This is a genomic window from Bifidobacterium sp. VU/mBH4 (B4) (assembly GCF_058199535.1).
On sequence record NZ_JBVPQJ010000004.1, the window covers coordinates 57,672 to 173,014 of the forward strand.

General features: G+C 62.1%; 86 protein-coding genes, 1 tRNA gene, 1 other RNA gene, 2 pseudogenes and 1 riboswitch (2 of these 91 cut by a window edge). Of the genes and pseudogenes, 29 read left to right on the forward strand and 61 right to left on the reverse strand.

Annotated elements, in window-relative coordinates; translation table 11 throughout:
• Positions 1–237, forward strand: the 3' portion of a protein-coding gene (locus tag AC0AII_RS06095) for a carboxylate--amine ligase (protein WP_490446487.1). 1,008 nt of this gene lie to the left of the window's left edge; the window shows 237 of its 1,245 coding nt (coding positions 1,009–1,245); its start codon lies off the left edge, out of view; the stop codon is at positions 235–237.
• The gene (locus tag AC0AII_RS06100) at positions 234–977 is read left to right on the forward strand and encodes an aspartate/glutamate racemase family protein (protein WP_490446488.1); all 744 of its coding nucleotides are present in this window, start codon (positions 234–236) and stop codon (positions 975–977) included. Before AC0AII_RS06095 ends, AC0AII_RS06100 begins: the two co-directional genes overlap by 4 nt.
• On the opposite strand, the gene smc is transcribed toward AC0AII_RS06100, so the two are convergent.
• A complete protein-coding gene (gene smc, locus AC0AII_RS06105; RefSeq protein ID WP_490446489.1) occupies positions 910–4,548 on the reverse strand; it encodes a chromosome segregation protein SMC in 3,639 nt (1,212 codons plus the stop codon). The two genes, AC0AII_RS06100 and smc, sit on opposite strands and share 68 nt — an antisense overlap.
• A complete protein-coding gene (locus tag AC0AII_RS06110; protein WP_490446490.1) occupies positions 4,548–5,969 on the reverse strand; it encodes a bifunctional folylpolyglutamate synthase/dihydrofolate synthase in 1,422 nt (473 codons plus the stop codon). Before AC0AII_RS06110 ends, smc begins: the two co-directional genes overlap by 1 nt.
• 155 nt (positions 5,970–6,124) lie before the next feature.
• Between AC0AII_RS06110 and AC0AII_RS06115 the strand changes: the two genes are divergently transcribed.
• Together AC0AII_RS06115 and AC0AII_RS06120 are read left to right on the forward strand one after the other, a co-directional pair.
• Entirely contained in the window at positions 6,125–7,726 is a 1,602-nt protein-coding gene (locus AC0AII_RS06115) for an aminopeptidase P family protein (RefSeq protein WP_490446491.1), read from the forward strand.
• A 1-nt stretch (position 7,727) separates the two neighbouring features.
• The gene (locus AC0AII_RS06120) at positions 7,728–8,264 is read left to right on the forward strand and encodes an NUDIX hydrolase (RefSeq protein ID WP_490446492.1); all 537 of its coding nucleotides are present in this window, start codon (positions 7,728–7,730) and stop codon (positions 8,262–8,264) included.
• 31 nt (positions 8,265–8,295) lie between these two features.
• Here AC0AII_RS06120 and AC0AII_RS06125 read toward each other — a convergent pair whose 3' ends face one another.
• Entirely contained in the window at positions 8,296–9,531 is a 1,236-nt protein-coding gene (locus tag AC0AII_RS06125; protein ID WP_490446493.1) for an ROK family protein, read from the reverse strand.
• A gap of 195 nt (positions 9,532–9,726) precedes the next feature.
• Between AC0AII_RS06125 and AC0AII_RS06130 the strand changes: the two genes are divergently transcribed.
• Positions 9,727–11,268, forward strand: a complete 1,542-nt coding sequence (locus AC0AII_RS06130) for a xylulokinase (RefSeq protein ID WP_490446494.1) — start codon at positions 9,727–9,729, stop codon at positions 11,266–11,268.
• A gap of 19 nt (positions 11,269–11,287) precedes the next feature.
• Here AC0AII_RS06130 and AC0AII_RS06135 read toward each other — a convergent pair whose 3' ends face one another.
• The 9 genes from AC0AII_RS06135 to AC0AII_RS06175 all read right to left on the reverse strand — a co-directional run bounded on the left by AC0AII_RS06135 (position 11,288) and on the right by AC0AII_RS06175 (position 27,817).
• On the reverse strand, positions 11,288–14,584 hold the full coding sequence (locus tag AC0AII_RS06135) for a glycoside hydrolase family 2 TIM barrel-domain containing protein (RefSeq protein WP_490446495.1): 3,297 nt from the start codon (positions 14,582–14,584) through the stop codon (positions 11,288–11,290).
• Positions 14,585–14,638: 54 nt separating this feature from the next.
• A complete protein-coding gene (locus AC0AII_RS06140; protein WP_490446586.1) occupies positions 14,639–15,715 on the reverse strand; it encodes a LacI family DNA-binding transcriptional regulator in 1,077 nt (358 codons plus the stop codon).
• Positions 15,716–16,037: 322 nt separating this feature from the next.
• Complete coding sequence (locus AC0AII_RS06145; RefSeq protein ID WP_490446496.1) at positions 16,038–17,330, reverse strand: glycoside hydrolase 5 family protein; 1,293 nt, start codon at positions 17,328–17,330, stop codon at positions 16,038–16,040.
• A 7-nt stretch (positions 17,331–17,337) separates the two neighbouring features.
• Positions 17,338–18,177 (reverse strand): carbohydrate ABC transporter permease, encoded by an 840-nt coding sequence (locus AC0AII_RS06150; RefSeq protein ID WP_101432146.1) that lies wholly within the window; start codon positions 18,175–18,177, stop codon positions 17,338–17,340.
• Complete coding sequence (locus tag AC0AII_RS06155; RefSeq protein WP_144085504.1) at positions 18,174–19,121, reverse strand: carbohydrate ABC transporter permease; 948 nt, start codon at positions 19,119–19,121, stop codon at positions 18,174–18,176. The genes AC0AII_RS06150 and AC0AII_RS06155 overlap by 4 nt, the downstream gene beginning before the upstream one ends.
• 2 nt (positions 19,122–19,123) lie before the next feature.
• Positions 19,124–20,425 (reverse strand): ABC transporter substrate-binding protein, encoded by a 1,302-nt coding sequence (locus tag AC0AII_RS06160; RefSeq protein WP_101432144.1) that lies wholly within the window; start codon positions 20,423–20,425, stop codon positions 19,124–19,126.
• 102 nt (positions 20,426–20,527) lie between these two features.
• Positions 20,528–23,677: an alpha-mannosidase gene (locus AC0AII_RS06165; protein WP_490446497.1), complete on the reverse strand. Its 3,150-nt coding sequence runs from the start codon at positions 23,675–23,677 to the stop codon at positions 20,528–20,530.
• 200 nt (positions 23,678–23,877) lie between these two features.
• The gene (gene xylA, locus AC0AII_RS06170; protein ID WP_463318786.1) at positions 23,878–25,221 is read right to left on the reverse strand and encodes a xylose isomerase; all 1,344 of its coding nucleotides are present in this window, start codon (positions 25,219–25,221) and stop codon (positions 23,878–23,880) included.
• Positions 25,222–25,354: 133 nt separating this feature from the next.
• The gene (locus tag AC0AII_RS06175) at positions 25,355–27,817 is read right to left on the reverse strand and encodes a glycoside hydrolase family 2 TIM barrel-domain containing protein (protein WP_490446498.1); all 2,463 of its coding nucleotides are present in this window, start codon (positions 27,815–27,817) and stop codon (positions 25,355–25,357) included.
• 297 nt (positions 27,818–28,114) lie between these two features.
• Here AC0AII_RS06175 and AC0AII_RS06180 point away from each other — a divergent pair, with 297 nt between their 5' ends.
• Positions 28,115–29,392, forward strand: coding sequence for an ROK family transcriptional regulator (locus AC0AII_RS06180; RefSeq protein ID WP_490446499.1), 1,278 nt, complete (start codon positions 28,115–28,117; stop codon positions 29,390–29,392).
• Complete coding sequence (locus tag AC0AII_RS06185) at positions 29,382–30,281, forward strand: carbohydrate kinase family protein (protein ID WP_144085500.1); 900 nt, start codon at positions 29,382–29,384, stop codon at positions 30,279–30,281. The genes AC0AII_RS06180 and AC0AII_RS06185 overlap by 11 nt, the downstream gene beginning before the upstream one ends.
• A 90-nt stretch (positions 30,282–30,371) precedes the next feature.
• Here AC0AII_RS06185 and AC0AII_RS06190 read toward each other — a convergent pair whose 3' ends face one another.
• Positions 30,372–31,847 carry a DASS family sodium-coupled anion symporter gene (locus AC0AII_RS06190; protein WP_490446500.1) on the reverse strand — a complete coding sequence of 492 codons (1,476 nt, stop codon included), beginning with the start codon at positions 31,845–31,847 and terminating at the stop codon, positions 30,372–30,374.
• A gap of 302 nt (positions 31,848–32,149) precedes the next feature.
• On the opposite strand from AC0AII_RS06190, the gene AC0AII_RS06195 reads away from it, so the two are divergent.
• From AC0AII_RS06195 to ssrA, 3 genes are all read left to right on the forward strand, one after another.
• On the forward strand, positions 32,150–33,772 hold the full coding sequence (locus tag AC0AII_RS06195; protein ID WP_490446501.1) for an NAD-dependent malic enzyme: 1,623 nt from the start codon (positions 32,150–32,152) through the stop codon (positions 33,770–33,772).
• Between the two features lie 232 nt (positions 33,773–34,004).
• A complete protein-coding gene (locus tag AC0AII_RS06200; protein ID WP_490446502.1) occupies positions 34,005–34,949 on the forward strand; it encodes a LysR family transcriptional regulator in 945 nt (314 codons plus the stop codon).
• 113 nt (positions 34,950–35,062) lie between these two features.
• Positions 35,063–35,461: a transfer-messenger RNA gene (gene ssrA, locus AC0AII_RS06205) on the forward strand.
• 1,268 nt (positions 35,462–36,729) lie between these two features.
• Here ssrA and AC0AII_RS06210 read toward each other — a convergent pair.
• A complete protein-coding gene (locus AC0AII_RS06210) occupies positions 36,730–37,695 on the reverse strand; it encodes a sugar-binding transcriptional regulator (RefSeq protein ID WP_490446503.1) in 966 nt (321 codons plus the stop codon).
• A 126-nt stretch (positions 37,696–37,821) separates the two neighbouring features.
• On the opposite strand from AC0AII_RS06210, the gene AC0AII_RS06215 reads away from it, so the two are divergent.
• The 5 genes from AC0AII_RS06215 to AC0AII_RS06235 all read left to right on the forward strand — a co-directional run bounded on the left by AC0AII_RS06215 (position 37,822) and on the right by AC0AII_RS06235 (position 43,060).
• Entirely contained in the window at positions 37,822–39,189 is a 1,368-nt protein-coding gene (locus AC0AII_RS06215; protein WP_490446504.1) for an MFS transporter, read from the forward strand.
• A gap of 48 nt (positions 39,190–39,237) precedes the next feature.
• Complete coding sequence (locus tag AC0AII_RS06220; RefSeq protein WP_490446505.1) at positions 39,238–40,635, forward strand: four-carbon acid sugar kinase family protein; 1,398 nt, start codon at positions 39,238–39,240, stop codon at positions 40,633–40,635.
• A gap of 1 nt (position 40,636) precedes the next feature.
• Complete coding sequence (gene pdxA / locus AC0AII_RS06225; RefSeq protein WP_490446506.1) at positions 40,637–41,689, forward strand: 4-hydroxythreonine-4-phosphate dehydrogenase PdxA; 1,053 nt, start codon at positions 40,637–40,639, stop codon at positions 41,687–41,689.
• Between the two features lie 2 nt (positions 41,690–41,691).
• Positions 41,692–42,141 carry an RpiB/LacA/LacB family sugar-phosphate isomerase gene (locus tag AC0AII_RS06230; protein WP_490446507.1) on the forward strand — a complete coding sequence of 150 codons (450 nt, stop codon included), beginning with the start codon at positions 41,692–41,694 and terminating at the stop codon, positions 42,139–42,141.
• Positions 42,142–42,319: 178 nt separating this feature from the next.
• Positions 42,320–43,060 (forward strand): triose-phosphate isomerase family protein, encoded by a 741-nt coding sequence (locus AC0AII_RS06235; RefSeq protein WP_490446508.1) that lies wholly within the window; start codon positions 42,320–42,322, stop codon positions 43,058–43,060.
• A gap of 207 nt (positions 43,061–43,267) precedes the next feature.
• Here AC0AII_RS06235 and AC0AII_RS06240 read toward each other — a convergent pair whose 3' ends face one another.
• Together AC0AII_RS06240 and AC0AII_RS06245 are read right to left on the reverse strand one after the other, a co-directional pair.
• A complete protein-coding gene (locus AC0AII_RS06240; protein ID WP_490446587.1) occupies positions 43,268–43,765 on the reverse strand; it encodes an FtsX-like permease family protein in 498 nt (165 codons plus the stop codon).
• A gap of 420 nt (positions 43,766–44,185) precedes the next feature.
• Positions 44,186–44,707: pseudogene (locus tag AC0AII_RS06245) on the reverse strand (FtsX-like permease family protein); the annotation flags it as partial.
• 204 nt (positions 44,708–44,911) lie between these two features.
• Positions 44,912–44,975: riboswitch (guanidine-III (ykkC-III) riboswitch) on the forward strand.
• Positions 44,976–44,983: 8 nt separating this feature from the next.
• On the opposite strand from AC0AII_RS06245, the gene AC0AII_RS06250 reads away from it, so the two are divergent.
• Both AC0AII_RS06250 and dtd read left to right on the forward strand, forming a co-directional pair.
• A complete protein-coding gene (locus AC0AII_RS06250; protein WP_490446509.1) occupies positions 44,984–45,301 on the forward strand; it encodes a DMT family transporter in 318 nt (105 codons plus the stop codon).
• A gap of 162 nt (positions 45,302–45,463) precedes the next feature.
• The gene (dtd, locus tag AC0AII_RS06255; protein ID WP_490446510.1) at positions 45,464–45,964 is read left to right on the forward strand and encodes a D-aminoacyl-tRNA deacylase; all 501 of its coding nucleotides are present in this window, start codon (positions 45,464–45,466) and stop codon (positions 45,962–45,964) included.
• On the opposite strand, the gene AC0AII_RS06260 is transcribed toward dtd, so the two are convergent.
• From AC0AII_RS06260 to mraZ, 12 genes are all read right to left on the reverse strand, one after another.
• Positions 45,957–46,853, reverse strand: coding sequence for a cell division protein FtsQ/DivIB (locus tag AC0AII_RS06260; RefSeq protein ID WP_490446511.1), 897 nt, complete (start codon positions 46,851–46,853; stop codon positions 45,957–45,959). The two genes, dtd and AC0AII_RS06260, sit on opposite strands and share 8 nt — an antisense overlap.
• A gap of 362 nt (positions 46,854–47,215) precedes the next feature.
• Positions 47,216–48,835: a UDP-N-acetylmuramate--L-alanine ligase gene (gene murC / locus AC0AII_RS06265; RefSeq protein ID WP_490446588.1), complete on the reverse strand. Its 1,620-nt coding sequence runs from the start codon at positions 48,833–48,835 to the stop codon at positions 47,216–47,218.
• Positions 48,836–48,923: 88 nt separating this feature from the next.
• Positions 48,924–50,156, reverse strand: coding sequence for a UDP-N-acetylglucosamine--N-acetylmuramyl-(pentapeptide) pyrophosphoryl-undecaprenol N-acetylglucosamine transferase (locus tag AC0AII_RS06270; RefSeq protein WP_490446589.1), 1,233 nt, complete (start codon positions 50,154–50,156; stop codon positions 48,924–48,926).
• Between the two features lie 70 nt (positions 50,157–50,226).
• Positions 50,227–51,450 carry a peptidoglycan glycosyltransferase FtsW gene (locus tag AC0AII_RS06275; protein ID WP_101432129.1) on the reverse strand — a complete coding sequence of 408 codons (1,224 nt, stop codon included), beginning with the start codon at positions 51,448–51,450 and terminating at the stop codon, positions 50,227–50,229.
• Positions 51,434–52,873 carry a UDP-N-acetylmuramoyl-L-alanine--D-glutamate ligase gene (murD, locus tag AC0AII_RS06280; protein ID WP_490446512.1) on the reverse strand — a complete coding sequence of 480 codons (1,440 nt, stop codon included), beginning with the start codon at positions 52,871–52,873 and terminating at the stop codon, positions 51,434–51,436. The genes AC0AII_RS06275 and murD overlap by 17 nt, the downstream gene beginning before the upstream one ends.
• Before the next feature lie 79 nt (positions 52,874–52,952).
• Positions 52,953–54,056 carry a phospho-N-acetylmuramoyl-pentapeptide-transferase gene (gene mraY / locus AC0AII_RS06285; protein WP_101432127.1) on the reverse strand — a complete coding sequence of 368 codons (1,104 nt, stop codon included), beginning with the start codon at positions 54,054–54,056 and terminating at the stop codon, positions 52,953–52,955.
• Positions 54,057–54,130: 74 nt separating this feature from the next.
• Complete coding sequence (locus tag AC0AII_RS06290) at positions 54,131–55,657, reverse strand: UDP-N-acetylmuramoyl-tripeptide--D-alanyl-D-alanine ligase (RefSeq protein WP_490446513.1); 1,527 nt, start codon at positions 55,655–55,657, stop codon at positions 54,131–54,133.
• Positions 55,658–55,666: 9 nt separating this feature from the next.
• A complete protein-coding gene (locus tag AC0AII_RS06295; RefSeq protein WP_490446514.1) occupies positions 55,667–56,548 on the reverse strand; it encodes a UDP-N-acetylmuramyl peptide synthase in 882 nt (293 codons plus the stop codon).
• A gap of 46 nt (positions 56,549–56,594) precedes the next feature.
• Positions 56,595–58,376 (reverse strand): peptidoglycan D,D-transpeptidase FtsI family protein, encoded by a 1,782-nt coding sequence (locus AC0AII_RS06300; RefSeq protein ID WP_101432125.1) that lies wholly within the window; start codon positions 58,374–58,376, stop codon positions 56,595–56,597.
• Entirely contained in the window at positions 58,373–58,864 is a 492-nt protein-coding gene (gene ftsL / locus AC0AII_RS06305; protein WP_490446515.1) for a cell division protein FtsL, read from the reverse strand. The genes AC0AII_RS06300 and ftsL overlap by 4 nt, the downstream gene beginning before the upstream one ends.
• Positions 58,861–59,952, reverse strand: coding sequence for a 16S rRNA (cytosine(1402)-N(4))-methyltransferase RsmH (gene rsmH / locus AC0AII_RS06310; RefSeq protein ID WP_490446516.1), 1,092 nt, complete (start codon positions 59,950–59,952; stop codon positions 58,861–58,863). The genes ftsL and rsmH overlap by 4 nt, the downstream gene beginning before the upstream one ends.
• An 11-nt stretch (positions 59,953–59,963) precedes the next feature.
• Entirely contained in the window at positions 59,964–60,446 is a 483-nt protein-coding gene (gene mraZ, locus AC0AII_RS06315) for a division/cell wall cluster transcriptional repressor MraZ (protein WP_144085485.1), read from the reverse strand.
• Between the two features lie 277 nt (positions 60,447–60,723).
• Here mraZ and AC0AII_RS06320 point away from each other — a divergent pair, with 277 nt between their 5' ends.
• A complete protein-coding gene (locus AC0AII_RS06320; protein ID WP_490446517.1) occupies positions 60,724–62,958 on the forward strand; it encodes a HelD family protein in 2,235 nt (744 codons plus the stop codon).
• A gap of 150 nt (positions 62,959–63,108) precedes the next feature.
• Here the strand turns inward: AC0AII_RS06320 and nrdR are convergent, their stop codons facing one another.
• Together nrdR and AC0AII_RS06330 are read right to left on the reverse strand one after the other, a co-directional pair.
• The gene (gene nrdR, locus AC0AII_RS06325; RefSeq protein WP_045924089.1) at positions 63,109–63,591 is read right to left on the reverse strand and encodes a transcriptional regulator NrdR; all 483 of its coding nucleotides are present in this window, start codon (positions 63,589–63,591) and stop codon (positions 63,109–63,111) included.
• Between the two features lie 157 nt (positions 63,592–63,748).
• Complete coding sequence (locus tag AC0AII_RS06330) at positions 63,749–64,177, reverse strand: LysM peptidoglycan-binding domain-containing protein (RefSeq protein ID WP_490446518.1); 429 nt, start codon at positions 64,175–64,177, stop codon at positions 63,749–63,751.
• Positions 64,178–64,493: 316 nt separating this feature from the next.
• Here AC0AII_RS06330 and lexA point away from each other — a divergent pair.
• A pseudogene (gene lexA, locus AC0AII_RS06335) lies at positions 64,494–65,144 on the forward strand (transcriptional repressor LexA); the annotation flags it as partial.
• 3 nt (positions 65,145–65,147) lie between these two features.
• Here lexA and AC0AII_RS06340 read toward each other — a convergent pair.
• The 3 genes from AC0AII_RS06340 to hflX all read right to left on the reverse strand — a co-directional run bounded on the left by AC0AII_RS06340 (position 65,148) and on the right by hflX (position 68,677).
• Complete coding sequence (locus AC0AII_RS06340) at positions 65,148–66,077, reverse strand: cation diffusion facilitator family transporter (protein ID WP_144085482.1); 930 nt, start codon at positions 66,075–66,077, stop codon at positions 65,148–65,150.
• A gap of 71 nt (positions 66,078–66,148) precedes the next feature.
• Positions 66,149–67,111 (reverse strand): L-lactate dehydrogenase, encoded by a 963-nt coding sequence (locus tag AC0AII_RS06345; protein ID WP_024627229.1) that lies wholly within the window; start codon positions 67,109–67,111, stop codon positions 66,149–66,151.
• A 99-nt stretch (positions 67,112–67,210) separates the two neighbouring features.
• Entirely contained in the window at positions 67,211–68,677 is a 1,467-nt protein-coding gene (hflX, locus tag AC0AII_RS06350) for a GTPase HflX (protein ID WP_490446590.1), read from the reverse strand.
• Positions 68,678–68,899: 222 nt separating this feature from the next.
• Here hflX and AC0AII_RS06355 point away from each other — a divergent pair, with 222 nt between their 5' ends.
• The 3 genes from AC0AII_RS06355 to AC0AII_RS06365 are packed head-to-tail and all read left to right on the forward strand — an operon-like array spanning position 68,900 to position 74,513.
• Complete coding sequence (locus AC0AII_RS06355) at positions 68,900–69,562, forward strand: class I SAM-dependent methyltransferase (RefSeq protein ID WP_490446519.1); 663 nt, start codon at positions 68,900–68,902, stop codon at positions 69,560–69,562.
• Positions 69,559–73,629 carry an ATP-dependent RNA helicase HrpA gene (gene hrpA / locus AC0AII_RS06360; RefSeq protein ID WP_490446520.1) on the forward strand — a complete coding sequence of 1,357 codons (4,071 nt, stop codon included), beginning with the start codon at positions 69,559–69,561 and terminating at the stop codon, positions 73,627–73,629. The genes AC0AII_RS06355 and hrpA overlap by 4 nt, the downstream gene beginning before the upstream one ends.
• Positions 73,626–74,513 (forward strand): hemagglutinin, encoded by an 888-nt coding sequence (locus AC0AII_RS06365; protein WP_490446521.1) that lies wholly within the window; start codon positions 73,626–73,628, stop codon positions 74,511–74,513. The genes hrpA and AC0AII_RS06365 overlap by 4 nt, the downstream gene beginning before the upstream one ends.
• A 9-nt stretch (positions 74,514–74,522) precedes the next feature.
• Here AC0AII_RS06365 and glnA read toward each other — a convergent pair whose 3' ends face one another.
• The 16 genes from glnA to AC0AII_RS06445 form a co-directional block, all read right to left on the reverse strand.
• Positions 74,523–75,860 carry a type I glutamate--ammonia ligase gene (glnA, locus tag AC0AII_RS06370; protein ID WP_045924085.1) on the reverse strand — a complete coding sequence of 446 codons (1,338 nt, stop codon included), beginning with the start codon at positions 75,858–75,860 and terminating at the stop codon, positions 74,523–74,525.
• A gap of 46 nt (positions 75,861–75,906) precedes the next feature.
• Entirely contained in the window at positions 75,907–76,638 is a 732-nt protein-coding gene (gene priA, locus AC0AII_RS06375) for a bifunctional 1-(5-phosphoribosyl)-5-((5-phosphoribosylamino)methylideneamino)imidazole-4-carboxamide isomerase/phosphoribosylanthranilate isomerase PriA (protein WP_490446522.1), read from the reverse strand.
• A 1-nt stretch (position 76,639) separates the two neighbouring features.
• Positions 76,640–77,389 (reverse strand): imidazole glycerol phosphate synthase subunit HisH, encoded by a 750-nt coding sequence (gene hisH, locus AC0AII_RS06380; protein ID WP_490446523.1) that lies wholly within the window; start codon positions 77,387–77,389, stop codon positions 76,640–76,642.
• Positions 77,390–77,420: 31 nt separating this feature from the next.
• Entirely contained in the window at positions 77,421–78,173 is a 753-nt protein-coding gene (locus AC0AII_RS06385) for a hypothetical protein (protein ID WP_490446524.1), read from the reverse strand.
• Positions 78,170–78,772 carry an imidazoleglycerol-phosphate dehydratase HisB gene (gene hisB / locus AC0AII_RS06390; RefSeq protein WP_490446525.1) on the reverse strand — a complete coding sequence of 201 codons (603 nt, stop codon included), beginning with the start codon at positions 78,770–78,772 and terminating at the stop codon, positions 78,170–78,172. The genes AC0AII_RS06385 and hisB overlap by 4 nt, the downstream gene beginning before the upstream one ends.
• Before the next feature lie 98 nt (positions 78,773–78,870).
• On the reverse strand, positions 78,871–80,019 hold the full coding sequence (locus tag AC0AII_RS06395; RefSeq protein WP_490446526.1) for a histidinol-phosphate transaminase: 1,149 nt from the start codon (positions 80,017–80,019) through the stop codon (positions 78,871–78,873).
• Positions 80,016–81,413 (reverse strand): histidinol dehydrogenase, encoded by a 1,398-nt coding sequence (gene hisD / locus AC0AII_RS06400; RefSeq protein WP_490446527.1) that lies wholly within the window; start codon positions 81,411–81,413, stop codon positions 80,016–80,018. The genes AC0AII_RS06395 and hisD overlap by 4 nt, the downstream gene beginning before the upstream one ends.
• 82 nt (positions 81,414–81,495) lie before the next feature.
• Positions 81,496–85,053, reverse strand: coding sequence for a DNA polymerase III subunit alpha (gene dnaE / locus AC0AII_RS06405; RefSeq protein ID WP_101432112.1), 3,558 nt, complete (start codon positions 85,051–85,053; stop codon positions 81,496–81,498).
• A 43-nt stretch (positions 85,054–85,096) separates the two neighbouring features.
• A complete protein-coding gene (locus tag AC0AII_RS06410) occupies positions 85,097–86,026 on the reverse strand; it encodes an RluA family pseudouridine synthase (RefSeq protein WP_490446528.1) in 930 nt (309 codons plus the stop codon).
• On the reverse strand, positions 86,023–86,553 hold the full coding sequence (locus tag AC0AII_RS06415) for a signal peptidase II (protein WP_490446529.1): 531 nt from the start codon (positions 86,551–86,553) through the stop codon (positions 86,023–86,025). Before AC0AII_RS06415 ends, AC0AII_RS06410 begins: the two co-directional genes overlap by 4 nt.
• 12 nt (positions 86,554–86,565) lie before the next feature.
• A complete protein-coding gene (locus AC0AII_RS06420) occupies positions 86,566–87,870 on the reverse strand; it encodes a DivIVA domain-containing protein (RefSeq protein ID WP_490446530.1) in 1,305 nt (434 codons plus the stop codon).
• A gap of 91 nt (positions 87,871–87,961) precedes the next feature.
• Positions 87,962–88,246 (reverse strand): YggT family protein, encoded by a 285-nt coding sequence (locus tag AC0AII_RS06425; protein ID WP_198189529.1) that lies wholly within the window; start codon positions 88,244–88,246, stop codon positions 87,962–87,964.
• Between the two features lie 41 nt (positions 88,247–88,287).
• Positions 88,288–88,755 carry a cell division protein SepF gene (locus tag AC0AII_RS06430; RefSeq protein WP_490446531.1) on the reverse strand — a complete coding sequence of 156 codons (468 nt, stop codon included), beginning with the start codon at positions 88,753–88,755 and terminating at the stop codon, positions 88,288–88,290.
• 18 nt (positions 88,756–88,773) lie between these two features.
• Positions 88,774–89,946 carry a cell division protein FtsZ gene (gene ftsZ / locus AC0AII_RS06435; protein WP_490446532.1) on the reverse strand — a complete coding sequence of 391 codons (1,173 nt, stop codon included), beginning with the start codon at positions 89,944–89,946 and terminating at the stop codon, positions 88,774–88,776.
• A gap of 231 nt (positions 89,947–90,177) precedes the next feature.
• On the reverse strand, positions 90,178–91,356 hold the full coding sequence (gene dusB / locus AC0AII_RS06440) for a tRNA dihydrouridine synthase DusB (protein WP_490446533.1): 1,179 nt from the start codon (positions 91,354–91,356) through the stop codon (positions 90,178–90,180).
• Positions 91,343–92,860 (reverse strand): glycine--tRNA ligase, encoded by a 1,518-nt coding sequence (locus AC0AII_RS06445; protein WP_490446534.1) that lies wholly within the window; start codon positions 92,858–92,860, stop codon positions 91,343–91,345. The genes dusB and AC0AII_RS06445 overlap by 14 nt, the downstream gene beginning before the upstream one ends.
• Before the next feature lie 198 nt (positions 92,861–93,058).
• Here AC0AII_RS06445 and AC0AII_RS06450 point away from each other — a divergent pair, with 198 nt between their 5' ends.
• From AC0AII_RS06450 to AC0AII_RS06465, 4 genes are all read left to right on the forward strand, one after another.
• On the forward strand, positions 93,059–93,394 hold the full coding sequence (locus AC0AII_RS06450) for an MTH1187 family thiamine-binding protein (protein ID WP_490446535.1): 336 nt from the start codon (positions 93,059–93,061) through the stop codon (positions 93,392–93,394).
• A 61-nt stretch (positions 93,395–93,455) separates the two neighbouring features.
• On the forward strand, positions 93,456–94,529 hold the full coding sequence (locus AC0AII_RS06455; protein WP_490446536.1) for a LacI family DNA-binding transcriptional regulator: 1,074 nt from the start codon (positions 93,456–93,458) through the stop codon (positions 94,527–94,529).
• Positions 94,530–94,735: 206 nt separating this feature from the next.
• Complete coding sequence (locus AC0AII_RS06460; RefSeq protein WP_490446537.1) at positions 94,736–96,028, forward strand: MFS transporter; 1,293 nt, start codon at positions 94,736–94,738, stop codon at positions 96,026–96,028.
• 51 nt (positions 96,029–96,079) lie between these two features.
• Positions 96,080–97,603, forward strand: a complete 1,524-nt coding sequence (locus tag AC0AII_RS06465; protein WP_490446538.1) for a glycoside hydrolase family 32 protein — start codon at positions 96,080–96,082, stop codon at positions 97,601–97,603.
• Between the two features lie 199 nt (positions 97,604–97,802).
• Here AC0AII_RS06465 and AC0AII_RS06470 read toward each other — a convergent pair whose 3' ends face one another.
• The 9 genes from AC0AII_RS06470 to AC0AII_RS06510 all read right to left on the reverse strand — a co-directional run bounded on the left by AC0AII_RS06470 (position 97,803) and on the right by AC0AII_RS06510 (position 108,352).
• Positions 97,803–98,999 (reverse strand): MFS transporter, encoded by a 1,197-nt coding sequence (locus AC0AII_RS06470; RefSeq protein WP_490446539.1) that lies wholly within the window; start codon positions 98,997–98,999, stop codon positions 97,803–97,805.
• Between the two features lie 91 nt (positions 99,000–99,090).
• Entirely contained in the window at positions 99,091–100,521 is a 1,431-nt protein-coding gene (locus AC0AII_RS06475) for an amidohydrolase (RefSeq protein ID WP_490446540.1), read from the reverse strand.
• 168 nt (positions 100,522–100,689) lie between these two features.
• Complete coding sequence (locus tag AC0AII_RS06480; RefSeq protein WP_045924066.1) at positions 100,690–101,484, reverse strand: isoprenyl transferase; 795 nt, start codon at positions 101,482–101,484, stop codon at positions 100,690–100,692.
• 3 nt (positions 101,485–101,487) lie between these two features.
• Complete coding sequence (gene recO / locus AC0AII_RS06485) at positions 101,488–102,210, reverse strand: DNA repair protein RecO (protein ID WP_313839464.1); 723 nt, start codon at positions 102,208–102,210, stop codon at positions 101,488–101,490.
• A gap of 15 nt (positions 102,211–102,225) precedes the next feature.
• Entirely contained in the window at positions 102,226–103,878 is a 1,653-nt protein-coding gene (locus AC0AII_RS06490) for an alpha/beta hydrolase family protein (RefSeq protein ID WP_490446591.1), read from the reverse strand.
• A gap of 101 nt (positions 103,879–103,979) precedes the next feature.
• Positions 103,980–105,209, reverse strand: coding sequence for a flavodoxin-dependent (E)-4-hydroxy-3-methylbut-2-enyl-diphosphate synthase (gene ispG, locus AC0AII_RS06495; RefSeq protein ID WP_180335377.1), 1,230 nt, complete (start codon positions 105,207–105,209; stop codon positions 103,980–103,982).
• Positions 105,206–106,480 carry a 1-deoxy-D-xylulose-5-phosphate reductoisomerase gene (gene dxr, locus AC0AII_RS06500; RefSeq protein WP_490446541.1) on the reverse strand — a complete coding sequence of 425 codons (1,275 nt, stop codon included), beginning with the start codon at positions 106,478–106,480 and terminating at the stop codon, positions 105,206–105,208. Before dxr ends, ispG begins: the two co-directional genes overlap by 4 nt.
• Entirely contained in the window at positions 106,477–108,177 is a 1,701-nt protein-coding gene (locus AC0AII_RS06505; RefSeq protein ID WP_490446542.1) for a DivIVA domain-containing protein, read from the reverse strand. Before AC0AII_RS06505 ends, dxr begins: the two co-directional genes overlap by 4 nt.
• 101 nt (positions 108,178–108,278) lie before the next feature.
• Positions 108,279–108,352 (reverse strand) — tRNA-Val (locus AC0AII_RS06510).
• Between the two features lie 131 nt (positions 108,353–108,483).
• On the opposite strand from AC0AII_RS06510, the gene AC0AII_RS06515 reads away from it, so the two are divergent.
• Positions 108,484–110,028, forward strand: coding sequence for an MDR family MFS transporter (locus AC0AII_RS06515; protein ID WP_490446543.1), 1,545 nt, complete (start codon positions 108,484–108,486; stop codon positions 110,026–110,028).
• Positions 110,029–110,146: 118 nt separating this feature from the next.
• Here the strand turns inward: AC0AII_RS06515 and AC0AII_RS06520 are convergent, their stop codons facing one another.
• Together AC0AII_RS06520 and AC0AII_RS06525 are read right to left on the reverse strand one after the other, a co-directional pair.
• Positions 110,147–110,563, reverse strand: coding sequence for a DUF3052 domain-containing protein (locus tag AC0AII_RS06520; RefSeq protein ID WP_024627263.1), 417 nt, complete (start codon positions 110,561–110,563; stop codon positions 110,147–110,149).
• A gap of 51 nt (positions 110,564–110,614) precedes the next feature.
• Positions 110,615–111,481, reverse strand: coding sequence for a S16 family serine protease (locus AC0AII_RS06525; protein ID WP_490446544.1), 867 nt, complete (start codon positions 111,479–111,481; stop codon positions 110,615–110,617).
• Positions 111,482–111,575: 94 nt separating this feature from the next.
• Between AC0AII_RS06525 and AC0AII_RS06530 the strand changes: the two genes are divergently transcribed.
• On the forward strand, positions 111,576–113,213 hold the full coding sequence (locus tag AC0AII_RS06530; RefSeq protein WP_490446545.1) for a zinc-dependent metalloprotease: 1,638 nt from the start codon (positions 111,576–111,578) through the stop codon (positions 113,211–113,213).
• Positions 113,214–113,258: 45 nt separating this feature from the next.
• On the opposite strand, the gene AC0AII_RS06535 is transcribed toward AC0AII_RS06530, so the two are convergent.
• Entirely contained in the window at positions 113,259–114,749 is a 1,491-nt protein-coding gene (locus tag AC0AII_RS06535) for an ATP-dependent helicase (RefSeq protein WP_490446546.1), read from the reverse strand.
• 103 nt (positions 114,750–114,852) lie between these two features.
• Between AC0AII_RS06535 and AC0AII_RS06540 the strand changes: the two genes are divergently transcribed.
• Positions 114,853–115,343, forward strand: partial view of a phosphotransferase gene (locus AC0AII_RS06540; RefSeq protein ID WP_490446547.1) — the 5' portion only. It continues 1,144 nt past the right edge of the window; only the first 491 of its 1,635 coding nucleotides appear in the window; its start codon is at positions 114,853–114,855; the stop codon falls past the right edge of the window.

Below are 115,343 nucleotides of genomic sequence, written 5' to 3' on the forward strand. Positions count from 1 at the left end.
TTCGGCCGGGGGCATCGCCTCTGGATGGAGATTCCCAGGGACATCTTCCGCACATACTGCGCCGATTCCGAGGACAAGCGCCAGGCCATGGCCATGATCCGGCGCGGGGACTGGGGCACCACCCTGGAGTACAACAAGGACCGCAGCCTGTTGCGCTGGCTGATGATCCGACACATGTTCGCCATCTACCGGCGCCGTTACCGGCGCTACTTCCGCGACAAGGGGGAGCTGGCATGAGGAACTTCTTCGCCGTCCTGGGCGGCATGGGCACCCTGGCCACCGAAAGCTTCGTGCGTGTGCTGGACCGGATGACCGGGGCGCACCGGGACCAGGACTTTCTGGACTATGTGGTCTTCAACCACGCCACCGTCCCGGACCGCACCGAGTTCATCCTGGGCCGCAGCAAGGATGATCCCTTCCCCTATCTGGCCGAGGACGTGCGCCAGGCCACAGCCATGGGCGCCTCATTCATGGTCATGGCCTGCAACACCGCCCATCAGATTCTGCCCAGGCTTCAGGCCCTGACACCGGTGCCCATCCTGGACATGCCCCAGGCCACCATCGACTGGGCCGACCGGCACTATCCGGCGAAAACCCATCCTCGCATGGGGTACATGGGGACCGAGGGGTCCCGCCATGCCGCCATCTACCAAGGTCCGGCCGACAGCGCCGGCTACCAGCTGGTGGACCCGGACCAGGCCCTGCAGGACCGGGTCAGCGCGCTGATCTACGACGATGTCAAGGAAGGGCGACTGGATCGGGACCGCTACTTGGGCGTTCTCAACGCCTTCCTGAAGGACTACCGCTGCGACTCGGTCCTGCTGGGCTGCACCGAGCTCTCCGTGCTCAACGAGGCCTACCCCATGCCGCAGCTGCCCATTGTGGACTCCCAGGCCGTTTTGGCAGAGGTCACCCTTGCTCGGGCTCGCGCTCTTCGCGACCGGGACGATTCGGATCCTTCAGCCGCTGGGAGATGACGGCCGTCACCCCGTCCCCCCGCATGGTGACCCCGTAGAGGGCGTCGGCGATGCCCATGGTCCGCTGCTGGTGGGTAATGATGATCAGCTGAGCATGCTCGCGCAATTGCTCAAAGGCCTTGAGCAGCCTGGTCAGGTTCACGTCATCCAGGGCGGCCTCGACCTCGTCCATGACATAGAAGGGGCTGGGCCGGGCCGTGAAAATGGCCAGGAGCAGGGCCAGGGCCGTCAGCGACCGCTCCCCGCCCGAGAGCAGGGAAAGCCGACGGACCTTCTTGCCGGCCGGGCTGGCCTCGACCAGAACGCCGGTGGTCAGCAGATCGTCCGGATCCTCCAGCCGCAGCCGCCCGCGCCCGCCCGGGAAGAGGGTGGCGAAGATGCGTTCGAAGGCCTGGGCCGTGTCGTCGAAGGCCTCCTTGAAGACCGTGACCATGGTCGAATCAAGATCCTTGACCAGGGCCATCAGATCGTCCCGGGAACCTGTCACATCCTGACGCTGCTCGTGCAGGTAGCGGTTGCGGGACTCCAGGGCCTCGTATTCCTCGGTGGCCAACGGGTTGACCTTGCCCAGGGCAGCCAGGTCCCGCTTGGCCTTGGCCAGCCGCTTCTCCTGCTCGCCGCGCTGGTAGGGCACCGTTTTGAAGGCTGGCGAATCGCCGTCTTCCTCCGTCGTCTCCTGATCCAGGGGAACAGGATTACCCTCGTCATCCAGGACGGGCACCGGACGATCGGGGCCGTATTCGCGGATCAGCTCCTCCGGCTCCATGCCCAGGTCATCCTGGATGCGCTGGCGCAGACGGCCGTCCTCGCCGGCCAGACGCTCCCGCTCCAGATCCAGACCGTGCTCATCCTGCCGCAGGCCGGCCACCTTGGGTTCCAGAGCGTCCCTGCTGGCCCGCAGATCGGTCAGCTCCTTGTCGTGGGCCGAAGCCTTGGCCCTGAGCTGATCCCGGCGGTGGGCCGCATGATCCATCCTCCCCTTGATCAGCTGGGCCAGCAGGTCGGCCCTGAGCGCGATCAGCCCCAGGGAGGCCATGCCAGCCTTGCGGCGACGGTTCTCCTGGCTGATCCGCTGACGACGGCGTTCGGCCTGGTCGGCCTGATCCCGCAGCAGATCAATCTGACGCAGCAGAGAGGCGTGCCGCCGGTCGCTCTCGGTCCAGGTCAGCTTGGCCTCCATCTCGGCGGTGCGGGCCTGGTCCAGGGCTGTCTCCAATTCATGCTGCCGGTCTTCCATGCCCTCCGGGTCATCCGGATCAGTCCCCCCGTCCTCCTGGGCACGGGCCAGGCCGGCTTGCAGGTCTTCCAGTTTGAGTTTGTGGGTGCGCACCTGGTCGCGCACCTGGGCCAGCCGGTCCTCCAGATCCTTGTCCCCGGCCTGGGCTCGATCGAATTCCTTGCGGGCTGCTGCCAGCTCCCGGGCAGCCTGCTCGGCCTTGACCCGGGCTTCGGTGCACTGGTTGCGCGCCTCCTGCAGCTGCTGCTCAGCCTGCTCAAGGGAGGCACGAGCCCCATCCATCTGCGACTGCAAAGTCCGGGACTCCTCCTGGAGGGTCTCCACCTGCGCCAGGGCCTTATCCCTGCGTGCAGTCAGCGCCAGGTCGCTGGTGGCCAGGGCGGATCCGCCAACCGCACCCACCCGGTCGTAGAGGTCGCCCAGGCGGGTCAATGCCTGCTGCCATCCGTCCTCCAAGGCGCGGCGGGCCTGATCGGCGTCATCGACGGCAGCTGTGGAGGCCAGCAGACTGCGGACAGCCCTCAGCACCCCCTGGGCCCGGTCAGGATCGGCAGGATGCTCCCGCAGGGCCACCAGGTCGGCAGCTGACCGCCAGGAGCCATCACCTGGCTTTACACCGGTGCCCTTGAGCGGGCCTGATGCCGAGATCAGCGCGGCGCGTCCCAGACGGTCTCGGCGGGCCCGCTCCAGGGTCTGGTCGACCGCCTGGCCATCCTTGGCCACCAAGGCCGAGGCATAGTCGTGCAAGGCCAGGGCCAGGGGCTCCTCCCAGTCCTCCTCCACGCGGACAAAATCGGTCAGTACACCCAGCAGGGCCGGATCTCCCGCCTGGGACAGGGCCTCGCCGGCGCCGCGATGGTCCAGCGTGTCCGCCAGGGCATCGGCTTTGGCCTGGGCCGATATGGCATCGGACTGGATGCGGCGTTCGCGCTCCTGGAGGTCGTTGAGCCTGCTGCGGGCCTGGTCCCTGACCTGACCTGCCTGATCCAGGGCCTGTCTGCCATCCTGGTCAGGACTTTCCTCCTGACTGTCCAGGTCCCGTACCCGGTTCCTGGCACGCTCTAGGCCTTCCCTGACCTGATCCTGCTGACGGGTCAGGTCACGCTCGCGCTGCCTGGAAAGTTCCAGGGCCGAGTCCTCCTTGGCCACCAGCTGGGCCAGATCGCCCAGCCGAGCCTGCCGCTTTCTGGCCGCCTGCCGCAGCTCGGTCATGGTCTGCCGGTGGGCGGCCAGCCGCCGCTCCAAATCCGCACGGGCCTGGACACAGCCATCCAGGGCGATCCGGTCGGCGCCGACCTGGCCCTCCTCCTGGTCAGCCTGGCCCTTGAGTTCCTCGGCTCGCCGCCTGAGCACCCCAGGATCCTGCCCCTGGTCGGTCACCATGCCAGCCTCCAGCGAACGGCCCCGCTCCCTGGCCAAGGATGCCAGGGATCCGGCGCGCTCACCCAGCTTGGTCAGGTCGTTCCACTGCTGGTTGACAGCCTCCAGGGCCGGACTGGACTGTCGGTCCAGCCCCTCCAGCTGTTCGATGCGGAGCTTGACCCTGGTCAGGTCCTCCTGCCCGCTGGCCAGTAGCCCCCGGGTCTGGGACATCCGCGAACGCAGATCCTCCAGCTTCCTCTGCGAGGTCAGGGCGTCGTCGGCATGAATGCGGGCCTGGGCATCCCGCAGGCTGACCTGGATCATGTCGGCACGGCGGGAGACCTTGGCCTGGCGGCCCAGCGGCCCCAGCTGCCGATGAATCTCGCCGATCAGGTCGTCCAGGCGGGACAGGTTGGCCTCGGTGTTGGCCAGCTTGTGCAGGGCCCGCTCCTTGCGCTTGCGATGCTTGAGGATGCCGGCCGCCTCCTCGATGAAGGCCCGATGGCCGGCCGGATCAGCCCGCAGGATGGCATCCAGCCGCCCCTGGCCGACGATCACGTGCATCTGCTGGCCCAGCCCGGTGTCGCTGAGCAGCTCCTGGATGTCCAGCAGGCGGCAGTCGGATCCGTTGATGGCATACTCGGACCCCCCGTTGCGGTAGATGGTCCGGCTGATGGTCACCTCGGTGTAGTCGATGTCCAAGGTCCGATCAGTGTTGTCGATGGTCAGGGTGACCTGAGCCCGGCCCAAGGGCGGCCTGGAGGAGGTGCCGGCGAAGATCACGTCCTCCATGGATCCGCCGCGCAGGCTCTTGGCTCCCTGCTCGCCCATGACCCAGGCCAGGGCGTCGACGATGTTGGATTTGCCTGATCCGTTGGGGCCCACCACGGCGGTGATGCCCGGCTCGAAGCGCAGGGTGGTGGCCGAGGCGAAGGACTTGAAGCCCTTGAGGGTCAGCTCCTTGAGGTACATCAGGCGCGCTCCGCCTTAGGTTTGGCCAGATCGGGATTGGGACGCTCGGCCAGCAAGGTGCGGGCGTCGCCGGCGGTGACGAAGCTGCCGCAGATCAGCACTCCCCGGCCGTAGCCCACCCCGGTCTGGTCCTCGCTGTCGACCATGTCGACGGCCGTCTGGATGGCATCGGGCATCCGGTCGCGCCTGACCACCCTGTCGGGTCCGAAGACCCGCACCGCAACCCGTTCCAGATCCTCCGCCGGCATGACTCGGCCCTTCCAGGAGTTCTCGGTGACCACGACGCTGTCCAGCACGGGCTCCAGCAGGCCCAGATAATCCTCCACCTGCTTGTCGGCCATCATGGAGATCACGCCCACCAGCTGCTTGAAGTCGTAGTTCTCCTCGATAGCCGCACGCAGGGACTGGGCCGCGTTCAGGTTGTGGCCGCCATCGATGATGATGGTGGGCGAGGTGCGCACCTGCTCGATCCGTCCGGGGATGCGCACCTGGCTCAAGGCCTCGGCCACCAGATCCTGGTCTAGGGCCCCGTTGACGGGGATGACCGTCTCGGCCGCGGCCAGGGCAGCCAGAGCGTTGTGGGCCTGGTGCTCGCCGAACTTGTCGATGGGCACATCCTTGTAGAGACCCTGCGGCGTGCGCAGCGTAGCCACCTGGCCGCCCACTGCGGGCATGCGGGAGACCACCTCCAGTTCGTTGCCATCCCTTAAAAGGGTGGGGGCGCCCTGCTGGCGCACGGCCTGCTCGATGATGGGCATGACGGCCTCCTCATGAGGCTGGGCCCCGACGATGACCGTGGACTTGGGCTTGATGATCCCGGCCTTCTCCCCTGCTATCTGCTCGACCGTATCCCCCAGCCACTGCATATGGTCCATGTCCACCGGGCCGATGATGGCGGCGTCGCCATCGAGGACGTTGGTGGCATCCCAGCGGCCGCCCATCCCCACCTCAACGATGGCCACGTCCACGGGGGCATCGGCAAAGGCCCAGACAGCCATGGCGGTCAGGACCTCGAAGAAGCTCATAGGAGCCCTGCCTTGCTGGGCGAAGCGGTCGTCCACCATGGCGATAAAATCCTCGATCTGCTGGTAGAGGTCCACAAAGTCCTCGTCCGAGAGCTCCTGGCCGTCGATGGCGATCCGCTCGTTGATCCGCTCCAGGTGGGGCGAGGTGTAGAGCCCGGTGCGCAGACCGTAGGCCCGCACCAGAGCCTCGGCCATCCGCGCCGTGGACCCCTTGCCGTTGGTCCCGGTGACATGAATGACCCGGAAGCTGTGCTCGGGGTGGCCCAGCAGGTCCAGCATCATCCCCATCCTGTCCAGGTCCAGGTTGGGGCTGTCATGCTCGGCGGGACGCGCCATGATGGCCCGCTCGACATCGCGAATATTCTGACCCTTGCTGTTGGGGTGTTCGAATGACATATTCTGCCTGCGCCTCCTGCTGCCGGTGGATGGTTCCCGCCCATTCTAGGCGGGACCGGCCCCGACTGAGGGCCGAAACGGCCGAGTCCCACATCGGCCGCGCGCACTACCATGGAACCACCATAGTCAGAACAGGAATTTCAAGGAGGCTGGACGTGAGCGCATCCGCACAGGAGCATCTGCAAGACGACGCCGATCCCAGAAATGTGGATCTGAACGAACAGGACATGGGCGACCGGGTGAACAACCGCACCCTGCGCCCCAATTCCCCGGCTTTCCAGCAATTCATGACCACTGGCTGGCAGGCCCAAGAGCCGCAGATCGAACCGCTGGAGTCCAGCAAATACACCGAGCGCCGCCTGCGTGAGCTGGGACGGCGTTTCCCCGGCGAGCGGCTGGTCATCCCCGCCGGCTCCTACAAGACCCGAAACAATGACAACGACTACGCCTTCCGCCCAGACACCACCTTTGCCTACTACACAGGCCTGGGCGAGGACTACGAACCCGGGGCCATCCTGGTCCTGGACCCAGTGGATCCCGAGAGTCCGGAGGCCGCCAAGGGCCTGACCCATACCCCTGAGCTCTTCGTCCATCCCCGGGCCGATCAGTCCACTCGCGACTACTACCGTTCCTCACAGTATGGGGAGTACTGGGTGGGTCCCCGGGCCGGACTGCGGGAACTGGCCATCATGACCGGCATCCCCACCAAGGACATCGCCACCTTCCCCGATGCCATCGCCAAGGATCTGGGACCGGATCAGGGAGCGGTCAAGCTGCGGGTGATCCGCACTGCCGACCAGGAGGTCCTGAACCAGGTGGAAGCCGCCCGCAAGGCCAATGGCATCGGCGGCCCTGACCGTAATGAGGAGGCCGACGACAAGCTCGAGGAGTTCACCTCCGAGGCCCGCATGATCAAGGACGACTACGAGGTCAGCGAGATGCGCAAGGCCATCGCCGCCACCAAGGACGGGTTCGATCGGGTTCTGACCCACCTGCCCCAGGTGGTGGGCAAGCCCCGTTCCGAGCGGATGCTGGAGGGCGTCTTCAACGCCAACGCCCGCGAGAAGGGCAATGACGTGGGCTATGGGTCCATCATCGCTTCGGGCAAGCATGCACCCATCCTGCACTGGATGCGCAACGACGGGACAGTCCAGAAGGGCGACCTGCTCCTGATTGACGCCGGCGTGGAGGTCAACAGCCTCTACACAGCGGACATCACCCGCACCTTCCCCGTAGGCGGCACCTTCAGCCCCCTGCAGAAGCGGATCTACCAGACCGTCCTCAAGGCCCAGCAGGCCGGCTTCGAAGCGGCCAAGCCCGGAGCCACCTACTCGGACATCCACCATGCCGTCATGCGGGTGCTGGCTGAAACCCTGCACGAGTGGGGCATCCTCAAGGTCAGCGTGGAGGAGTCCCTCTCCCCTCAGGGCCAGCAGCACCGCCGCTGGCACGCCTGTGGATGCGCCCACCACCTGGGTCTGGACGTGCACGACTGCGCGGAGGCCAGGTACGAGTCCTACCAGGGCGCGCCCATCACCCCTGGAATGATCTTCACCATCGAGCCCGGACTGTACTTCAAGGAGAACGACCTGCTGGTGCCTCCGGAGTTCCGCGGCATCGGCGTGCGCGTAGAGGACGACGTGCTCATGACCGAGCAGGGGCCCCAGTGGTTGTCTGCGGGCATCCCCAAGACGGTGGAAGAGGTGGAGGCCTGGATGGCGCAGCGGGCCGCACTGGCCGACCCGGACCGGGACTGATATGCCCACCCCTGACTTCGTGCTCGAACTGCGCCGATCCATAGGCCATGACCTGCTCTGGCTGAACGGTGTGACGGCCTTCGTCAGAGATGACCAGGGCCGCGTCCTGCTGGGTCGGCGCTCTGACACTGGCCAGTGGGCCCTGGTCTACGGGATCAACGAACCGGGCGAGGATCCGGCTGATACCGTGGTCCGCGAGGTCAAGGAGGAGACCGGGGTGGATGTGATCGTCACCGACCTGGCGGCAGTCACGTCCTCCCGGGAGGTGGTCACCTATGCCAACGGGGACCGAACCATGTACATGGATCATCTGTTTATCTGTCGGCCTGACCCCAGCGGTAATGCCGACCCCTATGTGGGTGACGAGGAGAGCCTGTCAGTCGGTTGGTTCGACCCTGATCAACTCCCAGCCCCGCTGGCCCAGACCACTGTGGAACGCATGGCCCGAGCCCGAACCTATCTGGAGCGCCTGCATGGCGGAGACGCCCACGCCCTCTTCAAGGTTGGCGGCAATGGCCAGCCCGCAAATTCCCACTAGTCTCGGGCTGGCCATTGCACCCTTGGACGTATCAATCCTCGAAGAAATCCAGCGGATCGTCGATGAAGCGGCGCAGGCCTACCAGGGCTGCTCCCTTGAGGGCCGGATAGTCGGCCTGCGTGGGGATGAGCACGCGAATGTCCACGGCATCCCGGCCCAGAGTCAGCTGATTAAGCCGATCCTGCAGACGCTGGGCCAGGTTGCCACCGAAGTGCGACCAGAATCCCCCCAGGATGACCGTATCCACGTCAACAATATTGATGGCTGAGGCGATGACCGAGATCATGGCATCGAGCCCACGATCGATGGCGTCTACCGCTTTGGCATCCCCCTGCTGCCAGCGCTGGTAGAGCTCCTCCATGGCCTGGGGCGTGACCGCTTCGGCTCCGGTGGCGATGTCAGCCGCCTCGACCAGAGCCCTGCGCCCGGCGTAGGTCTCCAGGCACCCACGGCGGCCGCAACGGCAGGTGGGGCCGTTCAGATCCACCGAGGCATGCCCCAGTTCACCGGCGAACCCATGGTCTCCGGTCTCGACGGCTCCACGGCGCACCACAGCCCCGCCGATGCCGATGTCAGTGGAAATGTAAATAAAGGAGTCGGTGGGCGAAAGCGGCCCCTCATGTCCGTCCCCAGGACGCTGGGCCGCGTAGCCGGGAATTTGGGCAAGGGCTGCCAGACGCGCCTCGTTGCCCACTCTGGGAGCCAGACGACGGACCAGGGGAAAGTCCTGCAGATCCAGACGTTCCCACCCCAGGTTGCGGGCCATGAGCAGGGTGGTGTCGCCACCGACCAGGCCGGGCAGGGCCAGGCCCGAACCCACTGTGCGGTAGTGCCGACGGGACAGCTTGCGCTCGATGGGCTTGGTCAGCTTTTCCAAGTTGGCGAAGACCAGATCGGGTTCCGCTTCATGCATATCGTCCTTGATCCAGGCCGAATCGATCAGGGTCCCATCCAGATCCATGGCCAGACACCCGTAGCCATCGGTGTTGATCTGCAGGCCCAGACCGGCCCACCGTCCGTGTGCGATGGACAGCGGGGTGCTGGGTCGGCCATGGCTGCTCTGCGAAGTCTCAGGCTCCTCCTCGCGCACTACCCGATTCCTGATGAGAAGCCCTGCCAGGAGTGACATAGTAGCCTTGGTCAGCCCGGTGGCCTTGGCCAGATCCGCTCTGCTCAGCGAGGTAGGCGACCTCAGAATGGTGTCGATGATGACCGAGAGATTGTGGTTCCTCAGATCATCCTGATTGATAGAGTGCAGGGCAGTCACGGTTCAATAACCTTTCAGAAAGGAACACAGGCCCGCAGGATCTTGGGCCTTCTTCAACATCTTACGTTCCAGCCTAACGACAGGTAAGCCATGAAAGATCACTCGGACAAAGACCATTTAGTTTATCGATTTAATAATTGAGATACTATGGTGGAGTATTCCAATGACCGGAGTGCAGAAAGCAAGGAGGCTGACATGAATGAGATCCTGGTGGCGGGAGTGGACACTTCGACCCAGTCCTGCAAGGTGAGGGTCACCGATGCCCGGACCGGTCGGCTGGTCCGCTTCGGCAAGGCTCCTCATCCGGCAGGCACCAGCGTCGATCCCATGGCCTGGTGGAAGGCATTTCAGGAGGCTTCAGCCCAGGCGGGTGGATTAGACGATGTCTCGGCCATCAGCGTGGGCGGCCAGCAGCACGGCATGGTATTGCTGGACCACCAAGGGCGGGTGATCAGGGATGCCCTGCTCTGGAACGATACGCGTTCGGCTCCTGATGCCGACGATCTCATCATCCGGCTCGCCAAGTCCAAGACCGGCGAGGCCGAAAGCGCTCAGGCAGAAAACGACGGATCAAACAAGGATCCGGGCTCGGACCAGAGCCTGGCCATGCGGGACAAACAAGCCTGGGTGCGGGCTGTGGGATCCTCCCCGGTAGCCTCGCTGACCATCACCAAGGTGGCCTGGGTCAGCCGGATGGAGCCGGATCATGCCAAGGCCATCGCGGCCATATGCCTCCCCCATGACTGGCTGAGCTGGGTCATCGCCGGTCATGGGCCCGCAGCCGACCCGGGGGCCGAACCCGGGCTGGAGGATCTCTTCACCGATCGCTCGGATGCCTCAGGCACCGGCTACTACGACCCCGCCGTCGACCGCTACCGGCGTGACCTGCTGGCCATGGCCCTGCCCGACGGCATGGCCGAACAGGTCATCCTGCCTAAGGTTCTTGGCCCCCACCAGGTCGGAGCCAAGGCTGACCCCCGCATCGCCGGCAGGGATGTGCCCGGCGGCTGCATCATCGCACCGGGCGGCGGCGACAACGCCATGACATCCTTGGGCCTGGCCATGCAGGTGGGCGACGTCTCCATCTCCCTGGGAACCTCGGGCGTCGCTGCAGCAGTCAGCCCAGTCCCCGCCTATGACATGAGCGCCTCGGTCACCGGATTCGCAGATGCAACCGGCCACTGGCTGCCACTGGCCTGCACCATCAATGCATCACGCATCCTGGACGCGGGCCTGGCCGCCCTAGGGACCGATTACGACGGTCTGGCCAATCTGGCAGAGAATTCCTCACCAGGAGCCGAGGGCATCACCCTGATCCCCTACTTCGACGGCGAGCGCACGCCGAACCGTCCTGATGCCCACGCCAGGCTGGAGGGACTGACCCTGGCCAACACCACGCGCACCAACCTGGCCAGAGCATTCGTGGAGGGCCTGCTCTGCTCCCAGCGTGACTGCCTGGAGCTGCTGAAACGGCTGGGCACCACGGTCTCCAAGATCCTTCTGGTCGGCGGCGGTGCCAAGTCCCCAGCGGTCAGAGCCTATGCCCCTGGAATTCTGGGCATGGATGTGCAGCTGCCCCGGCCTGACGAGTATGTAGCCATCGGGGCAGCCCGCCAAGCGGCCTGGACGCTGACTGGAGAAGAGGAGCCACCCGCCTGGCCGGTGGACATCGAGACCACGCTGACTGGAGCCCCCTGCGAGCAGGTCTACCAGCAGTACCTGCGCTGGCGGGGATGAAAGGCCCCGCCAGCCCGGGTCACTTGGAACGGACCCGCAGGTGCAGTCCGAAGACCAGGTCGGTTTCGTCCAGGCGGTAGGCAGGATCCAACTCTGGTCCGCAGCTGTTGGAACCTATGCCGCTTGTGGCATAGTCCAGGCAGAGCACGGTCGAGCCGCATTCCTCCAGCTCATGGTCGTGCCCCTTGGCGGTCAGCTCCTCCTGGGTGTAGGGGGAGCAGTTGAAGCTGATGGGCCCATCCCCCGCCGCCTGCAGCAGGGAGCGGTCATCCTCCACCAGAACGTAGTCGCAGCCATAATGGGAGCCGTTCTCCTGGGGACGCAGGTAGTGTTCGACCATGCCTGACGCAGTGTTATGGAAAACGCCATAGTGGCTGGCGCGGTGCATGTCCCGGTAGCTCTCGTAGGGCCCATAGCCGCAGTAGGTGACTCGGTGCAGGCTCTGGGGCAGGAAGAGCCGTAGACCGAACCTGGGCAGATAGGGGAACTCGGGATCCCGGTGCAACGCCATCTTCAGATCCAGCCCACCCTGGTCGCTCAGGGTCCAGGTGGCGTCAATGCTGCCCATGGGCTGAATGAAGGGTGCCACCAGAGAGAGTTCAGCCTTGATGGTGGTCAACCCCCGTTCCTGATCGGTCTGCAGCTGGCAGGAGAGGGCCCTGGTGCCAGCCCGGTCGTATTCGGCCTTGCGCCATTCCTCCTTGATGGTGGCGTCGTTGTCAGTGGGCGCCCGCCAGAGGTTGACCTCCACAGGGGCGGTCAGCAGGGCACGGTTGTCGACGCTCATGGATTCCACCATGCCGGTACGGCGGTTGAAGACGTAGCGCCAGTCGGCCCCCTCCACGTCGAAGCGGGCATCAGTCCGCCTGACCACCGGCCGGTGGGCGCCCCGTGCTCCGCTGCCGGGATCGGCACGGATGACCCTGGTCACGCCGTTAGGACGTTCAGGCATTCCCATGTCCGCGGCTTCCAGCTGATCGAAGCCCAGCGGATGCCCCTGAACAAGCACGGGATCGGCCTTGGCCAGGGCGTACTCCACCAGCAGGGTCAGACGGCCGTGCTCGGGCGGATCCATGGCGGGCAGACCCACAGTGCCCTCGGCATGGGGGGCGATGTGCAGGCCGGTCCCCCGGTCGAGCTCCGGCGTCCCGGAAGCCACAGGCTCCCCATCACATAGAAGGGTCCACTTCAGGCTGAGATATTCGTCCAGGAAGGTGAAGTCCAGATAGTTGTGCAGAGTGAGCAGCCGGGTCTGGGGATCGTAACCGACCAGACGGGCCGGGCGGAAGACGTTCTTGAACTCTCTGAGCCCGGTGTGGGGCCGCCGGTCGGGGTAGACCAGGCCATCCATGCAGAAGTTGGCATCATGGGGATACTCGCCGTGGTCGCCCCCGTAGGCATAGATTCGACGGCCCTTGCGGTCCCTGCCCTGGTCGATGGCATGGTCGGCCCACTCCCATATGCAGCCGCCCAGGAGCCCCGGATGAGCCTGAATGACCCGGAAGTAGTCCTCCAGATCCCCTGGGCCCAGCCCCATGGCATGGCAGTATTCGCAGAGGAAGTAAGGCTTGCGGCCCCCGTCTCCGTCATCCCCGTGGCTGCTGATGCCGTGAGGTCCCTCCTGCGTGAAGTAATCCTCGATTTGCTTGATGGAGGGATACATCCGCGAGGTGATGTCCAGATTGCTGTAGTCCAGGTCCTTCCGGGGCGAGCCATGGATGGCCGACTCGTAGTGGGTCAGACGGGAGGGGTCCCGGGACTTGGTCCAGGCCAGAGCCGCCTCGATGCCGCAGCCATATCCGCTTTCGTTGCCCATGGACCAGATCAGGATGGAGGGATGGTTCTTGTCCCGCTCCAGGCTGCGCTGGACCCGGTCGACGATGGCCTTGGTGAAGCGCGGATCGTCGGCGATGCGACCGTTCCAATAATCGGGCTCCTTCCAATTCGGACCGTGGTAGAGGGCCTCTATGCCATGGGCCTCCAGGTCGGCCTCGGCGATCAGGTAGAAGCCCAGCTGATCGTAGAGGGCGTAATACTGGGGGCTGTTGGGGTAATGGGAGGTGCGGATGGCGTTGACGTTGTGCTCCTTCATCAGGGTCAGGTCGCACATAATCTGCTTCTGGTCGATGGCGAAGCCGGTGCAAGGGTCCCCGTCATGACGGTTGACCCCATGGATCTTGATGGGGCTGCCATTGACCTTGACCACCTGGCCGTCCACGCTTATGGTGCGCAGGCCGATGTACTCGGTGATGACCTCATCCGAGTCGCCGGAGCCGGTAGCACTAGCCCTGGTCGACAAGGTCAGCCGGTAAAGTTCGGGGTCCTCGGCATTCCAGAGGCGAGGATGGCCAACCTCCAAGACAAATTGCGCCGGCTCCTTGCAACCCGTCAGCTCGGCCCGGGCCACCTCCACCCCATCGGGGTCGGTCAGCAGAGCCTGGATGTCCAGAGCATCATCGTCCTGGCCCGATACGCCAGTCGGATCCAGATCCAGGGTCACACTGGCATGGCCCATGTCCTCATCGAGGTCGGTGTGGACGAACCAGTCGCGCAGACGGACCTTGGGGCGACGCAGGATGTAGACATCGCGGAAGATGCCGCTCATGCGGAACTTGTCCTGGTCCTCCAGATAGCTGCCGTCGCACCACTTGAGCACCAGGACGGCCAGCTGGTTGCGGCCCGGCCGCAGGTGGTCGGTCACGTCGAATTCGCTGGTGGCGTGCGAGACCTGGCTGTAGCCGATCAGATCCCCATTGACCCAGAGATAGAAGCAGGAGTCCACCCCCTCGAAATTGAGCAGGGCCCGGGGCGCTGAGGGCTCTGGCTCGTAGTCGAAGGCGCGCAGGTAGATGCCGCAGGGATTGTCGGCAGGCACCCTGGGCGGATCAAAGGGGAAGGGGTAGCGCACGTTGGTGTACTGGGGGCTGTCATAGCCCTGGGTCTGCCAAACTCCTGGTACATGGATGAGCTTGTACACCCCCCGGCCCGCATCATTGGAAGGGCTGTAGTCGGCTTCAAAAAAGACCGGATCCTTAGACTCGGTGGCGGACTGGACCTCGGCATCCAGCTGGTCGAGGCTGGCGTAATACCGAAAATCCCAATCGCCATCCAGGTCCAGGTACCGGTCGGAGCGCCTGCGCAGATCGCCACGCGTGTCCATGGGAGCGCCGGCAGGCACGCAGTAGGCACGGTTGGGCTCGGTCCCCACATGCAGCGTGGCTGGATCCTCGTAATAACGTGGTATGAACATGACGATTCCATCCTCCTCGGTGGCCATGGCAGCAAACATTTCACAGGCGTAATTGTTTACGCGCACATGGGCCCATAATACCGGGGCCATAGCACAGAATTCCCAGCGGTTTCACAGGCCTCATCGCACCGGACGGGCCGTGCTCTCACGGACGACCAGCTTGGGGGTCAGGATGCGGCGGTTGCCCCCCACATGCTCCCCCCGGAAGATCTTCAGAAGCAGGTTGGCCACCTTGGTGCCGTAGAGCCCGGCATCACGGTGGACCGACGTGATGGAGGGATAGGTGCTCTGGCAGATGAAGCTGTCCTCGAAGCTGACCATGGCTGGCAAGCCCATGCAGGCCAATGCAGGAGCAGCGGTCTTCTCATCAGACTCTTGCACTGCCATGGATGCCGTCCTGCTTTCCAGCATCGCTCGCAGACTTGCCGCAGCCATGATCTCGTTCTCGTAGATAAAAGCCGTATATGGATTTTCCCCCGATGACAGACGAACAGTGAGGGCGGCGGCCTTGTCCGGCGTGAAGTCCGTGAACTCCACTTTCGGCTCCCCCAGGTTCTTACGACTGACGAACTCCTTGAAGGAAGAGACACGGGCGCGGCTGTAGTCCAGGTTTTCATCCCCCGACAAGTAGGCGATCCGGGCATGCCCGCGCGAACTCAGATGATCCATGATCGTCGTCATAGTTCGGGAATCGTCGATGGACAGCGAGGGCAGGTAGTTATCCGAGTCAGGTCCTCCGGCCAAGACTGCGGGCAGACTCAGATTGTGCAGAAGCCGAGGCCTGGGATCATCGGAGAGAAGATCCACCAGCACCACCCCATCGACACGCTTGCGCCGGGCCCAGTCCCGATAGGTGTCCAGCTCCTCATCCAAGGTGGCGCAGGGGCGGAAGAGCAGGCCATAGCCCGACCTGCTCAGGGAGGCGTGGATGCCGGCCATGAAATGCAGCATGAATCCTTCGGTCTGGAAGGCATCCATGGACCTGGCCGGGGCGAAACCCACTGTCATAGTCTTGGAACTGCCCAGGGCCTGGGCGGCATACGCAGGTTTCCAACCCATTCTGGCTGCCGCTTCGCGAACCCTGCGCTTGGTCTGGATGGAGACTCCGGGCTTGTCATTGATGGCGAAGGAGACCGCTGTCTGGGAGATCCCCAGTTCGTTGGCTATGTCCTTGAGGCTGACCCTGGCATCGTCCATCTCCTTATGAACAGACGAGTCCGTTCTGGCTTCTGTTTCTCCGCCAGATGACTCGCCGCCCATACGCCACCTCATATCAACCATCCTCGTCGACGCCCATGATCCGGCTCGGCCTGCTCGTCAAACAAAACTGCCTGCCACACGCTTTAGGCATATAAGAACATCGACCTTTAATCCTAACTTAGACCCTCATCCACACAAACCGTGATCGACAACACATACGGCTGCCGTCAACCGGGTTTGGAGTCAAAGACCTTGTTATCGCTCACGCTCCAGCCCCTGATGGGAGCTGAAGCCTAAATGGCGGCTAGTTATGCCGCAGTCAGGCCTTTTTTCGCAGGAGGGAGGGGTCGGATACGGCGTTATAGGAGCTTCCGCCAACAGGTTTGACGGCGATGCACTCGCTGATGCCCCTGTCCTGCAACCAGCCGCTATCCGCCGCGTGCAGGGATGTGACTAAGGCTGGCCTTGCACCTTGACGACTGAGTTCCATCCACTTGTTGAAGATGGACCCGCCGGGCGCGCAGGCAGATCTGAGCAAGGGATCATCGTGCTGGTCCACATCCACGACAAGAGCCGTGGACCTGGGCCGAGAATCCTCCTTGCCGGAGCAATCCTTCACCGCCTGGACGAAGGCCTTGCCTATGGGCTTGAGGTGCTTCTCTTGGTCAAACAGACCCAACTGATGCTCAAAGGGAGGGAAATCGCCGAATTGCTGGTCGACATCATGTGAACACCACCAGGTGATGCCGAACATGTCGCTGCAATCGAGAGCATGTTCCACTGAAGATCTGCAAAAGTCGGCAGCCTGCCCTGCGCCCATTACATTGAGCGGGGCACCGATCTCCTGCAGCCAGACCTGCCGATGCGGCTGACTGGCGAAGGCCTTCGACAGCTCCACCAGGTATTCGGCATGACGCGTGCTCTCCTCGGCCAGGGGGCCGCACTCCTGAGCGGCGCCGTTGAAAACCCAGGAATGAATGCAGGTCATGTCGCCGATGTTGGACGCATACCGGGGAAGAAAAGCGTGGCCGTCTTGATACCAAGCCGCATCGTTTTCGGAATGCAGGAGCACGCGGCCTTCCTGGGCTGCCCTCTCCCTCAAAGGGGCCAGCAGCTGCAGCAGCCAGTCTTCCGCCTCCTTAGCGGTTGAAGGCATTCGACGCGGATGGACACGGTCGGTGAACTGGTTGCATTCGTTCCCTATGGTCAGACCGCGGAAATGCGGCAGGTCCGCCAAGGCTTCATAAACCGAAGCGACCAGACGGGCCTGCGCCTGAATTGCGTCCGGATCCGTGAACATATTGGTTTCATGCCACGAGACCAGCCAGGACGGCACGAAATCAAAACTGGACATGTGTCCTTGAATCACATCCGAATAGACATCCAACCCTCGCTCATCCGCCAAGGCGGCCATATGCCTCAGGTCGTCCAGGGAGGCGCCGTTGATCCAGGTCCTGTTGGGCTGGAGCAGCGTCCACAGCGGGAAGATGCGGATATGATCCAGCCCAATGGAAGCAATGTCGTCAAGATCTTTGGCGACAGCATCCCAATCCGGATGCAGCCAGAAATAGAACCAGTTGTGAGAGGGGGTGTAATTGACTCCAAATTTCATGATGTTGCTATTCCTTGATGCCACCCTGTTCCAGACCACGGAAGAAGTAGCGTTGGAAGCAGGCGAAGAAGACCAGGATCGGTATCAGGGAGACCAGGGCCCCCGCTGCTATCAATCTGGGATCCGAAATGAACATGCCCTTGAGTCGGTTCATGCCCAGTGTGAGCGTGTAGTTTGACTCGTCGGAGATGACGATCAGGGGCCAGAGGAAATCATTCCAGGCGCCCACAAAGGCGAAGATGCCAACGACGGTCATCGTGCCTTTGACCTGGGGCACGCAGATCCGGTAGAACCGCTGCCAAAGATTGGCGCCGTCCACCTCGGCAGCCTCTTCAAGCTCGTCCGGGATGCCCTTGAAGGCATTGGTCATGAGCAGAATGTTGACGGCACCCACCATGCCTGGCAGGGCGACAGCCAAAAGGGTGTTCTGCAGGCCGACGCTTCTGACGATCAGGAACTGGGAGATGACCACACCCTCGACGGGGATGACCATGGTACCCATGAAAATCGTGAAGAGCAGGTTGCGCCCGCGCCACTTGAGCCGGCCCAGCGCATATCCGGCCATGGTCGAGAAGATGACGTTGCCGCCTATGGAAAGGATAGCGACAATCACCGTGTTCAGCATGTACCGGAAGACCGGAACCTGTCTGAAGACGGATAGGTAATTATCCCAGGTGGGCGTCTTCGGAATGATATAGGGCGGAACCGCATAGACGTTGTCACCCTTGCCCTTGAAGGACAGCGACAGCTCCCAGACGAAGGGCCCCACCAGCAAGATAAAGACCAGTATGAGCACAAGGTACTGGACGACCTTGCCAACAGTGACTTTGGAGTGACTGTTTTTCATGAGTCCTCCCCCCGCTTCTGGATAATCTGCTGCAGAATCAGCATGGCTCCGACCACAATCAGGACAATCAGCGACAGCGCACTGGCGTAGCCGGTCCTGGCCTGGATGCCCGTGCCCTCCTTCTGGATGAGCATGGACATGGTGATGTCTTCGCCGCCGGGACCAGCCGTGCCGTTGGTGAGCACGTAGATCTCGTTGAACACGCGGAAGGCTGCGATGGTGGATAGCATCATGATCAGCACGATGGTGGATCTCACGCCGGGAATGGTGACATACAGGAATTGCCTTACCGGGCCTGCCCCATCCAGTGAGGCGGCCTCGTACAGGGAGGCGTCAATGTTGGCCAGGGCGGTCAGATAGATGACCATGTAGTATCCCAAGCCCAGCCAGATGGTGACGAACATGGATGTGAACAGTATCAGCCAGCGATCACTGAGGAATGGAATCGGGCTGTGGATGATGTGCAGGGACTCCAGGACCGAGTTGACCAGTCCCTTAGGATCCAGCAGGTTGGTCCAGATCATTCCCACTACCACGGCCGACATGACCACGGGAGTGTAGAAGGAGGTTCTGAAGAACCCCATGATCCTGGAGTTCCCCTTGACCAGGTTGGCCAAGATCAATGGAAGAATCACCATAAAGGGGACCACGCACACCACGTACAAGGTGGAATTAAGCAGCGCGGTCCAGAAATAGTCGTCATGCACGATCGCTACGAAGTTCTGGATGCCGATGAACTTGCCCGGTCGCAGCAACGTGGAATCGGTAAAGGCCAGCCGGCAGGTATTCAGCGCCGCGACGATGACGAAGATGAAGACAATGGCAAAGGCCGGGAAGACGAACAAGTAGGGGGCCAGGGTCGTGGTCCAATGGGTCTGAGGCCCGCCGTGCCGGCCGAGGGCGGAAGCCTTCGGCCGGATGGCGGAAGAGTCAACGCGGCTCATAGTTACTGCAGCTTCTCGTTGGCGTACTTGACGGCCTTGTCCAAGGACTCCTTAGCGGTCTGCTTGCCTTGCAGGGCCAGAGCGGCCTGCTGCTGCAGGTAGTCCTTGCCATTGGCATCGGTGAACTCAGCAGGACGGCTTGAGTACCCGGTCTTTACGGAGTTCAGCGTGACCTTCAGCGCCTTGCCCTGAACATCGCTGGTGTCGATGTTGGCGTAGTAGGGATCATCAAGACCACCCTTGCTGGAGGGGAAGGTGTTGGACTTCTTGGCGAATGCCAGCTGGTTCTTGGCATTGGTCACATACTGGACGAAGTCCAGGGCGAGTGTCTTGTTCTTGGTCTGGGCGTTGACAGCCAGCATCTCATAGGCCAGGCTGGCGGACTTGCCTTGATCGCTGATCTTGGTGCCCACAGCCAGATGCTTGTAGAGGTCAGGAGAGTTCTGCTTGAAGTCCGCCGCCGAGTAGGCGCTGCCGCCCATGGCCACGATGGAGCCCTTCTGGAAGAACTCGCCCTGCTGAGACCACTGCGCGCTCAGGGCCTCCGGCGGGATTCCCTTCTTGTTGAACAGGTCGACGAAGCGCTGCAGGTGCTTGACAGCCTTGGGTGAATTGAAGATGTACTTGGTGTGATCCTTGTTCATGATGGGAATGCCGGCCGATGCATAGTCATCGACGGCACCGCCCAGCATGGTGGACATGTAGGCCCCGCAGCCGCTCTTGACCATGGTGTCCGCCTGAGAGAAGTAGTCGTCCCAGGTCACAGGCAGCTTATTGGGATCCAGCCCGCACTTCTGCATGAGCTCGGTGTTGTAATAGGTCGGCCCATCGTTGACATACCAAGGGAAGCCGTAGGCACCCTCCTCGATGTCCTTGCCCTTGAAAGTCACCGCATCCCAGGCATTCTTGTAATAATTGTTTTGAGCCTTGGGAGCCTCCTTGCTGATGTTCATCAGGGCCCCGGCCTTGGCCAGGCCGTACATCAGTGAGGGGCCGGCATCGATGATGTCAGGCAGGGAGTTGGCTGCTGCGTCGGCGGACAGCTTCTGCTCATAGTTGTCCGAGGGTTGGTCGATCCACTTGATGGTGGTGCCGGGATGCGACTTCTCGTAAGCCGAAATCAGGTTTTTGAAGTACGGCGTGTACTTGTCGTTTTTCAGATTCCAGGTCTGGAAGGAGATCTCGCCCGACGGCTTGCCGTCCTTCGACCCGCCTGAACTGCTGTTGCTTCCTCCGCACGCCGCCAAGGAACCCGCCATGGCAGTCGCGCAGATCAATACTGCTACCTTCTTCAGTGCTCTCATCGGAGCTTCCTTTCTGTTTTTACTACTCACTTCTTTGTGGAGCTTCCGGCCGATCCAAAACGACGAGCGAACCGGCCGGACAGACACCCATGGTCAGGCGATTCAGCGCCTGGAGAGTCTCAAGGTGGTGAATTGGAAGGGAACCAGATCCAACAGGGCCCCGTCGGCTTGCGCCCCCTGCTCGGAGCACAGGCCTGGCCGCACACCCTCGGGCACAGGACCGTCCTCCAGGGAGTTGGTCTCTTTCACGGTCGCCCCCTGCAGGACGGACCCTGTGTGCAGCCTGGCCTTGGAGGGCGAAGAATCCGGGTTGTAGACCCTGACAATCACATCGCCGCTGTCGTCATCAGCCGTCTTGATCCAGTCGATGACGGTGGTGCCCTGAATATCCTCGACACCAGCCAAGGGCTCAACGGCAGGCAGTCCATGATGGAAGACCGGCGCGTTGAGGGCATAGGCTGCTTGCAGAATGTCGGCCTGGGTGTCCCCCGGGACGATGGACCAGGCAAAGCTGTGCTTGCCCCTGTCGGTATGCGGATCGGGAAAGACCGGAGCGGACAGGAGGGTCAGCCTGACCAAGGTGCCTGCCTCTTTGCCGGCCTTCTCGTCGTAGTGAATCGGTGTGGTGTCGCCGCCGTATGTCGAAGCGTTGACCACGCCAACAGCAAGGTCGTCGTCGCTGATCCTGACGAATCGGTGCGTGCAGCTCTCGAACTGCGCCTCTTCAGCGGCGTTGTTCTTCTGAATGGGCCTATCGATGAAGCCATACTGGCACTCGAATTGCGCGTACCTGGCCTGAACGGCGATGGGGATGTCCACCTTGAGCAGCTGCTCATCCTGGTGCCAGTCCACATCAGCAGTGAAGTCCAACTGCCTGCCGCCGGGAGTCAGCCCGATCGTGGTGACGATTGTGGTCTCACCATGCCGTCGCGATACCTGAACACCGGAATCCAAGGCCTCCATGGTGACTGGGTCATCGACTGGAGCAGCGGTCAGCAGGGCATCACGCTCCAGATCCCAGGCATCCCACATGTAGGGTTCGTCCTTGAAGAGCTCGTATCCGCCCACCGAGGAGCCTCGCGGGACCAGATCCCTTCCGGAGGTCCTGTCAAGAATGGAATGGACCTCGCCATCCGAAGCGACGACGGCACGGATAAGTCCGTTGTCCACGACGAATCCGTCGCCTTCCTGACTGACTTGAACGGGCCGGATGCGCTCGGGGCCTTCCTGGGCCTGAACTGGCCCGACAGCCTCCCAAGCCATCTGGCCCCTGCCGTCCATGGGCACCAGCCGAGCATCGGATACCCTGGGAGCCTGCGGCTGGGCGGAAGCTATGACGCGGGCAGCCTCATCGCCGATCTGCTCCAGACGGGCGATGTCCCTGCGGTAGTCCTCCCTGGCCAGTCTGTGTACCCAGGAGATGGCAGAACCTGGAAGAATGTCATGGAACTGGTTGAGCAGCAACGTGCGCCAGATTTGGTCCAGCTCCTGACGGGGGTAGGCGTATGAGTCGTCGACTAGCCCAGCATAAGCGCACAGGTATTCGACCGTGCGCAGCATGGCCTCCTCTTGACGGCAGCCTCGCTTCATATCCTGCTGGGAGGTCAGGGTCTTGCGGTGCAGCTCCAGATAGAGTTCGCCCTTCCAGACGGGCATTTCGGAACCGGCCTCCGCGCGGATCTCTTCCTCGGACTGGCGGAAGAAGTCTGCAGGAGCCTGATACCGCACCTTGGCCGATCCCTCCACATCATGCAGGCGCTCATAGCGTCCCAGCATTTCCCTGGTGGTGCCGCCGCCACCATCGCCATAGCCGAACAGCACCAAGGCCCTGGTCGAGATGTCCTTGTCCTGGTAGTTTTCTTGGGAGTGGTTGAGCTCGCGGGCCGTCATGCTTGAGGCATAGGTATCCATGGGAGGGAAATGCGTGAAAATAGCCGTGCCGTCAATGCCCTGCCAATCAAAGGTATGATGCGGGAATTTGGTCGTATCATTCCAGGAGATCTTCTGCGAAAGGAAGGATGTCATGCCTGCACGGCGGGCAATCTGCGGGAATTGGCCCGTGTAGCCGAAGCTGTCCGGCTCCCAGACCACGGTTGTGTCCACCCCCAGATGCTCCCGATAGTACCGCTTGCCATAGGTGAACTGACGGGTCAGCGACTCCCCTGAGGGCAGCATGCCGTCAGACTCCACCCACATCCCTCCGACGGGGATGAACCTGCCTTCTTGGATACGTTGCTTGACGCGGGCGAAGAGATCGGGATGATCCTCCTCCAGCCATGCATACTGCTGGGGCGAACTCATGGCATAGATGAATTGAGGATCGCGCTCCATCAGCGCGAGCATGTTCGAAACAGTCCGCGCCACCTTGCGCCTGGTCTCCCGCTTGGGCCAGAGCCAGGCGGAGTCAATATGGGAATGACCCACTGCCGCATGATCCAAGGCACTGGGGGTCGCCGGCACCGCCAACACACCAGCCAAGGCCTGTCGAGCCGGCCCCAATGTGGCCAGGTCACGCTCATCATAAATATTCAGCGAACGCTGCAGGGCTTTGCCCAAACGCCAGTACCGCGGCTGGCTCTGGTCGCACTCGCGGATCAGCTGGGCAGTGACCTCAAGGTCCATGTAGTAGTTCCACGCCTCATGATCAAAATGGCATACATCCATCTGCTTGAGGACATTGGGCTCATCGGCACGACCGGTGGTTCCCTCCCCCAGCTGCGTCTCCACGAATGCGGGGGTGCCAAGCAGGAGCGGATTGCAGGCCGCCTCCAGATAGATGGTAAAGGTTCCATCAGGGTTGATGACCGAAGCCTCGTCGCGGGTCGGATTCCCGTCCAAGTCGGTGCCGTCGAGCGGAATCCATCGGTTGCGGGGATTGACGGCCTTGATGATTGATCCATCGCTCCTGTAGGTCTGGGCTTCAAAATGGCCACCGGGCGCATCGGGATGCCAGCCCAAGTCGACCACCAGCTCGATCGGGGCCCTGGTCGCCCAGTCGGCATCAACGCGGCCGGTCACCTCCATCCAGGTGGTCCCCCAGGTTGTGCCCCAAGTATCCCCCAAGGAGAGAGGCTGGAAGTCCACACTCTTGCTCTGTACTTTCCCGAAGAACTCCGATGACGGTATCGGTTCTCCGGAAATGACGAAAGAGCGGACTTGGACCTGGCCCACAGGCCGCTCGATCTTCGGTAGCACGCGTTGACGCATGACACGGTCGCACTTGTCAAGCACGCGTTCTATCTTCAGCTGCATCCTCACAACCTCCTCGTAGGCCCGCTTCGCAACTCTACTAAAGCGGTTTAGTTTGATTATACTCCCCTCCGTTCCAAGCAATAGGGGTCGGATACAATTGGCGTGTCCTGCCTGGCAAACATGCCTGCATTGATCCGCACACACAAAAAAGCCCCGCGGGCTTTCGCTCGCGGAGCTAGGAAACGACAGCCGTCTAAAACTCAGGCCTGGGCCAGAGCCTCGACGATGTAGTTGTTGATGGTGGCCTTGACGACCTCAAGATGGTCGGACTTGTCGGCGGCAATGAGTTCTGCCTGCGGCTTGTCAAGGCTGTACTCCTCCAAGGAGGCCAGTGTGGCCGTGCCATCCTTGACCGTCGAGCCGATGCCGGATTCGAAGGAGGCATAGCGATCCTGCTGCAGTTGCTCGATGTAGCCGTCCTCGTGCATCTTGGCCGCGACCAGCAGACCGGCGGCGTAGGTGTCCATGCCCACGATGTGGGTCCTGAAGAGGTCCTCAGGCAGGAAGGAGGAGCGGCGCGGCTTGGCATCGAAGTTCAGGCCTCCACGGGGCCCGATGCTCCCGTTGGCCAGCACCTCCCACATGACAGCGGTGGCATCGTAGAGGTCCGAGGGGAACTCGTCCATGTCCCAGCCGATCAGCTTGTCGCCCTGGTTGGCGTCCAAGGATCCCAGGAATCCAGCCTCGCGGGCCACGCGGACCTCATGCTGATAGGTGTGCATGGCCAGGTTGGCGTGGTTGCCCTCGATGTTGAGCTTGAAGTTATCCTGCAGGTCGTAAGTGCGCAGGAAGTTGATGGTGGTGGCCGCGTCGTAATCGTACTGGTGGAGTGTAGGCTCCTTGGGCTTGGGTTCAATCAGGAACTGCGCGTCGAAGCCGATCTCCTTGGCGTAGTCCACGCACATGTGGAAGAGGGCGGCCATGTGGTCCTGCTCCTCCTTCATGCGGGTGTTCCAGAGGGATTCGTAACCCTCGCGGCCGCCCCAGAAGACGTAGTTTTCGGCGCCGAGCCGCTTGCCGATCTCCAGGCTATGCTTGAGCTGGCCGGCCGAGTAAGCATAGATGTCAGCGAAGGGCGAGGTGCCGGCGCCGGCCTCAAAACGAGGATTGGTGAAGAGTGACGAGGTGTTCCAGAGCAGCTTGACGCCCGTGTCCTTCATAGCGGCCTCGATGCGGTCAACCACCTTGTCAAGATTGGCATCGCTTTCGCGCAGGGTGTCGCCCTCGGGAGCCAGGTCACGGTCGTGGAAGCAGAAGAAATCGACCCCAAGCTTGGTGAAGAGCTCGAAGGCGTAGTCCACCTTGGCCAGCGCCTGATCCATGGGATCGGTGTAGCGGTAGTAGGGCCTCTGCGCAGTGGGATCGCCAAAGGGATCCACCAGACCCTGGTTGAAAGTGTGCCACCATGCCACAGCAAAGCGCAGCCAGTCCTTCATAGGCTTGCCGGCCACCACCTTGTTCTTGTCGTAGTAACGGAAGCCCAGGCCCTCCTTGACGCCCTGGCGACCTACGTATTCGATCTTGTCAACGTCCCACAGACCCATAATGCTCCTTTGCCTAATGCATTGCCTTTACAGCGTTCACAGGGGAGGAAACCAGTTCCTGCCTCCTGAACACTAAGCGTAGAGGGACGGATCGATTTTGTCAATTCGTTGAATTATATAGATGGCGATCACGTCACCTGCGGATTGGAAGGCGCAAAGCAGCCTTGCGATGACCGTCGGAAACCTTGAGTTCAAGCTGCTTGGGTACGTCCGAGCCGTCTGAACCTGCTGACCGATCCGCCTGCACCACTGCCAAGGCTTGGCCGTAATAGGTGCGCGTATGCCCGGTCAAAAACCCTTCGGGATTGTATGGGGCGGCACACCCAAAGGCCAGCAGTCGGCCACCCTGCACGTGAGCAGTCAAATCTCCTGATGTCATGGGTTTGTCAATGCCCTGCTGGTCGGTATATCTTGCCCTCACAAAGCACAACCCTCCCGGGCGGACGGAGTCCCGATCGGCTACCAGCCTGACCGTGGTCTGAGGCGCGGCTGACCGCAACCGACTCCGTCCAATCAACCTGCCCGAGCTGTCGTAGGCCAAGGCCTCCAGCAGGCCGTGTTCATAAGGACAGGAGAAACGGAATCGAGTGCTACCCCGCCAACGCGAGCGGCCAAGGCAACGACCATTCAGCATCAGCACAACCTCTTGAGCCCGGGCATAGACCTCCACCTGGGCGGTTCTGCCCTCGCAGCCGTCCCAAGACCATGAGTCAAGGGCATCTGTCATCTTCCAGGCGCTGGGCGAATGCCTCTCCCCCGAGTGATTGACGGGCCGCACAGCCAGATAAGGCCCGGTCTCGCCCCCTAACGCCACCCGTGTGTACAAGGCCTCGCCCAGCGGCCTGCCAGTCAGATCCAGACGACCGGAACCAGCGGTCAGCCAGCCCAGCCCACTGAACCGTGGAGCTTCCTGCCGATACTCCCAAGCGCCCACGCCGACTTCGCCCAGATAATCCATACCCGCCCAGACGAAATCTCCGATCAGGCGCGAGCAACGGGAGGCCAGACGCATGAACTCGTCAGCGTCGCTGCAAAAGGTCTCCGTCCCCAGGATGAGCCGATGGGGGTATCTGCGAAGATCTCGAAGGTATCGTTTGATTCCATAGTTGTATCCGGCCACGTCCATAAGTGCGAAGGCATCACGGGTCAGGCGGTCGCAGGAAGGCAGGGTGGCACCTCTCTTCATGAAGTCCGCTCCCATGATTCCGGCCATCTCATTGAAGAATCGGCTCCCTACAGATCCATGGCGCTTCATTGAAAGTGACACGCTCTTCTTTGACCCATCGTGCGCCACCTGCTTGGCCGCTTTCTCGCTCGAATACACCCCGAGCCCGATCGAACTCAGGAAGTTGAAGAAGATGTTGACCCCGCAGGTAACCGGTCTGCTCGCATCCTGACCGTGGAGGAAGTCGACCATGCGCCTGGTCAGTTCCACCCCCTTGGATTGGGCGGTTTCGCTGACCTCGTTGCCGATGGAGTACATGACGACCGAGGGATGGTTGAAATCCTTGGCAACCATATCAGCCAGATCACTGCGCCACCATTTCGGGAGGTATTGCGCATAGTCGTGGATGGTCTTGTGGATGTACCATTGGTCAGCATATTCATCCAGGACCAGCATACCCAAACGGTCGCAAGCCGCCAGAAGACTTTTCGAACAGGGGTTGTGGGCGCTGCGAATGGCGTTGTAGCCATTGCGTTTCAGCAACCTCACCTTCCGCTCCTCGGCCTCGGGCCAGGCGCAAGCGCCAAGAATCCCGTTGTCATGGTGGACGCAGGCACCCTTGAGAATCCTGCGAACACCGTTGATGAGCAATCCCTGATCACCCCAGGCCACCGTTCGTATGCCGAATATCGCCTGAGCCTGGTCATGGCAACCCGAGGTGGAGACGAAGAGCGCTTGGCATTCATACAGCGTCGGGCTTTCCGGACTCCATGGCTGGGCGCCAGGAAGGTCGATATCGACCTGGGCTCTGCCATCGGAATCCACAGGAACCGCGACATCAGCCAAGGGCACCGATTCATCCTTGTCGTGTCGCATAATGCGAACATGCGCAGTCCCGCCTGATGATGCCCGCAATGATACCCGGATGGCGCAGGGATTGACCCCAAGGGTGGAGACCCTGATGCCGTCCGGGTACATATACTGCGGGCCAGCACTCCAGAGCGTCACGGGCCGGTAGATGCCCGCTCCGGAATACCAACGCGAATTGGGCTGCTGGTCGTTGTGGGCGACAACACGAACCACGCCCGATTGCCCCGGTCGGATTTTCCCACTCAGGTCGACAAAGAACCCCGTGTATCCATACGGGTGAAAGCTCAGGCATCGGTCATCCAGCCAGACCTCGCTGTGTTGGTAAACACCCTCGAATTCCAGAATCATCGAATCGTGCTGCCCAAGACCGTCAACACATACCTTCTTGCAGTATTCGTAATCGCGCCCTACGAACCATCCGCTGTTAGCCTCGCTCGGGGCATCGGCCCTTCTGGGTTCTGCCAGCATGGCATCGTGGGGTAGCTCAACAGGCTTCCAGGGTTCTTTTGACTCATGCAAATGTCGATAATGCCAACCCTGGTTCCAATCCGTTGCCTGCATACCACTCCTCCGCCATCGTTCATGATCACCAGTGCATAGCCGACCTAATCAACATTGATGGATAGAAGACCAGACTACTCCCGCCTGGATAGTTCGACCTTGGCTACCAGCCGAAACCCCGCCCCTTGAGCAGACAAGTTCGACGGCCGCAGATGGCAATCCTCTCCTTGGCACCTTGAACAGTTTTGGAACAGATGGAAAGGTTTGCGAGCAGATACTAAACAGTGTTAATATATAAACGCTGTTCATAAAGTGCGCGAAGATCGCGTGACGGTACCACTCAAGGAGGAGGTCGATATGCGCAGCAGCACCTACGCCAGCACGCCGAAGGCCATTTCCGAGCTCAACCAGTCACGCATCGTCCAGTATCTGCACCAGCAAGGCACCAGTTCGCGAGCCCAAATGGCCCGGGACCTCGATCTGACACCGGCAGCCATAGGCAAGCTGGTGGCCCGCCTGATGAGTCTGGGCCTGATCAGCGAGACTGGCAGTATGGACTCAGAGGGCGGCCGTCGATCCATCGGCCTGGCCCTGAACGCCGACCGCTACCAAGTCATCGGAGTCAAGTTCGCCCGCAGCCTGGTCAGCATCGGACTGTTCGACATCAGCGGTCGCTTGCTGGACTCAGAGGAGATGCCCCCCGTCGATCCCAGGAACATCCCAGGTGCCGTAGCCGATGTCCGAACCCGAGTGGCAAGACGACTTGAGGCAAACCCCGCCATCGTGGCTGTGGGCATGGCCGTGCCGGGCCCTTATCTGCGCGAGAGCGGACGCATCGCCCTGGTCACCAGCATGCCCGGCTGGCGAAGCGTGGACTTTATCCACGAATTCGGTCAGGCCTTCCGCGTCCCCACCTTCATCGAGCAGGACGCTCGGGCCGGGGCGCTGGCCCAGAGTCTGTTCGACCCCCGCGTGAGTGCATCCAGCATGGCCTACTTTCTCGTGGGCGAAGGCGTAGGACTGGGAGTCATCGACAGGGGTGCCCTGGTGGACGGCAGCCAGGGAGCGGCCACCGAGATCGGCCACGTCAGCATCGATCTGAACGGTCTGCCCTGCGAGTGCGGCAACCGTGGCTGCCTGGAATGCTACTGCTCGGCGGTAGCCATCCACCGCCGCATGCGTCAGCCGGACATGCGGGATCACTTCCCTGGAGTCGAGGCCATGACCCACGCCAAGGCCTGTGCGAACCTGTTCGACCAAGCCCGATCGGGTCAACAGGACGCCCAAGCGCTGGTGGATCAGATAGCCGACTACGTGGGCTATGGCTGCGTGACCATCGTCAATGCCTACAACCCCGCCCAGATTGTCATCGGAGACATGGTGGCCGCCGCTGGTACCCGCCTGCTAAAGCGGGTTCAAGACATAGTCTCCCAGCGCGCCCTGCCTGGCCTGCGCGAGCACACACAGATCCTGCTTTCCCGCCTTCCCATCGATGCCACGCTGACCGGCGCTGCGGCAGTGGCGGCCAGCCAATTTTTGGAGCACCCGGCCAGCATGGGCCGTACAGCTGTGAAATCAACAAGCACAAGGCGGGCGCATCACCCGTCATCAGGAAAGGAACACCATGACCAGTAAACCCATGGTCCTCAGCATCGGCGAGATCCTCTGGGATGTCCTGCCTACAGGCAAGCGGGCCGGTGGTGCACCGGTCAACTTCAGCTACCATGCAGCCAAGAACGGAGCGGAAGGCTATGCCATCAGCGCCGTGGGACGCGACGACCTGGGCCGGGAGCTTGAGGAGGCTGTTCACCAGGCCGGCGTCGATGCCGTGCTGCAGCACAACGACCATCCCACCAGCACCGTCGAAGTCCAGCTGACCGAGGGCATCCCCCAGTACGTCTTCAAACCGGATGTGGCCTGGGATCATCTGGAATACACGGATGACCTGGCTGGACTGGCCAGCAAGGCCGATGCGGTCTGCTATGGCACGCTGAGCATGCGCAACAGCAAGTCCCGCGAAACCTGCCTGCAGGTCCTTCGCCACACCAAGAGCCATGCCATGCGCTTCTTCGACATCAACCTGCGAGGCACCTTCTACAGCAAGGATCTGATCCAGGAGCTGCTGGACATGGCCACGGTCTTCAAGCTCAACGACGAGGAGCTGGCCACCCTGCGCGACATGTTCCATGTTCCCGGAGCCACCGACGACGAGCTCTGCCGCTGGTTCATGGACCAGTGGCACCTGGACACCATCGTGCTGACCGCCGGCAGCGACTACAGCACGATCTATCTGGCGGACGGCCAGTCCTCCCACCTGCCCACGCCTGAAATCACCGTGGCTGACACGGTCGGGGCCGGCGATGCCTTCTCCGGCACCTTCGCCATCAACCGCCTGCTGGGGGCCTCCCTGACCCAGGCCCACCGGGCTGCCGTCAACACCGCCGCCTTCGTCTGCACCCAGCAGGGCGCCTGGCCGGAGTATCCCGAGCATATCCCCGACTATCTTGGCCAGCAGGGTCAGTGACCCCTCGCCTTTCAACATAATTTGGTCCCGCCCTATCGAGCTGTCAATGCCGACTGGACGGGACCAAACGTATATCTACGGAATCGGGATTTACCAGATGCCGATGAGCCGCCACCAGCCCAGACCCACGGTCAGGAAGATGGCCACGGTCACCAGTCCGCAGATCAGGCCGATCCGCAGGAACTCAGAGGTCTTGACGTATCCGGCACCGTAAATCAAGGCCGCCGGTCCGGAGGCGTAATGGGTCATAGCACCGATCAGACCGCTGGCGCATCCCAGCATCAGCGCTGCAGGCATGGCGGGAACCCCCGCAGCCACGGCCACGCTGACGAAGAGCGTGTATATGGCCGCCACCTGAGCCAGCTCGGAAGCGAACATGTAGTGGATGAGGAAGTAGAAGACCGTCAGAATGACCAGGACCAGCACCCAGGGCAGGCCCTTGACCAGTCCGGCGATGATCTCCCCCGCCCAGGTGGTGACGCCCAGGGTGTTCAGCGGTTCCGCCATTCCTACCAGGACGCCGAAGAAGATCAACGTGGACCAGGCGGACTTGTTGGCCACCATATCCTGCCAGGTGATGATCTTGGTGCACAACAGCACGGCCACGCCCAGGAAAGCCACGGTGGTGGAGTTGATATGGATCACCGAACCGGTCGCCCACAGAACCAGCATGACCAGGAAGGTCACGGTCATGATCCACTCGTGCATGCTCAGCGGACCCATTCCCTTGAGCTCGTCCTTGGCATCCTCCTGAGCCTGAGGAACGTTCTTCAAGGTTGGCGGGAAGATGCGGTAGATCAGGGCGGGGATGATGATCAGGCAGATCAGGCCAGGCACGATGCCAGCCAGGGCCCAGGTGCCCCATCCGATGTCCACATGGAACTTCTGGGCCAGCTGTCCGACAACAGGGCCGGCCGCCATGGCCGTGAGGAACATGGCCGAAGTGATGGCGTTGACGTTGTTGGCCGTGATCGCCAGGTAGGCACCGATGCGCCGCCGGGATTCGTCAGTGTCAGGCTTTGAACCCTGCACGTCGCTGATGGAGGTGATGATCGGAAATAGAATGCCGCCCAGACGAGCCGTGTTTGACGGGGTGGCAGGAGCCAGGACCAGGTCGGCAGCCGAGAGTCCGTATGCTGTGCCCAGGCTGGACTTGCCTAATCGAGATAGAAAGACCAGAGCAATCCTACGGCCCAGTCCGGTAGAGACAAAGCCCTGGGCGATGAAGAAGGCCGCCACAATCAGCCAGATGGAGGCACTGCCAAGTCCGTTGAAAGCCGCCTTCTTGGGATCCAGAGCACCAGTCAGCATCCCCACGGTCATGCCGATGATGGCCACCGCTGATGTGGGCAGAGGCTGCAGAATCAGCCCTAGGATGGTGCCCACGAAGACTCCCAGCATGTGCATGCCCTGGGCTGTCAGCCCTTTGGGAGGCGGAATTAGAAAAATGACCAGTCCTATCGCAACGCAGATCAAAGCCTTGACCAGCTGGCTCGTGTTGAAAGGCTGGCTGGCCTCTGCCTGGGGGTCTCCCCTGCCCTCATGTGTTCGTGCTGTTTCACCCATCATTGCTCCTTCGCTCATGATCCGGCGTATGACCGCCTGGAAACCACCGACCTCTTCGTCGGTTTGCTCATGTGGACTTATGCTATGCGGCAGGCGGCGGGGGCGACAAATAAGCATTGCCTATATGAGGGAGCGTCATGACTGGCGGCCGCCTATGACCTCCAAGGCCCGTCAAAGAGCGGCAAAAGGGGCTTAAACGCATATAGATTCTGCTTATTTGCCGGTGTGTCCAAGGCTTTTCTAGGCTGATTGCAGAGGTCCGGCAACGCGGCCGGCCCCGATCGTGAAGGACAAGTGAGACCATGACAGGATTCGATACCATCAACGATTCCTATGCCAACCGGGGACTGGGATTCGACTATGAGCAACGGCGCGAGCTAAAACTGGACGGGCTGCTGCCTGCTGCCGTACAGGATGACGAACAGCGCGAGCGCATCGTCTACCGCCGCTTCCTGGCCCAGCCCACCGATCTGGACAAGCGGCTCTATCTGATGAGCATCTGCCGCACCGACCGTCGGCTTTTCTACAGGAGCATGGACAAGCACCTGACCGAGTACATGCCCATCGTCTACGCCCCCACCGTGGCCCAGTCCATCCAACGCTACGACGAGTTCTATTCGGGCAGCGATGTGGCCTACATCTCCATCGATCATCCCGAGGGGATCGGCGATGCCCTGGACCAGTACGCCGGCGATCGGCCCATTGACCTGGTGGTCTGCACCGACGCGGAAGGCATTCTTGGCATCGGCGACTGGGGCGCTCAGGGCGCTGAGATCCTGACGGGCAAGCTGGCGGTTTACACCGCTGCTGCCGGCATTGACCCTTCGCGCGTTCTGCCGGTGATGGTGGATGTCGGCACCAACCGCCAGGCCCTGCTGGATAATCCCGACTACGTGGGCAACCACTTCGCCAGAGTCAGAGGCCAGCGCTATGACGACTTCATCGATGACTTCGTCCAACAGGTCCTCCAGCGCTACCCGCAGGCCCTGATCCACTGGGAGGACTTCGGCAGGCCCGAGGCCGCACCCGTCCTCAAGCGTTACCAGGACCGGATCCTGACCCTGAATGACGACATCCAGGGCACTGGCGTGACCGTCCTGGCCGCACTGATCGCCGCCAGAAAAATCGCCGGAACCGACCCCAAGGACACCAAGATCATGGTCTTCGGCGCAGGGACCGCAGGCGTGGGCATCGCCGACCAGATCGTGGATGACCTGATCATCCGCCAAGGCATGGATACCGAGACCGCGCGCAGCAGGGTCCTGCTCTTCGACCGTCAGGGTCTGATCGAGCAGGGCCAGGATGATCTGACCGAGGGCCAAACCCGTTATGCACGCAAGCCAAATGAGTTCGCCTCGGTCACCGACAAGACCTCGCTGGCGCAGGTTGTCGACGCCTTCCAACCCACGGTGCTCATCGGCACCTCGACCAAGCCTGGAGCCTTTGACCAGAACGTTGTGGAAGCCATGGCCAAGCATGTGGAACGGCCGCTGATCTGCCCCATCTCCAACCCCACGGAACTGGCCGAGGCCAAGGCTGCCGACGTGATCGCCTGGACCCACGGCCGCGGTTTCGTCATCACCGGCACCCCCTCAAAGCCGGTTGACTACCAGGGCGTCACCTATTCCATCGGACAGGGCAACAACGCCCTCATGTATCCCGGCATCTGCTTCGGGGCCATCGTCGCCAAGGCACGGCTGGTCACCAAGGGGATGCTTTTGGCAGCAGCCTACGCCATCTCCGACATGATCGACGTGGACAAGCCAGGAACCGCAGTGCTGCCTCCGGTGGCCGATCTCAAGGAAATCTCGCGTCGGGTCGCCACTGCTGTGGCTGCACAGGCAGTCCAAGAAGGCCTGAACCGGGAACCGATCGAGGATGTGGACGCCGCCGTGGCCAAGGCCCAGTGGCACTACGACGCCTGAGCGAAACCGTCACCTTCGCTTCTTGCGATGTTGAGATTGGGGTCCGACCGTCACGGTTCATCACCTATGATCGCGGCGACCGGACCCCAATCATGAGTCAGGCCCTGTCAATATTCTCAAGGGTCAATCTTCTTAAGTCCGGCTGACGATGATAGTCTGATGATAAGTAGTCTTTCGCCAAAGTTGACGGATAAGCAATAATAATCTGAGCAACAATCAAGGGAAGCGGCTCATGACCTATATGGATAATGTCCGCGACCTCGAGCTGCTTACCATGCTGGCCCGGTACGGCAGTTTCACCGACGTCGCGTTGGAGGCGGGCATCTCCCAGCCTGCGGTCTCGCAGGCCATCAGAAGACTGGAAAAGCGCCTAGGAACCAGGCTGGTCCAAAGGCAACGCTTCGGAGCAGGTGATGGCACACAGCTCACCCAGGCAGGAAGAACGGTGGTGGATCATGTCGGCCAGGCCCTGGATCTGATCAACTCCCTGCCTGAGGCCTTGGCTGCGAGAACCGGGATTCGGCGGCGCACCATCGGCCTGCCTCCCATCATCTCATCGCTGCTGAGCTCCGGACAAGGGCAGCAGAAGCAGTCCGAACCAGACAAGAACACGACCGTAGAAACCATAGGATCCCAAAAGCTCCTGGGCCAGATAGAGGCCCATCGCGTGGACTACGGGGCTGTTGCCAGCGTGGACGAATCGCTGAGCGTGGATGGCGTTGAAACGACCAAGCTGGCCTCCTACCCTTTCGGCATGGTCTGCACCCAGTCCATGGTTGAACGACTGGGCACGGCAGGAATGACCAGTCTGCACCCCGAGGATCTGGCCATGCTTCCCGGGGACGTCCCTTTCGCCACCCTCAACCGCGATTTCGTCCATGCCCAGGCAGCTGAACGGCTGATTCACCTGTCTGAACCAGTCAGCCACCTAATCGAGGTCTCGGACGTAGAGACCTTGAAGATGGTAACCACATCCGGCCTGGTCTGCAGCTTGATCACCTCGGCTGGCGTACACCCTGGCGATGGTCTGCGCTTCATCCCCTTCGCCGGTGATGACATGCCTCGTTTCAATATTTACCTCTTTAACGACACCAAGCGGGAGGCCTTTCACGAGGATGTGGAGGAGGTGCACGCCTTCAGCGACTATGCCACCAGTCGACTGGGCTCTGTGGCTTGACCAGGATTCAAGTCAATGCCCAGGGAGAAGTGGGAATATCCGCAGCGTCCATGTGTTGTATACTGACGAGGCCGGTCCGTAATGGCACCGGCAGAGCTTGATAATTCAAGATTGGGGCTGATCGGTTTCGACGGTGACCTGTTCGTCGCAGGGAAGCGTGCCGAGAACGCGGGGGTCCGCTCGTTAATGTCCTCCCGCAAACAACAAGTGCTAAATCTAACCGCACTGAGTTCGCTCTCGCTGCCTGAGCTTCGCGCCAGGATTAACCAGTGAGCAGCTGCTCCGTTCACTCCCCTTCGCCTTCGGGGGGATGCTGAGCGTCATTAAGAAGACTTGCCTGAACTGCTGCGCCACAGGACGGTTCGGGGACTTTTACTGCGGCTATGCCCGCCACCGGTTGTCTGCGACACAGGTGGGGGCAGACAGATAGCCACAAAGGCCAGCAGACTACGCACGTAGAAGACTGAGGGTGCGGTCACCGGACCGGGGTTCAATTCCCCGCAGCTCCACCAAATCGCGAAGTGCCGCTCCTGCTCAGGAGTGGCACCTTTTGCTAAAAATCTTGTACTGCCCTACCGTTGACAGATTGATACTCGATGGCATTATTAATATCTGGCACGGCTAGATCTAGAGCTAGACCTACTAAAAAATTCATGCATTACTTTTGCTTGTGAGCCGACTAGCGGATATCACTCATGCTAACATATTGAGTTATCGACTTCGTGAACTAAGCATAAGAGTGACAAAATAGCTCAATAAACTTGCAACCCTTGTACAGCAACGGCTCGACTATTCGATGCTTGAGAATCCAGAACGGACCTTGAGCTCACTAATATTGAATATCAAAACACATATTTCCCTCACTAATCCAAATTAACGAATGCGGCAAGAGTCCCTAGCCCAAGCCGGGGGGGGGGGGTGACCTTTAAAACTATTCAAACGAATGTTGCTAAGAACTGTCACACGCCAATTGATACTGTGACATATTTGAGTCATAACATAAAACAAATTGTGGTCTCAAATATAATCCACCACACAACTAAACAGATTGACTACACTTTTCCGCATTGGAGCTAGAAAGAGTACAAGCACCAAATGCGACCGTCATCCACGGATTGAGAGATATTCATGTCTTACAACTCTCTACAGCTTCCAATACCTTATCCGAGTCTTTTCTTATCCTTTTATCGGCCCCAGCCTTTGCGCCTATCACAGATGATCCTGCTGGCATCCACTACCAGGTACATCACAGCTTCACCAGGCGCAGTACGTCTGATTCTGCTAATTCGCGTTATATATTGATTACACATGAAATATAAAACACTAAATATAGTGTTTTTTTTCTCTAATAACCCCATATTTAGTAGATTGATGGTGTAAGATAAAGGGTGAACCAGGAAGATGGCGCGCGTGCCATCAACCTACAGATTCAATCCGGAAAGGAGGCGAAATGACCAAGCACATGCATAGGCGGATCCAGCCACAAGATGCTGGGACTGGAAGGTATGTAACCATACCTTATGCCGAAAGGCACCCGAGAACAACTGTTTGGATTACACCCAAACGTACCAGACACTAATCCGCCGATCTACTGATCGTAGGCTCGTACTCATTGCCCGAGTACGAGCCTATTTCATTAGATAGCTTTATCATACATCATTTTCTTGGTCTGAAAACGAAGCCCATACGTCACCTCCATGTCAGAGTGACATACGCACCTGGATACACTACCCAATCATCGATGTGCACATAACAAATACCCATTCCGCACTCGGATTATTTATAAATCAAGCAGGGCCGCAGCGGTTTGACGGTCGACCACCAGATGTGTTACAAATCCGGACCTGAGAGCGACATGCAGAGCTCGGACTTTACTGGGGCTAGCTACAAGAAACAACCGCGTTGCCACACTCATCAGCTCGGTGCGGTTCAATCCGGTCGATCTGCTGTTCAGGTCGATGTCACTGGTACTGCCATCGGCCCGGTAAAAAGTGGATGCAAGATTACCGATCACCTTTTGCTCATGCAGGACCTTGATGTCTTTACTGCTCAACAGTCCTGGCGTAAACAACGGGCTCGGGTCAGATCCGTTCGGTGTGCCGACAGAGGTAACCATCATATTCATGTGTTTCCGCAATTCAAGAATCTTACGTATGCTCGATTCCTGATACATGAGATTCCGGGTATTTTCAGAGTCGAAAATAGCGGGAAGCGGAAGAAGTCGCACTGATGCATCAAAGTTCTTATGAAACCGCGAAAGAATCTGGGTGGCATAGTTCTCTCCGAAGGTCTGCGAGTTACCGAACCCGTGCAGCTGAAGTATTCGCATGCCGGGCAAATGACGCTGTTGCAATTGCAAGGACATAGCCTCTATAGTGCGGCCCCAGGCAACCCCGATTGTGGTGTTGGAATGAACAAGAGTATTGAGCCAGATAGCTGCGCATTTTCCTACAGCCATTCTTTTCAATGTGTTGTCTGCATTGTCGCTGGTATCGGCAACGAGTACTCGGACATGGTATTTCTGGATGAGCCGGTTCTCCAACTCAAGTGCTGAATTCTTTGTTCTATGGACAACGAATTCAATGACATGCTCCTTTCTGGCCCTTGCAATGAGTCTGGAAACCGTTGAACGTGAAATACCCAACTCCCGTGCCACTCGTTCTATCTTTAGCCCTTGGATCCAATACAATTCCGCCACATCGGCAAGTCGGTCATGAGACATTTCATTATCAGCTTTATTCGTCATTTGTATCATCTTCGCTACAGTATTTTGACTTCTTTTCTCAAAAATACAGGATCAGGTTTCAAATCACAAGAACAATTGATATAAATTTTCATGTTTCAACCGAACTCATATTGCAAGGAAGCATATATGGCATCTACACAGAAAGCGGCACAACCGCACCGTAGCGGTTATCGCTGGGTTGTCCTTTCGACAATCTTCGTAGGCTACGTTATTTGCATGGCAGATCGCTCCAATATCGGTGCCGTCCTGCCAATGATGAGAAGCGAATTCCAGATTTCAAACTTTGAGGCAGGAGCAGTATCCAGCCTCTTCTTCCTGGGATATGCTGTTTCGCAAATTCCCGCCGGCTTGGTTATGGGTAAGTTTGGCACCAGGAAAATCGTTTCCGTGGCGATTCTAGGTTTTTCGATCGTCACATTCCTCATGGGCCATGTGGGTGGAGCGTTGGCGCTGCTGGTCCTGCGCTTGCTCCTCGGACTGATTGAAGGACCCACGCCCGTTGGCATGACATCAACGATCAATTCATGGTTCCCTCTGAAAGAAAAGGGCATCGCGACAGGTGTCTACATCGGCTCCACTATGGTGGCCCCCATTCTTGTCCCAATAGTTTCCGTGTTCCTGGCACAGGCATTTGGCTGGAGATCTGTTTTTATCTGGTTCTCTGTCCCCGGATTCATCATGGCCTTGGTATTTTATCTGGTCGTCCGTTCTCACCCCAGAGAGAGCAGGCACGTCAACAAAGCTGAGCTTGAATATATCGAAGGCGACAAGAACGGAGGCAAGGCCACAGCGGTCGATTTCGGCAATATGGGCTGGATCGACAAGGTTATCCGACTGCGCCAGGGCCGTCGTCTCCATCGTAACGGCGAAGTGCTCAAGTCCTGGAACATCTGGGGCGTTACGCTTGCCTACTTCTGCATGAACAACGTGCTCTATGGGATGATTACCTGGATTCCTGACTATTTGAAGAGCGCGCGAGGCTATGGAACCATTTCCATGGGCTGGATGTCGTCCACTCCGTACATCGGAGGTCTGATCGGCGCTGTTCTTGGCGGTTTTGTCTCAGATCGTATTTTCCGTGGACGCAGGAAGCCGGCAATGCTGATTACAGCCCTGATGACAGCGGTAATGATGGCAATTCTGCTGATTACGCCCAACAGCACCGCACTATTAGCAATCGTACTGATTCTTGCCGGTTTCTTCCTCAACATCGGTTGGTCCGGCTTTACGTCCTTTGCAATGAATATAACAACCGATTCCACCTATCCATTTGCCATTTCAATCATCAACAGCGGCGGCAATCTCGGTGGGTTCTTCGCTCCGCTGATCGTCGGTGCACTGCTCGATGCCACGCACAATTACACCGTGGCCTTCAGCTATTTCGTACTGATATTGGTCCTCGCTTTCTTCATTCTGCTCACATTAACCGAGTTCAAACCTGCTGTTGAGCCAAAAAAGGACGAGGCCGTCAAAGTGGAAGCAGCTGCTGAATGAGTTTTTTCGTCCCATCAGTACAGCTTTGAAAGCAGTAAAGGAGTAATGATGACCGAACTTGGCATTGTGGCCGACGACGTCACTGGTGGTACTACCGTGGGAGCACTGCTGGCGCGAGAAGGAATAGAGCCGACATTGTGCTACGACGCGCGAACCATGGCGGATATCGTAAGCCCCAACGAAGACGTGATTATCACCAGCACTGATTCTCGTGCCATGAAGCCAGAGGAAGCATACAAAGCGGTTCGTGAAGCCACACAGAGTTTACTTTCACTCGGCGCCACACAGTTTTCCAAACGCATCGACACCACCATGCGCGGCAACATAGGTGCTGAGGTGGAAGGAATGCTGTCGGCCCTAGATGACGACTATGTCGCTCTGGTGGTGCCGGCGATGCCTCAATCGAAAAAAGTCATGATCGGCGGATATCTGCTGATTGACTCGATTCCCCTAGCAATGACCGACGTCGCACATGATGTGCGCACACCTGTGGTGCTTTCTGATGTGCGCAATCTTGTGCAGTCTCAAATGAAGCAAAGGGTGGCTTATGTCCCTGTCGACGATATAGTGCTCGGCGCCCATACCATAGCAGCTCAACTGCTGCTGCAACGGGCGAGAGGCCGTAGGGTCTTTGTGATTGATGCCGCTACATTGCAGGAGATTCAGTGGATCGCCGATGCCGTCGTCGATTTGGGCTGGAAAGTGGTTGCGGTCGATCCGGGACCGTTTACCCTGGCATTGGCCATGAGGCACAGCTCCATTCATCCGAATCTTCGCCCTGATCGATCAGTACGTACCGAGGCCAGCGAATTCGACAATGGCATCGTGCTCACCTGCGCCGGCAGCGCCACGAAGACCACCAGAATGCAGATGATGCGTTTGGCTGCGGAGCCCGGCACAGCGGTTCTTTCAGTCGATCCCATGAAGCTGATTTCGAATCAGCCGTCAGTATGCAGCAAGGAAATGCAGCGAGTCGAAGAACAAGCCATGCAAATATTATCGCCAAGCTCTCACCAGCCAAGGGTAGTACTTCTGGCTGTTGACAACGCCTTGGAAGACAAACTTCCCGCCAAACCTGACGAATTGACGAAAATCAGCGGTCTCCCTGCCGAAGAAGCTTCCAATCTGATAACGGAAAAATTCAGTGAAGTCGCCCGCACAGTGGCCAACATAGTTACTCCCGAACGTTGCGCCGGCTTTTATCTGACGGGCGGCGACACAACGGTGCGTTTCTGCAAGGCCATCGAGGCGCAGGGGCTACACATGGTCGATTACCTCATCCCTCAAGTAGATCAATCAGTTATTGTCGGCGGACCCTTCTCGGGCACGCCAGTCATATGCAAAGGAGGATTGACCGGCGTAGAAGAGACCTCCCTTCAGGTCGTCAACCGCCTTTTCGATGAACAGCATGTCCAAATAAACCAATCAGAGAAAGCAACTATTTGATATGAGCGAAGAATTGCAAAAGCCAGTCATGGCCATAACCCTTGGCGATCCAGCTGGAATCGGTCCTGAAACTGTAGTGCAGACCATGAGGTCCGCAATGATTTACGACATATGCAAACCATTCGTCATCGGGCATCGCGACAGCTTTGAGCAGGCTATGAAAGTATGCAATGTAGATGCTCTGAAGATCCACATGATTAGTGACCCCAGCGAAGCATATTACCGCTATGGTACAGTCGATCTGCTGCAGACCGATGTGGCTAATGACGCAAAGATTGAATATGGCTACCCTCAGCGTGATGCGGCTCTTCGCGCTTACTCATACATCACCAAGTCCATCGATCTAGGAATGGCCGGCAAGATCGATGCAGTCTCCACTGCAGCAATCAATAAGGCCGCGCTGAAAATGGCGGACGTTCCTTATATTGGGCATACCGAGATCTATCAGGAGCTCACGCATTCGCCTTATGCCTTAACCATGTTCAACGTCCATAAGCTGCGTGTCTTTTTCGTCAGCCGCCATGTTTCCTTACGCAAGGCTTGCGATCTGGCCAACCATGATCGCATTCTCGAGTTTCTCAAGAATATCGACACAGAATTCAAGAAACTCGGATTCAAGCACCCGACCATCGGCGTCGCTGCCTTGAATCCCCACGTGGGCGAAGGCGGTATGTTCGGCACCGAAGAAATCACCGATATCCGCCCAGCTGTCGAAGATGCACAAAAGCTCGGAATCTGCGCAGAAGGCCCCCTTTCGGCTGATGCCATTTTCGCGCTGAATCTAGACGGTCACAATGACTGTATTCTCTCGATGTACCACGATCAGGGCCATATCGCCTGCAAAACTTTGGACTTCGAGCATGCAGTGACAATAACGCTGGGGCTGCCCTTCATGCGTAGTTCCGTAGATCACGGCACTGCCTTCGATATTGCCGGGAAAGGGACCGCTCAGGGGCGCAGCATGATTGAGGCAACTCGGGTCGCTGCAGTGTACGCCAAGATGCGCATGGATTACAAACGCTCACAGGAACAGAATTCAGGGAAAGAGGAGTAGATATGAGGCTGGCTTTCGGTTGTGATCCCAATGCCACTGAGCTCAAGCAGGCCTTGATAAAAGAGGCTGAGCGGCTCGGTCATGAAGTGGTCGATTTCCCCTCAGGAGATCCTATTTATGCCAACACCGCCATAGCGGTAGCGAAATCAGTAGCAGCCGGTGAAGAGGACCGCGGCATTCTGCTGTGCGGAACCGGCATAGGTGTGTCCATCGCCGCGAACAAGGTCCCCGGCGCTTATTGTGCATGCGTGACGGATATCTATCAGGCTCAACGAGCTGTGCTCAGCAATAATGCGAATCTCATTTCAATGGGAGCACAAGTAGTAGGAGTGGAGTCGGCCAAGATGTTTATGGACGAGTACCTGAGTCATACGTTTGACCCCAAATCGCGCAGCGCTCCTAAGGTCGACCGAATTAACGAATATGAACGAGGGACTCTCGGAACCTGCTAAGACGGCCGGTACAAGTGGATAGATACGTTCAGGCGCGCGGTAGGCAGCTCAAAAAAGTCTCTGCGCGCCTGTGCGATAAGACGTTGCAGGAATAGTGACGCTGCTTCTGTCCAGGAGCTATGCCTGCAAACAAATTGACACTAGATACTCATAATTCGATCATGCGAAAGTAGAAGTCATGGCAATCGTTGCCTTAAGCACCAAGATGTATTTCCCCCGAAAGAAGACGCTTGACTATTGTCAGCGTCTGAGTCAACTACTGAAGCCCATCCATGACGCCGATTCTGTCGTTATGGCCGTGCTTCCTGATTTTCTCACGATTGCTTCAGCGGCATCGTTGCTGAAACCAGCAGGGGTGCGAATCGGAGCTCAAGATGTCTGTCCCGACGACAGAGGAGCGTACACAGGAGAAGTATCCGGCTCAGATTTGGCTGCTCTGGGCGCTTCGATCGCAGAAATCGGTCATGTTGAACGTCGCAGATATTATCACGAGGACGATGCCCTTATCTCAGGTAAGGTGGCCGCTGCTTGGCGCAATGGTCTGACGCCATTGTTGTGTGTGGGCGAGCCAGAACGCATGAATGAAGAGAAAGCATCACAAGTATGTATCGAAGAAATCAATAAAGCTGTAGATGGTCATCAACTAGGCCCGCTATGGGTCGCATATGAACCGATATGGGCCATAGGAGCCCAGCATCCCGCATCTACAGAGTATGTGCGCGAAGTATGTACTGCTATTTCTGAACATTTCCAACAGTGCGACGATAAAATATCCATAATTTATGGAGGTTCGGCAGGACCCGGGCTGCTGACTGAATTATGGCCAGCTGTCGACGGGTTGTTCTTGGGCCGGTTTGCGCACGAACCCGAAGCTTTCATTTCAGTAGTGCAAGAGGCCCGCATGCTGGAGACTTCCTGATTCTGTAACGGAACATGGATAATCATTAGGGCTCACTTACTACATCCAAACCCATAGAACTTTCTATTTTTGCGCAACGAAGGGGAACAGAACAGCTTGACGGGCAAAGAGGTCTGAAACTTTCCTATTGCATTTGCGACAATCAACAGTCCATAACAAAACCTCTGGAGCAATCTTTATAGACCTACTCCATATGCTTGGTGTGAATCATTCGCCTACGGCCCCTTGCAGAATGGCTATGGGCGAGCGCCGCAAAGCAGGCCGCGCCGTCAGCATGGTCGCCAGCGAACCGATGATAATGATCGGCAATCCGCATATAAGGAAGAACTGCCAAGGAAAAACCATGGACAGGCTGTGGACAAGCGGCCAGTAGACCATAGCTGTGCTCAGCCCGACCAGTCCGGTGCCGCCCGCAGCGATGATAATGCCTGTGGTCATCACGATGGTGCCGTCCAATATGGATATAGCAGTCAGCTGCTGCGGGTTTGCGCCGGCAATTGACAGGAGCGCCAAATCGAGGTCACGATCCCGAGCGGCGATGGCGAACCCAGCAATCACGCCGACTAGGGCGACGAGCAGCGCTGCCCAGAAACCATAGAGCAACTCCAGGGTTCCACCCGATGTGACGTTCTCTATTCCCGGTACCTTGTTCATGGCGATGGTACTGGTGCCTCCGGCAGCCAACAGACCACCAACCAGAAACATACAGGCAGTCAGAGCTATAACTGTTGAGCCGAATGTAGCGTCTCGACTCCTGGCCACAGCCTGTGAACGCGCTATCCGCCAGACAGCAGATGACGAGGGGACCAGAGCAGTCCAAAGTTGAGTGACCCTGCTTATAACTGGCCCCCCAGAACGTGCCAAGGCAATCTGCAGCAAGAGAATAGCAAACAGCGGTCCACTTCCAACGGCACTTATGACCGCCTGGACCTGCTTAGGCTCTAAGGACCCAGAGCCGCTGCGCGAAAGATAGGCAAAGACAGGCAATGGCAATAGCAGCAAGGCCAACCCAAGGAAAAGGGATACAAGACCACGTCCATGTCGGGGCCGGTCAATCGATTCACTCTCCTCAGCACGGCGCACCACCCGGACGGGTGTCGTCTTCCCCAAATCCCGCAATGTTCGGCTGGTCGCCAAGACGGCCGTGGCCAATCCCACTGCAAGACCAGTCAGGGCAGACCTGGGAAAACCGTGCCAGATAAAAGCGAAGTGTACCGGCATTCGCATCCCTGTGGAATACCAATCGAGGATCCTTCCAGCCAGCGCAGGTGAAAGAGACACGGCAACAAGGGAGGCCGGCAGAGCCAGAATCATCACCTGCAAAAGCGTAAGCACCAGGACCTGCTTAGGCGTAGCGCCCAGCAGCGAAAGAAGGGCCAGCCCCTGCCGACGTTGGCGAATCGATGCTTGCAGGGTGTGCTTGATCACCAGACAGCCAAGCACAATGACCGTGAGAAAGACCAGACTCAGGACCGAAGCCAGACTCTTGGCAGGATCCCTGGTCTTGACCGACAAACCCTGGTAATAGCTGTTGACACCCATGCTCACGCTCATGGCACAGAGCAGGGTTTGGGTGACCGCAAGAACGATAAAGACGCCAGCCCAGATGCCACTATTGGCTTTCAAATCACGTAAGGCCCAAGTCATGTTTCATTCACCTGCCACGTCCTCGTGTGTACACTCGGCTATATTCCTGTATTTACATGAATAGTCGATCGAGGCTGAAGACAACATCCGGCAAACCCCTGAAACGACCCTGAACTAACCCTGATTCCTTCTCGCAATGGACCGTCGACCGCTCTCTCCCCTTCTTAGTCCGCAATCAGAGTCGCCCACGTGCTACTCTGATGTTAAGAATCTGATTCAGGTTCCCGGACGATGGTCAAGTACCCGGACAGCGACAAGACTTGCCGAAAGGGAGCCATGTCCTCGTGGATCGTACTCATATTCGCTGGCGTCTGTGAATCGGTCTGGGCCACTGCGCTAGGTAAATCCCAAGGTTTTACCAAAATCGTCCCTGACATCGTATTTATTCTTGGATTGATTCTCAGCATGATGGGTCTAGCCTTTGCCATGCGCAACATCTCTACCAGCACGGCATACGCGGTCTGGGTCGGTATCGGAGCTACCTTGACTGTCCTATACGCCATGGCCACGGGATCGGAACCTGTTTCGCTGGCACGCATTCTGCTCATCATCGGCCTGGTCGCTTGCGTGGTCGGACTCAAGATTGTCAATTGAGAGCGGTGCCCGTCATATTACCTAAGTAACACGGGCATAGTGGGCTTCGACCTGAAGCTGCCCACCGATCTTCAAACGGGTCTCCAGCCTGACCCTCACCAGGTACCGGTCCAGCTGTACCCTGCGGCACTACAACAACGCTGAAGTCTTTAGACTGGAACCATGAGAATCGTCATACAGCGGGTCAGCCATGCCCGGGTCGATGTGGTCGACGAGCAGGGGCAGCCGGATCCTGATTTCCATCCACAGAGCATCGGAAAAGGCCTCTTGCTCCTGGTGGCCGTCCAAGATTGCGACGGCGATGCCCAAGTGGACTATGCCGTCCGCAAGCTGACCCGGATGCGCATCTTCGCCGATGAGGAAGGACGAATGAACCGGTCGGTCCTGGACTGCGGCGGCTCCATCCTTTCCATTTCCCAGTTCACCCTCTATGCGGATCTGCATCGTGGCAATCGCCCCAGTTTCATGGCTGCGGGAGAACCCCAGCATGCCCAAAAGGTCTGGCAGGATCTAAACCAGGCCCTGGCTGCGACTGGCGTGCCAGTTGCCATTGGGCGCTTCGGCGCCCACATGCGAGTGGATCTGGTCAACGACGGCCCTGTGACCATCCTGCTGGACACCGACAAACTGATGAAGCCGGCAGCTTCTACAGCGTCTATTTGACAATGGGCCGCAGGGGCGCCGACACATCCAGCTGATGCTTGTCGCCGATCTTGGACGGATCGTTGATGATCTTGTCGACCACGGCCTGCTTGAGCTTCAGGTCGGAGCCGTCGCCCCAGATGATGACATGGTTGCCCTGGTCCAGCTCGGTGGTGATGGAGTCCTGGGTTTCAGCAGTCACCTTGGTCACCGAATGACGCATGGCCTCGGGCATGGTCGACAGTATCCGCAGAGTCTGCCTGACCGCCTGATCCTGCTGGGCACGATTGACGGTGGACACCTGGATGACCGGCACTCCCTTCACCGGCTTGGACACAGTATTGAGCACCCTCCCCTGCCTATCGACGGCCGTCAGTTTGTCCTGCGCATCCTTGAAGACCGCAGTGGGCTCCTGGGCATCGAAGGTCACCTCCAGACCGTGCGGAAAACTCTTGCGGACCTTGGCATCGGTCACCCCGGCCATGCCGCTGATCTCCTGCTCGACTCCATTAGTGGAAATCAGCAGCAGCGAGCGATCCCCCTGATGAGCCACGATTGAGGCCACCCGATCGTTGGACACCCATGCATTGCCGCCGCTGACATCGATCTTGTCATTCTGCAGGCGGAAGACCGGCGAGAGAAAAAGCAGCCATGACAGTCCTGCAATCAGAGCCATGACCAGGAGGACGACAGCTGTCCGGATCAGGACCAGCCGGCGGCTGACCTTCTTCTTCTCACGCACCCGAGCCTGAAAGTCCAACACCTTGGGCCGAACGAAGATCCCCAGCCCCTGATCCTCCTGGTCGGTGCCTATCCTGCCAGAGACGGGTCGATCCGGCGGTATGGTCCTGGCATCGACGAATCCGCCGGCAGAACTGGTCGAACGAGATTCTGCAGACTTGGATGCCACAGCATTTGAGGCTGAGGCCCTGCTGCCTTTTACCAGAGAGCGGGAGGATGAAGAGGCCGACCTTGGGCTGCGTGTCCGGGACCCGCCTGCGTTCTTAGCACGATTCGGACGGCCTTTGAGACGCCTGGACCGCTTGAGACGCCGGCCCTTGCCGCTTGTTTTTTCAGCCTTGGACCGGCTACCTGCCAGTCCCGCAGCACCGCCAACGGTCGACCTGCCCGATCTGGCGGTTCTGCCGGTCTGCTGTTCCTCTCCCAACGGCCTGGTACGCCCAGACCGGGCTGTCCGCGCAGCCTTGGCAGCCCGAACGGCCCTGGTTCTGGAAGAGGCTTTGCTGGAGGCGCTGCGACCCTTGCCGGTCTTCACTGCTCGTCCCGTTCAGCAAGCTTGTCAAGAATGACCGGTCCCATGGCGGTGACATCGCCGGCGCCCACAGTCAGGATCACATCCCCCGGCTCTGCCCGCCCGGCCAGATCCAGAGCTGCCTGATGCATATCCGGGCAGGCCCGGAAAACAGCTCCAGCCGACCTCTTCCCGGAATCCTGGGACTCCTGGTTCGATGCCTTGCGAGCGGCGGCAGGGATGGTCCCGGCATCCACGCCCGGAAAATCGCTGGCCAGCTCGCGGGCGGGGAAGATGTCGGTTACGGTCACATCGTCCGCCAGGGACAAAGCATCGGCGAACCGGTCGGCGAAGATGGCTGTGCGCGAATACAGGTGAGGCTGGAAGAGCACCCTGATGGTCCGCCCCGGATAACGCCGTCTGGCGGCGGTCAGCAGGGCGGCGATCTCCGTAGGATGATGGGCGTAATCGTCCACTACGGTGACCCCATGCTGGATTCCGCGGACCTCAAAGCGTCGAGAAGCCCCGCGGAAGTCGGCGGCAGAAGCGGCAGCCATATCAGGATCCATTCCCAGCAGGATGGCGGCGATGATTGCCGCGGCGGCATTGCGGGCGTTGTGGATGCCGGGAATCGCCAAGTCCACCTGCAATTCGAGCGGCTTGCTGGCATCCAACCCTGCGGCCTGGAGCACCTGCGCGGGGAGAGCCAGACGGCAATGCTCACGACCGCTGCCGCTGCTTTCGGACTCGGATTCGATGCGAACCAGGCCCAGGGCCCCGGGCAGGGAGTCAATACTCACCTGGGGATCGGATGCATAGACGATGACCTTCGCCTGGCAGTCCCCGTGCAGCCGCCGCAGTACCTCCAGGGCGCCCTGGTCGTCCCCGCAGACCACCAGGAAGCGGCGGGCATGCCGGGCATGTTCCACAAAGGCCTGGTGGAAAGCATCAGCAGTGCCGTAGTGGTCCAGATGGTCGGGCTCCACGTTGGTGATGATGGCGATGTCGGGAGTGTACTTGCCAAAGCTGCCGTCGGACTCGTCCGCCTCGGCCACCAAGACCCGCCCGGCTCCCACATGGCCTCCGTCCATGGGCCCCTGGCCGCTCTGGAGGCTTCCCCCGATGGCATAGCTGGGATCGGCCAGGTCCCCTTGGCCGCCCTTGGTCAGCAGGTGGGCCAAGAGCGCGCTGGTGGTAGTCTTGCCATGGGCACCGGCCACAGTGACCGAAATCCTGGAGGCCATGAGCAGGGCCAGAATGTCGCTGCGATGGACCAGCCGGGCACCAGACTCCCGCGCTGCCAGAATCTCGGGATTGTCAGGCTTGATGGCACTGGACCAAACCACCGTGCGAGCCCCGGCCACGTTGCGGGCATCCTGGCCAATGGCGACACGGATTCCCAGCTGACGCAGGCGGCGGGTCTTGTCCCCCTCGGCACGGTCTGATCCGGAGACCTGCACCCCCTCCTGGCGGAGCATCTCGGCCAGCACGCTCATCCCTGCCCCGCCGATGCCGATGAAGTGTGTAGGCCCCAGATCCTTGGGGTCGCGCACTCCGGCCTGGGCCAAGGCAGGCAGACAGGGGTCCAGGACCGGTAGGGACCGGTCGCCGCCGTCCTGCCGACCGGGCCTAGTATTCAATTCATGCTTGGGCACAGTAGTTGCATCTCCTCCAACAGTTCAGGACCATTTAGGACGGTCGCCAATCGCCTGCCTCCATTATGCCCGATTAGACCCTCCCTGAGTCCTTGCGAGCAATGCCTTGGTCGGCCATGGTCAGGATCTGCTCGGCCATCACCTGAGCGGCATCGCGAATCCCGTATTCCCAGGCCCGGCGGCGCATGTCAGCCAGCCTATCCTTATCAGCCATAAGAGCAGGGACGTGCTGGGCCACCCATTTGGCGTCCAGTGCCGCATCATCGACCATGAGCCCTCCCCCGGCCTGAACGACTGGCTGGGCGTTGAATCGCTGCTCGCCGTTGCCGATGGGCAGGGGCACATAGACGGCGGGCACGCCTAGGGCGGCCAGCTCGCTGACAGAGCCGGCACCAGCCCTGCAGACCACCAGATCAGCGCAGGCAAATGCCAGATCGATCCGCTCCAGGTATTCGGCCATGTGGTAGTCCCCCTGGCCCCGATGAGCCGGGTCCAGATCGTTGATGGCCGCATCGCCCAGGTCAGCCGCCACCTGCTCCCTGACCTGGTCGGCCTTGCCACGGCCCGTCAGATGGATGACCTGGGTTCGATCCAGTAGCTGCCTTGCCGCGCCAGCCACCGCCTTGTTCAGGCTGAGCGCACCCAAGGATCCTCCGGTGACCAACAGAATGGGCCTGTCGGGATCCAGACCCAAGGACTGTGCAGACTCCCGACGGGCTCGTGCGGGGTCAACCTCCATCTGCCTGGCCAGTCGGGCGATGGCCGGCCGCAAGGGCAGACCCACGCGGCGCACAGGCACGCCGGCCCGGGCTCGGATGCCGGTATCCTCATATGCCGTGCCTACGAAATCAGCCCAGCGAGCACCCAGTTTGTTGGCCATGCCTGCCCGGGCGTTCTGCTCGTGGACGACGATGGGCAGGCCCAGGTTCCGTGCAGCCCTGTAGGCCGGCGCCGAGGCATAGCCGCCAAAACCTACCACCAGGTCGGCCGACCGATCCTGCAAATACCCTCGGACACGCTTCACCTCATGCCGCCAACGCCGGGGGAAGTCCAGGGCAGCTTTATTGGGACGACGAGGGAAGGGCACCTTCTCAATCAAATCCAAGGGAAGGCCGGCGGCTGGTACCAGGTCATGCTCCAGCCCGACGGCAGTGCCGATCACGCTGACAGCAGCCTGGGGGCAGCGCTCCCTAATGGCCGCAGCCACGCTGAGCAGGGGGTTGACATGCCCTGCCGTCCCCCCGCCGGCCAGCACCAGATGGGGACCAGCGTCCTTTTCGGCATGCTCCTGGTCGTCCCCAGGCATCCCGTTCTCGGTCCTCGTCGCTGTCGTCATCCGTGAATCCGCTTCCTTTCCGCCATATTCATGCCATATCTCAGGACCCGTCCGTGGCCGCCTTCACGTCCGGCTGAGTCCGAATCATCTGCAGGGCCACCCCTGCCGAAGCCAGGCAGGAGATCAGGGCGGTCCCTCCAGCCGACACAAAGGGCAGGGGCAGGCCGATGACCGGCAATAGGCCCAGAACCACACAGATGTTGACCAGGGCTTGGCCCACCAGCCACACATCCAGGCAGATCAGCACCATGCCCGCATACCGGTTCCTGGTGGTCAGGGCGATCCTCAGCATGCACCAGCCCATGACCACAAAGACCAGAATAAGCATGGCCGCCCCTACAAAGCCCAGCTCCTCGCCGATGACGGCGAAGATGAAGTCATTGTGCGCCTCGGGCAGGTAGTTCCACTTCTCCCTGGAGTTGCCCAGCCCGACCCCGGTCAGACCCCCTGATGCCATGGCATACAGTCCGTGGATGGACTGGTAGCAGACACCCTGAATGTCATCCGCCGAGCACTTGCCGTAGGCGGCCATGATCCGCTGGGTCCGGTTGCTGTTGCCGTAGACCGAAAAGCCGATGACCGCCGCCATCCCCAGGACTGCCAGGCTGAGCAGCCAACGCAGGGGGAAGCCCGAGACCAGGAAGGCCACAAAGCCGATGATGACGATGATCATGGCCGTGCCCAGATCCTTGCCCAGCATGATCAGCAAGAAACTGACCAGAAAGCCGACGGCCGGCCTGGCATAGGCCTTGGCCTGGCTCTTCAAGTCGGAATCCTTGCCAGCCTGCCGTTGGGCTTCGATCAGGGCCTGGGGCAGCCACAGGCACAGGGCCAGTTTGAGCAGCTCGGCCGGCTGCATGGAGATGCCCCCCACCGAGATCCATCCCTCATTGCCGTTGGCGGACCGCCCCAGCGGAGTACGCGTCAGCAGCTGGATGCCCTGGCTGACAATCAGAAACCCGGTACTCCAGCTCCGGTAGCGGTCGATGCTGATCCTCACGGCCAAAAGGGCCAGCAACAGCCCCACCACGGCGTATATGCTCTGACGAATAACCTGGCTCCAGGGAGAGCTGCCCTGGGCCACCAGATCCACAGCCGAGGAGGAAAAGACCATCATCAGGCCGAAAACCGTGGTGGCGACGACCGTGGCCAAAAAGCCGTAGTAGCACCAGAGCGGGTTGAGAATGGCCCGCCAGCCCCGGTAGTCACCCTTGCCGCCAGACCCCCGGGAGGGATCTTTGTGCGGATCAGTGTCGCGCTTCATGCTCGTGGACCCACTGTTCGGCCTGCTGGGCAAACTGGTCGCCCCGGTCGGCATAGGAGGCGAACTGATCCATGGAGGCGCAGGCGGGGGCCAGCAGAACCACCTGGCCAGGCTGTGCATAGGAGCCAGCTGCACGGACGGCCCGGGCCATAACCTGATCGCCGGCACCAGGGTCGATCAGGGTAACCGGCAGATCGGGCGCCTGGTCCTTGATGGCCTGGGCCATGGGCTGCTGATCCCGGCCAATGATCACGGCTGCAGCCAGCTTGGGCCTGCGGGACCGGACCAGATCGTCAAAGCGGGCGCCCTTGGCCAACCCGCCGGCCAGCCAGACCACCTGGCCGTCATGGTAGCTGGCCAGGGAGGCCTCGGCGGCATGGGCGTTGGTGGCCTTGGAGTCGTCTACGAAACGGATGGCCTGCGAACCCTGGCCCAGGGTGGCCACCGTGCTGATTCTGTGGTCGCCGGGGGTGAAAGCACGCATGGCCTCGATGGCCGCATCGACCTTGGCTCCAGCACCCAGTGCCAAGGCCAGGGCGCAGAGGGCATCAGCCAACAGATGGGGGTAGACCGTGCCGTCAGGCTCGCATAGATCCGTCAGGTCGGCCACCCGGACCAGCCTGACGCCCTCCTCACAGTCCTGACCGGTCAATCCGCTGCGGTCTATGACCCAGCCGTCCTCCACACCCAGCTGCCCAGGCTCGGGCCGACCCAGGGTGAACCCCACACGTCGGCAGCCTGTGGCTGGCTGCGCCTGCCTGGCCAGATCAGCGACCCGGGAGTCATCGGCGTTGTAGACCAGGGCCTTGCGCACGCCCCGGTAGATGCGCGCCTTGTCGGCCGCATAGGCCTCAAAGCCCCCGTGCCAGTCCAGGTGGTCGTCGGCCAGATTGGTGATGGCTGCGCACTCCAGGGTCGGCGAAAAAGTGAAGTGCAGCTGGAAGGAGCTCAGCTCTACGCAGAGCATGTCGTTGTCGGGATCCAGGACGGCTGTGGAGACGGCCTTGCCGATGTTGCCCACCGCGGGGGCCGTGAATCCGCTGGCCTGCATCATGGCGGCGACCATCCTGGTGGTCGAGGTCTTGCCATTGGTGCCGGTGATTCCGATCCAGGGGGCTGGCCGGCCGGTCCGAGCTGCGGGCACCCGCAGCATCCAGGCCATCTCCACTTCGCTGACCACGGGAATGCCCCGACGCTGCGCCTCGAGGATAAATGGGGTGCGCGGATTGAAGACAGGCGAAGCCATGACCAGGTCCACCTGGCTCCAGTCCACCTGGTCGAAGTCATGAAGATCGGCCTGCGGGGCGCGCTGATCCACAGTGATCACCCCGGCCGCCCGGCCTCGCAGGGCTGCGGCCACGCTCCGTCCGGAAATGCCCAGCCCGGCGACCAGTACACGCTTCTGGCTCAAGTCCATATCCATGAACACCTCATTCCGCTAGCTCCGGCATCTGCTTGGCATGATACCGGCTGCCGAAGTCCGGTACCGTGAATGGACGCACTCAGATGGTCAGCCCGGAGCGGACCACCCAGTCTGCGTAGAAGCAGACCAGGGCCAGCAGGACGAAGATCAGGTCCACCATCCAGAACCGGACAACCACTTTGGACTCCTGCCAGCCCATCAGCTCGAAGTGGTGGTGGATGGGCGCCATCTTGAAGACCCGCTTGTGGGTGAGCTTGAAGTAGCCCACCTGGATAACGTCGGAGGCGGCCTCGCCCACAAAGAGCCCACCCAGGATGACCGCCAGAAGCTCGGTATGGGTAGCGATGGACAGGGCTGCGAAAAGCCCGCCCAGGGCCAAGGATCCGGTGTCGCCCATGAAGATGGAGGCCGGATTGGTGTTGTACCAGAGGAAGCCGAAGCAGGCCACGGCGGCGCAGCAGGCGATGATGGCCAGATCCAGGGGGTCGGAGACCGCATAGGCATGGCCGGGATGGCTGCCGCCTTTCAAGTGGTAGCTCTCCCAGAAGGCGATGACCGTGTAGCCCACGAAGGCGATCATGGAGGAGCCTGAGGCCAGCCCGTCCAGGCCGTCGGTCAGGTTGACCGCATTGCTCCAGGCCGTCATGAGCAGATTGACCCAGATGATGAACAGCACCACGGACAGGACGCTGCCTGCCATGCGGAAGTCGATGATGGGCTGCTCCACGAAGGAGATGCCCGCCTGAGCGCTGGGGTAGCCATTCTTGGTGGGCAGTTTCAGGGCCAGCACCGCATATATGGTGGCCAGAATGAACTGGCCGATGAACTTGGCCCTGACCGACAGACCCAGGTTCTGCTTCTTGCGCACCTTGGCAAAGTCGTCGATGAAACCCAGAAAGCCCATGGAGAGCATGGCGAACAGCACCAGCATGGCCGACAGGGAGACGGATTCCCCCCGCGACAGGTAGCGGTAGAGCGCCGAGGCTGCCCAACCCAGCAGGATGGCCAGGTTGATGATCAGCCCGCCCATGGTCGGGGTGCCGCGCTTGACCAGGTGGGACTTGGGCCCGTCCTGGCGGATGTACTGGCCGTAGTGCAGGCGGTGGACCAGCCGTATCAGCAGGGGGGTGCCTGCCAGCGTCACCACCAGGGCGACTAGGATTCCTATGATGAGGGCAATCACAGTGTGTACTCCAACTCTTGGATGCTGTCCTTGAACGTTCTACCCCGCTGTGGGGATGCCAGTAGATTCATGGCTCAGCCCTGCCACCGGTCGGCCAGACCGGACAGGCCTGACATGTGCGAGCCCTTGAGCAGAACAAGATTTTGCCGGTCAGGATGCTTGGCGCATAGGCGGCGAACCATGTGATCGGCCTGGTCAGCATCCTGGGCGAAGAGGACTCGGATGGCCCCAGGCTGTTCCTCGCTGGGATCAGACAGGCCGCCAGCGCCACGGACCAGGGCATGAACCAACCCGTCCATCTGCTGATCCTGGCAGCCCACCGCGACCAACGCATCAATGCCCAACCGACGGCAGTAGGCGCCGATGTCCTGGTGCAGCTGTTCCCCTCGATCGCCCAGCTCAAGCATGACCCCCAGGACGGCTATCCGATAGACCGGACCGTCGGATCCCCTCCAGGCGGCCAGAGCGTCCAGACCGGCCCGCACGGAGTCGGGATTGGCGTTGAAGGAATCGTCAATCAGGGTGAAGGAGGCATCCGGCAGCCGGACCGAAGACACGGCCATCCGATGCGGGCTGATCTGCCGCTGTCGACCCAGCTCATCGGCGATGCGCCCTGCGTCCAGACCCAGAGCGTGGGCAACGGTGGCAGCAGCCAGGGCATTCATGATGTTGTGCCGTCCTGGAATGCCCAGACGCAGCCGCACTGGTTGCTGGCCACGCAGACGCAGCTCGAAGGCCGGCCTGTCCAGGCTGTCGCTGTCCAGGTAGTGAGCCGAGCCGTCCAGGTCGCGGTCCTGCCCGCCGTCATCAGCGGCCATGCCAAACCGCAGAACGGGCCCAGAGGCCAGATCAGCCATGGCAGCCACCCGGGAATCGTCGACATTGAGCACGGCTGTCCCGCCCGGCACCAGGCCTTGCACGATCTCGCTCTTGGCCTGGGCGATGCGGTCCACGGAGCCGAATTCGCCCAGGTGGGCTACTCCCACCTTGAGGACCAGAGCCATGTCCGGGGGAACCATCGTGGTCAGTCGGGCGATCTCACCCACGTGGTTAGCGCCCATCTCGGCCACCAGGTAACGGGTGTCCGGCCCGACCTCCAAGGCAGTCAGAGGAAGGCCGATCTCATTGTTGAAGGATCCGACCGGAGCCACCACCGGACCCAGGAGGGCCAGCAGGGAGGCCAGCAGATCCTTGGTCGTGGTCTTGCCAACAGAGCCCGTGATGCCGATGACCGTGAAGGGGCTGGCGTCCTGACGCCGATGGTCTATGTTGGCCCGCGCCAGCAACCCCAGGGCGGCAACCGTATCGTCCACAAGAATCTGCGGCAGGTCAGCGCCCGGAACGAGATGGTCGACCAGGGCCGCACGGCAGCCCTTGGCTCCCAGACCGGGGACATAGTCATGGCCGTCCACATGCTCGCCCTTGATGGCTACGAAGAGCCCATCGGCTCCCGCCTGCCGGGAGTCGGTCACCACCCGCATGCGCACGGACCGCTGGTCGGATTCGTGACCAGGACTGACCTCGACCAGCCGACCGTGCACATATTCGACGACCTCTTCCAGGGTCATGGGCATGGACCCGGCCCCTACAGACTGACTCATCCTCACCTCTCAGGACATTTCGCGGGAGACGCGCAGGGCGCTCCTGATGTTGTTGCGTTTGACGCCGGCGGCCATGGTCATGGCGATGCACAGGGACAGATCGTCGCTCTGCGCATCGGCAGGCAGGGACTGGCGGGCCAGCCCGTCGGATTCCTCGTTGCGCTTGGCCACAATGGTGTGCCCGCCCAGGTTGAACCCGTATCGGCGGGCCCTGGAGATCAGCCGTACGTGCCGCATGTCGCGGGTGGAGCCCTCCTGGGAACCCAGGGCCACCACATCCAGGTCCACCGCCTGCAGGGCATCTCTGGCCAGGGTCTGTTCGTCCACGGAGATGACCACGGCGGCCGCCCCATCCTCCAGGGCGATGGACAGACTGCGCTGCACATCGAACATGCTCAGGGGATATTCCAGATCCAGTCGCCGGTCCAGCGAGTATGAGCCCTTGGCGCTGAGAATGCCGACAGGATTGCCCAGCACATGCAGGAAGTCGGCTAAAAGATCCACCTGCTCCTGCACCTGGGAACCAACCAAAGCGAACACAGCCAAGGCCCCTGAAGGGTCACCGGCGGCATTGGCCAGCAACTGGCCCATCTGCCAGGCATGCATGGTGCCGAAGAGCAAGGGTATGCGGGCCCGGCCCACCTCGTGACGGGCCGAGGCCGGCAACAGGGCCGCATAGGCGCCGCGAAGCTCAGCCTCCTCAATCATGCCCTGGTCCACCTGCCGGTCTGCAGGCACGTAAAGGCTGCCTGGCCGCACTGAGGGCAGGTCGTCCACCAGTGAAGTCACCGTCACTGGTTCAGCGAAATCAGGGACCAAGGTCAGCCCGTAGCGCCCCTTGAGCTGACCCAGGGTCAGTCGTCGGGAGATTGATTCACTCAGCGCACTCATGCTGCAATCTCTCCTTCGTCCGGGAACGCCATGATGCCTGCCGGTATCACCATGTTACCGGGATAGCATCGGTTCTGGGCGGGGACGTGGGGACCTGGTATTTCTGCATAAGGAATTCACCGATCTGGGCGAAGATGGGACCGGCGGTGATGCTGCCGAAAACGCCATCGCTGCTGTGGGGGTTTTTCAGGACCACGGTGACCACAAAATGAGGGTCGTCAGCAGGCAGGATGCCCACCCAGTCGCTGATGATGCCACCCAGGCCGCCCGAGCTGTCGGCCACCTCGGCGGTACCGGTCTTCGAGGCCACCCGATAGCCCTCTACCTTGGCCGTATTCTGGTACTTTTCAGCCACCGACTCCATGCCGTTCATCACCGTAGCCGCCACCTTCTCATCCACGACCCTCACCCGATTGGCCTTGACGGCACCCTGATCGCGGATGATGGTCTGATCTGCCCGGACCCCCTTGTTAGCCAGGGTGGCGATGACGTTGGTCAGCTGGATGGCGTTGGTGGCATAGCCCTGGCCGAACAACACCGTGTTGCGGGTGCGCCGATCCCAGGTCTGAGGCGAAGTCAGCAGGCCCTTGGACTCCCCCGGCAGGCCCAGGGACGAGCCCTGGCCGATGCCGAAGCGAGTCAGATAGTCGTAGCGCTTCTGGTCCGGGTAGTGTTCGCCGGCCATGACCATGCCCACGTTGGAGGAGTTCTGCAGAATGCCGGCAAGGGTCCAGTGCTCCACGGGGTGGTCGAAGGCGTCCTTGTACTGCTGGTTGTCCACGGTGATGTGGTCGGGCACGGTGAAGCGGTCGCTCATGGAGTGCACCTGCTCCTGAAGCATGCCGGAGATCGAGATGGTCTTGCCGATGGAGCCGGGCTCGAAGGTCTCCGCCACCGCCCGCGAGGAGTTGACCTTGGCCTGGTCGCTGCCCGCCTGATAGTCGTCGGTGTCAGCCAGGGCCAGGATCTCGTTGGTGCGGGTGTCCTGGACGACGGCCAGGGCCCAGTCGGCATGAAAGCGCTGGCAGCCCGACTTGAGGGCTTGACGGACATACCACTGAACGTCCTGATCAACGGTCAGGGTCACATCCTTGCCGTTGACCGGATTGCGCTGCTGGGTCACGGTGCCGGGGATCTCCTGGCCAAGCATTCCCTGCTGGTAGACCGTGTAGCCGTCAGTGCCGGTCAGCTGCCGATTCTCCATCTGCTCGATACCAGCCACGCCCTTGCCGCTGTCGTCGATGCCCCCGATCAGGGCTCCCATCAGATCCGCATGCGGATACGTGCGTTCGCTGCTCAGCTCTGCCGTGATGATCCCCTGCAGCCCCAGCTTGTCGATGGAGCGCTTGACCTCGGGAGTCACCCGCTTGGCCAGCACCACGTACCGTCCAGGGACGCTGAGCTTGCCGCCCAGCTCCATGGCGTTCATGCCCAGGGCTGGCGCCAAGAGGCGGGCCACGCCGGCGGCACCGTCAGCGCCCACCGGATGCCCCTTGATGCTGTGGCAGTCACTGCCTGTGCGCTTGGTGCAGTTGACAGGTATGAAGGATGCGGCCGCCTCGGGATCACCGATGATATTGTATCGTTCCAGGCTCTGGGCCAGCACCCGGCCATTGACATCAAGGATGCGGCCACGCTGGGCCTTGATGGTGTGCGGCACCGTGCGGCCCGCCGCAGCGGCTTGGGCCATGGACCTTCCGTCGAAGAGCTGGATATAGGCCAGCTTGCCCAGGGCCATCGCGGCCACCAGGACCAGGATCAGACCTACAGACAAGGAACGTTTGCAGAAGGACAGGTGCCATGAGCGTTTGGTTTCCTTGCCGCTCATGGATGCTCCGCCTTGCCCTGGGCACCCCGAGGGGGCTTGTACCCCTGCAGATCGATGGAGTTCAGGCCCTGCTGGGGCTGCATGCCCAGCTGCTGGGCCTTGTCCGGCAGGGAGGCCTGGAGTTGGTCGAGCTTGTTCTGGTCATCCTGGACGTCCTGGGTCAGATTGCTGATTTCATGCTGAACCCTGGTGGCCTCGAAGGAGTCCTGGACCATCTGGGTGCGCAGCATCAGGGACCCGAACATGCAGGCGGCCAGAAAGATCACGGAGGCCATGATGCGCAAGAGAGGATTGCCACGGGTCCGCGTCCAGCCGATCAGACGCCGGGCCCCCTCAGCCACTGGACCTCGTTCGGGACGGCGGGCCTTGCCTGCCTTGCCTGTGCCCTTGATCAGACTGAGCTCAGGCCTGGTGGGCATCTCCTGGATGCGAGGATGACCCTTGTCCGGAGAGGCCTTGGAACGGACTGAACGTGCTGGCATGGTCATGACCGGCGCCTCGATTCCGAACCGTGGCCGGCACGACGATGGCGACCTGCTGAGCCCTGCCCACGGGCCTCGGCCTGGAGCCGGCGACGACGCTCCTCAGGAATGTCTCCGATCATCTCAACAGCCCGCAGGCGCACTGAAGCGGACCTGGGGTTGCGTTCCCGCTCGGCAAGGTCGGCCTTGATGGCGCCATGAGTCAGATCCGACAGGTAGGGGCGGGCCTGATCCGGCACCACCGGCATACCCGCCGGCAGATCCACGTGCAGTCCCGGCGCCATGAAGCGCTTGACCATGCGGTCTTCCAGGGAGTGATAGGACTCCACGACCAGACGACCTCCCTTGGCCAGCCGCAGCATGGCCTGGGGCAGGGTGCGCCTGAGACGGTCCAGCTCTCCATTGACCTCGATGCGCAGGGCCTGAAAGACCCTTTTGGCCGGATTGCCTGGCGGACGATGGCCACGCGGCACTGCCCTATCCACCAGACGGTCCAGTTGAGCAGAGGTGGTCAGTGGATGCTCCTGCCTGGTTTCGACGATGGCCCGTGCGATGCGGCCTGCATAGCGCTCCTCCCCGTACCGGGAGAAGATGTCGGCCAACTGGTCCTGGTCATACTCGGCCAGAACCCGTGCGGCCGTCAGCTCCTGGCTGGTGTCCATGCGCATGTCCAGCGGGGCGTCCTGCCGGTAGGTGAATCCCCTGTCGCGCTGGTCGATCTGCAGGGAGGACAATCCCAAATCCATGAAGATCAGGTCCACTTGCCCCAGGCCCAGGGCATCCAGCTGCTGGTCCAGCTGATCGAAGGGGGCGTGCACCGGCGTGAAGCGGTCGGCCAGACCCTCGTCGCGCATCCGGCCAGTGGCCAGATCCAGGGCCTGGCTATCCCTGTCTATGCCAATAAGACGGGCCCCAGGGCAGGACTTGAGGAAGGCGGCGGCGTGACCAGCCAGGCCCAGCGTGCAATCCACAGCCACGGCCCCCGGGTGCTCCAAAGCGGGTCGGGCCAGTGCAAGGCAGCGTTCCAGCAGGACGGGACGGTGGACCCTGCCGCTGTCCACGGCCTCCTGGTCGGGAGGATTGTGATCTGACATCAGGGCCTCCATCAGCAATCCACCGCCGGAAGAACATCATCGGCAATGTCGGCGTAGCCCTGCTCCTTGCTCTCCAGGTAGGCAGTCCAGGAATCCTGATCCCAGATCTCAGCACGCGTGCCCACGCCGATGACCACAACGGGGCCCGTCAGCCGTGCATAGGAGCGCAGCATGGGGGGAACCAGGATGCGGCCCTGCTTGTCGGGGACCTGGTCGACGGCGCCGGACAGAAATACACGCAGGTAGTCCCTGGCCGATTTGTCGCCCATGGAAGTGTGTTGGATGCGTACGGCCATCCGTCGAAATTCCTCGGTGGGCAGCAGGCTGACGCAACGTTCCTGCCCACGGGCCATGACCAGGCCCTGACCCAGCTGGGCGCGGAACTTGGCTGGCAGCGCCAGGCGGCCCTTGGAATCCATCTTGGGGGTGTAGGTGCCCAGAAGCATGGGCGGCAGGGAAGGCGAGGCGGCATCTGCGTCATATATATCGGCCATGCCCCACCTCCAATGCCAGTTTGGTAACCATGGGACGGCCCCATCGGGTAGCGTCCCCTACGCAGTGCTCCCCACTTTACCCCACTTATCCCCATTGCTCACCACCTTGACACCGCTTCAGGCCCAAATCCAACCATTCGCCTCGCCAAAGAATCCGCCTCGGCGTTTCGCCACTCGGCAAAGAGGGCGCGACCAAGGGTCAGCAGATCCGAAAAAGTAGAGGTCGAGCGGTATATTGGATCATCCGATTTTTGAACATTCCACAGAACGGACGCACATGTCGAGCTATTCCTCACAGCTGCATGAAGAGCAGACGGCGGTGGACAGGGCCTACGGCCGTCTGGACGAGCTGCGGGCGCAGGCCAGGACCAGACTGGACGCGGTTCGGGCCGCCGGCTCCCACGGTTCACCCACCCAGCGTACCGAGCGGGATTCCTTCGCCAACATGTACGAGGACCGGCTCACCCAGCTGCGGGCCGTGGAGGACCGTCTGGTCTTCGGCCGACTGGATACAGCCCAGGGCGGCCGGCGATATATCGGACGACTGGGCCTGCTTGACAGCAACCATGAACCCATCCTGACCGACTGGCGTGCCGAGGCCGCACGCCCCTTCTATGAGGCCACCCCGGCGGACCATGGCGACATTGTCATGCGTAGGCACATCACCCTCAACTTCCGCCAAGTCACCGGCATCGAGGATGAGGTTCTGGACCTGTCGGCCCCAGAAGTGGACAAGGCGGCCCAGGGCGGCACCCTGGCCGGCGAGGGCGCGCTCATGGCATCCCTGTCCAGTCGCCGCACCGGGCAGATGACCGACATCGTGGCCACCATCCAGGCTGAACAGGACCGGATCATCCGCTCCCCCATGACCCGTCCACTGGTGGTCCAGGGCGGACCGGGCACCGGCAAGACAGCCGTGGCTCTGCACCGGGCGGCTTATCTGCTCTACACCCATAGGCGTCGACTGGAGAGTTCAGGCGTGCTTATCGTTGGGCCCAGCAGCGCCTTCCTGCACTACATCGACCAGGTCCTGCCCTCCCTGGGCGAGACCGGAGTGCTCAGCCGCACCATGGGCGACCTCATCCCCGGCATCGGCACTGAACGCCAGGAAGACCCGCACGTGGCTCGTCTCAAGGGAGACATTCGCATGGCTGAGGCTGTAGCCAACGCCGTTGCCTCCCGGGAACGGGTGCCTGCCTCCCTGCCCACGGTCAAGGTGGACGGGGTGGCCGTCCCCATGCTGGCGGTCGACCTGGAGCAGGCCCTGATCGATGCCCGACGCAGCCACCAGCCCCACAACAAGGCCCGGAACACCTTCGTGCGCTCGGCTTTGAACGCCATGACCGCCCGTTATGCCGAAGGGGTGGACTATCAGCCCGGAGCCGAGGAACTTGCCCGGGTCACCTCCCTCTTGAGACTGAACGACCAGGTGCGGCGGACCCTCAATCTAGCCTGGCTGCCCATGAACCCCCGCTGGCTGGTCAATGACCTCTGGTCCAGGCCGGACCGTCTGCGCCGGTTCGCCCCCTGGCTGACTCCTGAACAGATTGATCTGCTGACCCGCCAGGATGGCGCCGAACTGACCGTATCCGACATCCCCATCCTGGACGAGGCCATGGAGCTGCTGGGCCCTGACCCACGCCAGGCGGACCGCGACCAGGCTGAAAAGGCCCGTCGCGATGAGGAACGGCGGTTTGCCAGCGACACCTTGGCCCAGAATGGCATCGGCACAGGGATCGTGACCTCCCAGATGCTGTTGGATTCCATCAACGGTCAGGACGAGAACCAGGCAGCCACCCAGGCGGCCGCCGACCGTGAATGGGTCTACGGGCACATCGTGGTTGACGAGGCCCAGGAACTGACGGCCATGGACTGGAGGATGCTGATCCGGCGTTGCCCATCACGGTCCTTCACCATCGTCGGGGACGTGGCCCAGACCGCAGCCCTGGGCGGCACCCGGTCCTGGGCCTCCACCATGGATGCGCTTTTCGGACCGGATGGTTGGGACCTGCGACAGCTGACCATCGACTATCGCAACCCTCGTCAGGTATCCAACCTGGCCTCCTCCTTCGCAGCCTCCGAAGGTCTTGAAGTTTCAACGCTCAAGGCCGTGCGAGAGGTGGAAGGCTCGGTCAGCCACCTGCGGGCAGAGGATCGGGCCAGCCTGCTGGACCAACTGCCTGATCTAGTGGGCGAACTGTCGGAACGTCATCTAGGCAAGGACGGCACCGGACGCCTGGCCATCATTGTTCCTTGCGCCCTGGAAGCTGAAATCAGCTCACGGCTGCATATTGATAAGGCTCAGGAGCACCAGATCACAGTCACGACCACAGGCCACACCAAGGGCCTGGAGTTCGACGCCGTGGTTCTGGTTGAGCCTGGCGCCATCCAGGATGAGGCTCCTTCCAGGCTGAGCGCAGCGGCCGACCTCTATGTGGCCATGACGCGCCCCACCCAGGAGCTGGTCATTGCCCAGACTTCCGGGGATCAGAGGTTGTTGAACCTGGGATGAAGCGCCCTCAGTGCCGGGCCTGTATCGTGGCCCGGCACCCCCGTTCGCTTCTAATCACAGTCCGATCTCGTTACAAGTCAGCCCAGTCGCACACTGACGAAAGCTGGTGGCCTGTTCCAGTCAAAATGGCCGATGTCGGAATAGCTAATTCTAGGACTGCTGAATCGCCGACTGCTCTTCGGCAGACTGGTCTTCGGCGCGCAGGGTGTCGATGGCCTGCTGGAAGTCCTCCAGGTTGCTGAAGTTGCGGTAGACCGAGGCGAAGCGCAGATAGGCCACTTCGTCCAGCTCCCTGAGAGGCTTCAGGATGGCCCTGCCGACCTCTTCCGAATCGACCTGTGCCAGGCCACGTGAACGCAGGTCCTCTTCAACCTGCTGGCCCAAGAGTTTCAGGTCATTCTCGTCGATGGGCCTGCCTTGGCAGGCCTTCCTCACGCCAGCAATGACCTTGTCGCGGTTGAAGGGCTCGGCATTGCCTGAGCGTTTCATAACCAAGAGGATTGAGGTCTCCACCGTGGTGAACCGACGCGAGCATTGCGGACACTCACGGCGGCGTCTGATGGCATGGCCGTCGTCGCTGATTCGCGTATCCACAACCTTGGTATCGGGATTCTGGCAGAAAGGACAGTGCATATGCAACATCATAGCGCTAAAGAACCTCAAGACCCACGTATACCAGGCCTATCAGCGTATAACACTGGACAAACTCCTCGATTTCAGCTAGTGCCTTTATCCAGGCGACAGGCTATTAAAGACCCATTGTTCATTCACTGAACCGAAGATCGCTGCCTCACTCGTCGCTAGGAATCAGAATTCGGTCCCCAACGCGCAGATTGGGGGTGGACATGTTGTTGATCTGCATGATGCGGTCGACGTTCTTGGTGACATCCTCGCCTTGCGGGGTGATTGAGGCCGCATAGGACCAGACATTATCGCCCGGGCGAACTGTTCTGGTGACAACCTCCTGTGGTCCTGGAGCGGAGCTGGCCGGTCGGGCCATCCATCCTAACCCAGCCAGGGTCAAAGCGCCGGCAACTAGGAAAACCGCGACTCTGCGCACGACGACACCCGCAAAACCCTGATCAGGCAGACAGGCATCGGCAGCTCTGCGAAGACGGGCCATGACGGACGAGAACACAGAACTTGCATGCGCCAGGCAGACCGAAAACAGGTTCGTCGGCGCAGACATGCGGGAACTGGCACAGGTACGATCAACCATGGCACACCTCTTTCGAACATTTGTTCTATCGAACAGATGTTCTCATTCTGGCACCGTGACGGTTATTTGGCAAGGCTGATTCGAACATTTGTTTGATTTTTCACTTCAGGCAGGTTAGACTGAGTTCAGTTTCCAAGGAAAGGAGCCCATCGTGAGTACCATCCCCTTCACCGGGTCCACGGCCACGAGCTCCCTCAACCAGTCCACTCTTGCCAACAGCGCCGGATCTCAGGAAACCGGCTCACCCTCAGCCAAGAACACGACGAAAGAAAAGGCAGCCGCCTCCAAAAGTCCGAATCTGGAGTCTAGACCCAAACTGACCGATCGCCAGGCCAAGGTCTTGGAAGCCATAAAACGGCATCTGTCAGAGCGGGGATTCCTGCCCTCCTACAGGGAGATCGGCAGAGACGCGGGACTGCGCAGCACTTCTTCCGTAAAGCACCAGCTTCAGGTCTTGCAGGATCTGGGCTACATCCGTCTGACTGCAAACAAGGGACGTGCCATAGAGCTGGTCCAGGATCAGCCTGAGCCAGCTGCTGGAACCGCCAAGATCATGCCCTTCCATGATGCGCAGGCCGACGAGGCCATCATGCAGTCGCGCGACGTGCCCCTGGTCGGCAGAATCGCCGCCGGCCAGCCCATTCTGGCCGAGCAGCATGTGGACGATGTCATGCGTCTGCCCGAGCGTCTGACCGGGTCCGGCGAGCTCTTCATGCTTGAGGTTCATGGAGATTCCATGGTCGATGCCGCCATCTGCGACGGGGACTTTGTCGTCGTCCGCCGCCAGCAGGAAGCTGAGAACGGAGATATCGTCGCAGCCCTGCTGGACGATGGAGCCACGGTAAAGACCTTCCGCCGCGAGGAGGGCCACGTTTGGCTGATTCCCCACAACCCGGCCTACTCCCCCATCGACGGCACCCACGCCGCCATCATGGGCAAGGTGGTCACCGTCCTGCGCAAGGTCTGAGGACTACATGTCCAAATGCTCGCCGCTGCTATCCCGGTGGCCCTGGGGTTCTATCTGAAAGGTCGTGTGTTCGACCGAGACAGGGAAATGATCGCGCAGGCAGCGTTGCATGCTGGTAAGAATGCGTTCGCTCTCAACAGCCGTCGTGCCCTGACGCACTACCACATGCGCCGTCAGCTGCGGCAGACCGGTGGAAACACTGTTGGCATGCAGGTCATGTACCTCAAGTACGCCAGGCACGCCCTCCAAGTGCTTCCTGACCTTGGCCATGTCGAGGTCCGCCGGAGTCTCCTCAAGCAGCACAGAGACACTGCTGGCCAGCAGTTTGATTGCGCGGGGAATCATCAGCAGAGCGATCAGGGCTCCCGCCACGGCATCGAACCCGGCCCAGCCGGTGATCATCATAACCACGGCTGATACCAGGACCGCCACTGAACCCAATGCATCGTTGACCACTTCGAGAAAAGCGGCACGCATGTTCAAATTGTCCTTGTGCCCGGAGGCCAAGACCAGAATCGATCCCACATTGGCAGCTAGACCCAAAAGTCCGAAGAAGAGCAGCAGCCCCTGCTGATGGACCTGATCCCGACCGGGCGACCAGAGCCGCAGGACGGCCTCCACGATGGCATAGATGCCCACTGCCAGCAGAACCAAAGCACCGCCAGCCGCCGTGATGACCTCCAGACGGGACCAGCCCCAGGTCCGTCGGTTCGTCGGTCGGCGCTCCATCAAGACAGCAGTGACCGTGGAGGCGATCAGCACAGCCATGTCGGTCATCATGTGCCCGGCATCGACCAACAGAGCCAGGCTGCGGGTGACCAAGGCGCCGACGACCTCGGCAACAAAGACCGAGCCCGTCAGAGCCAGGGTCGTCAACAACTGTCGACGATGGGCGGATCCGCCGCCCTGGATACCACCTTCATGAGCGCTCATGCATACCCCGATTCGTCAGACACCAAAGTATGCCACCAGCGGCTGCAAGGCAAGAGTTTTCTGCGAAATACTCAGAAGCCAAACTTGCTGGCAGTCTCCTTGAGAGTCTCGGCGGAGCGCTTCAGAGCGGCCAGTTCGCCGTCGCTCAGCGGAGTGTTGATGTGGGTGTTGACCCCGTCACGGTTGAGCACGCTGGGCACCGACATGCACACGTCCGATATGCCGTGGAAGTCCTCCAGCAGGGAGCTGACCGGCAGGATGCGGTCGGTGCCGTTCAGGATGGACTCGATGATGTCCACGCCGGACATGGCGATGGCGAAGTTGGTCGCCCCCTTGCCCTCGATGATCTGGTAGGCGGCGTTCTTCACCTCCTGGTGGATCTCCTCGCGCTTGGCCGCGTCCAGAGGCTCATGGCCGGGCAGCTCCATCCAGTCGCACATGGGCACCCCGCCGATGGTGGCCGAGCTCCAGAGCGGGACCTCGGAGTCGCCGTGCTCGCCGGCGATGTAGGCATGCACGTTCTTGACGTTGACACCGGTCTGCTGGCCGATCAGGTACCGCAGCCGGGCGGAATCCAGGTTGGTGCCCGAACCGAACATCTGGTTGACCGGCAGCCCGGACAGCTCCAGGGAGACCCGGGTGACGATGTCGACGGGGTTGGTGATCAGCAGGAAGATGGCGTTGGGAGCCACTTCGACCATCTGAGGGATGATGGACTTCATCATGTTGATGGTGGCGCCGGCCAGGTCAAGCCGAGTCTGTCCCGGCTTCTGCCTGGCTCCGGCAGTGATGACCACCATGTCGGCATCGGCGCAGATCTGCGGATCGTCTGAGCCGTCGATGGTGACCGTGGGGTAGAAGCTGGATCCGTGTTGCATGTCGCGGACCTCGGCCTCAACACGCTGGGCGTTGATATCCTCAAGGACGATCTCCCGAGCCACACCGCGCTGGGCCGCCGAAAAGGCCAGAGTCGACCCCACGGCTCCGGCTCCCACGATTGCTAGCTTGGTTGGCTTGATTGATGATTCCGCCATAGTTTGATGGACCTCTCTTATCGGAACCCGGGAAACGGGTTTGCCGCTGACAACATACGTAGTCTACCCAGCATAGGTGACCTGGCGTGCGCATGCCCCTTAGGAGCTCAGCCCGGCTGATGGCGTGTCACCCGCTGGGGCCTGCAAGGGCTTCTGATCAATGGCCTGGTCAAGCACGGCAGCCGCCAGCCGGTCGTCCACATCAGCGCTCAGCGCAACCCCATCGGCCCGGTATTCCAATGAATTCACCCGTCCCAGCTGCCGTACCTGCTCCAGCAGGGAGCCACTGGTGTAGGGCAGGATGGCCTGGACATGCACAGCGGGAGCGGGCAGCAACTCCTCCACCCGTCTGCGCAGGGACTCCAGACCCTGACCCTGTCGGGCCGAGACCAAAAAGGCCTCGGGCTCAAGGTTGGCAAGCCGCTGCCGGGCATCCTGATCGATCAGATCAACCTTGTTGAAGACCAGCAGACGGGGAATGGACTCGGCGCCGGGGATGTCTGCCAGCACGGCATCCACAGCCCTGATCTGCCCGAAAGGATCGGGGTGGGAGCCGTCCACAACGTGCAGAATCAGGTCGGACTGCCCCACCTCCTCCAGGGTGGATTTGAAAGCCTCGACCAGCTGGGTGGGCAGGCGGCGGACGAACCCGACCGTGTCCACATAGACGTAGAGCCGGCCATCTGCCGCCTTGGTGCGCCTGACGGCCGTATCCAGAGTGGCGAAGAGGGCGTTCTCCACCAGTTCCTCGGACCCGGTCAGCCGGTTGGTCAGCGAGGACTTGCCGGCGTTGGTATACCCCACCACGGCTACGGCCGGCAACTGGTAGCGTCGCCGGGACCCACGCTTGACCTGACGAGAGGGGGCCATCTGGGCGATCTGACGCTTCAGCCGGGAAATCCGTCGCCTGATGACCCGACGGTCGGTCTCGATCTTGGTCTCTCCCGGGCCGCGGGAGCCTATGCCGCCGGCCTGCCCGGCAGCCTGGCCGCCGGCCTGGCGGGAGAGGGATCCGCCCCAGCCGCGCAGCCTGGGCAGCATGTACTCCAATTGGGCCAGCTCCACCTGGGCCTTGCCCTCGCGGCTGGTGGCATGCTGGGCGAATATATCCAGAATCAAGGCTGTCCTGTCGACCACTTTGACCTTGGTGACATCCTCAAGGGCACGTCGCTGGGAGGGATGCAGGTCGTCATCGGTAATGATGGTGTCGGCACCCAGCCGGGCCACAATATCCGCCAGCTCACGAGCCTTGCCCGAACCCAGGTAGGTGGCCGGATCGGGCTTGACCCGCTGCTGGAGCAGCCCGTCAAGCACTTCGGCCCCGGCCGTCCGCGCCAGGGCGGCCAGCTCGCGCAGGGACTCCTCGGCCTGACCGACCGTGGTCCGCGAACCCGACCAGACGCCGACCAGAACCACCCGCTCCAGACGGACCTTGCGGTACTCCACCTCGGTCACGTCCTGGAGCTCGCCCAGTCCCTCGACATGGCGGAAGGCATTGCGCCGGCTGCGCTCCTGCCACTCCTGATCCTGGTCCTGCCCGACCTGCCCCTCGCTGCCGGTCAGCACCTCGGACTTGTGGGCGAGCGGGTCCTGGTGCGCTTCGACAGCTGCTGGGCTATGCTCTTGGGTCGGTTGTTCTTGGGTCAAAGGCACCTCTGCATCGATCTATGGACTAGGGAACGAATCCGGTGTAGGCGGAATCATGACACAGTCTTTATTATCATCTTCTTAGCAGACATCAGCGGATGCCCGAGGGACGGGCAGATTTCAAAGACGGACAGGATGGACATGACGCACAGGGACCATGGCAGCAGCCGGGGGCAATCCTCCAGGACCGGGACGGACGGAGGCGAACAGTACTTCGTAGCCCGTCCGGCCTCCCCCGACCAGCGGCGGACCATCCAGGTGGAGCTGGCCGGCCGCAACTGCCAGGTGGAGGTCTCCCACGGGGTCTTCTCGTCAGGCAGGCTTGACCTGGGCACTTCGGTCCTGCTCAAACGCGTCCCCCAGCCCCCGGCCGAGGGCGACTTTCTGGACCTGGGCTGCGGCTGGGGGCCTATCGCTCTGAGCATGGCCATGCAGGCGCCCAAGGCCGACGTCTATGCTGTGGACATCAACCTGCGGGCTCTGGATCTGACTTCCCGCAATGCACAAACCCAGGATCTTGACAGGGTGCATACCTTGACCCCGGAACAGGTGCCGGACGATCTGCGCTTCGACCTTATTTGGTCCAATCCGCCCATCCGGGTGGGCAAGGCGGCCCTGCACGACCTGCTGATGACCTACCTGCCCAGGCTGAAGCCCCAAGGCCGGGCCTACCTGGTGGTCCAGCGCAACCTGGGCGCCGACTCCCTGATCCCCTGGCTGGCTGAGGCCCTGGGCTCCGGCTGGACGGCGGAGAAGTATGCCTCTTCCAAGGGCTACCGGATCATCGAGGTGGGCCGGGCATGAGGTTTGAGTATCCAGCCGAGCTGCCCATCAGCGCGGCCAAGGAGGACATTGTCCATGCCGTGCAGTCCTCCCAGGTGGTCATCGTCTCCGGCCAGACCGGCTCGGGCAAAACCACCCAGATCCCCAAGATTCTTCTGGAAATGGGTCGCGGCGACCACGGGCATCAAATCGTGCACACCCAGCCCAGAAGAATCGCCGCCAGAACCGTGGCTGAGCGCATCGCCTCGGAGACAGGCACCAGGCTGGGCGACCAGATCGGCTACCAGGTTCGCTTCACCGACAAGTCCAGCCGCAGCACCCGCCTGCGAGTGGTCACCGACGGCATCCTCCTGGCGCAGATCCAGGGCGATCCCCAGCTGCGGACCTACGACACCATCATCATCGACGAGGCCCACGAGCGCAGCCTGAACATCGACTTTCTGCTGGGGTATCTGACCGCCCTGCTGCCCAAACGGCCAGATCTGAAGCTGATCATCACCTCGGCCACCATCGATTCGGTCAAGTTCCGCGACCACTTCGCCAAGGCCCTGCACACCCAGGTGCCTGTGCTGGAGGTCTCCGGCCGCACCTACCCGGTCCAGACGCTCTACGAGCCTGCCGGGTCGGCCCCTGCCCTGATGCGGCATGTCCCCGGGTTCGACTCCGATCAGGAGGGCCAGGACAGGGAGGAGCCGGACATCCCCCAGGCGGTGGCCCGCGCCTGCGCTGAGCTGGTCATCCACTCCACCCATGTGGACGGTCCCAGGGACATCCTGGTCTTCGCCGCCGGCGAGCGCGACATCCGGGAGTACGAGACCGCCCTGCGACGGCACTTCGGCCCTAGGACCTCCGACATGCGCCGCCCGGACGCCCTGGAGATCATCCCCCTCTTCGCCCGCCTGTCGGCCAAGGAGCAGCACCGGGTCTTCGAACACCATGGCCATCAGCGCATCGTCATCGCCACCAACGTGGCCGAAACCTCCCTGACGGTGCCGGGCATTCGCTATGTGGTGGATCCGGGACTGGCCAGGATCAGCCGCTACTCCAAGTCGGCCAAGGTCCAGCGCCTGCCCATCGAACCCATCTCCCAGGCTTCGGCCGATCAGCGTGCAGGCCGCTGCGGGCGCGTGGCCGACGGCATCGCCATCCGTCTGTATGCCAAGGACGACTATGACACCCGTCCCAAGTTCACCGATCCTGAGATCCTGCGCACCTCCCTGGGCTCGGTCATCCTGCACATGCTCTCGGTGGGCGTGGCCCATACGGCCGAGGACGTCACTGACTTCGGCTTCATCGATCCGCCCGACACCCGTGCGGTCAGCGACGGTCTGCGGGAGCTGACCGAGCTGCAGGCCATCTCCCGCCAGCAGGGCCTCATCCGGCTGACCAGCCTGGGACGGCGGCTGGCCAGGATCCCCATTGACATCCGTCTGGGCAGAATGATCCTGCAGGCCGGCCAGGACGCCACCCCGGACACCCTGGCCGCCGTTCTGGTGGTCGTGGCCTTCCTCTCCCTGCAGGACCCGCGGGAGCGCCCGGAGGAGAAGCGCGAGGAGGCCGACCGGATCCACGCCCGCTACGAGGATCCCTCCAGCGACTTCCTGACGGCCCTGAACATCTGGAACCATTTCTTCCCGCAGGACAAGGAGCCCTCCAACGGGACCCTGCGCAAGGCCTGCAAGCAGGAGTACATGGCCTTCCTGCGCATGCGGCAGTGGCATGACCTCTACCGGCAGCTGGCCCAGATGTGCCGGGGTCTGCACATGAAGGTAGGCTCCCCTGTACCTGTCAAGGGACCGGATCAGACCCTGCTGGCCCTGCCTATGGGGCAGCAGGCGGCACACGCCCTGGTCTGCTCCTGGGACGACCAGGGCATCCACCGGTCCATGCTGGCCGGTCTGCTCTCCAGCATGGGGATGCAGGTGGTCCACGAGCCCAAGGCCTCCGATTTCGCCGGCCTGCATGGCGCGGCCCGGGCCAAGGCCATGAAGCGGGCGCGCCGGCAGGCCAAGAACGATTACCAGGGGGCGCGCGGCACGCATTTCGCGATCTTCCCCGGTTCTGCACTCTCCAAGGCCAATCCGCCCTGGATCATGGCCGCCGAGCTGGTGGAGACCTCCCGGCTTTGGGCGCGCTGCTGCGCGGCCATCGACCCTGCCTGGGCCGAACCCCTGGCCAAGTCCCTGACCAGGACCACCTACGCCGAACCCCACTGGTCGGCCTCCCGTGGTGCCGCGGTGGCAACCTCCAAGGTTCTGCTCTACGGACTGCCCATCGTGCGCGACAGGACGGTCCAGTGGGCCCGTATCAACCCCGGCCAGGCCAGGGACATGCTGATACGCCAGGGCCTGGTCCAGGGCGACGTGCGCGAGCGCTTCCCGCATGACGGCTTCATCCAGGCCAACCGTCAGGTGCTCAGCGAGGCCGGCGAGCGGACCAGCCGGACCCGCCAGGTGACCGGCACGGTCACCGAGGAGGACCTTTACGACTTCTACCAGGAGCGCATTCCCCAGGAGGCCACCTCCCTGGCCGCACTGGGCTCTTGGTGGCGGCGGCATCACGATGCGGACCCCCACCTGCTGGACTTCGACCCTGACAAGGTGGAGCGCCTGAACGACCAGTCCGTCTCCTACCGACCCGGAGACTACCCCGACCACTGGCACACCCTGGGCACCGACGGCCGGCCCATGGACCTGCCCCTGACCTACCGTTATCAGCCGGGAGAACCAGATGACGGCATCACCGTTCACATCCCCCTGCACTGCCTGAACCAGCTGACACCAGGGCAGTTCAGCTGGACCGTGCCCGGCCTCCTGGACGACCTGATCACAGCCACCATCAAGTCCCTGCCCAAGACCCTCCGGGTCCAGTTCGTCCCCGCCCCTGACGCCGCCAGGACCATCCGCGCCTGGATAGACGGCCACTATCCCCTGCTGCCCGGCGCCGATCCCGCATCGGCAGAGCAGGCCACCTACGGGTCGGCGGACCAGCAGTCTGCGTCCGGGAACGAAAACGGTGCAGAAGCCATCCCCGCCGAGGGCTGGCCGGACTTCGAGCAGGCCTTCACCGCCGCGGCCATAGACACGGTCGGAGCCCAGCTGCACCCGGAGGTCTTCACCCAGGACAGGCTGGAACGACTGCCCGACTACCTGCGGCCCACCTTCCAGGTGGAGGAGAAACGGCGCCACGGCCATGCCAAGGTCCTGGGCCGGTCCAAGTCCCTGACCGACCTGCAGCGCGACCTGGCCGGACAGGCCCGGCAGTCGGCCCGGTCCCGGGTGGACTCCCAGGCCAGCAAGGCCGCCCGACAGGGCCAGGTGGTCAAGAGCGCCGACCTGCTTCACCAGTCCGGCGCCACGACCAAACCGCGAGAGGAGCTGATCTGGCAGGCCGCCCTGGGCAAGCTCCACCTGCCTGCCCAAAGGATCTCCTCGCGCTGGCTGAGCCGGGAGGCCCTGATGCTGGCCTCGGCCCCCTACCCGGACACCTCTGCCCTTGCCGAGGACCTGCAGATGGCCGCTGTCAAGCGCCTGATCCCCCACACCGAGACCATCACCGACGACCGGACCCTGCAGGAGGCTGTGGCCGGCGTCAGCCAGGTCTACGAGGACACGGTGTATCAGGTGGCCAAGGATGTGGTCGCCATTCTGGAGACTTCGGCCCAGGTGGACAAGGCCGTATCAGGCCCGGCTGATCTGCCCCTGCTCTCGGTCCTGCAGTGGATACGCCAGCATTCGGCCACTCTGGTGGCCAAGGGCTTCATCGGTGCCGATCCCCCCTATGCCCTCCCCCGCCTGCGCACATATCTGAAGGCGGACCAGATGCGCCTGGACAAGGCCCGCAGGGACAAGGACCGTGACGTACGATGGGCCTGGCAGGCGCAGACCGCCCAGGATCTGGTGGACCAGGCGGCCAAGGCGGCCCAGGCCCTGCCCGCCGGTCCCGGACGAGACCAGGCCATGGACCGTGCGCGAAGGGGACGTTGGATGATGGAGGAGTACTTCGTCTCCATCTGGGCCCAGGAGCTGGGGACAGCCATCCCTGTCAGCCTGCAACGAATCAAGAAGGCGCTGGAAGGAAAACCATGAGCACAAGGCCATCGGGACGATCACGCAGGGGCAGCACCAAACGCGGACGGATGACCCTCCGCCGCGCGCAGACCCTGGGGGCCGCCCTGATGGCCATAGTCCTGGTGGTCGCCCTGTGCGTCCTGGCCGTCCGCTTCGTCTCCTACCGGCTGATGGTCGGCCGCGTCATCCGCCACCAGGAGGAGCTGTCCCAGGAGTACGTTTTCAATCCAGGCAAAATCATCACCGATCACCGCTTCCATGACACCGTCGATATGAACGCCGACGATGTCCAGGACTTTTTCAACAAACATGAAGCCTCATGCAGCGGATCCACCTGCCTGCGCAGCCTGCAGATGGATGTCCCCGACCGTCCCGGTGACGGTCTCTGTGATGCCTACAAGGGCGGCAAGAGGCAGAGCGCGGCTCAGATCATCGACGGGGCCGCCCGCTCCTGTGGAATCAGCCAGAAGGTCCTCCTGACCATGCTGCAAAAGGAGCAGCATCTGGTGGCCACCAACCAGTCCCCCACCCAGGTCCAGCTCAAGTCGGCCATGGGCCTTTCCTGCCCGGATGATGCAGACTGCGACACCCGCTATGCCGGATTCTTCAATCAGGTCTACGGGGCCGCCCACCGATTCCGCTACTACCAGGCCCATCGGGACCAGTATGCCTACCAGACCAAGGCCCTGAACGATGTGCGCTTCAGCCCCGATGCCTCCTGCGGCAGCGGCAAGGTCTACATCGAGAACGACGCCACTGCCCTGCTCTACATCTATACGCCCTACCAGCCCAACGAGGCAGCACTGCAGGCAGGCGACGGCGAAGGCGACCGCTGCTCAAGCTATGGGAACCGCAACTTCGTCATCATCTACAACAACTGGTTCGGCCGATCGGACCAGTGAGTCCTGGTTTCAAAGTCTGGGCAGGTAATAGGCCAGCTCGTAGGGGGTGACCTGCCGGCTGTATCCGGCCCACTCCCGGTGCTTGTTGCGCAGGAAGTACTCGAAGGTCTGCTCGCCCAGCACCTGGGCCACGAAGTCCGACTTCTCCATGACCTTGAGCGCCGCGTCCAGGCTGTCAGGCAGGGGCTCGATGCCCATGGCCTGCCGCTCGGCGTCGGTCAGCTCCCAGACATCATCGCTGGTGGGCTCGCACAGGGTCATCTTCTGCTCGATCCCGTCCAGGCCGGCGGCCAGCAGCACCGAGTAGGCCAGGTAGGGGTTGGCCCCCGGATCCAGCCCACGGAACTCCATCCGGGCCGAGTTGCCCTTGCCGGGCTTGTACTGGGGTATGCGCAGGAGGGCGGACCGGTTGTTGTGCCCCCAGCAGACGTAGCTGGGCGCCTCGGCCCCGCCCCAGAGCCGCTTGTAGGAGTTGACGTACTGGTCGGTCACCGCGCAGATCTCGGCCGCATGGGCCAGGATGCCGGCGGCGAACTGCCGGGCCGTCTGGGACATGTTGAACTCCTGGCCTACCTCGTAGAAGGCATTGGTGTCCCCCTCGAACAGGCTCAGATGGGTGTGCATGCCCGATCCAGGCTGGTCGGTGAAGGGCTTGGGCATGAAACTGGCGTAGATCCCCCGCTCCAGGGAGATCTCCTTGACCACGGTCCGGAAGGTCATGATGTTGTCGGAGGTAGTCAGGGCGTCGGCATAGCGCAGGTCGATTTCGTTCTGCCCCGGTCCGGCCTCGTGGTGGGAGTACTCCACCGAGATGCCCATCTGCTCCAGCATATTGACGCAGGCCCGTCGGAAATCCATCCCCGGGCTGCGGGGCACATGGTCGAAGTATCCGCCCTCGTCGATGGGGGTCGGGGTCTGGGACCAGTCCTCCTGGTTCTCGAACAAGTAGAATTCAATCTCCGGATGGGTGTAGAAGATGAATCCCTTCTCCTTGGCTTTGGCCAGGGCCCGCTTGAGCACGTGCCGGGGATCCCCGCTGCTGGGCTCGCCGTCCGGGGTGAGCACGTCGCAGAAGATCCGGGCTGTGCCCTGCGGTCCGCCCCTCCAGGGAAGGATCTGGAAGGTGGACGGGTCGGGCTTGACGATCATGTCGTCCTCGGAGACCCTGGTCATGCCCTCGATGGCCGAGCCGTCAAAGCCCAGCCCCTCCTCGAAGGCCACCTCCAGCTCGGTGGGTGCTATGGCCACCGACTTCAGGGTTCCCAAGACATCGGTGAACCAGAGGCGAATGAACCGGACATCGCGCTCCTCGACGGTGCGCAGCGCGAATTCCTCTTGCTTATCCATAGAGCTTATGCTCCCATTCCTATATTTCGCAGACTTGCTTATAGCGTTAACAATGCCCTGAGACCAGGTCCAGTGCCTGCCCCAGGGTGAAGGCCCCCTCATAGAGGGACTTGCCCAGAATGGCGCTGTCCACGCCCCGATCGGCCAGATCCAGGATGCGGCTCAGATCATCCAGGCTGGATATGCCGCCCGATGCGGTCACCCTGGCCGGGGTCCGGTCAGCCACCTGGCCCAGCAGGTCCAGATTGGGGCCGGTCATCATCCCGTCGCGGGTCACGTCGGTGACCACGTATCGGCTGCACCCGTCCCGGTCCAGTCGCTCCATGGCCTCGAAAAGGTCCCCGCCCTTCCTGGTCCAGCCCCGGGCAGCCAGGGTATGTCCGCGCACGTCCAGACCCACGCAGACCCTCTGCCCGTAGCGAGCCAGAACCTGGCTGGTCCACTCCGGATCCTCCAGTGCCGCCGTGCCGATGTTGACCCGGGTGGCACCCGCATCCAAGGCGGCCTCCAGGCTGGCATCGTCACGGATGCCGCCGCTCAACTCCACCTTGACGCGATCTCCCAGCTCGTTGACCAGGGCGGCCAGCTTGTCGCGGTTGTCGCCAGTGCCGAAGGCTGCATCCAGATCGACCAGGTGGAGCCACTCAGCCCCCTGGTCGACCCAGGCCTTGGCCGCATCGGCAGGCTCGCCGTAGACCTTCTCGGAGCCGGAGACCCCTTGCTTGAGGCGGACCGCCTTGCCGCCGCGGACATCGACAGCGGGTAGGAGCGTCAACATCTCATTCACCTTTCTCAGAGGGAAGTCCGGAAGCCCCGGGAAGGGTCCGCACCCAATTGGTCAGCAACCGTGCCCCGGCCTGACCGGATTTTTCAGGATGGAACTGGGTGGCGCTCAAGGGACCGCACTCATAGGCAGCAACGAACCTGCTGCGCCCATAAGTGGCCCAGGTAACCAGCGGTTCACCGAACGATGCACCCTCTGTTGACCCTGGCTGCCTGTCGCCATGCTCATTCAACGCCGATACTCGTAAGGACAGATCGGGCTGTGCCACGCCGGCCCGGTCACCCCCTTGCACCGCCATAGCCGCATAGGAGTGGACGAAGTAGAAACGCTGGTCCTGGACCCCCGCCAACAGCTGTGTCCCCTGAGACGCCTGGACATGGTCCCAGCCCATATGGGGCACCACATCAGCGTCCAGTTTGGTCACCCGACCGGGGATCAGGCCCAGTCCGGGCTCGCTGCGGCCGTCCTCGTCCCCGAACTGGAACATGATCTGAAGACCAATGCAGACCCCCAGAACCGGCAGGCCCTGGGCCAGTCGGTCCAGGATGATCCGGTCGCCGCCGACGGCGCGCAACCCTGCCATGCAGGCCCCGTAGGCCCCCACGCCGGGGATGACCAGGCCGTCGGCCTTCATGGCCAGGTCCGGGTCGGCGCTGATTTGCGCATTGACCCCCAGCTGGGAGAGGGCATGCACCATGGATCTGACATTGCCGAACCCATAGTCAAGCACCTGTATCCTGGTCATGTTCCTCCTAGCAGGTCTGTTGTCCCAACGTCTACTCGACGCGACCCTTGCGGGTCGATCCTCCGGCCCCGAACCTGGTGTGCGAGGCGATGATGCCCATGGCCTTCTCGCGGTTGTACTCCCCCGAGTCGAAGATGGCGGCCCCATCCTGGCGCAGCCTGTCCACGGTGGTGGTCCCGATCATCAGGTCCTCCACGAAGTCGGCGGTGGCGGCAAAGAGGATGGGCGGCGCAAGCGTCTGTCCCGACTGTCCGCTGATCCAGAGGGTCACTTCGAGCTTGTCGGCTCGGTTGACCGCCAGGATGGCGCTGAGCCCGGATACGACCGTGGTCAGATCCCGGATGGCTGCCTCCGGTCCGTCACCGTCCAGGTTTCTCAGGACAGCCACGGCACCCTCACGGGCCTGGATGCACCAGGCCGAAATATCGGAGATCTGGCAGAAGGCCGCCAGAAGCTCTGCCGAAGCCAGACGGGTTACCATGACGGCGGCCTTGGCCCGGTTGCCGATCAGGCCTTCAAGCTCTTGGTCGAAATCGGCAGCAACGCCATCAGCCCCGTCCGGTCCCATCGACGATTCGTCAGCGGGCGCGGAATCCAGACCAGCCTCGTCATCCACGCCCGATCCGGAGTGCTCAACGGGCTGATCCGCTTGATTCTGGCCTTCATCGAACTCGGCCTCAAAGCTGGCCAGGGCCCGCTCGACCTCTTCCTCGCTCAGATGATGGCCGGAATCCGGCAAACCCTGATCCTCGCTGTCATTCTTGTCGTGTTCATCAGCGCTCATAGCGACCCCTTGGTGCTGGGGATGCCCTTCACCCTGGGATCCGGCTCCACGGCGAAGCGCAGAGCCCTGGCCAGGGCCTTGAACTCAGCCTCGGCGATGTGATGCGGATCCCTGCCCGACAAGAGGGTCAGGTGCAGGCAGATGCCGGCATGCAGGGCGATGGACTCCATGACGTGCCTGACCAGGGAGCCGGTGAAGTGCCCGCCGATCATGGCGTACTCGAACCCCTCAGGCTCGCCGGTGCAGACCACATAGGGCCTGCCGGAAATATCGACCACGGCTCGCGCCAAGGCCTCGTCCAGGGGGACGGTGGCGTCGGCGAAGCGCTTGATGCCCCGCTTGTCGCCCAGGGCCTGGGCCAGAGCCTCGCCAAAGACGATGGCCACGTCCTCGACGGTGTGATGGACATCGATCTGGGTGTCCCCGCTGGCTTTGATGGTCAGGTCGATCAGGGAATGGCGGCCCAGGGCCGTCATCATATGGTCATAAAAGGGAACCGAGGTATCGATGTCGGTCACTCCGGTGCCATCCAGGTCCAGACTCAGGCTCACCTTGGATTCACTGGTCTGGCGGGTGATGGTGGCTGTTCTGCCTGCCATTGCTGCTCCTCCGCTTTCTGCCGCGCACTCCGTCCGCACTAGGTCTTCTGCACGGCGTCTAGACCACCAGCATAGCCGTGCCGCTGGTCTGTATCCTCCTAGAACCGCTTGAGGACCTGGACCAGGGTTTGGTGGAATCGCTCCATCTCCGCGTCCGTGCCCATGCAGACCCTCAGGTAGCCCTCAGGGCCCACGGCCCGGATCAGCACGCCTTCATCCTTCATGGCCTCGAAGACGGCATCGCGATCGGGGAAGGTACCGAAGAGGATGAAGTTGGAGGCCGAGGGGACTACGGTCAAGGGCTGGCCATGGAACTTCTGCCCGGCCAGCCACTTAGCGGTTTCCTGACGGGTCCGGCGGAGCTGATCCACCCGAGCCAGCTGGAGGTCGGTGTGCTCCAGGGCAGCCAGGGCCGCAGCCTGGGTCAGGGCGCTCAGATGGTAAGGCATACGGACGATGCGGACCGCGTCGACTATCCCCTGGGATGCGGCCAGGTAGCCCACCCTGGCGCCGGCGAAAGCGAAGGCCTTGGACATGGTCCGGCTGACTGCCAGGTGGTCGTACTGCCCGATCAGGCTGACCGCCGAGGGCGTGCCCGGGTCGCGGAACTCGATGTAGGCCTCGTCCACGACCACGATGGGTCGGGCGGAGGGATCCGCGCCCGCTACAGGGACCTTGGAACAGGCCTCAAGAAGCCTGGTCAGCTGATCCATAGGCAGGGGCGTCCCCGTGGGATTGTTGGGGCTGGTCACCAGAACCATGGCTGGCCCCAAAGCCTCGATGCGCTCGATGGTCGCATCCATGTCCAGGCTGAAATCAGGCAACCGGTGGGCCAGCTCCCAGTCGGTGAAGGTGTCCCGGGCGTACTCGGGGTACATGGAATAGGTCGGGTCGCAGCCCAAGACGGTCCTCCCCGGCCCGCCGAAGGCCTGGAAGAGCTGGAGCATGATCTCGTTGGACCCGTTGGCCGCCCAGATCTGCTCGGGTTGGAGGGAGGTCCCTGATTCCTTTTTCAGGTAGGCCGCCAGGGCCTGCCGCAGGTCCTCATGCTCCCTGTCCGGATAGCGGTTGAGGCCGGGGGCCACCTGGCGGACACGCTGGCAGATGGCTTCGACCACCTCCTGGTCCAGGGGGTAGGGGCTTTCGTTGACGTTCAGGCAGACCGGTACATCCAGCTGGGGGGCGCCATAGGGCTCCTCCCCCACCAGATCCGTACGGAGGGGCAGATCGGCAGGTATGGCACTCACCGCAGACCGGCCTTCTCTTCGTTGGCTTCCAGGTCGGCCTTGTCGTAGGGGTCGTCCAGGAACCGGCTCAGGATGCACTCGCCGTGGGCGGGCAGGTCCTCGGCTACGGCGAAATCGTTGATCTTGGCAGCGATGGGTTTGAGCCCCTCCTGGTCATATTCGATGACTTCGACAGGCTTCATGAAGGTGTGGACGCCCAGGGCCACGTCGAACCTGGCGGTGCCTCCGGTGGGCAGGACGTGGTTGGATCCGGACATGTAGTCGCCCAAGGGCACAGGAGAGTAAGGGCCGCGGAAGATGGCGCCGGCATTCCGGATCCGGTCGATGACTGCGTCAGGATCGGCGGTCTGAACCTCCAGATGCTCGGCGGCATAGGCATTGGCCACGTCGATGGACTGGTCGATTCCGTCGGTCAGGATGATTCCCGACTGGTTGCCGCCCAAGGAGGTGCGCACCCGGTCGGCATGCTCGGTCCGAGGGACCCTGCGCCCCAGAGCCTCCTGAACACCCTGGGCTAGATCCTGGCTGTCGGTGATCAGCACCGAGCCGGCCAGCTCGTCATGCTCGGCCTGGCCGATCAGGTCTGCCGCAACCAAGTCGGCCTTGGCCTGGCCGTCGGCAAGAATAGCGATTTCCGTGGGTCCGGCCACGGCGTCGATGCCCACCATGCCGGAAACCATCTGCTTGGCTGTTGCCACAAAGATGTTGCCCGGGCCGGTGATCTTGTCGACCGGGTCACAGAGAATCTCCCCATCCTGAGGCTCGGATCCCTTGGCCCCATAAGCGAACATGGCTATGGCCTGGGCACCACCCACGGCATAGACCTCGTCCACCCCCAGGATGGCGCAGGTGGCAAGGATGATGGCCGCCGGCAGGCCACGGGGGTCGTCGGAGGCGGGCGGAGTGGCCACGGCCAGGGAGTCGACGCCGGCAATCTGGGCAGGCACCGCATTCATGATGACCGAGGAGGGATACAGGGCCTTGCCTCCCGGCACGTAGAGACCTACGCGTTGAACCGGGATCCACCGCTCGCTGACCCGAGCGCCGGGGGCCAGGTCGGTGGCCATGGGCTTGGGCACCTGGGTGGTGCAGACCTTGCGGATGCGGGCAACGGACTCCTCTATTGCCGCCCTGACCTTGGGGTCCAGCCCATCCAAGGCTTCCTGCATGGCCGATGCCGGGACCCTCAGATCATGAGGACGCACATGATCGAACTTCTCCTCCAGGTCGCGCAAGGCGCCGGCCCCATGCTCACGCACCTGATCCAGTATGGGCTGCACCTGGGCGCTGGCCTCCCGGGTACCCATATCGGCTCGGGGCATGGCGGCGAGGAGTTGGGCGCGGGACATGGTTTTTCCGCGCAGATCCATGGTTCTCATCATGAGCTTTGACATACTTTGATGGTAGTGAACTTTTGTGTCCCCAAAGCCAGCGACTCACCACCGTCCCAAATGGTGAGACGGTTGCGGGCGCGACCTAGGCTGACGGCAGACAGGAGGGTCCGAAAACGGACTTGATCTCGGCCATCATGGAGGTGTCGTGCCTGGTGCGGAATCCGTCGCCGAAGGTCAGCAGGCGGACGTTGCCCCGATCGTCGGTGACCGCCAGACGGACCTGGCAGTAGCCGGGGTGGGACTTGAGTATCCGGGCCAGCCGCTCCATGTGTCCACGATCCAGGGCCTGCCTGGGCAGGGTGATGGTCAGAGGCCGCTCGTCCGCCGACTCCAAAACGGGCACCTCCATATCGTTGACGCGGATGTTGGTAGCCTCGTCCCGCAGCTCGACCACACCCTTCACCCGGATGACCGAGTCCAGGACCAGGTCGTCGGAGTGGGCGTCGTAGACCTTGCCGAAGAACATGCACTGGATGGAGCTCTCCAGGTCCTCGATGGTGACGATGGCCCAGGGATTGCCCTTCTTGGAGACCCGTCGGTCCACAGCAGTGACCAGCCCCGCCAGAGTCACCGCCTTGCCATCCATGCCCTTGGACCGGTTGAGCAGCTGGGCGATGGACATGTCCCGCATGCCAGCCAGAACCGAGGTCATGCCGCTCAACGGATGGTCGGACACGTACAGACCCAGCATCTGACGCTCGAAGTTGAGTTTGGTGGACTTGTCCCACTCGTCGATGTCAGGGACGGTCACCTGGGCGTCGCCCAAGGCATCCTGCTGGGGCACGTCGTCATCGGGGTCGGCGAAGAGATCGAACTGACCCTCGGCCTGCTTGCGCTTGATGGGCATGACCTGGTCGACGGCCTCGTCATGAATCTGGAAGAGGGCCCTTCTGTTGGGATCGATGCCGTCGAAGGCGCCGCCCTTGATCAGGGATTCCACGGTTCGCTTGTTGAGCACCTCCATGGGCACCCGCTTGACGAAGTCCATGAAGTTGACGTACTTGCCGCGTGGCCCCTGGCGCTCCTTGATGATGTCCGCCACCACCTTGTCGCCCACATTGCGGATGGCTCCCAGGCCGAAGCGGACCACGTCGCCGACAGCGGAGTACTCGGCCACCGACTCGTTGATGTCAGGCGCCAGGATGCGGATGCCCATCCTTCTGGCCTCACCCAGGTAGAGGGCGGTCTTGTCCTTGTTGGTCTTCTCGTTCTGCAGCAGAGCGGCCATGAACTCCACCGGATAGTGGGTCTTCAGGTAGGCGGTCCAGTATGCGATCAGGGCGTAGGCCGCAGAGTGCGCCTTGTTGAAGGCGTAGCCGGAGAAGGGCACCAGGACGTCCCAGACCGCTTGGGCAGCCTCCTGGGAGTAGCCGTGCTCCTTCATGCCCTGGAAGAAGGGCACCTGTTCCTTGGCCAGGACATCGGGCTTTTTCTTGCCCATGGCCCTTCTCAGCACATCAGCTCGGCCCAGGGAGTAACCGGCCAGAATCCGGGCTGCCGACTGGACCTGCTCCTGGTAGACGATCAGACCGTAGGTCTCGTCCAGCACGCCCGCCAGGGGCTTGGCTACCTCCGGATGAATGGGCTCGATCTTCTGCTGCCCGTTCTTGCGTTTGGCATAGTTGATATGCGAGTTCATATCCATGGGCCCCGGTCGGTAGAGGGCGATCAGGGCGGAGATGTCGTTGAAGTTGTCGGGCTTGAGCATGCGCAGCAGGGATCGCATCCCGTCGCCATCGAGCTGGAAGACGCCCAGGGTGTCGCCCCGGGAGAGCAGCTGATAGGTCTCCTTGTCGTCCAGGGGAACCTTCTCGATGCTGATGGGCTCCTTGCCATTGCGCTTGATGTTGGCGACCGTGTCCCTGATGACCGTCAGGTTGGACAGCCCCAGGAAGTCCATCTTGACCAGCCCCAGGGTCTCGCAGGTGTGGTATTCGAAGGTGGTGGTCACCGTGCCGTCGGTGCGCTCCATCAGCGGCGAGGTGTTGGTGATGGGGTTGGAGGCCATGATGGTGGCGCAGGCGTGCACGCCGGTCTGGCGGATGATGCCTTCGATGCCCTTGGCCTCCTCGGTGATCCGCTTGACGTCCGGATTGGACTCGTACAGGTCACGGAACTCCTTGGCCTCCGGGTAGCGCTTGGACTGAGGATCAAAGATCTCCTTGAGGCTCATGTCCTTGCCGTTGACCGTGGGCGGCAGGGCCTTGGTGACCTGGTCGCCCACAGAGTACTCGTAGTCCATGATCCTGGCCGAGTCCTTCAGGGCCTGCTTGGTCTTGATGGTGCCGTAGGTCACGCACTGGGCCACCTTGTCGGAGCCGTACTTGCGGCCCACGTAGTCCAGGACCTTCATGCGCCCCTCGGGGTCGAAGTCCACGTCGATATCGGGCAGGGAGACGCGCTCGGGGTTGAGGAAGCGCTCGAAGATCAGCCCGTGCTTGAGCGGGTCCAGCTCGGTGATGCCCATGGCGTAGGCCACCATGGATCCTGCCGCCGATCCACGGCCCGGCCCCACCATGATGCCATGTTGCTTGGCCCAGTTGATGTAATCGGCCACCACCAGGAAGTAACCAGTGAACTGCATCTGACAAATCACGCCGCACTCGTAGTCGGCCTGGTGGGAGACCTCTTCGGGCACCCCATCCGGATAGCGGTTCTTGAGTCCCTCGTCCACCTTCTTCAGGAAGAGGGAGGTCTCGTCCCAGCCCTCCGGGCAGTCGAAGCGGGGCATGAAGGCCCCGTCCTCGTGGTCGTCGAACATGACGTTGCAGCGTTCCGCGATCTCCAAGGTATTGTCGCAGGCTTCGGGGAACTCCTTGAAGATCTCGCGCATCTCCTGGGCCGAGCGGATGTAGTAGCCGGTGCCGTCGAACTTGAAGCGGCCGGGGTCGGTCAGCCGGGACCCCGAGTTGATGCAGAGCAGAGCATCCTGGGCCGAGGCGTCCTCCTTGCGCACATAGTGCGAGTCGTTGGTGGCCACCAGAGGGGCATCCAGACGACGGGCGATCTCCAGCAGTTCCTTGGTCACCCGATGCTCGATCTCCAGCCCGTGGTCCATCAGCTCCACGTAGTAGTTCTCCTTGCCGAAGATGTCCTGGAACTCACCTGCGGCACGCAGGGCCTCGTCGAACTGGCCCAGCCTCAGCCTGGTCTGGACGATGCCCGAGGGGCAGCCGGTGGTGGCGATGACCCCCTGGTGGTAGGTGGACAGCAGGTCCTTGTCCATGCGGGGCCATTTGCCGACCAGGCCCTCCAGGTTGGCCACCGAGGAGGCCTTGATCAGGTTGACCAGACCAGTGTCGTCGCTGGCCCAGAGGGTCATGTGGGTGATGAAGCCGCCGCCCGAGACATCGTCGGAACGCTGCTCGTCGGTTCCCCAGTGGACGCGGCTCTTGTCCTGGCGGGCAGTCTCAGGGGTCACGTAGGCCTCGATGCCGATGATGGGCTTGATGTCGGCATCCACGGCCGTGCGCCAGAGCTCGTAGGCCCCGTGCATGTTGCCGTGGTCGGTGATGGCCACAGCCGGCTGCCCCAGCCGCCCCACCTCGGCAACCAGGTCGGGGATCCTGCTGGCCCCGTCCAGGGTGGAATAGTGGGTGTGGGTATGAAGGTGAACGAAGTCTGACCGGGTTGAGGACATATCTCCAACTTACCCAGGACCCTGGCCGAATCGCCGGAGTGCGCTAGCTGCGTATACCTGTGGCGCTCTGGCGCTCGATCTGCAGGGAGCGGCGCAGGTCAGCCGGGTAGGAGGAGACCACCCGGGTCCAGATCTTGGTGCGGGGATGGCGGAATTCCAGGCGCATGGCGTGCAGCCACTGCCGCTTCAGGCCCAGCCTGTCCGCCAGGTCGGGGTTGGCCCCATACATGTGGTCGCCCACCAGGGGATGGCCTATGGAGGAGAAGTGCACGCGTATCTGGTGGGTGCGCCCGGTCTCCAGATTGACGCTGACTAGGGTGGCTGAGCCGAAGCGCTCCAGCACATCCCAGTGGGTGATGGCCTCCTTGCCGGCAGGGGTGACCGTAAAGCGGAAGTCCGAGACCCGGGCCCGTCCGATGGGGGCCTCGATGGTGGCCTTGTCCTCGGAAAGATTGCCCTGAACCAGGGCGTGGTAGATCTTGACCACCTCATGCCGGGCGAACTGCCGGCGCATCTCCTTGTAGGCCAGGTCGGACTTGCAGACCAGCATAAGGCCGCTGGTGCCCGCATCCAGGCGGGAGACGATGCCCTGACGGCCCTGGGCCCCCATGGAGGTGATGTGGGTCCCCCGCTGCAGGAGGCTGCCCAGAACGGTTGGGCCGGTCCAGCCTATAGAGGGATGGGCTGCCACTCCCACCGGCTTGTCGACGACGACCACGTCCTCGTCCTCATAGACCACGGGCATGTCCTCGGCCACGGGCTCCACCTGCTTGGCCGGTTCGGGCTCGTCCAGCTCAATCAAATCGCCACTCATCAGGGTGGTGGCCTTGTTCACCCGACGGCCCATGATCCGCACATGGCCCTGGGCCACCAGATCGCTGGCCTTGGCCCTGGACAGGCCCAGCATCTTGGACAGGGCCATATCCAGGCGATGACCCACCAGGGCATCCGGCGCGGGAAGAAGCCGGGTCACTTGGCCGCTCCCCCGTGTTCTGTGGTTTGGGGCCTGCCGCTGAAGCGCACATTGCAGGCAATGAGCACCACCACGACAACACCGGCCAGAGTCAGATAGATGTCGGCCACATTGCCCACCGACCAGCCGTAGTCCAGAAAGTCGACCACGGCACCATCAAGAAAGCCTGATGCATAGGCCACCCGGTCGATCAGATTGCCTGCCGCCCCGGAAAAGGCCAGGGACAGGGCCAAAGTCCAGACCATGGAGGTGGTGCGCAGAGCCAGAGCAATAATGAGCAGACAGGCGGCCAGGGCGATCAGGGATATGACCCAGGTACTCCCTGACCCCAATCCCAGAGAAGCCCCGGGGTTGCGCACCAGTCGCAGACCGTGCAGGGGCCCCGGCAGAGCCACACTGACCCCGTTGCCCAGCCGGGCCAAGGCCAAGGCCTTGGTCACCTGATCCAGGGCTATAGCCACTGCCGCCAGAACGACGAAGACGGCCACGCGCCCGCGCAGCCGTCTCTTGTATATGTTCTTGGTCATTGCCGGATGGAATCAGTGGGCCTGTTCGGACTTCTTTTCCATGGACTGGTAATTGCTGGTGTCCGAGATCTGGTTGATGAGCTGGTTGAGGAACTCGGTCAGCTTGCTGCGGTAGCCCGCCTCGAACTGCTTGAGTCCCTGGATGTTCTCCTCCAGGACCTTGGACTGATCCATGAGCTTGTTCTTGACATCGGCGGCATAGCGGTCGGCGCTGTCGCGGGTGTTCTTGTCGTACTCCTGGGCCCGGGTCTGCACCTGGGTCTCGTACTCGTCGGCCTGGCTGTGCTGGCGCTTGGAATAGGCGTCGGCATCGGAACGGGTCTTGACCGAGTACTCATCGGCCTGGGAGCGTACGCGCTGTGAGTAGCCATCGGCCTCGGAGTGCACGCGCTTGGAGTACTCGTCCACCTCGGCGCGCGTCCTCTTGGAGTAATCCTCCGCCTTCTTGACGATGTCGTCGTGCTGGGCGTGGCCCTCGGCCACCAGCTGGGAGGCGTTGGCCTTGCCCTTGTCGACGTACTGATCGTGCAGTTGCATGGCCAGGGTGAGCATGGCGGTAGCCCTCTCGGGTTCGCTGCTGGCCTCGGCGCCAGCGCCCGCGATCCGCTGCAGGCTGCCCGTTTCGGTGGAGGGCTCGGCCTTGGAGACCTGCTGACGCAGCTGCTCCTCGCGCTTGCGGGACTCCTCCAGCTCCTTGTTCAGCTGTTCGGTGCGCTGTTGCTGCTCCTGAGAAGCCTTCTGGGCCTGGGTGACCTGCTGGCGGGCCGTGGCCATGCCCTGCTGGGAGGCATTGAGCTGGTTGGTCAGAGCCTGGACCTGCTGGCGGGCCTGGTCGCGCTCCTTTTGCATGGCCGTCAGCTGGTTGGTCAGCGCCTGGGTGTTGTTGCCCGCGGCGGCCTGGGCGGTAAGCTGGTCGATTTGGGAGTTGAGCTGCTCGACCTGACGCTTGAGCTGGTCGTTCTGGGAGGCCAGGGTCTTGACCTGGCTCTGGGACTCGGCCAGCAGTCGCTTGGTCTGGGCATCCACGGCAGGCTGTTGGGCGGCGGACCCCTGGGCCTGCTTCAGATCCCGGTTCTCCTTCTGCAGGGATTCCACCTGAGCCGTCAGGTCGGAAATCTTCGAGTTCAGCGAGGCCACATCGGTACCCAGGGACTGGGTGGAAGCGGCGTTGCCTTGCATGGCCTGCTTACCCAGAGCTTCAACCGTATCGGTGACCTGATCCAGGAAGTCGTCGACCTCGTCGACGTCGTAGCCTTCCTTAAACCGCACTGTCTGGAAGGTATGCTCCCTTATGTCATTAGGCGTCAATAGAGCCATATGTTTCTCCACCTCGCTTCAGGCCAACCAGCCCGATTGTGTTCTCTTACTGCATGCTAGCACGGAGTCTGCCGTATCCACGGTCTTGCTCTTACCCCAACAGCACCTGGATGATGATCAGGGCCGCGTAGAGCACCATGAAGGAGACGTCAAGCTGGATCCTGCCCATGGGCAGAGGCGGAATGTACCGGCGCAGCCAGCGCAGGGGCGGCTCAGTCAAGGCATAGATGACCCGAATGAGCGAGGCTACGAAGCCACGAGGGTACCAGCGAGGCGACAGGACGAGAACCCAGTCCAGAATCATCCGCACAAAGAGGATCAGCAGGTAGGTCTCAATGCAGATGTCTATCAGATATCGAAGAAAAAGAACAAGCATGCGTCTTTAGGCTCCTGGGGACACGGCTGCCAGGGCATCGCTCACTGGGCGAAAAGCCCCTTGGCCGAAGAGCCTGACTCGGGCTCCTCCACCTTGATGTTGACCTGCGCAGGACTGAGCAGAAAGACCCTGGGAGTGACTCGCTCAATGGATCCGCGTACCCCGAAGACCACACCAGCAGAGAAATCGACGATCCTGTAGGCCACCGACTCGGACACACCAGTCAGGTTGAGGACCACCGGCACTCCGTCCCGCAGGGCCCTGCCGACCATCTGCGCATCCTCATAGGACTTGGGATGGATGGTGGTGATGCGGTTGATCCGGCTCTGGAAGGGCGTGGACTCGGCCTCCTGGCTGCTGGACGTGGACTGCGGAGCCATGGGAGTCACAGAGTGATCGGTGTCGAAGCCATCGCGGGCCTCTTCATCGTCGGCCAGGTCGTCGTCATCGTCGTCCACGACGTCCGACATGCCGAAAAAGGACATTGCGTTCTTCATCAATCCTGCCATACCTGCTCCTTCGCCTGATTACCGCAGAAAGTCAGGGATATCCAGATATCCCGGGTCGGAGGTGCCGTCGTCGCCGGAAGCGGGGGGCACCACATCGTGTTCGGAGGTCTCGTCGGACTCCGCCTGGACGGACGGAGTCGTCAACGGCTGCTGGGGCTGCTGGACCGGGGCGGCCGCTGCCGGTGCGGCAGTCGTGTCCACTGCCGGGGCCGGAGTCTCATCCTTCTTAGGGGTAGGATCGAATCCGGCGGCGATGACCGTGACCCGCACCTCGTCCCCGTAGGCATCGTCCAAGGCCAGGCCCCAGATGATCTGCGCCTCGGGATGGATGGCATCCTGAACCAGCTGGGCGGCGGCAGATGCCTCCTGCATGCTCAGGTCGGTGGGGCCGGCCACATTGATCAGGGCCCCATGAGCACCCTCGATGCTCTCCTCCAGGAGCGGAGAGGAGATGGCGATCTCGGCGGCCTGGGTGGCTCGATCCTCGCCCCTGGCTGCGCCGATGCCGAAGAGGGCGGTGCCGGCATCCTTCAAGATGGCGGTGACATCGGAGAAGTCCACGTGAATGTAGGAGTTCATGGTGATCAGGTCAGTGATGCCCTGGACACCGGCCAGCAGGGCCGTGTCGGCGGTTTTGAAGGCATCCATGACCGAGACTGTGCGATCCGAGAGGTCCAGAAGCCGGTCATTGGGGATAACGATAAGGGCATCGACCTCCTTGCGCAGGTTCTCGATGCCCGATTCGGCGGAAGCGGAGCGCCTAGGCCCCTCAAAGGTGAACGGCCGGGTGACCACGGCGATGGTGAGCGCGCCTTGCTGACGGGCTGCGCGCGCCACCAGTGGGCTGGCGCCGGTGCCTGTACCGCCGCCCTCCCCTGCAGTGACGAAGACCATGTCGGCGCCCTTGAGCACCTCTTCAATGTCGGACTGGTGGTCCTGGGCAGCCTTGGCGCCCTTTTCCGGATCAGCTCCGGCCCCCAGGCCGCGGCTGTTGGCATCGGAAAGGGAGATCTTTACATCGGCTTCTGAGCGCAGGAGATCCTTGGCATCGGTATTGATGGCAACAAACTCGACATTCTGCAGACCCTCGGCGATCATGCGATTGACAGCATTGCCACCGGCTCCACCAACACCAACGACCTTGATGTTGGTCTTGTCGTTGAAATTGTCATTCTGGGCAATCTCGCTCACAGTATGCTCCCGTCACTCACGTTACGCTCAACTCTAGCGCAGGTCGTATACGCCAACACGCATTTGCCCACAGGCGTTCCGACCCTCCCTGACGGCCGTGGGCCTAGGGTCCGGGAGGACAGAGCCAACCGCCCTGACCTTCCGAGAGAACCTCCACGCCGTTCTGTCCGTATTCTAAACCCTGATTCTAGACCCGGATGCGCACGGTTGGCGACAGGAATATTTCCGGCTTCAATAGGAGGCATCCATGGGGTCGTTGCCGAAGAGCGTCTCGCGCTCCTGATGGGTGGTGGTCCGCGAATCCAGCCAGCCATAGGGAAGACGGACCTTCTTGGCATAGCGGACCCGGCCACGGGGCTTGCCGGCCACGGCTCGTGGATAGGGCATGTCCTGATCCAGATCGGCGATGCAGCGGTCCAGCTCCTCCAGGCTCTCGCAGGCCATGAAGTCGCGGCGCACCTGGCCTCCCACCGCGAAACCCTTCAAATACCAGGCCACGTGCTTGCGCATGTCGTGGACAGCCATGCGCTCGTCGCCGTCGTAGAACTCGGCCAGAAGCCGGGCATGGCGGGCCATGATGGCCCCCACCTGGCCCAGGGTGGGCTCCTGCCGTTCCGGGGAGCCAGCCAGAGCCGCCGCTATGTCGGCAAAGAGCCAGGGACGGCCCTGACAGCCCCGGCCGATGGCCACGCCTGCGCAGCCGGTCTGGGCGAACATGGCCAAGGCATCCTCGGCGGTCCAGATGTCGCCGTTGCCGAAGACGGGGATATCAACGGCCTGGACCAGCTGGGCGATCCGGTCCCAGTCGGCATGGCCGCCATAGTACTCAGCCGTGGTTCTGGCGTGCAGAGTCACGGCGGCGCATCCCTCCTCCTGGGCAATGTGCGCCGCCTCCAGGAAGGTCTCGTGCTGGTGATCGATGCCCACACGGATCTTTGCGGTGACGGGGATCCCGGCAGGCGAGCAGACGGCGACCACCCGATGGACCAGTTCGGCGAAGAGGTCGGTCTTCCATGGCAGGGCGGATCCGCCGCCGTGTCTGGTGACTTTGGGTACCGGGCAGCCGAAGTTCATGTCGATATGATCGGCCCAGCCGGCATCAACCACCATCCGGGTGGCCTGTTCCATGATCTGCGGGTCCACTCCGTACAGCTGCAGGGAGCGCACCTGCTCCTGGGGGGCGAAGCGACAGAGCCGGAAGGCCTTGGGGTTGCGCGCCACCAGGGCCCGGGCCGTCACCATCTCCCCCACATACAGTCCGTCGGGACCGTACTGCCGGCAAAGCAGGCGGAAGGGCCAGTTGGTCACGCCCGCCATAGGCGAAAGCATGACGGGCACTGGCACGGTTATCGGGCCCAGCTGCACAGGGACAGCCTTCGGGGTCGGGCGATCAGTCTCAGTACCGGCCACCGGCCTCGGCCACCTTGATGGGTTCGCTCTCGTCCGTGCCCGGCTCGCTGGCCAGGTCCGTGTAGCCGTCAGCTGCACGCGCGCCGGTCAGGTCGGACGGCCCCATGGGGTAACGCACCCGCTGCTCGCCGACGACCCGGCGCACATAGTCCTCCACCTGGTCCAGGGCCACCCGATCCTGCTGCATGGAGTCTCGGTTGCGGATGGTGACCGCCTTGTCGTCCAAGGTGTCGAAGTCCACGGTGATGCACAGAGGTGTGCCGATCTCGTCCTGGCGACGGTAGCGACGACCGATGGCGCCGGACTCGTCGTAGTCCACCATCCACTCGTTCTGGCGCAGGTCGGCAGCCAGGTCATGGGCGATCCGCTGCAGATCAGGCTTCTTGGACAGGGGCAGGACGGCTGCCTTGACCGGGGCCAGCCTCGGATCCAGGCGCAGCACGGTGCGGCGGTCAACCCCGCCCTTGGTGTTGGGTGCTTCGTCCACGTCGTAGGCATCCACCAGGAAGGCCATCAGCGAGCGCGTCAGACCGGCCGCAGGCTCAATCACATAGGGGATGTAGCGTTCCCCGCTGGCCTGGTCAAAGTAGCTCAGATCCTCGCCCGAGTGCTCGGCATGGGCCTTGAGGTCGTAATCGGTGCGGTTGGCCACGCCCTCCAGCTCGCCCCACTCGGAGCCCTGGAAGCCGAACCGGTACTCGATGTCCACGGTTCGCTTGGAATAGTGGGCCAGCTTCTCCTTGGGGTGCTCGTAGTGGCGCAGGTTCTCGGGCTTGACGCCCAGGTCCACGTACCAGCGGGTCCTGGCGTCGATCCAGTACTGATGCCACTGCTCGTCGGTGCCGGGATGGACGAAGAACTCCATCTCCATTTGCTCGAACTCGCGGGTGCGGAAGATGAAATTGCCGGGTGTGATCTCGTTGCGGAAGCTCTTGCCCATGTTGGCGATGCCAAAGGGAGGCTTGGAGCGGGAGGAGGCCATGACGGACTTGAAGTCCACGAAGATGCCCTGGGCGGTCTCGGGGCGCAGGTAGTGCAGACTCTTTTCGTCCTGGACGGGTCCCAAATGGGTCTGCAGCATCATGTTGAAGTCGCGCGGCTCGGTCCACTGGCCCTTGGTACCGCAGTCCGGGCAGGGGATGTCCTTGAGGCCGTTTTCCGGATCATGGCCGTGCTTCTCGACGTAGGCCTCCTCCAGGGTGTCGGCCCGGTGCCGCTTGTGGCAGTTCAGGCACTCGATCAGGGGGTCGTTGAAGACGGACACGTGGCCCGAGGCCTCCCAGACCGCCGTGGGCAGGATGACCGAGGTATCCACGCCGACCACGTCGTCGCGGGTGACCACCATGGTCCGCCACCACTCACGCTTGATGTTGTCCTTGAGGGCCACGCCCAAGGGGCCATAGTCCCAGGCCGAGCGCGTCCCGCCGTATATCTCCCCTGCGGGAAAGACGAATCCTCGGCGCTTGGCCAGGGAGATGACCTCATCCAGTTTCGATACTGCCACTGATCACACCTTCTGCTCGGGAGCCCCTCCTGGGGACATACGACCTGATGACCGGCCTCCAGCATACCTTCGGCGGGTGACCTGCTGTCAGCGTGGAGGCCTACCATCGAAGCAGGTGCGGGAGGCCGCGCAGGTGACCGCAGGGGGACACCGGACGTCCTGCCTGCCAACCCCAGTCGACGAGGAAAGGTTCCCGATATGCCCAATGTGAACGATACATCCTATCTGAACACCGTAGCCGAGGTCACTATTGCGCCCTCCGGTCAGGGTGAGGAGCTGTCCACCTATGTGGCCCAGGTCATCAAGGTCATCAGGGATTCGGGGCTGCCCAACCAGACCAATGCCATGAGCACCGTCGTCGAAGGGGATCTGCACCGGGTCATGGAGGTCACGGAAGAAGCCACACGGGTACTGGCCGAGCAGGGATACAGAACCGGCGTCAGCCTCAGGCTGGACATCCGTCCAGGCAAGCAGGATCAGATCCACGAGAAGGTGGAGCGGGTCGACCGGATCCTGGGCGGGGAAAGCCGCTGAAAGCTCCCTGTCACTGACGATCAGCCGGGCTGAAATCGCCTGAGCAAGTTAAGGTGTGCCCATGATCACGATGAAGCAGATCGCCGAACGCACAGGCGTGTCCGTCTCCACAGTCTCTCTGGTGCTCAACGGCCGCGACAAGGGCAGAGTCAAGTCGGAGACCGCCCGGAAAGTGCGCAGCACAGCCAAGACCCTGGGCTATCGGCCCAATCCCATGGCTCGGTCGCTGCGCACCAGCAAGACCGGCATGCTGGGCTTCATCAGCGAAGAAGTGGCCACTACGCCCTACGCTGGCGCCATTATTCGGGGCGCGCAGGATGCGGCAGCCGAGCGCGGCTATGTGCTTCTCACCGTCTCCACCGATGGAGGCATCCGGGAATCCGAGCAGATCCTGGCCTTGAAACGCTATGGGGTGGACGGATTCCTCTTCGCCAAGATGTACGACCAGGATGTTGACCTGCCCCAGGCTCTGCGCTCCTGCCCTGCCGTGGTGGTCAACGCGGCGGAGCGGGCCGACCGCTGTCCCAGCATCGCCCCTGACGAGTTTCTGATCGGCTACGATGCCACCCGCCATCTGATTGAATCAGGCTGCCGCCGGGTAGCCTACCTGGGCACCACACAGGATCTGCCGGCGCAAGAAGACAGAATGCGGGGGTATCAGGCCGCTCTCAAGGAAGCTGGGTTACCTGCAGGCCAGTCCTTGATCCGACTGGTGGGCTTCAACCAGGATGCCATGGATCAGGCGAACGACCTGATGGACGACCAGCACCCCGATGGGGTCTTCTGCTTCAATGATTCGCGCTCCATTTACCTCTACCAGGCGGCCGCAGCCCGCCATCTGGTCATCGGCAGGGACCTCAATCTGGTGGGCGTGGACAACCACCAGGTCATAGCCGAGACAATGGCACCCCCCTTGACCACGGTCGAACTGCCCCACTACGAAATGGGCTTCTGGGCGGTGCGGCGGCTGCTGATGCAGATCAATCCCCGTCGCGTTGCTCTACCGCTGCCTAAAACCCGTGCCGCCTTGCCGCCGCTTGATCAAGATGCGGGAGTGCGCATCCATTGCGCCCTGATCCGCAAGGGCTCCACCCGCCTCGATGCCGCCTCAGCCCCAGTGCCAGCCAACCGCTAAAGCCAGGAAGGCATCTTCCCTGCTCCTGATTGCCAGATGGTGAACCATGATCGAAGACTGACGACGTTCAGACCAATCGTCAATCGTTTGACGTAAATCGATTGACGTCCTACTATACCTACCAGGATCCGCTCTGCGCACAGAAGGCACATCGGACCTGGAGGCACTGCGGAGAAGCAGTGCACAAATAGGGAGAGAGGGGCAGCATGGCCGTCAAATCGTCAGCATGGAGGAATCCATCATATTTGGAATCCTCCACCGGAATATTCTTCTTCTTCTGCGCCTGGGGCATCTGGTGGTCCTTCTACCAGCGATGGCTGGTAACGGGGCTTGGCATGACCAACACCCAAGTGGGCAACATCTACTCCATCAATTCCGTGGCCACCCTGATCATCATGTTCGTCTACGGGGTCATCCAGGACGAACTGGGAGTCAAGCGCCGTCTGGCCATTTTCATCGCCGCCATCGCCGCCCTGGTGGGGCCCTTCGTCCAATTCATCTATGCGCCGCTCATGCGCTCCAACATCATGCTGGGCGCTATGCTTGGCGCAGTGGTCCTCTCTGCCGGCTTCATGTCAGGCTGCTCCCTGATCGAGGCCATCACCGAACGCTACTCGCGCAAGTTCGGCTTCGAGTATGGACAGTCCCGGGCCTGGGGCTCCTTCGGCTACGCCATCGTGGCCCTGATCGCCGGCTTCGTCTTCAACATCAACCCCATGATCAACTTCTGGCTGGGGTCCGCCTTCGGCCTGTGCATGCTGCTGGTCTACGCCTTCTGGATCCCGGACGAACAGCGTAAGGAGATCCGCCGCGAATCGACCCCCGAGGGCGAGAAATCCCAGCCTTCACTCAGGGATATGCTCCACGTACTGGGTATGCCGGCCCTCTGGCTGCTGATCATCTTCATGATCTTCACCAACACCTTCTACACGGTCTTCGACCAGCAGATGTTCCCCACTTACTACGCCAACCTCTTTGCCACACCGCAGTTGGGCAACCAGGTCTACGGCGTCCTCAACTCTTTCCAGGTCTTCCTGGAGTCGGCCATGATGGGCGTCGTGCCCGTAATCATGCGCAAGATCGGTGTGCGGAACTCGCTCTTGCTGGGCGCTACGGTCATGTTCGCCAGGATCGGCCTGTGCGGTTTCTTCCACGATCCGGTCATGGTCTCCATCGTCAAGCTCTTCCACTCCATCGAGGTCCCGCTCTTCAGCCTGCCGGCCTTCCGCTACTTCACCCTGCACTTCAACCCCAAGCTGTCTGCCACCCTGTACATGGTAGGCTTCCAGATCGCCTCCCAGGTCGGCCAGGTGGTCCTGTCCACCCCGCTGGGCATGCTCCACGACCGGGCCGGCGATCGGGTCACCTTCTACACGATCTCATTGGTGGTGCTGGTCGCTCTGATCTACGGTATCTTCGTGCTCAAGCGCGACGACCAGCAGGTGGACGGCGATCCCTTCATCAGGGATTCGCAGAAGTCCGCCCTGACCCAAGGCTGAGCCCCACGTCAACCATCATCAGTACCCGTCCAACCCTGAAAGGATTCAAGGATGAACCAGCCACCAACCAAGGAAAACGCCGATATGAGCGCTCAGCTGGACAAGGCCCAGAAGAGCATCGACCGGCTCTTCGCCACCCGCAATGACCGCTGGTATCCCCAGTGCCACATCGCCTCCAAGGCCGGATGGATCAACGACCCCAACGGCCTGAGCTATTACCAGGGGCGCTACCATGCCTACTTCCAGCTCAACCCCTATGGGAGCGAGTGGGGAAACATGCATTGGGGGCACGTATCCAGCGCCGATCTGGTCACCTGGCGGCGCGAGCCCCTGGCCATGGCGCCCACCCTGGAGGTCGAAAAGGACGGGGTCTTCTCCGGATCGGCCGTTGTGGGCGACGACGGCCGCCTGACCATCTACTACACCGGTCACCGCTGGCGCAACGGGGTCAACGATGATGAGGGCAACCTCCAGGAGCAGTGCATGGCCGTCTCCTCCGACGGTATCCACTTCGAGAAGAAAGGTGTTGTGGTCCCCTGCCCCGACGACAAGATCCTGCACTTCCGCGATCCCAAGGTGTGGAAGATGGGCGGGCTCTGGTACATGGTCTTCGGAGTCAGCACCCCCGCACAACGCGGCGAGATCTGGATGTACACCTCCAATGACATGGAGCACTGGACCTTCGACCGGGTCATCTACCGGCACCCCGACCCTGAGGTCTTCATGCTGGAGTGCCCCGACATGTTCCCCCTGGAGGACAAGTGGGTGATCTGCTACTCGGCCATGGGCCTGAAGCCCCACGGGTTCGAAGCCCGCAACCACAACAACGCCGGCTATGTGATCGGCAGCTGGCAGCCCGGCGGCGACTTCCATCAGGAGACTGAATTCCACCTCTGGGACGACGGCCATAACTTCTATGCACCGCAGACCTTCCAGGCCCCTGACGGCCGTCGGCTGGTCTTCGGCTGGATGAGCCCCTTCACCGAGCCCATCCCCATGCAGGAGGACGGCTGGTGCGGCCAGTTCACGGTACCCCGCGAGGTCACCTTGGCCGGTGATCACCTGCGCTGCCTGCCGGTGCGCGAGTTCTCCAACCTGGACCAGGACCAGCGGGACTTGGGTCCCATCGAACTGGAGGTCAACGGCAGCCAGGATCTGGTTGACGACGCGCAGACCGCCGACATCACTATAGAAATCGACCTGGCCAAGTCCCAGGCCGAGCGCATCGGTCTGGAGATTCACCGGACGCAATCCGGCGACCACACGCTGGTCTGCTATGACGACCAGCTGGGCCGCGTGGTGCTCGACCGCCACTGCAACACCTACGGGGACCGGGGTTACCGCACTGCTCCAGTCGACAAGTCCTCGGGCAAGCTCAAGCTGCGCATCATCGTGGACCGGGGCTCGATCGAGGTCGTCATCAACGACGGGCTGGAGATCATGTCCTCCTACTCCTTCCCCGCCGAAGGGCCCCGCGGCATCCGCCTGATCGCCGAATCCGGCGAGGGCAAGGCACTGATCGACTCCCTCTCCATCGCCAGGCTGGGCACCATCTGGGAAGAGCCGGATCGCTGATCCCGCTGTCCTGGTCGGCACAGGAAAGGCCCGCCCCCTGAGAATCACTCAGGGGGCGGGCCTTTTGCTCGGTAAGCATCCCCTTCAAGCATCCAGGGTCATCGCCAAAGAATCAAGATCCTGGAAGAAGCACCGATCCTCTGACACTGACTCCTTGCCAGAGATCGGAAGCCTGAACCAGGCCGCCTCAGCCTCGGGTCTACTTGCCGACCTTGACCAGCAGCGCCATCAGCCCGGAGGCGATGGCCGCCGCACCCATGAAGAGGAAGGCCCCGACGAAGGAGCCGCCGGCTGCCTTGACCAGGTAGCCGATGATCATGGGAGCCAGGAATCCGCCCAGGGTGCCGCCGGTGTTGATGATGCCAATGGCGGAGCCGATGATGTGCGGGTCCATGATCTTGTGGGGCCAGGTGAAGATGCCGGTGAAGGCCACCACGGAGACGCAGGATACCAGAATCAGCAGCAGGAGGGAGAGCCAGATGTTGCGCGAGAAGACGAAGCATACGACCAGGACGGCGCTGATCACCCCGGCACCCAGGATGGCCAACTTCTCCCTGCCCAGGAAGAGCTTCGAGAGCAGCTGACCAGCGTAGATGGTGGCGACGGTCGTAAAGACCGCATTGACCGCCAGCAGGATGCCAGCCTGGCCGATCGAGAGACCGAAGGTGTTTTTGATGAAGGTGGGCATCCAGGAGATATTGCCGTACAGGAGGATGTTCAGCAGCAGCATGGCCACGAAGAGGACCAGCACGTTCCTGTTCTTCAGAACCTCGAGGAACCCTGCCCCCTTGGCTCCGGGCTTCTGGTCAGCCTCGGGCTGGCGGGGCTTGGAGGGCACGAAGATCAGGATGCAGACAAAGGCCAGCAGGTAGAGGGTGCCCAGCACAGCGTAGGCCAGATGCCAGTTGATGGCTACCAGGTTGGCGCCTAGGACGAAGGCCAGAATGCCGCCGATGCCCGAGGTCGACAGGATCAGCGACTGGACGAAGGTGCGCCGTTCCTGGGGGAAGTTCTCCGCGATCGACTTGGAGCAGGAGGGCGGGTAGCCCCCGTGGCCCATGCCAGCAAAGAACCGGACGATGATGAAGAAGGCCAGACCATTGGCCAGGCCGAACAGGTAGCTGAACAGACCGATGATGATCATGGAGGCCATCAGCACACGCTTGGCCCCAAGCCGGTCGGCCAGCCAGCCGCTGGGTATCTGCATGAGCGAGTATCCCAGGAAGAAGGCCGACATGATGATGCCTGTCTGCCCCGAGTCCAGGTGGAACTGCTCGGAGATGGGGATGATGGCGGTCGAGATCATGTTCTTGTCCATGTACACGATCGAGTAACCGGCCATCAGGGAGAAGATCAGCGTTCCGCTCGCCGTTTTTGAGGATTGCTTGATTACCATTGGTCTGTCATCCTTCAGTAGAAACCGGCCGCCGCCGGGCAAGGTGATCCCGCAAAGATCACAGGGCCTGGCGGCAGCCGAACAGTAGAGGTCAGTGGGGCATCACATCGTCAGGAATGACGACCTTGTACTCCTGACCGGCGAAGGTCTTGTCGAAGTCCTCCTTGGCAGCCTTGACCAGATCCGGGTTGGTAAAGGCATCGTAGGCGGTCAGGGCCAGAGTCTTGCCCGCAGCCAGCAGGCCCTTGTGAGCCACCGAGGACTTGCCGTTGGCCGCCCACTGCCAGGAGTGGGCCGAGGTTCCCTGGGGCTCGAACCCGCCGCTGAACTGGGCGGTGGGCGTCTGCCAGCTGACATCGCCGACGTCGGTGGATCCCGATGCCGTATCGGTGAAGACCAGCGGGTACTTCTTCAGGGCCATGGTGGACTCGGCCATCTTCCTGACTTCCTCATCCGTCAGATCAGGGAAGGCCTCCTTGGTGCGGCTGAGCACCCGCTGCTTGCCGGCCTCGGGGACCGTATCGGTGTAGCGGCGCTCGTAGTCCAGCTCCTGCTGATCCAGGGGCAGGGGGCCGACGAGGTCCAGGTTCCTGTCTATGGCCTCGGTCAGCGGATGGTTGGGAATGAAGTTGTAGCAGGCCGCGTCGAACTCCTCCTTGACCTGGGTCTCGGTCATCAGGGCCGCACCCTGGGCGATCTTCTCCACACGCTTGAACAGATCTTGAGCCTGGTCCATCCTGGGGGCGCGCACGAAGTAGTAGAGCCGGGCATGGGACTGCACCACGTTGGCTGACTCGCCGCCTGCGTCGATGAAGGCGTAGTGCACGCGGGCCTGATCAATCATGTGCTCGCGCAGGAACTGCACGCCCACATTCATCAGCTCCGCGGCATCCAGGGCGCTCCGGCCCAGCTCGGGAGCCGCAGCCGCGTGGGCCGGCACACCGGTGAAGTCGAAGTAGGCCTGCAGGACCGCCAGGCTGGAGGAGCCCCAGGCCTGGGTCACATCCGAGGGATGCCAGGACAGGGCCAGATCCAGCCCGTCGAAGACCCCGTCCCTGGCCATGAAGGCCTTGCCGTAACCCGACTCCTCAGCCGGGCAGCCGAAGACCTTGATGGTCCCCTTGAGGCCCTTCTCCTGCATGAAGGTCTTGATGCCTACGCCTGCCGCGACGGCGGCCATGCCCAGGATGTTGTGGCCGCAGCCTTGCCCGTTGCCGCCTTCGACCAAGGGCTTGTGCTCGCCCAGGTCGGCCACCTGGCTGAGCCCTCCCAGGGCATCGTATTCGCCGGTGATGCCGATCACCGGACGGCCCGAACCCCAGGTCGCCACGTAGGCATAGTCCATATGGCCCACGCCCTTCTCGATTTCGAAGCCCTCCTGCTCCAGCACCTTGTAATGCTGCTGGACCGACTCCTTGACGGCAAACCTGGTCTCGGGGGTGTCCCAAATATGATCGGCTGCCTCGATGAACTCCTGTGACTTGTCCTCGATGATCTGCATGATGCGTTGCTTGTCGTCCACGCCTGTCGACTCCTTCGTTTCGTTTGCTGCGCTGATTTCCACGGCGGACACATGGCCTGCTCCGCTGCGATACGTCACAGACTACCTTTCATGGGCGTTACGAGGGTGTTCAGACGTGTAAATTTGGACGACTATGGGTAACCTCACAAAATTGGAGGTTCTGTCTTCTCAGGCATTCTCCACGCCGCCAAAGCGCCTGTCCCGGTGGATGTAATCGTCGATGGCCCGCCAGAGCACCTCACGCCCGCAGTCCGGGAAGAGCTCAGGGACGAAATCCAGCTCCGCATAGGCCGCCTGCCAGGGCAGAAAGTTGGAGGTGCGCTGCTCCCCAGAGGTGCGCATGACCAGGTCGCAATCCGGAATGTCGGGGTTGTAGAGGTGCTGGGCGATCATCTTTTCAGTCACCTTGGAGCCCTTGATTCGCCCAGCCGCGACTTCTCGGGCGATGTCTGTGGCTGCATCGGCCAGCTCAGCCCTGCCCCCGTAGTTGATGCAGAAGATCACATCTATCCTGGTGTTGTGGCGGGTGCGCTCCATGGCCGCCTCCAGCTCGTCGATGACCGACTTCCAGAGCCGGGGCCGACGACCCGCCCAGCGCACGCGCACTCCCCAGTCGTCCATCTGGGCCACCCGGCGGTGGATGATGTCCCGGGAGAAGCCCATCAGAAAGCGGACCTCAGAGGGCGAGCGTTTCCAGTTCTCCGTGGAAAAGGTGTACAGGCTCAGGTAGCGGACCCCGGCCTCAATGGCCCCGGCTATGGTGTCGAAGACCACCGGCTCGGCAGCCCGGTGACCCTGGGTGCGCTCCATGCCCCTCTGCTTGGCCCAGCGGCCATTCCCATCCATGATCACACCCAGGTGCCGCGGGACTGAGCCCTTGGGGAACTGCGGGATACGCGCGGGGTCGGAGAAGGGGGCTGCAGGCACATCCAGAGAAGTGTAGTCGACGGGGTCAAAGCTCATGCTTCAAGAATCTAATAGCCGCAGAGACCTGATGGGCCGCTCCAGGTAATATTCGCCCCATTTCTCAACAAGACCGTCGCAGAGGGGGGTGGAGTCCTTGCCGTCCAGCTTGGACCAGTCCCCGCTGCTCAACGCCCGGAAGCGGGCCAGGGTGGCGGAATCCACTGCCACGGCGTCGGTAGGCCTGTCCCGGCTGCAGACCACCCCGCCGCCAGGCACCGAAAAGTGGGTCAGCTGGTCGGTCCGGCCGCAGACGATGCAGGAATCCAGCCGGGGCCTCCAGCCAGCCAGCGCCAGGGACCGCAGCAGGTAGGAGGCGCCGATGTCACGGGGTCCATGCCGGTGACCAGCCAGACTGGCCAGGGCGGAGGCCAGCAGACGGTATTGCTCAGGGGCCGGCTCGTGCTCGCCCACCACCAGCTTGTCGGCGGTCTCAAGCATGACGCCCCCGTTGGCGTAGAGGTCATAGTCGGCGCATATGGCATCCGCATAGGCGGCTATGCAGACGGCCTGGGAGACGATGTCCAGGTTGCGGCCACGGGAGATGAGCAGGTCGTCACGCATGAATGGCTCCAGCCGCGCGCCGAAGCGGGACTTGGTCCGTCGCACCCCCTTGGCCACGGCCCTGACCTTGCCGTGCCCCCTGGTCAGCATGGTGACGATCCGGTCGGCCTCACCCAGTTTGACCGTTCTGAGGACCAGGCCCTCGTCACGATAGATGGCCACGACGGTCCCGTCCTTTCATTGGTAGATGAACAGACCCCAGAAGGCGAAGATCAACAGGACTCCGAACATAGCCAGGGTGGTGACGATGAAGAGTGCAACGCCAAAACGGGTGGAGGCCAGAACCGGCCTGGGATCCATGTTCCGCATCTGCTGACGCAGACTGGGGCCGCCGGCCTTGCTTGTGCGAACCTGGTCGGGCAACCGGTCCAATCCCCTGAGTGAGGCTACCTCGACCATGCGGGCGAAGGTGCGCGACCAGGCCCAGATCACCAGGGCACAGACCACCTGGATGACCGGCCAGCTCCAGTAGCTGACTCCAGCCTGGTCGGGCACGCCGCCCCAGCCCAGGCGTACCACGGCCATGATGACCTGACCCAGACCGGCTCCAAAAAGGACCAGGGTAGCCAGGGTGGTGCCGGTGATGGTGACCAAGGTGCCGCCGAAGCCATGGCTGAAGCCCAGAACCGGGTCCTTGCGTCGGCGCAGACGGAACAACTTCATCAGCCCGGCCACCAGGGCCATGACCAGGGATGCCAGCAAAAGCACCAGGGTCAGCAGGTGCAGGACCAGCATATACACGGTCAGCGAGCGCCGCCCCCGCAGGTCAGTAGGCACGGCGATGGACTGGTGGATGGTGGCCCCACCCACGCTGGGGCTGGTCTGATGCAGGCCATGGACCTGACCCACCGCCCAGTCGACCATGTCCTGCTGGTAGTGGTCGGCCAGGGGCGTGCCGGTCCGGGCCTCATCCCCCAGCCGCAGCACATGGTTGGAGACCGGGTAGGACCGCACAGTGACGTTCTCGTTGCCCGAGGCATGGGCCTGGGAGAGCACGCGCTGCACCCCCTCCACCTGGGCAGTCATCACGTCCTTGGCTCCGTAGGCCAAGAGGGTGGGAATGGCGTAAGTGTAGCGGTCGGTGGGATCGATATCCAGATTATTCAGGCCCAAGAGGGAGGCATCGGTGCTGAAGAGCCGACGGACCACCGACTGGTAGCCCTGGTTGGCCCCGGCAATGGCGAAATCCTGGGCCACGAAGAAGCCCATGGCGTGCCGCGGGGAATAGACCATGGGACTCAGCAGGATCTGGAAGGCGATCCGGTGGTCCATGCTCAGCAGCATGGCGGCGATCCAAGTACTCTCGCTGGTGGCATAGATGCCCACCTTGGATGCATCCACGTCAGCCCGGCCGCGCAGCAGGTTGGCAACCCGCTCGTAGGCCTTGGCCGAGGCGGGATAGTCCCGGTCGGCATCTGTGGTGGACCAGACCGGCTTGTCCAGCACGGCGGTGACGAAACCGGCAGAGGCCAGGGTTCGGGCCACATCCCCGAAGGAGTTGTCGCAGGTGCCGTAACCGGCGCCGTGCATGAAGACCACGGCCGGCCGATGCCCTGAGGCCTCCTTGGGGGCGCGGATCAGTATCCGGATGCGTTGGTGCTCGCCAGTGGCTGGCCGTTCCACGCTCAGTTCCTGGTGACGGGATTCGACCTGGTACTGCCCAACGGCATCCCTGTCAACCCCGGCAGGCCAGTCGAAGGTGACCGCGGTGTCCGGAGTCAGCGTGGGAAAATTCTGATCCACTGGTTCGTATTTCCAGGGGACGGCGGTCAAGTGGGAGACCGAGGCCAGCAGACCCATGAGAATGATGAAGACGGGCAGGCTGGTCATGAGCCGCCTTACCCTGCTCCACCCGCTTGCAGGGAGGGAACGCTCAACCTCTTGGGACACGTCGGCCATTGTAGCCGGTGGCGGGGATGGCGCTTACGCCCTCAGCTGGCACGGCCGGTGACCGGGACCACCATGGGCCCTGCCTCCGGCAGGGTTTCACCCTGAGCCGCCGCCTTGGCATCCATCTGGGCGGCAATTTCCTTGGCCCGTTCCAGCAGCGTGGGGACGATCTGATCCTCGGGCACGGTCTGCACCACCTTGCCCTTGATGATGATCTGGCCCTTGCCGTTGCCCGATGCCACCCCCAAGTCGGCCTCCCTGGCCTCGCCGGGTCCGTTGACGATGCAGCCCATGACGGCCACCCGGATGGGGGCGGTGATGTCCTTGAGCCCCTCGGTGACCTCCTTGGCCAGCTCGATCACGTCCACCTGGGCCCTGCCGCAGGAGGGGCAGGAGATGATGTCGAAGTGGCGCTGGCGCAGCCCCAGGTACTCGAGGATCTTGCAGCCAACCTTGACCTCTTCCACAGGCGGTGCGGACAGGGAAACACGAATGGTGTCGCCGATGCCCTCGGCCAGTAGTGCGCCGAAGGCCAGACAGGACTTGATGGTCCCCTGCCAGGAGGGCCCGGCCTCGGTCACGCCCAGGTGCAGGGGCCAGTCGCCCTTGGAGGCCAGAAGCCTGTAGGTCTGGACCGTGGTGACGGGATCGTGGTGCTTGACGGAGATCTTGAAGTCATGGAAGCCCACGTCCTCGAACATGTGGGCCTCTTTCAAAGCCGAGGCGACCAGGGCCTCAGGGGTGGGTCCGCCGTAGCGGGCGTAAATGTCCTTGTCAAGGCTGCCGGCATTGACCCCGATGCGCAGGGAGATGCCTGCATCGGTGGCGGCCTTGCAGATCTCGGGGCCGACCTGGTCGAACTTGCGGATGTTGCCCGGGTTGACCCTGACGGCTGCACAGCCGGCATCGATGGCCTGGAAGACGTACTTGCTCTGGAAGTGGATGTCGGCGATGACCGGGATGGGCGACTTCTTGGCAATGATGGGCAGCGCGTCGGCATCGTCCTGACTGGGTACGGCCACCCGTACGATGTCGCAGCCGGCGGCGGCCAGCTCGGCGATCTGCTGCAGGGTGGCATTGATGTCAGCAGTGACCGTGTTGGTCATGGACTGCACCGATATGGGGGCTCCCCCGCCGACCGGCACAGGCCCCACCATGATCCGACGGGAGCGGCGACGAGGATGCAGCGGAGTCTGGCTGATGGCCTGCTCGCCTGTCTTGCGGAACCCCTGAGAGGATGTTGACTGTTCGGTCTTGGGAATGCTACTCACGCTGTCATGTCTATCAAAGCATCGGCCCTTTGGCGTGCCTCATGCTCGACTTGCTCCATTACCTCCACGGATGTGAATGTTCCCGGAAGATGCGTTTCCATGGCATCCATGACCGAACGGATGGTTTCGACGATGCCCAGGTAGGGCAGCCGGTGATCCAGGAAGGCCCGGACCGCCTGCTCGTTGGCGGCATTGAAGACCGCGGTCATGGGCTCGCAGCTTCCCAGGGCCCGCCTGGCCAGGTTGACTGCCGGAAACGCCTGGTCGTCCAAGGGCTCGAAAGTCCAGGTGCTGGCCTTGGACCAGTCGCAGGCCATAGCCACATGGTCAAGACGGTCGGGCGCCGAAAGGCCCAGGGCGATGGGCAGGCGCATGTCAGGAGGCGAGGCCTGGCTTATGGTGGCCCCGTCCTGGAACTGGACCATGGAGTGGACCACGGACTGGGGGTGGACCACCACGGTGATCCGCTCGGGCTCGATCCGGAAGAGCCGGCTGGCCTCGATGACCTCCAGCCCCTTGTTGACCATGGTGGAGGAGTTGATGGTGACCACCGGCCCCATGGACCAGGTCGGATGGTTCAGGGCCTGCTCAGGGGTGACCTGGCGCATAGCGTCACGGCTCCAGCCCCGGAAGGGACCGCCAGAAGCGGTGACCACCAAACGGGCCACCTCTCCGTGCTGCCCTGAACGCAGGGACTGCCAGATGGCCGAATGCTCGGAGTCGACCGGGTTGATCTGGCCCGCTCTGATCTCGGCATCAAAGAGCAGATGGCCACCGGCCACCACGGACTCCTTGTTGGCCAGCGCCAGCTGGGATCCGGCCTGCAGGGCCGCAATGGATGGGCGCAGACCGACTGATCCGGTGATGCCGTTGAGAACCAGATCACTTCCGGAGCCGGCCAGAGCCTGGACCGCCTCCATGCCTGCTTCTACCTGGATACCAGTCAATCCCAAGGCCTTGAGCGCCTGCTGCAGGGCCGGAACCTGGGCCCTGTCGGCCAGAGCCAGACGGGTCACGCCAAAATCACGGGCTTGACGGGCCAGGAGCTCAACATGCGCACCACCAGCGGCCAATCCAGTCACCTGGAACCGATCCCTATGACGACTGATCAGATCCAAGGCCTGGGTACCGATGGATCCTGTGGATCCCAGGATAACCAGACTGCGAGATTGGTCGGCATCGTCCCTAGGCGACCAATCCGCCAGGGTACGTTCACGCTCGACCGGCAAACCGGCCTGCAGGCCTTCACTCATCACTGCCAACTGACTCATCGACCGCCTTTATCCTGCTCCCCCTCGTCGCCGAAGGCCGGGAATGAAATATCAGGGATGTCCAGATCCATCTTGGGCAGATCCTGGTTGAGCAGGGAGTTCAGGTAGGAATCCGGATCCTGGGCCTGCTTATTCCCCTGCGTGTTTTGCGAGTACCGAGGCTTGGCCCAGTCGGGCGTATCCGTGCTGCTTTCGGCTGTCTCGGCCCAGGGACGCTCCTGGGTCTCAAGCGCTGCTGGCGCCGGCTCCGCATAGCTGCCCAAGGGGCCGCCTGCGCCCAGAGGGCCGTCAACGAACGGCGAAGAGATAACTGAGGTGGATCCTGGCGCAGACGAGTTGTCAGCGTCAGCATCGGTTGAGGGGGGCACCGGCGATGCCGGACCTGTGGAAGGAACGAACGCAGCCCCTGTCGATGTGGACGGGGCGGATGCGGCAGGTGTCGAAGTGGTCGGCTGGAATACCGTCGGTTCAGGAGTCTGCGGTGCTGGGGAAGGCGAAGAGGCCGTCGAGTTGACAGGCATGGATTGCGCAGCCGGCGCGGGTGCAGCCGAGCCTGCAGCGGAGACTGCAGGAGTATAGCTGGTTGGCGCAGAGGTGGGCATAACCGATTCAGGCCGACCGGAGACAGCCGGATTTGCAGGAGCAGCGGCTGCTCCAGCGCCGACATCGACCGAGGATGCAGACCGGGCTGAAGCTGTTGAAGGTGTATCAACACCGGTATCCACAGCCGCTCCAGCGCCGTCCTGAGCCAGTCGCTGGTTGACCGCTGAAGCCAGGGCACTCAGGGAGCTGTTGGGCTGGGCCGTCGGCACCGTCTGCGTGCTGGCAGCGGGAGCATCGAAGATGGCCCGTTCCGCCTGATGCAGTTGAGCGAAATCGTCCTGACTGCTTTGGTCCTCCGCAACAGGGGAAGCATTGGGGATGCTCCAAGCGGGTTCCTGACTCTGTCCGATCAGCGGCTGAACGCCCGAAGCCGAAGAGTCCTGCACCGGAAGCTGCGAGTGCGCAGGAACAGCGGCAGGCACCGTTGCACTCGCGCTTGCTCTCTTGGCCCTCTCGCTGACCCTGGCGAAGGACTCCAGCTGCTCCAGAAGCTCGACGGCCTTGGCCAGGAAGAAGTCCACCTGGCGCTCGTCATAACCCTTGGGCCCCCGCCGCTGGGTGAAGATGACGTTAGAGACGCGGTCAGCCGTGATGTCGGTGTTCTTCGACTTGCCCGAGTCCGTCTTCCGCCCCTCCTGCAGGTTGAGCTGGTCAGAAGTCTTGTTGAGGACCTGCTCGATCAGCCGCTCCACCTGCTTGCAGTCGTATGAGGGCATGCCGGGATCCCCGCGCTTGAAGACGCTGCCTGAGGGCCTGCCGGCATGAGTAGTCAGCTCGGATTGCAGACTGACCATTCTGGTCGTCCAACCATCCACGCCCACCCGGGCTATCTCCAGGCTGGTCTGCCTGTCGGAAATCACCCTTTCCAGTCGGGAGAGGGCTGCATCCACCTGGGTGATGATGTAGCCGTTCTTGCACAGGTCGAAGGAGGCGTTGGCTATCTCCTCCTGGGTCAGATCAGGGTCCTGGCTCTCATAGAGCGAGTGCGCCCGCTCCAGGAAGGCATCCACCTGCTTGGTGTCATATCCCCACTTGCGCTTGCCCGAGCGCGCGATGGTCGCCTCGGTTCCACGGGCATCAGGCTTAGCTGACATCAGGCATCGACCTCCTGACCTTTCTTGCCAACGATCGTCGTGCATCGATTCTACGTGAGCGCTAAGACGCGGCTTCGGGCACGCCCCCTCAAAAACCCCTGTGGTCCCGCCCGGACTCGAACCGGGGACATCCACCGTGTAAAGGTGGCGCTCTAACCAACTGAGCCACGGGACCAGCACACTACCTTAGCAGAATACACGGTGACAAGGCCGCACGGTGCGGCTATAATCCACTAGGAATTCGCGGGCTTTGTCCGCAAAAAGAAGAGAAACACACCATATACACCGTATAAAAGGGGGTTCGGATTGTCACAGACAGTCGATACAGGCAGCGGCAGGAAGACCAACCGCACCCTGGTGACGGTGGCGGTCTTCATCGCCACCTTCATGACGGCCATCGAGGGGACCATCGTCTCCACCGCCATGCCCACCATCATCGGGGACCTGCATGGGCTGTCCATCATGAACTGGGTCTACTCCATCTATCTGCTCATGACAGCGGTCACCACGCCCATCTACGGCAAGCTTTCGGATCGCTTTGGCCGCAAGCCGCTGCTGACCATCGGTCTGCTGGTCTTCGTGATCGGGTCCACCCTGTGCGCCTTCTCCCAGTCCATGCCCCAGCTGATAGGCGCCCGTTTTCTGCAGGGCCTGGGGGCCGGCGCCATCCAGCCGCTGACCTACACGGTTCTGGCCGACATCTATCCCCTGGACAAGCGGGCGGGCATGATCGGCCTGAACGGCTCGGCCTGGGGCATCGCCTCCATCATCGCCCCCCTCTTGGGAGGCTTCATCGTCCAGCAGATAAGCTGGCACTGGGTCTTCGCCATCAACGTGCCCATCGGCCTGCTGGTCATCTTCATGATCCAGATCTTCCTGAGCGAGCATATCCAGGCGCGTGAAACCCGCGTCGACTACATCGGCATCGGACTGCTCAGCGTCTGTCTGATCTGCCTGATGCTTTGCCTGCAGAGCCTGGGATCGTCGGGCGATATCAGAATCACCCTGGTCCTGGCTGCGGCCACCCTGGTCACCTTTGCCCTGCTGCTTCATGTGGAGGGCCGCCAGGAGGATCCCATCCTGCCCCTGCGGCTCTTCCGCATCAGGACCTTCGTCATCCAGAACATCTGCATGCTCCTGGTGGCCGGATTCCTCATGGGCTTCGACACCTACATGCCCATCTGGATGCAGTCTGTTCTGGGAATGAACCCTTCGCTGGGCGGCTTCGTGGTCACCCCCTCCTCCATCCTTTGGCTCCTGGGAGCCTACATGGCCGGACCGCTGACCATGCACCACCCGCCGCACCGGGCCACCAACATCGGTCTGGCCTTCATCCTGACGGCCTGCCTCTGCTACATAGCCGTCCCCCAGGCCACCGCCTACTGGGTCTTCCTGGTCATCTCCGCCGTGGTCGGCTTCGGCTTCGGCCTGACCATCACCACCTCGACCATCACCGCCCAGAGTGTGGTGCCTGCAGGTGACGTGGGCGCCTCGACCAGCTTCAACACCCTGGCCCGTTCCCTGGGACAGACCCTGATGGTCTCCATCTTCGGCATCGTCATGAATACGGTCATCGCCCGCGAGGTGCCTCAGCATAAGGGACTGACCGAGGACATGATGAACAGCATGATCAACCCGGCCACGGCAGGAAGCATTCCCTCACGTCTGCTGGGCCCGGCCCGTACCATCGTCTTCGACGGCCTGCATTGGATCTTCCTGGTGGGCCTGGTCATTCTGATCGTGGCCCTGGTGGCCAACCTCTGCGATATCCGTTCGCGCACCCTGCTGGCCGAATATCAGAACAAGGCCACGACGGCTTCTCCGGCCATTGCTGAGAAGGACGAGCAGTAAGGGCTGCTGGCCAGATTGGATTCCTGAGGAAATCCCTGATGAAAGAGAGCGAGGTGGTGGGCACGGTTGATCCTGATGCCCACCACCTCGTTCATTGGCGCTTCTGCAGCCAGAAGTCTTACTTGCCCTTGCCGAAAGCCCGCAGCTGGGTTGCGTTCCAATCCTTGCTGACGGTGGTGGGCATCAGGGCATTCATGCCCGCGGTCTTGGCCGCATTGGAAACGACCCCTGGCGCCGATGCCCCCGGTCTGCCAGGTTTGGGAGTCAGCACCCAGAAGGGCGCACCCTTGTTGACCATGGCCGAGGCATCCATGATGGTATCTGCCAGATCATCCTCGGCATCGCCGTCCCGCCACCAGATGATGACCCCATCCACGGCTGCGTCATAGTCCTCGTCCACCAGCTCTTCGCCGGTCAGATCCTCGATCCTGGTCCGGATCCCGTCGTCGACATCGTCGTCCCACATCCATTCCTGAACGATATCGCCGGGATGAAAACCGAACTCTTCCGCTGTATAGGTTGTAGTCTCAGCCACGGTTTCAGCATAACAAGACTGCCGGAATTCACCAATTGGACCGGCCTTGTCTTATCTGCCCTTGGCGGCTGTGCAGCGGGGCAACCCCTCCCCCTGGCCATGGCCGATGGCCACCAGGGCCTTGTAGGCCTCGTCCAAGGTGGATACCCGCACGTCGCGCAGTCCCTGTGGCACATGGCCCGCCACCTGTGGGCAATTAGCCGCCGGGGCCAGGAACCAGGTGGCGCCGTCCCGCCTGGCGCCCAGCATCTTCAGCTGGATGCCGCCGATGGCCCCGACTCGTCCCTTCTGATCCATAGTGCCGGTTCCTGCGATGGTCAGACCACCGGTCTCCTGCTCCGGAGTGATCTTGTCGATGGCTCCCAGGGTGTACATGAGCCCGGCCGAGGGACCGCCGATGTCGGCCACCCTCATGCTGAACTGCAGGCCCGATACGTCGTATCCTCGAGCCTTGAGGAAGGCCAGAGCCTGGGCCGAGGCAGCCTTCTGGGAGCCGTGCATATCACCCTGCTCCTGGCGCTTGTACTCCTCCACACTCTGCCCGGGAGGCACCACGGCCTCCTGGGGAAGCACCATGGCGTGGGGGTCGGCCCAGCCCACCAGCGCATCCAGGTTGGAGGCCGGATAACCGGGGATTCCGCGGGCATTGACCGTGGTCATCAGCAGGCGGCCCTTGTCATGGTGGATCTGGCCGCCCTTGACCTTGATGACCGGTGAGCCTTTTGAACTTCCCAGCACATCCTGGGTGGGTCCGGGCGTCTCGATGGTATAGGGCGAGGGGAGGAGAAGCACCAGGAGGGCCAGAATGATCAGAAGACCGCCGACCAGCATTTTGCGGGTGGGTCCGCCAAGCGTCCCGATTTGCCTTTCGGGTGCGCCTGTGGCGCAGTGATCCGATTTCCCGTGCGGAAGTGTCATAGCTCCAATATTATGGTTGATGAAGACGATAATCCCGGCAGACGTCAACCTCGATGGCGGACGGCCTGCCTTGGCGAGGACTGGAATCAAAGCAATGGACGAGAATGCAATCCACCAATGGCTCATCGAGTGCTTCGGCCCGGTGCAGGGCGAGCTGGCCTGGAGTCAGTTCTCACAGCTGCCTGAGTCCATCCGCTCCCAGATGGCGGCCCAGGGAGCCGATCAGCTGCCCAAACCCGCCGAGGTCCAGGCCCTGATTCAGGCTTTCACGGCCGGAGGGCTGAACACGCCGGCTGACATGCAGGCCCAGGCCGACCAGGGGCCCATCAACGTTGCCCTGGCCAAGAACATCGCCCTGGGACGCACCAGGGCCAACCAGTCCGATACCACCGTCACAGCCGAGGACAGCGAGCGGGTGGCCCGGGTCATGAGCGAAGCCAACCTCTGGCTGGACACCGTCTGCGCCTTTGACCCCGCCCCAGGCCAAACCGAAGCCTTGACCCGAGCCGGATGGATCGAGGGCAGCATAGACGCCTGGGTCCAGTTCGCCTCGCCGGTGGCCCAGGCGGTCAGCGAGGCCCTGACCTCCGTCATCAACCAGCGCTTCCAAGGTTTCGACCAAGGCGAGATTTCGGGAATGTTCGCTGGACCTGTGCCCATCCCCCTGCCCGACAATCTCAAGGATCCGACCACGCTGATGAAGCTGCTGGGGAACACCTCATTCGCCATGCAGCTGGGGCAAGCCGCTGGAGAGCTGGCCAAGGAGGTCCGCGGAGGATTCGATCAGGGCATCCCGCTGCTCAAGAATCCTGCCGGAGCCCTCATACCTCAGAACATCAAAGCCTATGCCAAATCCCTAGAACTGGATCAGGACGAGGTCACCCGTTACATGGCCCTCAAGGAGGCCGCCCACGCCCGGCTCTACGCCGCCGTCCCCTGGCTGATGCCGCGCTTCGAGGCCCTGATCGGCAAGTACGCCCGGGGGGTCTCCATCGACCTGGACGCAGTGGAGGATCAGCTGCGCGAAGCCGAACAAATCAACCCCGAATCCATCGCCGGCGCCATCAACCTCAGCAATGTCGGCATTGAGGACACTCCTGAGCAGAAGGAGGCCCTGCACAGCCTGGGCGACCTGCTGGCCCTGGTCGACGGCTGGGTGGATTGCGTGGTCTGGAACGCCGGCATGGCCCACCTGCCCCACCTGGAGCAGCTGAGGGAGATGACCCGACGCGAGCGCGCCGTGGGAGGGCCGGCCGAACAGACCTTCGAGTCCCTGCTGGGCCTGCATCTTCACCCCAAGCGGTTGCGCGAGGCCGCCGACCTTTGGGAGCGCATCACCGCCGAGGAGGGAGTTCAGGGCCGTGACGGCCACTGGTCCCATCCTGACCTGCTGCCCTCCCTGCCCGTCAAAGCGGAAGCCGATCAGGGTGGGGCATCGACCTCTGCAGAGGGGCAATCCGAGCAGAAGGCCGACACTCCCGCCACCTCGGTGGACTGGGATGCCGAGCTGGACAAACTGCTGAACGCCGAGGAAACGGATTCCTCTGCTGATCCGGCCACCCCTGCAGACTCCGACACTGCTGATTCCAGCACTTCAAATGACCAGGAACATTCGGACCAGGAAGCTCCGGGCAACCAGAAGAGCACCGGCAACGATTCCAAGGACACTGATGACGGTCATCCGGATCAGCACAACTCAGACAGCGGCGATTCGGACGGCAACCAGGCCTGAATCGCACTCCCCTTCCCCACGCTCCAAGGGTCGAGACAATAGCACTCAGCGATGGATGAACCGGCTGGGGGCGCGCCGGACGAAGGCGCTGCCGTCCTTGTGCTCCGCATAGGAAAGGTGCAGGGTGTCCTCGGCCCGGGTCACCCCGACGTACATGAGGCGGCGCTCCTCTTCCAGAGCGTCCCCCTCGGGTGGTGAACCAAAGGGGATCAGCCCCTCGGCGCAGCCAACAATGAAGACATGGGCGAACTCCAATCCCTTGGCAGCGTGAATGGTGGAGACCGTGACCCTCCCCTGACCCATGCCGCCCTCCAGCTGTTCCAGCACTTCCTGCCTGCTCATATCGACCGACTGGTTCTGCCAGCCCGACTCTGTACGCACCCGGTAGCCGATTCCGCACTCGTGCAGGGCACGGCAGATCAGGGTCTGCTGGGCGTTGATCCGCGTCAGGATTGCAAACTGGCCGGGCCGGGCCCCCTTCCGGATCATGGAGGATATACGGGAGGCCACGGCCCCAGCCTCATCACCATCGTCCTCGTAACGGGTCATCGCGACCCTACTGCCCTCCTGACGGGCCGAGGTCAGCTTCAGATAGTCGTCACGCACCGGCGAGCGAGCCAGAATGCCATTGGCGTAGTGAACCACCCTTCCCGTGGACCGGTAGTCGGTGGACAGGTCCAGATCGGCCTTGATGCCCGGGAATTCCTGGGGGAAGTTCAGCAAATAGTAGGAGGTGGCTCCAGCGAAGGAGTAGATGGTCTGGGCCGGGTCCCCCACCACGCACAGGTTCTGCCTGCCGTTGAGCCAAAGCTTGAGCAGGCGGTGCTGCAGGGGCGAGACATCCTGGTACTCGTCCACAGTCAGCCAGCCGATGCGGTCTCTAATGTCAGCAGCAGCCTGGCCGCCCTCTTCCAAAATGTGGCAGACCAGCAGAAGAATATCGTTGAAGTCCATCTGATTATGGGCGGCCTTGGAGCTCTCGAAGACCGTGTACAGATCGGCCATCCGATCAGCCTCCAGACCGGCCGGCGGCAGACGGTGGCTGGCCGCACAGACCCGAACGTAATCCTGGGGGGCGATCAGCCCCACCTTGGCCCAGTTGATCTCCGCAGTCAGGTCCCTGACCTGGCCCGGGTCGGCCTCCTGCCCGCAGACCCGCTGGTAGGCGGAGGACACCAGGGGACCCACATCCTCAATCAGGTCGGGAGGGTAGGTCTCGCTGACCTGGGGCCAGACCCGCCTGAGCTGGTGCAGGGCCGCCGAGTGAAAGGTCGCCGCCTTCAGGGAGGCCGACACGCCAAGCTTGGTGAGACGATCACGCATCTCAGCTGCGGCACGGACCGAAAAGGTCACTGCCAAGGTTCTGGAGGGCTCCCAGCTTCCACTGGCGCAGGCATAGGCCATCCGCCGGGTGATGGTCCTGGTCTTGCCAGCCCCGGCGCCAGCGACGATTCGCACAGGCCCGTCGAGCACGGTGGCCGCCTGCCGCTGGGCGGGGTCCAGACCCTCCAGCAATCGTTCCTCATCCTCTTGCACACCCCCATTGTGTCAAAGGCCGGTACCGGAACCGGCGGCGGCGTGCCCATGTGGTCAAGTGGACAACCATATCCACAACGGTCCTTGTATTATCCTTGAGAATGTGAGTGAACGAACGAAGCTGACCCTGGCCGCCCTGGCGTCGGCCGCCATGCCCGAGGTGCCCATGACCGGCGCGCGGGACTGCGACCAGCTCAGCAGCCTGGACCGTGCGCAGGGCGTGGACTGCGCCGTGGTCCAGGACGCGACCGGCAACGTCTACGACGTCTGGGCCACCAGCTCGGAAGCCGGCAAACGCCGGCTGGCCGCTCGGGTCAAGGCAGCTCAAGCCCTGGCCGATGCCAAGGAGATGGCGGCCATGGGCTTCAAGGTCGAGCACATCCTGGCCTACCAGCCCGGCGAGAAGGCGGACAGTCCGACCGGCACCACCGCTGTTGCCGTCATGACTCATTGCCCAGGCCGAATCCGTCCCCTCCATCTGCTGACCATGAACGAATGCACCGCCGCAGGCACCGCCATCGGCGCCATCCACCGGGTGCGCCCTGATTTTCTGAAAACCCACGGCTATCCGGCCTTCTCCACCGCCCAGATCGC

Bases quoted from the DNA above. Each gene is read 5' to 3' on its own strand.
- AC0AII_RS06190 (WP_490446500.1), bottom strand. From the start codon at position 31,847: ATGGGTGAAACAGCACGAACACATGAGGGCAGGGGAGACCCCCAGGCA.
- AC0AII_RS06530 (WP_490446545.1), top strand. From the start codon at position 111,576: ATGGACGAGAATGCAATCCACCAATGGCTCATCGAGTGCTTCGGCCCG.
- pdxA (WP_490446506.1), top strand. From the start codon at position 40,637: ATGAGCGAAGAATTGCAAAAGCCAGTCATGGCCATAACCCTTGGCGAT.
- nrdR (WP_045924089.1), bottom strand. From the start codon at position 63,591: ATGCACTGTCCTTTCTGCCAGAATCCCGATACCAAGGTTGTGGATACG.
- AC0AII_RS06130 (WP_490446494.1), top strand. From the start codon at position 9,727: ATGAATGAGATCCTGGTGGCGGGAGTGGACACTTCGACCCAGTCCTGC.
- xylA (WP_463318786.1), bottom strand. From the start codon at position 25,221: ATGGGTCTGTGGGACGTTGACAAGATCGAATACGTAGGTCGCCAGGGC.
- AC0AII_RS06430 (WP_490446531.1), bottom strand. From the start codon at position 88,755: ATGGCAGGATTGATGAAGAACGCAATGTCCTTTTTCGGCATGTCGGAC.
- AC0AII_RS06165 (WP_490446497.1), bottom strand. From the start codon at position 23,677: ATGCAGCTGAAGATAGAACGCGTGCTTGACAAGTGCGACCGTGTCATG.
- AC0AII_RS06270 (WP_490446589.1), bottom strand. From the start codon at position 50,156: ATGCCTGGGGACGACCAGGAGCATGCCGAAAAGGACGCTGGTCCCCAT.
- AC0AII_RS06210 (WP_490446503.1), bottom strand. From the start codon at position 37,695: ATGACGAATAAAGCTGATAATGAAATGTCTCATGACCGACTTGCCGAT.
- AC0AII_RS06140 (WP_490446586.1), bottom strand. From the start codon at position 15,715: ATGGACGATGCCAGGGTCAGCCTCAAGGACATAGCCAACGAACTGGGG.
- ftsL (WP_490446515.1), bottom strand. From the start codon at position 58,864: ATGACCATGCCAGCACGTTCAGTCCGTTCCAAGGCCTCTCCGGACAAG.
- AC0AII_RS06110 (WP_490446490.1), bottom strand. From the start codon at position 5,969: ATGTCATTCGAACACCCCAACAGCAAGGGTCAGAATATTCGCGATGTC.
- AC0AII_RS06100 (WP_490446488.1), top strand. From the start codon at position 234: ATGAGGAACTTCTTCGCCGTCCTGGGCGGCATGGGCACCCTGGCCACC.
- rsmH (WP_490446516.1), bottom strand. From the start codon at position 59,952: ATGTCAGATCACAATCCTCCCGACCAGGAGGCCGTGGACAGCGGCAGG.
- AC0AII_RS06200 (WP_490446502.1), top strand. From the start codon at position 34,005: ATGACCTATATGGATAATGTCCGCGACCTCGAGCTGCTTACCATGCTG.
- AC0AII_RS06180 (WP_490446499.1), top strand. From the start codon at position 28,115: ATGCGCAGCAGCACCTACGCCAGCACGCCGAAGGCCATTTCCGAGCTC.
- AC0AII_RS06420 (WP_490446530.1), bottom strand. From the start codon at position 87,870: ATGGCTCTATTGACGCCTAATGACATAAGGGAGCATACCTTCCAGACA.
- AC0AII_RS06480 (WP_045924066.1), bottom strand. From the start codon at position 101,484: ATGAGCTTTGACCCCGTCGACTACACTTCTCTGGATGTGCCTGCAGCC.
- AC0AII_RS06185 (WP_144085500.1), top strand. From the start codon at position 29,382: ATGACCAGTAAACCCATGGTCCTCAGCATCGGCGAGATCCTCTGGGAT.
- glnA (WP_045924085.1), bottom strand. From the start codon at position 75,860: ATGGATAAGCAAGAGGAATTCGCGCTGCGCACCGTCGAGGAGCGCGAT.
- AC0AII_RS06470 (WP_490446539.1), bottom strand. From the start codon at position 98,999: ATGGTAATCAAGCAATCCTCAAAAACGGCGAGCGGAACGCTGATCTTC.
- dtd (WP_490446510.1), top strand. From the start codon at position 45,464: ATGAGAATCGTCATACAGCGGGTCAGCCATGCCCGGGTCGATGTGGTC.
- AC0AII_RS06295 (WP_490446514.1), bottom strand. From the start codon at position 56,548: ATGAGTGCGCTGAGTGAATCAATCTCCCGACGACTGACCCTGGGTCAG.
- AC0AII_RS06240 (WP_490446587.1), bottom strand. From the start codon at position 43,765: ATGTTTCTGGTTGGTGGTCTGTTGGCTGCCGGAGGCACCAGTACCATC.
- hisB (WP_490446525.1), bottom strand. From the start codon at position 78,772: ATGGCAGGCAGAACAGCCACCATCACCCGCCAGACCAGTGAATCCAAG.
- AC0AII_RS06220 (WP_490446505.1), top strand. From the start codon at position 39,238: ATGACCGAACTTGGCATTGTGGCCGACGACGTCACTGGTGGTACTACC.
- AC0AII_RS06460 (WP_490446537.1), top strand. From the start codon at position 94,736: ATGGCCGTCAAATCGTCAGCATGGAGGAATCCATCATATTTGGAATCC.
- AC0AII_RS06175 (WP_490446498.1), bottom strand. From the start codon at position 27,817: ATGCAGGCAACGGATTGGAACCAGGGTTGGCATTATCGACATTTGCAT.
- AC0AII_RS06215 (WP_490446504.1), top strand. From the start codon at position 37,822: ATGGCATCTACACAGAAAGCGGCACAACCGCACCGTAGCGGTTATCGC.
- AC0AII_RS06290 (WP_490446513.1), bottom strand. From the start codon at position 55,657: ATGAGTCAGTCTGTAGGGGCCGGGTCCATGCCCATGACCCTGGAAGAG.
- AC0AII_RS06250 (WP_490446509.1), top strand. From the start codon at position 44,984: ATGTCCTCGTGGATCGTACTCATATTCGCTGGCGTCTGTGAATCGGTC.
- murD (WP_490446512.1), bottom strand. From the start codon at position 52,873: ATGGATATGGACTTGAGCCAGAAGCGTGTACTGGTCGCCGGGCTGGGC.
- dnaE (WP_101432112.1), bottom strand. From the start codon at position 85,053: ATGTCCTCAACCCGGTCAGACTTCGTTCACCTTCATACCCACACCCAC.
- AC0AII_RS06365 (WP_490446521.1), top strand. From the start codon at position 73,626: ATGAGCACAAGGCCATCGGGACGATCACGCAGGGGCAGCACCAAACGC.
- AC0AII_RS06155 (WP_144085504.1), bottom strand. From the start codon at position 19,121: ATGAGCCGCGTTGACTCTTCCGCCATCCGGCCGAAGGCTTCCGCCCTC.
- AC0AII_RS06340 (WP_144085482.1), bottom strand. From the start codon at position 66,077: ATGAGCGCTCATGAAGGTGGTATCCAGGGCGGCGGATCCGCCCATCGT.
- AC0AII_RS06330 (WP_490446518.1), bottom strand. From the start codon at position 64,177: ATGGTTGATCGTACCTGTGCCAGTTCCCGCATGTCTGCGCCGACGAAC.
- AC0AII_RS06425 (WP_198189529.1), bottom strand. From the start codon at position 88,246: ATGCTTGTTCTTTTTCTTCGATATCTGATAGACATCTGCATTGAGACC.
- AC0AII_RS06450 (WP_490446535.1), top strand. From the start codon at position 93,059: ATGCCCAATGTGAACGATACATCCTATCTGAACACCGTAGCCGAGGTC.
- AC0AII_RS06465 (WP_490446538.1), top strand. From the start codon at position 96,080: ATGAACCAGCCACCAACCAAGGAAAACGCCGATATGAGCGCTCAGCTG.
- AC0AII_RS06160 (WP_101432144.1), bottom strand. From the start codon at position 20,425: ATGAGAGCACTGAAGAAGGTAGCAGTATTGATCTGCGCGACTGCCATG.
- AC0AII_RS06385 (WP_490446524.1), bottom strand. From the start codon at position 78,173: ATGAGCGCTGATGAACACGACAAGAATGACAGCGAGGATCAGGGTTTG.
- AC0AII_RS06525 (WP_490446544.1), bottom strand. From the start codon at position 111,481: ATGACACTTCCGCACGGGAAATCGGATCACTGCGCCACAGGCGCACCC.
- AC0AII_RS06230 (WP_490446507.1), top strand. From the start codon at position 41,692: ATGAGGCTGGCTTTCGGTTGTGATCCCAATGCCACTGAGCTCAAGCAG.
- AC0AII_RS06235 (WP_490446508.1), top strand. From the start codon at position 42,320: ATGGCAATCGTTGCCTTAAGCACCAAGATGTATTTCCCCCGAAAGAAG.
- hisD (WP_490446527.1), bottom strand. From the start codon at position 81,413: ATGTCAAAGCTCATGATGAGAACCATGGATCTGCGCGGAAAAACCATG.
- hrpA (WP_490446520.1), top strand. From the start codon at position 69,559: ATGAGGTTTGAGTATCCAGCCGAGCTGCCCATCAGCGCGGCCAAGGAG.
- AC0AII_RS06120 (WP_490446492.1), top strand. From the start codon at position 7,728: ATGCCCACCCCTGACTTCGTGCTCGAACTGCGCCGATCCATAGGCCAT.
- AC0AII_RS06145 (WP_490446496.1), bottom strand. From the start codon at position 17,330: ATGAAATTTGGAGTCAATTACACCCCCTCTCACAACTGGTTCTATTTC.
- AC0AII_RS06320 (WP_490446517.1), top strand. From the start codon at position 60,724: ATGTCGAGCTATTCCTCACAGCTGCATGAAGAGCAGACGGCGGTGGAC.
- AC0AII_RS06150 (WP_101432146.1), bottom strand. From the start codon at position 18,177: ATGAAAAACAGTCACTCCAAAGTCACTGTTGGCAAGGTCGTCCAGTAC.
- AC0AII_RS06490 (WP_490446591.1), bottom strand. From the start codon at position 103,878: ATGACCAGCCTGCCCGTCTTCATCATTCTCATGGGTCTGCTGGCCTCG.
- priA (WP_490446522.1), bottom strand. From the start codon at position 76,638: ATGTTGACGCTCCTACCCGCTGTCGATGTCCGCGGCGGCAAGGCGGTC.
- mraZ (WP_144085485.1), bottom strand. From the start codon at position 60,446: ATGGCCGATATATATGACGCAGATGCCGCCTCGCCTTCCCTGCCGCCC.
- hisH (WP_490446523.1), bottom strand. From the start codon at position 77,389: ATGACCAGGATACAGGTGCTTGACTATGGGTTCGGCAATGTCAGATCC.
- AC0AII_RS06355 (WP_490446519.1), top strand. From the start codon at position 68,900: ATGACGCACAGGGACCATGGCAGCAGCCGGGGGCAATCCTCCAGGACC.
- AC0AII_RS06300 (WP_101432125.1), bottom strand. From the start codon at position 58,376: ATGAGCGGCAAGGAAACCAAACGCTCATGGCACCTGTCCTTCTGCAAA.
- dxr (WP_490446541.1), bottom strand. From the start codon at position 106,480: ATGAGTCAGTTGGCAGTGATGAGTGAAGGCCTGCAGGCCGGTTTGCCG.
- AC0AII_RS06275 (WP_101432129.1), bottom strand. From the start codon at position 51,450: ATGAAGCGCGACACTGATCCGCACAAAGATCCCTCCCGGGGGTCTGGC.
- AC0AII_RS06195 (WP_490446501.1), top strand. From the start codon at position 32,150: ATGACAGGATTCGATACCATCAACGATTCCTATGCCAACCGGGGACTG.
- AC0AII_RS06415 (WP_490446529.1), bottom strand. From the start codon at position 86,553: ATGACCAAGAACATATACAAGAGACGGCTGCGCGGGCGCGTGGCCGTC.
- AC0AII_RS06345 (WP_024627229.1), bottom strand. From the start codon at position 67,111: ATGGCGGAATCATCAATCAAGCCAACCAAGCTAGCAATCGTGGGAGCC.
- smc (WP_490446489.1), bottom strand. From the start codon at position 4,548: ATGTACCTCAAGGAGCTGACCCTCAAGGGCTTCAAGTCCTTCGCCTCG.
- AC0AII_RS06505 (WP_490446542.1), bottom strand. From the start codon at position 108,177: ATGTCAGCTAAGCCTGATGCCCGTGGAACCGAGGCGACCATCGCGCGC.
- AC0AII_RS06455 (WP_490446536.1), top strand. From the start codon at position 93,456: ATGATCACGATGAAGCAGATCGCCGAACGCACAGGCGTGTCCGTCTCC.